Consider the following 111,455-nt stretch of genomic DNA (forward strand, 5'->3'; position numbering starts at 1 on the left):
GTGACCCGCCGGCAGCAACCGGTTGAGGTCGATCGGCTCGATGTCGACCGGCGCGCCGCACTCGGGCGAGAGCCTGGCCAGCACGTCGTCCACGACGGAGTGCGAGCCGACGACCAGCGGAACGCCGACCACGAGCAGCTTGCCTTCGGCACTGCGGTGCACGAGGTGCATCTCGAGCGGGGTGTTGCGGCCGCCGAACTGGTGCTCGGACGGCGTGTGGAAGTGGAACTGGACCAGGTCGTACCTGGTCCCCGCGACGGTGACGTGACCCGCTCCGGGTTCTACCTCCGCCTCCTCTGTCTCCTCGTGGTCGCGGGTCGTGCAGCCGTCTGCCTTGGCCGTGTCCTTGCGGATGTACTTCAGCTCCAGCGCGGAGTGCCCGTAGGACACGTCGAGCTTCGGCGCGTGCGGGTCGAACCGGATCGCGCCGGGCGTGACGTTCACGGGGCTTTGCTTCGGCGTCGCCGACTCGGCCGCGCCGCTCGCGAAGAAGGTCGCGGTGAGCACGAGCGGAAGAAGCGCCGGAAGGGACCGCTTGATGTTCATGGCGCTACTTTTCACCCGATCGAGTGAAATGGGGAAGGGACTGTGGTCGCGCTCTCACCTTACGAATTAGTTTCGGTCGTTCTGGTCGGAACTACGCTGAACCAATTCAGCGCACCTACATGCAGACACGCAGGTCAGAACGTTGCAACTCATGTGCAAAAGGAGCTTCGAGGCAGGTTCGTTGACAACGCAAATTCGAATTGAGACGGGGTCCCACCGATGACGACAATCGAGAACGAGGCCGTTCTCGATCACTATTGTCCGATTCAATCCGATTTGCCGAATTTGCCTGAAGTCACTCCGTTCACGCACCGTGTACGACAGAATGAACCGATGGTGACCGCCGCCGACATTCGCGCTGTAGCGCTCACGCTGCCGCGCACCACCGAACACCTCATCCGCGACCGCGTGAAGTTCCGCGTGGGCCAGATCGTCTACGCGGCCCTCTCGCGCGACGAGACCGTGCTCGGCTTCGGCTACCCGCGCGAGGAACGCGAGGCGCTCGTCGCGAGCGATCCGGTCAAGTTCGCGTTCCCCAGCCGGTCCGACATGCGCTTCCAGTGGGTGCACGCCTCGATGGCCCACCTCGGCGTCGAGGAGATGACCGAGCTCGTCATCGGCGCCTGGGTCATGTGCGTGCCCAAGAAGGTCGTCCGCGAGCACCTCGGCGAGGACTATCTTTAGTCAACACTGAAGCTATCGAGCACACCGTCGTTCCGCTCCGCGCAGAAGCAGCCCACCCCGCGCTCGATCCATTCCTGCCCGGCCCACTCCGGATGCCGCTCGACCAGCACGGCCCGCACCTCGGCCACGATCTCGTCGAGCCCCATCGCGGAGTCACGCCGCCGCCACGTCTCGTCCCGCAACTCGCCCAGGTAGTCCCGAACCCCTTGCAGCACAGCAACGTCCCCCACCGACCCGTGCCCCGGCACGACCACGCGCGGCCCGGAAGCGATCAACCCGTCCAGCACGCCGATCCACGCGAGACCGGACACGTCGGTGTCGTGCGGCGGGAACCACGGGAAGATCGCGAACTGCCCGGTCTCGGCGAGGTCGCCGGTGAAGAGCACGCCCGCGTCCGGCACCTCGACCACCTGGTCCCCCAGCGTGTGCCCGCGCCCGGTCGGCCGCAGCAGCACCGTCCGGCCGCCCAGGTCGAGCGCGCGGACCCCGGCGAACTCCTCGTCCGGCACCGGGATCTCGACGTCGGCCAGCCGTTGGGCGATCGTCCCGCCGAACCCGCGGAACATCTCCAGGTAGCCGGATCCCTTGCGCCGCAGGTCGTCCGCCTGCGCGCGGTTCACGAGGTAGGAGTCGAACGCGGACGCGCCGAACGCGTGCTCGGGGTGGAAGTGCGTGGTCGTCAGGTGGATCCGCCGCCCGCGCGCCACCTCCTCGGCGAACTCCCGCACCTCGGACGCGTTGGCGAGGCCGAGTCCGGTGTCCACCACGAGCACGGCCTCGGTGCCACCGATGATCCCGATGTTGGGCACCAGGCCGACGTGCTCGTTGGGGATCACCAGCACGTCCGGGGCGACGTCGACGGCACCGGAGGTCTGGACGGCGGGGTCAGGGAGGTTCATGCCGCCCACTCCACCGGCGGGCGGGCAGGGCGTCCAAGACCGTCTGCGCACATCCGATACCGCGCGAGTATCGTGCCTGATCATGGAGCTGCGGACCCTGCGGTACTTCGTCGCGGTCGCCGAGGAGCTGCACTTCGGCCGTGCCGCGCGGCGACTGCACCTGAGCCAGCCGCCGCTGAGCCGGGCGATCAAGCACCTGGAGCACGACCTCGGCGCCGTCCTGCTGCACCGGTCCCCCGCCGGCGTCGCGCTGACGGACGCGGGCCGCGTCCTGCTGGCCGAGGCGAGGGTCCTTCTGGAGCACGCCGACCGCATCCGCGCCAAGCTCGCCCGGACCACGATCACGGTCGGCCTGCTCGGCGACCACGCAGCCGGGCTGGCCGAGGCGTTCCGGCGCCGGCACCCGCACGTCGAGATCCGCGTCCGCGAGACCGACCTGACCGACCCCACCTGCGGCCTGCGCACGGGCCAGGTCGACGTCGCCCTGACGCGCGGCCCGTTCGACGAGAGCGGCCTGAAGACCCTGGTGCTGCGGGAGGACCCGGTCGGTGCGGTGCTGCGGCGTGACGACCCGCTCGCCTCGATGCAGCGGATCACCACCGAGGACCTGGCCGGTCGCGACTGGTTCCAGTTCCCGGACGGCACCGACGAGATCTGGCGGAACTACTGGAACGGCGGCAAACCGCGCACCGGACCGGTCGTGCGGGCGGTCCAGGAGTGCGTGCAGTCCGTGCTGTGGAACGGTTCCGTCGGCCTGGCCCCGCTCGGCCACGACCTGGGCGAGCTCGTCGTGGTGCCACTGGCCGACCTGCCTCCCAGCCCGGTCGTCGTCGCGTGGGCCGAGGACGGCCCGCTCACGCGGGATTTCGTCGAGACGGCGGCTCAGGTCCTGTCGAGACGGCTGACGGTCACCGCGTAGTCGCCGCCCTCGAACGGTTTCCGGTCCCAGGTCGCGAACCGTTCGACCAGCGTGAGGCCGGCCTCGGCGCAGTGCTCGTCGTAATCCTCGACCGTGTAGCCGCGGTCGAGGCTGAACCCGGCGATCAGGACGTTCCCGACGTGCCTCGCGACGCCCGCGACGAGCGCGCCCTGCGTTCCGGGCGGGGTGAACAGCGGCACGTTGCCCGCCATCACGACGACGTCGAACGTGCGCCGGAGGTCGAGTCCGGCCAGGTCCGACCGCACCCAGGTGATGTCCGGCGCCAGCTCACGCGCCTGGGCGAGCATCGACTCGTCGAGATCCGCCCCGACCACCTCGATGCCGTGCCGCGCGAGCTCGATCCCGACCCGTCCGGTGCCGCAGCCGGCGTCCAGCACCGAGGCCGGCTCGAACGCGCGCACGAAAGTCGCCTCGCCGTGCACGTCCACCCCGGACGCCGCGAGAGAGTCGAACCTGCGCTGGTACTCCGCTCCGTTCCACACGGTTCGCATCATAGATCCGAAGATCGGCGGATACCGCCCGTGTGAGAGCGCTGCCAAGGTCGAGGCATGACGCGCTTTCTGCTGGCAGTGGCGTTGCTCGTGGCCGCGGCCTCCCCCGCCCAGGCCGCACCGCTCCGATGGGTGGGCACGTGGGCCACCGCGCCGTCCTCCGCCGTCCCCGGCACCGAGAACGGCTATCCGAACTTCTCGATCCGCAACATCGTGCACGTCAGCGCCGGTGGCAAGGAGATCCGCGTCCGGCTCTCGAACGCCTACGGCCGCACCCCTGTGCTGTTCGGCCAGGTCACGGTGGCGCGCGCCGCCGGCCCGGACACACCTCTCGCGCTGCCCGGCACCATGCGCACGCTCACGTTCGGTGGCGCCCAGTCGATCACGGCCCCGGCCGGTGCCGACGTGGTCAGCGACGGCGTGCACCTGGACGTCCCCGCCGACACCGACCTGCTCGTGAGCGTCTACACGCCCGAACCCGGCGGCCCGGTCACGCACCACAACCTGGCCATGCAGAACTCGTACTTCACCCGCGACGGCAACCACACGGCTGAAGAGTCCGCCGCCGCCTATCGCGAACGCACCTCGAACTGGCACTACGTCTCCGGTGTGGACGTGCGCGGCTCGAAGTTGCAGGGCAGCGTCGTCGCACTCGGCGACTCGATCACCGACGGCGCCAACTCCACCTGGGGTGCGAACCTGCGCTGGCCCGACCAGTTGGCCGACCGCGTGAACACCCGCCTGGGCGTCCTCAACGCGGGCATCAGCGGCAACCGCCTGCTCCGCGACGGCGACTGGGCGGGCCCCAACGCCCTGGCCAGGCTCAACCGCGACGTGCTCACCCAGTCCGGGGTCCGCTCCGTGATCGTGTTCGAGGGCATCAACGACATCCAGCAGACCCCGCACGAGACCGACCCGGCCAAGATCATCGCCGCGCTCAAGCAGATCGCGTCCCGGTCGCACGACCGCGGGCTGCGCGTCATCGGGGCCACGATCACACCGTTCAAGGGCTGGAACAGCTACACGGAGGAGCTGGAGGCCGTCCGGCAGGCCGTGAACTCGTTCATCCGCACGAGCCCGGACTTCGACGCGGTCGTGGACTTCGACCGGGTGATCCGCGACCCGGCGGACCCGCAGCGGATCCGGCCGGACTACGACCAGGGCGACCACCTGCACCCCGGCGACAAGGGGTTCGAGGCGATGGCGAAGGCGGTGAGGATCGCCACGCTCTGACACCCGATCGGGCGGTGGTGGTTTGTGCGACCCCTTGCTCCGGCTATTCGACGGAGATCAACACGATCCGCCGGTAAGGGGTCCCACGCATGCGTCTCACGATCCTCGCCACCGCCCTCGTCCTCGGCGTCACGGCCTGCGGGTCGCCGGCCGTGATGCAGTCCGAGGGGCAGGCAACCGGCTCGGCCGCGCCCACCAGCACGAGCGACCAGCAGCGGCCCGCCGTGAAGGCCGAGCTGACCATGCAGGGCAAGCCCGGCCTGGGCCTGCTCACCGCCACGAACCAGGGCACGGCGCCGATCACCTTCCAGGGCTGGCCGAAGCTCGCCTTCACCAACCCCGCGAACCAGCCCGCCGCGATCCCCGTGGAGCAGAAGCTGGTGCCCGGCGAGGGGCCGTCGATCACGTTGCAGCCCGGGCAGACCGCGTTCGCCGGGGTGAAGCTCGACGTGGACGACGCGAACTCGTCCGCCATCAACGAGATGACGGTCGAACTGCCGGGCATGGTGCCGGCGAAGGTCGCGTTCATCGGGACGGACGGCCGGCCGATCGCCGACATGTCCAAGCTCAAGGTCAGCGAGGCCGAGGTCGGGACGATGCAGCCGGCCGCCCAGGGCGTCACGGTGTTCGACTAGCCCAGAGGTGTTGCAGGCGCACCTCCCACGGGTGGGCGGCCCGGTCGAGGAACATGAGGCTGTCCATCCGGCAGTTGCAGGCGTTGCCCTCACGGGTGTTCTGCGGGTAGCTGCCGCCGATCTTGATGCCGCGCGGGTCCGTGGCCGACGCGAGGTCGGGTTCCGGTTCGCCTTCGAGCTTCCACGGGTCACCGGGCGTGACGTACCTGCCCGTCAACGGCTTCCCGTTGCGGTACAGGGCCATCGCGCCGGTGTCGAAGTCGAACGTCGCCGCGAGGAACACCCACTCGTTCTGCGGCAACAGTGATCGCCAGTCCTCCGAGGCCGCGAACGTCTGCGAGCCGCCGCCGTCGAGCCGCCGGGCCAGGGCGACCAGCTTCAGTTCGCCGTCGACCTGGATGAGTTCCAGCAGCGCGCGCACCGCGTGGCCGTTGGAGTCACCGGTCAGCACGCCCGCCAGGCCGATCGCCCCGTAGAGGTCGTCCGGCGCGGCGGAGTTCGAGTTCGGGGCCGGGTTCTGGCCCGTCATCTTCACCCAGCCCAGGATCGATGCCTGGCGCGCGCCGTTGAACGCCTTCAGCGTGGGCACACCGGTGTCGCTGTACAGGCCCGCCTTCCAGTCGTCGTTTCCGGCGGTGGCCGGGTTGATCTGCTTGAGCTGCAACGAGTTCCGGCCCGACACTCCGTCTCGCACGCGCATGTCGGCGCCACCGTTGATCAGCTGCAACGCGGTGCCCGAGCGGCCGCGGTCCTGTTCCAGGGCCGTGTTGCCGCGCACCGGGTGTTCGAAGTCGTAGTACGACACCAGGTTGCGGGACAGTGTCGGTAGCACCGGGCCGAAGGTGGCGTTGGCGGGTGCCGCCATACCCACGCCGAAAGCGGCTACCAAGCCGAGAACCACCAGCCGCCTCATCGGACCCCCTTGCCCTGCACGTGGAGGTCGCGCAGCCGGCCGACGTTGTCGAACGAGCCGAAACCGACGCGGCCCGAGGCGAACGTCTTGTCCACGGCCGTCATCAGCGGATACCGGGACCCGTCCACGTAGACGGCGATCTCGCCCGTGTCGGCGCAATGCTTGACTCGCACGCGATGCCACGCCGTGTCGGTCACGGCGGGAGGCGCGCCCACCGAACGTGCCGGGTCCCATTGGTGGTCGAGCCGGAGCCGGTCAGCGTTGTTCACGACGAAGATCCCGTTGTGGGGGTAGATCCTGTTGTCGGACGAGAGATGGGCGTAGTAGAACTCGGTGTCCGAGCGGTGGCCGAACACGACGATCACGTCCCGGTTGGACTCCGCCACCGGCGTGTCCAGCCGCACCGAGGCGTCGACCTGCACCGAGCCGAACGCCGGTCCCTTCCGCAGCACCGCGTACTCGAACGGGCGGCGCGGACCGGGGCGGGCGACGCCGGCCTGGGCCAGCACGACCTCACGGCCGGGGAACTGCCACAGGTCCGGTGTCACCGGCTGCCACGAACGCGCACCGGCTGCGCCGAGGACGTGGTCGTGGCCGGAGTGACAGGAGGCGAACGTGCGCGCGCCCGTCACCTTCCAGACCTTGCCGTTCGCCTTGGCCAGCACGTACAGCTCACCGGCCGCGTCCTGACCGAAGCGCAGGTCCACCCGGTTCGGGTCGCCCACCAGGGCCTTCATGGTCGTGAGCCGGCCGCCCGAGTACACCATCAGCTCGCGCGTGACGGCCATCGGCTTGCCCGCGCGCATCTCGCGTTCGTCGGCGACATAGAGCAGGCCCTTCACACCCTCGCCGTAGACGTACTTGCCGCGCAACGAAGGGATCTTCGAGCCGCGGTAGACGAAGCCGCCCATCAACGCGTTGCCGCTGTCGGCGCACGGCCGTTGGGCGGAGGTGCGGTTGTGGTCGAACGCGGTGACCGGGTAGGTGAAGCCGTACTTGGCGTCGTCGGCGGGCAGCGGGAACACGCCGCACGACGGGTCGCCGCGCCGGTACTCCCAGATGCCCTCGCGTTCGCTCCAGCCCAGGTTGGCGCCCTTGCGGACCTCGTAGACCGCGTCGACGGCCTTCTCGCCGATGTGGCCCATGAACATCCGGCGCGTCACCGGGTCCCAGCTGAAGCGGTACGGGTCGCGCATGCCGTACGCGTAGATCTCGCCCAGCGCGCCCGCCTCGCGCACGAACGGGTTCGAGCGCGGGACGCCGTACCGGCCGTTCACGCCGTTCGTCCCGGCCGGGTCGATGCGCAGGATCTTGCCCTGCGGCAACGCGAGGTCCTGCGGCACGGTCGTCGTGTAGCCGATGCCACCGTCGCCAGAGGCGATGTAGAGCAGGTGGTGGTCCTCGTCCCACCGGCGCGCCGTCGGGTTGAACCCGATCTCCTGGAAGCCGTGGATGTACGACGCGAAGCCCACCCGCAGCAGCTCACGGCGCGTGCCGGCGAAGACGTCCGCACTCGGGTCGGAGGCGGTCCACTCGGTGATCACGCCGTGCACCTGCGTGTCGGCGGGAGAAGGCAGATCCGGCTTCTTGGTCGTCAGCGCGGAACCGGTCTCGGTGTGCACGGTGTAGAACTTGCCGTTGCGCTTGAAGTCCGGGTGGAACGCGGCGAACCCGAAGCCGCTGCCCAGGCCGCGGTGCGTGTGGAAGTCGGGGCCGACCGCCGCGCCCAGGTCCAGGAACGCGTGCTGCACGCCCGCGTCCAGCAGGTAGAGCTTGCCGTTCATGTCCGGCACGAACATCCGGCCGGAGCCGTCCGGAATTTCGCCGAGGTAGTTGATCCTGTTGTAGCGCACCAGTCTGGTGTCGGTCGGCGGCGGCACGGGCTGCGACCTCGGCAGCTGCGCGACCTCGGTCAGCTCCAGGCCGACACCGGAGGCGCCCGGTGTCGGCAGCGGGTCGGCGATCGGCACGTCGGCCTGCGCCGACGCGATCGGCACGAGCAAGGCGGACAGCACGAGTGTTGTCGCGGTCAAAAGGGATAAGCGTCGGTACATCCCCACCACCCTGTGGGCCAGGCCGTGGCCAGCACGGCGACGGAAAGCGCTTTCCAACGCGGCGGAACTCGGACGCTACCCAGCTAATAAAGTCGTTACAACCTTTTAGTCCTGTCCTGTCACGGCCCCCAAAAGTTCGCGGATGTGTGCGGTCGTCGACGCGAACTCCGGACGGGCCATCGTCGCGGAGTAGTCCCTGGTGCCCGCCAGGTCGACCTCGATGACCTCGTGCACCACCGCGGGTCGTCGCGTCAGCACGATCACCCGGTTCGCCAGGTACACCGACTCCGCGATCGAGTGCGTCACCAGCAACACCGTCGTGCCAGTCTCCCGCCACACCCGGTGCAGCTCCACGTTCATCTGCTCGCGGGTCAACGCGTCGAGCGCGCCGAACGGCTCGTCCATCAGCAGCACGCGCGGCTGGTGCAGCAACGCACGGCACAACGCCACGCGCTGCTGCATGCCACCGGACAGCTCGTGCGGCAGGGCGTTCTCGAACCCGGAGAGCCCCGTCATCTCGATGAGCTCGTCGGCCCGCCTGCCCGCCTCGGCCGAGTTCATCCCGCGCATCTCGGCCTGCAGCAGGATGTTCCTGCGCGCCGACCGCCACTCCAGCAACGCGGCCCGCTGGAACACGAACCCGATGTCGTGCCGCGGCCCGTTCACCGGCTCGCCGAGCAACGTCACCGAGCCCGAAGACGGCGAGAGCAGGCCGGACACCAGCTTCAGCAACGTCGACTTGCCGCAGCCCGACGGCCCGACGATGGACACGAACTCGCCCGGTGCGACGTCGAGCGAGACCTGCTGGATCGCCGTCACCTCCGCACGCTTCGACTGGAAGCGCACGGAGACGTCGCCGATCGAGACGGCTGGGGTGGTCAAGGTGCCGGTCATCCCTTGGGTGCCACGCTTTCTTCCCAGTAAGCCGACGGCTCGGACGCTTCCTTGATGATGCCGGTCCGCTGGAAGGTCTCGATGGTCTTCTTCCAGTCGTCCACGGAGTTGACGCCCGGCGCCTTGCCCTTGGTGGCGTCGGTGTGCAGCAACGTCAGCGTCGTCTTGAACTGCTCCAGCACCACGGTCGGCGAAGGCAGCTGCTCGGCGGCGCCCTTCATCGACTCGGCCGCGGCCTCCGGTGCCTTCTCGGCCTCGGCCCACGCCTCCTGCGTCGCCGCGACCATCTTCTTCACCAGCTCGGGGTCCTTCTGCAGCATGGACTTCGAGGTCAGCAGGCCGTTGCTGAAGTAGTTCAGCCCGAACTCGGAGAACCGCAGGTAGCCGACGTCCTTGCCGGACTTCTCCTTGATCGTCGGCCCCTGGTCGGACGCGAAGCCCAGCAACACGTCCGTGCGGTTGGAGATGACCGCGGCCATCTTGCCCGCCGGGTCGATGTTCTGGACGGAGACGTCGGACTCCTGCATGCCGTTCTGCTTCAGGAAAGCCGGGAACGTCTTCGTCAGCGCGTCCCCCGCCGTCGTGGCGACCGACTTGCCCTTCAGGTCCTCGGGCTTCTTGATGTTCTTGTCGGTGAAGAACTGCACGGACGCCGGGGTGGTCTGCAGGAACACGCCGATGCTCTTGGCCGGCACGCCCTGCTCCACCGCCGTGGCGAGCGCCGAGGTGTCGGCCCAGCCGAAGTCGGTCTGGCCCGCGCCGGTCGCCGTGACGGTCTTGCCGGAACCCTGGCCCGCCTGGATCTTCAGGTTGATGCCGTGCTTGGAGTAGATGCCCTGCTTGACCCCGTAGTAGAACGGCGCGTGCTCGCCGTACGGGTACCAGTTGAGGGTCAGCGTGACCTCCTTCGCCTCACCGCCGGAGCCGGACGTCGTGCCACCGCCTCCACCGCAGGCGGTGACCACCAGCAACGCGGGGAGGAGACCTGCGAGCAGCTTCTTCATGATCCGCCTTTCGCGAGAAGGGTTGTGACGGCGGCGCCGCGCCGGCTGGCGTGCCACGGCAGCATCAGCCTCTCGGCGAGGTCGAGCAGGAGGAAGAGCAGGACGCCGACCACCGAGATGACGATCAGGCCGGCGAACAGCATCGGGGTGTCCATGTTGCCGTTGGCCTGCAGGATCACGTACCCGAGGCCTTCGTTGGAGCCGACGAACTCACCGACCACGGCACCGGTCACGGCGAGCGTGACGGCGACCTTCAGGCCCGCGAACAGGTGCGGCAGCGCGGCCGGGAAGCGGATCTTCACGAACGTCTTGACCGGGCCGCCGCCCATCGTGGCGGCGAGGTCGAGCATCTCGGTGTCGACCGACTTGAGACCGGTGACGGTGGAGATCACCACCGGGAAGAACGCCATCAGCACGGCCACGATCACCTTCGGCTCGAGGCCGAAACCGAGCCACACCACGAACAGCGGCGCGATGGCGATCTTCGGGATGACCTGCGCGAACAGCAGGATCGGGTAGGCGGTGCTCTCGATCGTCCGCGAGTAGACCATCGCGACGGCCACGAGCACGCCGAGGACGCCCGCGATGACGAAGCCGAGGATCGTCTCGTAGGTGGTGACCCAGGTGTGGCCCCACAGGTACGACCACTTGTCCACCAGCAGGCCGAAGGTCTTGGCCGGTGACGGCACGAGGTAGGCCTCGACCAGGCCGGTGACGGTGATGAGGTGCCAGACCGCGAGGCAGGCGGCGAGCAGCGCGGCCGGACGCCACGTCCGCTCCGCGACGCCTCGCCACCGGTCCGCCTGAACCTTGTCCACGAAGCTCCCTCAGGTCGGGAAAGCGCTTTCCAAGTACGCTATGTCCGGTCCGCTGCACGGTCAAGGCGGAGGTTCGGTGAAGCTGGACGAGGCGAATCCGGTAGGTGCCTGGACGAGCGAGGCGACTGAATCGATTTTCACGACTATTGATTATTAGCAGGGGCTGTAGGTGTTGCCCGCGTGGTCACGACCTCGCGCGAGGTAAATCCTGTGGCTGCCGGCCTTCAGGAACCGGACCGTCGTCGGCATGTACCGCATGGTGTACCCGCAACGGCGCAGGGTGCTGCGGTTCGGCGGACTGCCGTGCACCAGCATCGCCGAGTGCACGCTGCACGCCCCGCGCTCCAGCTCGATGTCGACGGCGCGGGACTCGTCCACCGCCGTCTCCTGGTTGAAGAACGAGTCGGCGGTGCCGGTGTGCTCGGCCGAAGCGAGATGGCTGCCGGGGATCACCCGGAGGCACCCGTTCTCGACGGTCGACGGGTCGATGGCCAGCCAGACCGTGATCGCGTCACCGGCGGGCTCGATGCTGTCGCGCCAGAAGTGCGCGTCCTGGTGCCACGGCACGGGTTTGCCGTCGCCGGCGGGTTTGCAGATGAAGTGCGACGAGAACAGGGCGATGTCCGGGCCGATCAGCGACTCGACGAGGTCCAGCACGTCCGGGTCGAGCAACCACTCGAACAACGCCGGGTCGGTCAGGTGCGGCACGTCCATGTGCTCGGGCCGCTGCCCCTCCGGCAACGCCGCCAGCTTGGCCTCGAAGTGCGAGGCCAGCGCCTCGAACTTCGCCGGGGCCAGCACGCTGGAACGCGTCTCGTAGCCGTCGGTCTGGAACATCGGGCTCACCTCACGAGTAGGCCGGTTTCCCTGTCATAGCGCAGCACACGCGTTGGCGGCGCGTCCACGGTCACCGTCGTGCCGACAGCGGGTTCCTCGTCCTCCGGCACGATGTAGCCGATCTGGTCGTCGCCGCAGTCCAGCGTCACCAGCGACGTCACGCCGAGGTTCTCCACAATGGACACCTCGCCGGTGAACAGCCCCTCGGGGGCCGCGGAGAGGTACTCCGGCCGCACGCCGACGATCTCCGAGCCGCGCGGCACGAGGTTCATCGGCGTCGAGCCGATGAAGTTCGCGACGAACGTGTCCGCGGGCCGCTGGAACACCTCGCGCGGCGTGCCGAGCTGCCGGATCCGGCCCGCGTCCATCACCGCGATCCGGTCGGCCAGCGCCAGCGCCTCGGCCTGGTCGTGCGTCACGAACACCGTCGTCAACGCCAGCTCGCGTTGCAACTTCTTCAAGAAGGTCCGTGCTTCCAGACGCAGCCGGGCGTCCAGATTGGACAGAGGTTCGTCCAGCAGCAGCACCTCGGCCGACGCGGCGACGGCACGGGCGAGCGCCGCCCGTTGCTGCTGGCCGCCCGAGAGCTGACCGGGCCGCCGGTTGAGCAACTCCCCCAGGCTCAACCCGCCAGCGGTCTTCGCCGCCGTCTCCCGCTGCACGGACTTCGCGACGCCCCGCACCCGCAGCGGATAGGCGATGTTCTCCGACACCGTCATGTGCGGGAACAACGCGTAGTCCTGGAACACCATCGCGATCCGCCGCTCACCGGGCTGCACCCGCGTGACGTCCCTCGAACCGATCGCCACGGCCCCGTCGGTGGCGCCCTCCAGGCCCGCGATCGTGCGCAGCAACGTCGTCTTGCCGCACCCGGACGGCCCGAGCAGGGCGAAGAGCTCGCCGTCGGCGATCTCCAGGTCCAGCGCGTCCACCGCCCGCACCCCGTTGGGGTACACGGTGGACAGGCCCTCGACAGTGATACCCGCCATCAGCTCTTGATGCCTCCGTGGAATCGGAACCCGTACCGCTTGCTCACGAACAGGTACAGCACGACCACCGGGATCGAGTACAGCAGCGAGAACACCGGGATCACCGTCAGGTTGGCGCTGCCGCCCTCGTCGTACAGGGTGCGCAGCAGCACGGCCGCCGGCTGCTGGCCGACGTCGCGCAGCAGCAGGAACGGCAGCAGGAAGTTGCCCCAGGCGTTGACGAACGCCCAGACGAAGATCGTCGCGACACCGGGCCGCGCGACCGGCAGCACGACGTGGGCGAGCACCTGCCGGGGCGACGCCCCGAACACCCGCGCCGACTCCTCGTACGAGCGCGGCACGGCGTCCATGAAGTCCTTCAGGATGAAGATGGCCGCGGGCAGCATCCCGCCCGCGATCACCAGGGCCGTGCCGAACTGCGAGTTGATCAGGCCGAGCTGCAGCATCATCACGAAGATCGGCACCATCGCGGCCGTGCCCGTGACCACCGAAGAGAGCAGCAACAGCAGGTACAGCAGCAGATCCCGCCCGGGAATCCGCACGCGGGACAACGCGTAGGCCGCCAGCGCCGCGAGCACCGTCGTCACCACGGTCGCGATCACGCACAACACCAGCGAGTTCACCAGTGACGTCAGCGTGTACGGGTGCTCGAACGTCGTCGCGACGTTGTCCAGCGTCCAGTCCGGCCACCGCAACCCGAGGCCGGGCTTGGCGTCGAACGGAGCTGAGGCCAGCCACAGCATCGGCACCGCGAAGAACGCCAGCACCACCGTGATCAGCACGTAGAAGCCGATCCGCCGGACGATCCACAGAGGACTCATGCCCGCCTCCGCAGCAGCCTCAGGTACACCAGGGCGATCGCCAGGTTGCCCACCAGCAACAGCATCGACATCGCGGACGCGTACCCGAGCTGACCACCCTCCAGAGCCTGCCGGTAGATCAGCACCGGCAGCACCTCGGACTGGTGGTTCGGCCCGCCGGACGTCAGCAGGAACGGCGTGAAGTCGTTGGCCGTCCACAGGCTGATCAGCAGCGTGTTCGTCAGCACGTGCCCGCGGATGTGCGGGAAGACCACGTCCCGCACGGTCTGCCAGCCGGACGCGCCCATCAGCCGTGCGGTCTCGAGCTGCGACGGCGGCACGGCGGCCAGCGCCGAGGTGTAGAGCAGCATCGAGAACGCCGTGCCGCGCCACACGTTGAAGATGATCAGACTGGTCATCGGGTACTGCACCAGCCACGACGTCTCCGGCGACCCGAGCAGCAGCCCGAGCGTGCCCGTGTCGCGGCTCAGCACGGCGAACCACAGGAACGCCACGACCGTGCTGGGCAGGATCCAGGAGAGCAGCACCAGGCCCTCGGTCGTGCGCCGCAGCCACGGGCTCACCGACCGCAGCAGCCACGCCAGCACGAACCCGAGCACGTTCTGCCCGATCACCGCCGAGAACAGCACGAACAACGCCGTCAACCACACCGAGTTGGTGAACAGCGGGTCGCGGACGGCCTCGATCACGTTGTCCAGCCCGACCACCTGCGGGTTGGCCGCCGCGGGCCCGGTGAGCTGGTAGTTCGTGATGCCGATGTAGAGCGTCCACAGCGCCGGGAAGACCAGGAAGATCCCGATCAGCACCAGCGCCGGTGCGACGAACCCGACCGCGCGCCGGACGCCCAGCCCCGAGCTATCCAACGTTCTGCTCGCCGACCGCCTTCACCAACGCCTCTCTGTACGCCTTCGCCACGTCGTCGGGACTCCTGCCGGACACCACGTCCGCGGTCGCCTGCTGCAGCGCCGCCGACACCTTGGGGTAGTCGGCGAGACCGGGCCGGTACCGGGTGATCGGCAGGACCTCCTCGGCGATGAACGACAGCATCGGGTCGCCGCCGAGCACCTGGTCGTTGACGTCCTGCCGCTGGGTGAGCTGCGCGGTGCCGGCCAGCGACTCCTTGACGGCCTCGGCGGAGTTGAGGAACTGCATGAACTCCCAGGCCTGCCGCGGGTACTGGGTGTTGGGGTTGATCACCCGCACCCCACCACCGGACATGCTGACGAAGTCCTGCCCGCCCACGCCCGCCTTGGGTCGTTGCGCTGGAACGAGCGCCCACCCGACCGCCGCGTCGCGGTCGGCCATCTTCGCCACACCGTTCTTGGGCTCCACGACCGAGCGCCAGAAGTAGTCGCTCTCCAGCAGGATGCCGATCCTGTTCTCGCTGAACAGCGTGAACGACCGCTGCCGCCCGTTGGCCTCCTGCTGCAGCACGGGATCACCGAGCCCGCCGCCGTAGATCTTCTGGTACAGCCCCAGCACGTCCTTGAGCTGCGCCGAGTCCCCTTGCCACTTCCCGTTGTCGTAGATGGGCTTGCCGGTGCCGACGAGCGCGGGTAGCACGCCCTGCATGGTCGTGGCCTCGCCCATCGCGGACCCGCCGTTGAGCTGGATCGGCGTCACGCCGGGCACGCCCTTGAGCTTGGCGCCCGCGTCGAGCACGTCCTGCCACGACCTCGGCTGCCAGTCCGCGGGCAACCCGGCCTGCGCGAACAGCTTCTTGTTGAAGAACAGCACGCGCCCGTCCGTGCCCATCGGTACGCCGTATCGCTTGCCGTCGAACTCGCCGAGCCCTTGCACGGCCTTCGGGATCTGGTTCCAGCCGTCCCAGCCGGTGTCGCCGACGACCTCGTCCAGCGGCTTGATCTGCCCTGCCTGCGCGAACTCGCCGAGCCAGATGCCGTCGATCTCGACGATGTCGCCGCCACCACCGGTCTTCAGGTCGAGTGCGACCTTGGTCTTGAAGTCCTCGTCGCCGGTGCCGTTCTGCTCGAACTTGATCGTCGCCGTGACGCCCTTGGCCTTCTGCATCTCGGTGAACTTCGGGATCACCCAGTTCTGGATCCAGTTCGCCCCGCGCGCGTTCTTCCCGCCGACCGCCGCGTTGGCGACGATCGTCAGGGTGATCTCCTTGGCGTCGGCGTTTCTCGCCTGATCACCGGTCTGGGTCTGTCCCAGACATCCCGCCAGCAGCCCGCACACCACCAGTAGCCCGAACGCCTTTGTTCGCCCCATCGGTCCAACTTGGCACTGGATCACGACGGCCACAACCTCTCAGCGCTCTCCAAGCGCGCAGCTGCGAGGCTGACGCGCGGAGGGGGTAGATCAACTATGCAGCTACTTCTGGCGGCCGTCCTGGCCGCATCGGCACTCACGACACCGCAGCTCACCGGCCCGTTCGCGGTCGGCACGTTCGACGCCCACCTGACCGACACCACCCGCGCGGACCCGTGGCAACCGGCGAAGAACCGCGAGCTGATGGTGTCGGTCAGCTACCCGGCGAAGCGCACCGGACAGCAGGCGCCGTGGCTCGGCGAAGGCCTCGCGGCGGCGCTCGACCCGGTCCTCGCCGGCCCGGCCTACCTCGACATCCCCGCCGGAACCGTCGACTGGTCCGGCACGAGGAGGCAGGCCCGCGTCAACGCCCCGGCGGTCCCTGGCAGGTGGCCGGTCGTGCTGTTCTCGCCGGGTTTGCAGACGCCGCACGAGTTCTACGCGGGCACGGCGGACGACCTGGCGAGCCGCGGCTACGTCGTGGTCACGGTGTCGCACACGCACGAGTCGGTGGCCGTGGAGTTCCCCGGCAACCGTATCGAGTGGGGCCTGATGCAGGACGCGAGTCAGGCGACAATGAAGAAAGCCATCGACGCGCGGGTCGCCGACATGCGGTTCGTGCTCGACAAGCTGCCTGGCCTGCACAAGGGCGCGGACCTCACCCAGGCCGGCATCGCCGGGCACTCGTACGGCGGGTACACGGCGGCCGAGACCATGGCGAACGACCGCAGGTTCGACGCGGGCATCAACATCGACGGCGCCAGGAGCACACCGGTGAGGACGGCCCGTACGCGCCCGGCAAGGCGGTCACCGGAGGCCTCGACCGGCCGTTCCTGCTGTTCGGCGGTGACCTGGGCGAACGCGAGCTGAGCCACGTCGACACGAGCCTGACCAGGACGTGGGCCGACTTCTGGCCGAACCAGCGCGGCTGGAAGCGGGACGTGCACCTCGACGACGGCACGCACCTCGGGTTCAGCGACCTGCAGTGGGCGGTGCCGCAGATCGGCGCCATCTCGGCGGAGAAGCGCGAGAGTCTCATTGGGACGATCAACTCCAGGGCCGCGTCGAAGGCCCAGCACGACTACGTGGGCGCGTTCTTCGACCTGCACCTGAAGCACCGCGGCACGAGGCTGTTCGAGCGGCCGCGCCACGAAGGCATCCGTCTCGTGCGGTGATCGGCGGTATGGTCCAGACCGATGTCTGTCGAGTTCGCGGTGCTCGGTCCCCTGCAGGTCCGCGTGAACGGCAGGGAGCACCGGGTCGGCGGGTTCACCCGCCGGGCGACGCTGGGTTTCCTGCTGCTCAACGCGGGCCGCGTGGTGTCGATCAGCGAGCTCACGACGGCGTTGTGGCCGGACGGGCCTCCGCCGACGGCGCGCGGGATCCTGCTCAACGTCGTGTCGGCGTTGCGCAAGGCCGGGCTCGACATCGTCACCCGCAAGCCCGGCTACCTGCTGCGCGTGGAACCGGACCGCCTCGACCTGCACCGGTTCCGCGCCGCGCTCGCCCAGGCCATCAGGGCGCCCGAGCAGGCCTCCCGGGTCCTGGGCGACGCGCTGGCGTTGTGGCGCGGGCCGGTGCTGGCGGACCTGGTGGCCGACGGGGTCTCGTGGCCCGCGCTCGTGGAGATCACCCGGCTGCGCGACGTGGCCGTGGAGGACAGGCTCGACGCCGAACTGGCGTGCGGGCGCCATCGCGAGGTGGTCGCGGAGCTCGAAGCGCTGGTGAGCGATCACCCGTTGCGCGAACGGGTGCGGGGCCAGCTGATGCTCGCGCTCTACCGGTGCGGGCGGCAGGCCGACGCGCTCGCGGTGGTCCGCGACGCGCGTGAACGGTTCGCGGCCGAGCTCGGCATCGATCCCGGACCGGAGCTCGTCGAGCTGGAGCAGGCGATACTCACCCAGGACCCGGCGCTCGCCGCCGCCCCAGCGTCGGCGCTGACCCTGCTGGAGCGCAAGAAGGTCAGCGTGCTCGCCGTCCGGCTCGAGCTGCCCGGGCAGGACGAGGCCGCCGACGAACGGATCGAGGCCGCCGCGTCCGCCGTGCGCCGGCACGTAGAAGGCCTAGGGGGCACGACGGTCACGACGCTCGGTTCGACCGTGTGCGCGGCGTTCGGGGCGCCGGTCAACCGCGAGGACGACGCGGCACGGGCGGTGCGCGCCGCGTTCGAGATCACCGGCGCGCATCCGGCGGCGGCCGCCGTGACCACCGGGCCCGCGCTCGTCACGTCCGGCGATCGCGTCGAGGTCGGCGGCAGCGTGCTGGACGCTTGCCTGCGGTTGCTCGCGCAGACCGTGCGGCACGAGGTCAGGACGTGCCCGGTGACCGACCGGGCGCTCACCGCGGCCGGTGACGACGCGCCGTTCGTGGGCCGCACGACCGAGATGGCCACGCTCGTCGAGACGTACGAGCAGGTCCGCGCCACGGGAAGGGCGAGGCTGATCACCGTGGCCGGCGAGCCCGGCGCGGGCAAGAGCAGACTCGTCCGGGAGTTCGCCACCGGCCGCCGGACGCTCACCGGCCGCACTCCCCCGTTCGCGCGCAACGACGTCTTCGCCCCGCTGGCGGAGATCGTGCGGAGCCACGCGGGCATCCTCGACACCGACGACGCCGCCGCGGTCACCGCCAAGGTCCAGGCGATCAGCGACGACCCGTGGCTCGTCACGCAGCTCGGGGCACTGGTCGGCATCGGACAGGGCAGCGACGTGCTGATGGCCTGGCGCAGGCTGGTCGAGCAGCTCGCGGAGGAGCCGCTGGTGGTCGTCGTCGAGGACGTGCACTGGGCCGACGACCTGCTGCTCGGCTTCCTGCACGGGCTCGCCGACGCCGACGTGCCGTTGCTGCTGCTCCTCACCACCCGGAACGAGTCACGCGGCGACATCACGCTGGCACCACTGTCCGAAGAGGACACGAGGAAGCTGATCGAAGCGTTGCTGGCGCGCCACGACGTGACCGCAGACCTCCCCGCGCTGCTGCGACGGTCGGCCGGCAACCCGCTGTTCGCCGGTGAGTACGTCCGCATGCTCCGCGACGGCGTCCCGGACGCTCTCCCCGAGACGGTGCAGAACGTGATCGGCGCACGGCTCGACTCGTTGCCGCACAAAGAGAAGTCGGTGCTCCAGGACGCGGCGGTCGTCGGCACGACGGTCTGGCCAGGGGTGGTCGCGGCCGTCGCCGAGCAGGACGTCACCGAGGTCACCCGCAGCCTCGAAGTGCTGGCGCGAAAGGACTTCCTGCAACGCCGCAGCACCAGCAACGTCGCCGGCGAGGTCGAGTACGCCTTCAGCCACGTGCTGGTGCGCGACGTCGCCTACGACCGGGTTCCCCGTGGCAGCAAGGCGATGAAGCACTACCACGCGGCCGGATGGGTGCGGAAACTCCCGCTGGAGCACGTTCCCCTGCTGGCACACCACTTCCAGGAAGCCGTCTGGATCGCCGAGGCGTCCGGCAGGCCGTGCGACATCATGGGCCGGGCAGCCAGGGAGGCCCTCACGGAGGCGGGCAGGAGGGCCACCGCGCTGGCCGCCAACGACACCGCGATCCGGTGCTACCGCGCCGCGCTGGCGGTGTGCCCGCCCGGCCACCCCGACACCGCCGAACTGCTGACGTTGCTGGGATCGAGCCTGGCCCTGAGCGGCGAGGGAACCCAGGAACTCACCCGGGCCGCCGAACTCCACCTGGCGGCCGGGAACTTCGCGGGCGCGGCGGTGGCCACGAGGGCGTCGTGGCGCGCCGCCTGGCACCGAGGCGACCACGCGGCCGCCGAACGGCACCTCGACCGCACGATCGAGTTCCTCGCGCGAACCGAGGACGCGCACGGCGTGCAGGCCTACCTCGCCCACTCCCTGACCCTCGCGGACAGGCCGGTCGAGGCGATCGACGCGGCACGGCAGGCGTTGCGGGGCGCCACCGGTGTCGAACGAGCCATCGCGCTGGAAGCCCGCGGCCTCGCGAGGGTCGACCAGGGCGACCCGACAGGCATCGAGGACATCCGCCTGGCCGTGGACGAGCGTCGGAAAGCCGGGATCTCGACGGGCTTGTGCCTGTTCAACATGAGCACCGCCTACTCCGTGCTGGGCGACGCGCAGGCACGGCTCGCGGTGAGGGCCGAGGCACGGGTGGCCGCCCGGCGGCACGGCGACGAGGACACGATCGCCTGGCTCGACTCGTCCCGCTACCTGGAACTGTTCTGGGCAGGCCGCTACGCCGAGGCGCTGGAGGACCTGGCCGAACCGGCCACCCCCGAACAGCTCACCGTCCGCGGCCGCATCAGGCTGCTGACCGGAGATCTCGCCGGTGCCTCTGCGGACGCCCACTCGCCAGTCCTGCGGGCGCACATCGCGCTGCTCCGCGGCGAACGGGTGGAGTCGGACCTCCCCCGCCAGGTCACCCCCACGATCGGCGCGAGCCTCCCGATCGTCCTCGCCGCCACCGGCCACGGCCCCGAGTGCCTCGCCGACGCGCCCTGGTCGCGCTGGAAGGACGCGGCCACCGCGTTCCTGAGAGGCGACCGGCAGGAGGCCCGCCGGATCTACCGGGAGATCGGGTCGGCGCCCGACGATGAGTCGCTGGTTATCGCGCACCCCTAGCGTCCGGACCGTGATCCCCCGCTACTACCAGGCGAAAGCCCGGCTCATCGACCTGCTGGGCGACCTGCCGGGCCACAGCGCGTTCCCGCCGGAACGCACGCTCTCGGACGTGTTCGGCATGTCCCGCACCACGATCCGCAAAGCGCTGGAAGAGCTCGTGCTGGAGGGCAGGCTCATCCGGGGCACCGGCCGCCAGGGCACCTTCGTGGCGCCGCAGGGAAGGATCCACCGGATCACCCTCGACGCGCTGGTGCAGGACGCCGTCACCCGCGAACGCCCCGAAGTCCGCGCCCTCGTCGACCTGGTCAACGCCGAGTCGGTCCTCCTGCACGGCGACGAACCGATCGGCGTGCGCTCGACCTACCTGCGCGCAGAACGGTTCCCGCGCTTCGCCGAACGCTACGACGGCACGCCGTTGAGGAGATTCCTCACGGACACCTACGACATCCGGTTCGGCGACCCGCACCCGTGGTGCACCACCGCCCGCGCCACCCCGCGCGTCGCGACCCTGCTGGACGTCCGGCCCGCCACCCCGGTGCTGTCGGTCGGGTGGGTCGGCACCGACAGCACCGGGGCTCAGGTCGAACGGTCGTGGGTGGTGCTGCGCGGGGACCGCGCGCAACTCGCGCTCAGCGCACCTGCTCGGCCTTGAACTGCATCCGCGGCGCCGCGTAGAACTCCTGGGCCTGCACCAGCCGCAGCTCGCGCTCACCGGAGCGGTAGGTCAGGTCGATCAGGTCGAAGACGCTCGACGCGGTGCGCTCCAGCGCGAGTGCCGCGTCCTTCGTCTGCACGTAGTGGGCGGTGAACAGCGCCGCCGTGACGTCGCCGGACCCGTTGGCCTTGAACGGCAGGTGCGGGGTGCTCACGAGCCACGACCCGGCGGTGTCCACGACGAGCATCTCGATCGTGCCGTCCTCGCGGTCCGGCCGCTCGACGCTCGTGACCAGCACGGTCGAGGGGCCCATCGCGCGGGCGAGGTCGACGGAGGCGAGCGTCGACTCGATGCTCGCGGGCTCGGTGCCGGTGAGGAAGCCCAGCTCGAACTGGTTCGGCGTGATGATGTCGGCCACCGGCACGACCCGGTCGCGCAGCAGCACGGGGATCTCGGGCGCGACGAAGCAGCCGGACTTGGCGTTGCCCATGACCGGGTCGCACGCGTAGAGCGCCGCCGGGTTCGCGGCCTTGACCCTGCCCACCGCGTCGATGATCACGTCGGCGATGCCCACGCCACCCTGGTAGCCGGACAGCACGGCGTCGACCTGCGGGAACACCCCGCGCTCCTCCACCCCGAGCAGGATCTCCGCGACGTCCGGCGGCGGGATCAGCGGACCCCGCCAGGCGCCGTACCCGGTGTGGTTGGAGAAGTTCACCGTGGGGATCGGGACGACCTCGACCCCGATGCGCTGCAGCGGGAACACGGCCGCGGAGTTGCCGACGTGGCCGTGGGCGACGACGGACTGGATGGACAGAACCTTCATTTCCCCAGCCTAGAACGCGCGATGCACCGTCGCCGAAGACCCGTGACCGTGCCCACGCCGAGATCAAATAATGTGGACGAGTGGCCGACCGACGTTCAGTCCTGAAGACCCTCGCCCTGCTGCCGCTCGCCGGATGCGCCACCCAGCCCGCCACGCCGGCTCCACAGCCGACCACGACAACAACGACCACCACCAGCGCCGCACCCGTGCGCCACGACGCGTTGGCCGAGTTGGAGAAGAAGTTCGACGCACGGCTGGGCGTCTACGCGATGAGCGACAACGGCAGCACGATCGAGCACCGCGCCGACGAGAGGTTCGCGTTCTGCTCGACCTTCAAGGGCCTCGCCGCGGCGGCCGTGCTGCACCACAACCCGATGTCGCACCTGGACACGGTCGTCACCTACACCGAAGCCGAGCTGATGAAGAGCTCGGCCGTCACGAGGCAGAACGTCCGGACCGGCATGACGCTGCGCGACCTGTGCGACGCCGCCGTCCGCCACAGCGACGGCACGGCGGGCAACCTGCTGCTGCGTGACGCCGGCGGCCCGGCCGGACTCACGAGGTTCCTGCGCGAACTCGGCGACACCGAGACCAGGATGGACCGGGTCGAACCCGACCTCACCTCGGCCACGCCCGGCGACCCGCGTGACACCGCCACCCCGCGCTCGCTCGGCACGGACTACCAGCGGATCGTGCTCGGCGACGCCCTCGAGCCGGCGAAACGGGACTTCCTGAAGGACCTGCTCGAACGCTCGGTCACCGGGGCGAAGCGCGTCCGGGCGGGTGTGCCGGCGGGCAGCAGGGTCGCGAGCAAGACCGGCACCGGCGGGTACGGCACCGCCAACGACATCGCCGTCGTGTGGCCGCCCGGCCGGGAACCGCTCCTGATCGCGATCATGTCCAGCAGGGCGTCCGCGGACGCGAGGTACGACGAGGCTCTGGTCGCCGAAGCCGCCGCCTACGTCGTGAATACCCTCACCTGACGGACGACACGTCCGCCCACACGGTCTTGCAGTCGGGGAACCGGTTGTGTCCCCACACCTGCGCCAGGCCGTTGACCAGCAGCAGACCGCGCTGGCGCCGCCCGAGGAACCCCATCCGCCCGAGCTGCGGGAACCGGCCGGGGGTCCCGTCGTCGACCTCGACCCGCACCACCTCGCGCTCCGGGAGGCGGAGGATCCGGGCACGTCTCGCCGGGGCGGCGTGGTGGTACGCGTTGCTCACGAGTTCCGTGGCGACGACCATCACGTCGACCACGACGTTCTCGTGCATCCCTCGCAGGAGGCGCCGCACCTCCGCTCGCACGTTCGCGAGCGGCAGAACGCCCTCCGGTAGGACGAGGTCCAGTCGTTCGCCGGACCGTCCTGCAATACCCATCAGCTTCTCCCCGCGCCCTGCTTTTTCAAGGCACGACCCTCCGTACCCCAGGACGCGTACATCGAAACCCACCGAACCACGGTCATGACGTCCTGGGCAGATCGGCCCAGACGACGGTCCCGCCGTGGGCTCTGTCGACACCCCAGCGGTCGGACAGCCTGGCCACCAGGACCAGGCCGTAGCCGCGCTGCGGACGGGACACCTTGCGCAACGGCGGGTGGGCACGGGCGTCGTGCGCGATCTCGACGCGGATCTTGTGCGGTTCCACGACGACACGCAGGAACGACGGCTCCGACGTGTACCGGTACGCGTTGCTGACCAGTTCGTTCACCACCAGCAACACGTCCGCCACCGCGTCGGTGTCCTCGCCCATCAGCTCCAGCCGCACCCAGCGCCGGACGGCCGCGAGTGACGGCCGTTGCCTGCCCAGTGGCAGATCCGACGCCTCGCCGGTCCTCGCTGCCTGGTCGCGAGCCAAACCGCTCCTCGGTCAGATGATCAGTTAGGACGCCGGTTACCCGAGTGCATCGGCGGCCAAACCAGTCGTTCACCACCATGAACTACCCTCACGGCTCCGCCGCAACGCCAGGGGGAACCACGTGCCCAGATCTTTGACACCTCTGCTGGTCGCACTGCTGGTCGTGTACTCGCTCCACGAGATCCTCACCTCCGCCGTCGCGCCCGTCGCCGGCACCCTCGGACTCACCACCTTCCAGTTCGGACTCGTGTTCACGGTCGCCTCCGTGACCACGACCGTGTCGAGCCTGGTCTGGGGAGTGCTGGTCGACGCCGCCGGGCCGCGTCCCGTGCTGGTCGCCGGGCTGGGCCTGTGCGTGGCCGGACCGGCCGGGTTCGCCGCGGCGGTGGCGTTCGGCGCCGACGAGACGCTGACGCCCGGCCTGGCGTTCGCGATGGTGCTGGTGTTCCGCAGCTTCCTGTTCGGTGCGGGACTCGCCGCCCTGCTCGTCGTCGCGCTCGCCGTCGCGGGCTTCTCGGCCCGTGGTCACCGCACCACGGCGGTCGGCCTGGTCGGTGCGACGCAGGGGCTCGCCGCCGTGCTCGGCTCCGTGGTCGGTGGGGCGCTGGCGGTGGCCTCGTTGCACCTGCCGCTGTACGCCGCGCCCGTCATCGCCGTGGTGCTCGCGGTCGCCGTCCTCCTCACCTACAAGCCTTCTGCCGCCGCGGAGCCACCGGAGGTGGTGCCGTTCGAGCCGTCGCGGCTGGTGCCCGCCTTCGGAATCGGGTTCCTCCTGTACCTGTCGTTCGGACTCGTGCAGGTCGTCGCCGTGTACCTCGTCGCGGACCAGGAGGCGGGCTCGCTGGGGAAGACGCTGTTCGCGTCGGGCCTCGGGTTCTTCCTGGCGCAGGGCGTGCTCGTGCCGTTGCTGAAGTGGCCCGCGGACCGCCTGATGAGGGTCGGCGCACCGGTGGCGCTGGCCGGGTACGCGGTCATCGCGGCCGTGCCGTCGCTGATGAGCCCGGCCTTCTTCGTGGTGTCGGCGGGGGTCGGTCTCGCGGTCACCGGGTTCGCCGCGACGGCCTCGCTGGGCGTCGGGCCCGCGCGTCAGGGCCTGGTCGCCGGTCTCGTCACGGCGACGGGCGGGCTGACGTTCTTCGCCGGGCCGATGGTGAGCGGCCTGCTGTACGAGGTGGAGCCGGTCGCCCCGGTGATCGCCGCCGGGGTGGCCGCCCTGGTCGCGTCCGCGCTCGCGTTCGTCCCGGTTCGAGAGCGGTCCCGGTCCGAACCGGGACTGCCGGACTGATCAGCTCAGCCATTACGCTGCGCACGTGACGCGTTACCTGACGGCGCTCGTGCTGGCTCTGCTCGCCGCGACGGCCGTGGCCGTCCCCGCGCAGGCCCACGCCGAGCTCAAGAGCAGCAACCCGGCGACCGGCGCGACCCTGGAAGCCCCTCTCAAACATGTCGAGCTGGTGTTCAGCGAGGCGATCCAGCTGCCGGACGGCGCCGCGGTCACCGTCACGGGGGCCGACGGCGCCACGCTGCCGGTCACCCAGGTGCACGCCCTCGACAAGACGATCACGGCGACGGTCGACGCGGCCGCGGCCAAGTCCGGCGCGCACACGATCGCGTGGGCCGCCAAGTCCGACGACGGCGACACCATCACCGGCACGATCGCCTTCACGATGACCGTCGTGGCGCAGACGACTTCGGCCAGCGCGCCGCCGTCCTCGGTCTCGAGCGCACCGACGTCGAGCGCTCCCCCGTCGACCGCGCCGGAGGAGTCCGGTGGCGTGCCGATCTGGGTGTGGATCGTGATCGGGCTAGCGGTCGTCGTCGGCGCGATCCTGCTCGTCGGCCGCCGCAACAGGACCGAGAGCCCCTAGTCGTCCGCGCAGCAGGTCGCGTTCGGCCGGGTGTTCCGCACGGTCCAGCGCGGCCTCCAGTGCCGCTCTCGGGTCTCTGCCCAGCCGTTGCAGCAGATCCGCGCGCACGGCGTGGAACAGGTGGTAGCGGTCCAGGTCGAGTGCTTCGACCTCCCTCAGTGCTTCCTCCGGGCCTCGGGTCTCGGCGAGTGCGACGGCTCGGTGCAGCGCCACGACCGGGCTCGGGGTGAACACCAGCAGCTGGTCGTAGAGGGCGACGACCTGGTGCCAGTCGGTCGGCGGGTCGCTGTGCACGGCGTTGACCGCGGCCTGGAGTTGGTACGGGCCCGGCCGGTTCCAGCGCAGGCAGCGGCGCACGACGTCCTGGCCCTCGCGCACGAGGTCCGCGTCCCACAACTCCCTGTCCTGGTCCTCCAGCAGCACGATCTCGCCGTCGCGCAGCCGGGCGTCCCGGCGTGAGGCGACCAGCAGCATCAACGCCAGCAGCCCCCACACCTCGGGTTCGTCCGGCATGAGCCCGGCGAGCACGCGGCCGAGCCGGATCGCCTCGTCCGCGAGTTCCGCGCGGTCGAGGTACCCCTCGTTGAAGATCAGGTAGACGACGGCGAGCACGGCCTTGAGCCGGTCGGGCAGGTCGGCGTCGCGCGGCACCCGGTACGGGATGCGGGCCGCGCGGATCTTGCCCTTCGCCCGCACGATCCGTTGCGCCATCGTGGGTTCCGGCACCAGGAACGCCTTGGCGATCTCCGCCGTCGTCAGGCCGCCGAGGAGTTTCAGCGTCAGCGCCACCTGAGCCGGCAACGCGAGCGACGGGTGGCAGCAGGTGAAGATCAGCCGCAGGCGGTCGTCGGGCACGTCTCCCACCTCCTGCTCTTCCGGTTCGTGGTGCAGCAGTTCCGCCTGCGCGTACTTCTCCTGGCCCTTCGCCTCGCGGCGGAGGCGGTCGATCGCGCCGTGGCGGGCGGTCGTGATGATCCAGCCCGCGGGCGCCGGTGGGACGCCGTCGACCGGCCAGCGTCGTACGGCCGTGGCGAAGGCGTCCTGCACCGCCTCCTCGGCGAGGTCGATGTCGCCGAGGACGCGGGTCAGGACGGACACCGCACGGCCGTACTCCGCCCGGAATATCTCCTCGATCATCAGAACGCGATGGGCCTGACCTCGATCGACAACGGGCTCAGCACACCGGCGAGCCGGCGGCCCCACTCGAGCGCCTCGTCGAGGTCGGCGGCCTGGATGACCGTGAACCCGCCGACGTGCTCCTTGCCCTCGGCGAACGGCCCGTCGGTCATCAGCACGTCGTCGTCCTTCGCCCTGAGCACGGTCGCGGTCGACGGCGGGTGCAGCCCGACGGCGAACACCCACGCGCCCTTGGCCTGCATCTCCTCGTTCAACGCGGCCAGGTTCGCCATGATCGGGTCGAGCACCTCGGGCGGCGGGGCCTCACCGTCGGGCTGGTAGATGCTGAGCAGGTACTTCTGCGTCATGGTGGTCTCCTTTCGCCCTTTGTACGAACGGGAGAGGCCCGTTTCGACAACTATGGCGACATGATCCCGTTGATCCTCCCGCTCGACGACTCGCGCGCCGTGCTGGCGGCGGTCGGCGGCAAGGGCGCGTCGCTGGCGAGGCTGGTCCGGGGGGGCCTGCCGGTGCCGGACGGGTTCCACCTCACGACGCGCGCCTACCGCGAGAAGTCGATGGAGGGCGTGCTGGAGGCGTTCCGCGCGCTCGGCGGACCGGTGGCGGTGCGGTCGTCGGCGACCGCGGAGGACCTGCCGGGCCTGTCGTTCGCCGGGCAGCACGACACGGTGCTCGACGTGACCGAGGACGGGCTTTTCGACGCGGTGCTGCGGTGCTGGGACTCGCTGCGCTCCGAGCGGGCCGTCGCCTACCGCGAGCACAACGGGGTCACCTCGGCCGAGATGGCCGTGGTGGTGCAGCGGATGGTGCCCGCGGAGATGTCCGGCGTGCTGTTCACCGCCGACCCGCTGACCGGACGCGCGGAGCCGGTCATCAACGCGGTCCGCGGGCTCGGCGAGTCCCTCGTCAGCGGAGCGGAGAACCCGGTCGGCGACCTGCCCGGCGACCTGATGGCGTCCCTGGTCGCGCTCGGCGAGCGGATCGAGGCCCTGTACGGCACGCCGATGGACGTCGAGTGGGCGTTCGCGGGCGGTGAGGTCCAGATCCTGCAGGCGCGGCCGATCACCTCGTTGCGCGTGGAGTGGAACGACACCCTCGACGGCGACTACCTGTGGTCCAACGGCAACGTCGGCGAGGCGGTCCCCGACGTGATGACGCCGGTGACGTGGTCGCTGGTGCGGGTCCTGTCGAGCGCGGCGATCGGGCCGCACCGGATCTCCGGCAACATCGGCGGCCGCTTCTACCTCAACCTCAGCACGTACGCCGCGCTCGGCACGGCGATCGGCAAGGCCGACGAGATGCTGCGCTCGGGCGAGGAGACGTTCGGGCGCGTCCCGGCCGGCGTGACCGTGCCGCCGTTGCCGATGTCCCGGCCGGCGATCCTGCGGGCGGTGCTGCGGGGTGCGGGCGGGCCGCTCAAGCAGCAGGTCCTCTACCGGACGCGGCTGCGGCGGCTCGTCCGCGACAACCCCGGCCGGTGCGCGGCGGCGCGCGAGGCGATCGCGGCCTGCTCGACGCCCGCCGCGTTGCTGGAGTTCTGGCGGACCGATCTCGACTCGCTGCTGAGGGTGGTGTGCCCGGTGCTCGACGCCGGCGCGCGCATGGTGGCGGGCGGGCCGGCCTCGTTCCGGCGTGAGCTGGCCGGGCTGGTCGGCGAGCAGGACGCCGCTGTGCTGCTCACCGGGTTCCACGACGGCGCGGGCCTCGCGAGCCTGGGCCCGCTGGTGGGCCTGGCCCGGTTGCGGTCGGGCGAGATCGACCACGACACGTTCGCGCGGAGCTGGGGTCACCGGTGCGCCGGCGAGTTCGAGATCTCCGCCCCGCGCCCGGCCGAGGACCCGGAGTGGATCTCCCGGCAGCTGGAGACCCTGGCCGATCCCGAGGCCTTGCTGGCGCGGCAGGCGGCTCTGCGCGCCGAGGCGTGGGACCGGCTGGTCGCCCGGCACGCCGCGAAGGCACCGGGGATCCGCAGGCGGCTCGACCGGATCGGCGAGGGTGCGCGGGCGCGGGAGCGGGCCCGTTCCGAGATGGTGCGCGCGTTCTGGGTGATGCGGGCGTTCGTGCTGCGGGCCGGGGAGCTGACGTCGTCCGGTGACGACCTGTTCTTCCTGCCGATCGACGACGTGCTGCGCGTGCTCGGCGGCGAGACCTCGTTGCTGGACCGGGTGCCCGCGCAACGGCAGGCGTACGAGCGTTATCGCGCGCTGCCGCCCTACCCCGCCCTGATCCGCGGGCGGTTCGACCCGGAGTCCTGGGCCGCGTCAGCCGACCGGCGGGCCGACCTCTACGACGCGACCGCGGACGTGCCGATGCCGGCGGACGTCACGGGGTTCCCCGGATCGGCGGGCGTCGTCGAGGGGGTGGCCCGGGTGCTCGCGCGGATCGACGAGGGCGGGGCGTTGGAACAGGGCGAGGTCCTGGTGACGCCGGTGACGAACATCGGCTGGACGCCGTTGTTCACCCGTGCCGCCGCCGTCGTGACCGATGTCGGCGCACCTCTCTCGCACGCGGCGATCGTGGCGCGAGAACTGGGAATCCCCGCCGTGGTCGGGTGCGGGAACGCCACGACCCTCATCACCACCGGGGACGTCGTCCAGGTCGACGGCGCGCGGGGAACCGTGAAGAAGGTGCGGTGAACCCACCACCCGTCCGCCGCCGAGTGGTGGGTTCGCGCCGCCCCGAGGTCAGTTGTGCGCGGGCACGCCGTGCATCGAGACGAGCTGACGACGCATGCGTTCCCGCACCAGGTCGATCACCTCGGTGACCGTATACCCCTCCGCGTACGCCTGCACCTCGACCCACTTGAGGTCGAGGCGGGCGTGCGCGTGGATCACGGTCCGGTCCGAGGTCAGGTTGACCCACGCGAAGTCGACGCGGTCCGGCGCGTAGCGGTCGAGCGAGCCGATCCGTGCGGACGCGTAGTCCCTGGCCTGCTCGGGAATGGCGTCCGCGAGCGAGACCTGGATGTAGTCCATCGAAACCTGCCTCCTCGAGGCCACGCGGCAGCACCCCGCGGCCTCGTCGAGGCTACGGTTCCGGCCGCACCGCCGAACCAGGCCTTGGTCCCGACCCCGCAGGGACTTTCTACCGAGGTCAAGGCTTCGGCACCAAGGAGGAGACGCGTTCGTCGAGCTGCTGCTCGGTGGGCGAGCCGGTGAGCAGTTCGACGGAGCCGTCCGTGCCCACGAACGCGAACGTCGGCTGCGCGGTGACGCCGAACCGCTTCCACACCGAGCCGTCGAGATCGGCGAGGTGCGGGAAGCTGCCCATCTTGTGGTCGCTGACGAACTTCTTCATCGCGTCGAGCTGGTCCTCCGCCGCGACGCCGACGAACTGGACCTTGCCGTGGCGCTTGGCGACCTGCTCGACCGTCTCCGCCTCGGCGTTGCAGGACGGGCACCAGGGCGTCCAGAACCAGAGCACGGCGGGCTGGCCGACGAGCTTGTCGCCGCGGAACTCCGCGCCGTCCAAGGTCTTCGCGGTGAACTGGAACTTCTCCGGCGGCGGCGTCCTCTCCGCGCAACCGGCGAGCAGCAGAACCCCGAGCAGCAGTCCGAGGATGCGCATTCGGCTCCTCACCTCCTGTCTGGGCGTACGGCCTTGCGCCTGCTCCGGTTCAGCCACCACGCCCCGGCCATCACCAGCACCACCACGAACGGCCACGGCCCGAGCGCACCGACGAGCTGCACCAGCACGTTCTGGAACCGTCCCGCGCCTCGCACGACCGGGTCGACCGCACTGCCACCGGCCAGGAACAACCGCAGCTCGTAAACGCCGTAGTAGGTCACGTACGCGCCAACGGCTATGAGGACCGCGCCACCGATCCGTCCGACGTGGGGCAGCACCTTCCTGATGTGCGGCGCGAGTGCCGAACCCGCGACCGCGAGCACGGTGACGATGAGGCCCATGCCCAGCGCGTAGGCGAAGAACGCCATCACGCCCGTCTGCAGCGATGCACCCACCACGGCGAGAAACGGTCCGATCGCGCACGAGAGAGAGGCGATGGCGAACGCGATGCCGTAGCCGTACATGGACCAAAGACTCTTCGGCGCGGCCTGGAGTTTGGGCAGCCGGACGTAGAGGTCCTTGCCCAGCAGCAAAAGCACGCCGACGACGACCATCACGAGCCCGATCACGACCGTCACGAACGGCAGGTAGCGCTTGAGGGTCGCGGCCACCGGGCTGACCAGAACGCCGAACGCGCCGAAGAAGGTGACGAACCCGGCTGTCATCACCAGCCCGGACGCGAAGGCCCTCGCCGGACTGTCGCGGGACACCAACGCCAGATAGGCGGGCAGCATCGCGAATCCGCACGGGTTGACCGTGGCCACCATTCCCGCGACGACCGCGAGTGCGAGCTCGTTCACGGCTCTGAGGCTAGCGGTGCGGTCCGGAACGTCGCCGGGGAATCCGCGGTCGGACGGGTACATCGTGGCGCCCGCCGCGTGTTCCAGGAACGCGGCGCGTGGGCGGTGTTCTTCGGCCGGTTCATTGCATCGCTGCGGATTCTCGCCGGGCATGAACCACGGCAAGTTCCTGGACGCCAACGCTCAGGGCGGCGTCGTGCGGGCGGGCCGCACGGCGGCTCCACATCGCTCAGCGACTCCGCCCCACCAGAGAGCCCGCGACTGCACGGCGGCTCCGGTTGAGACGCTGTCCTCACCCTCAGTCGCCGACCGCCGGGATCCCGGTCCTCGTCCCGGTCGCCTTCACCCGGACCGGGAACCCGCAGAAGCCGACGCCGGCACTCAGCTCCAAGCCCGAAGTCCCACAGAACCCAACGACTTCACCCACTTCGGCTTGACCACTTCGCAGCTGTACGAAGTCGAGCAGCAATCGCTTACCTGACTGATCTATCGACACGTCTTGTGGCCCCGCGATTACGCGCGGTATGGTCTAGACCTTCAATCGCCGCCGCGATGTAAAGGGAGTACGCACACATCAAGGCAAAGGAAGTCACATGAAGATCGGACGCAAGGTAACGGCCGCCATGGCCGGTGTTCTCGCTGCACCGTTGATCGTCGTGGCACTCCCCAGCGGCACGGCACTCGCCCACGGCTACATCAACTCACCGCCGAGCCGTCAGGCGCAGTGCGCCGCGCGCACCATCGCCTGCGGCAACATCCAGTACGAACCGCAGTCGGTCGAGGGCCCGAAGGGCCTGCAGAGCTGCCACGCCAACCTGTCGCAGTTCTCCGAGCTGAGCAACGACAACAAGGGCTGGCGGGTCACCAACACGGGCCGTTCGGTGACGTTCAACTGGACCTTCACCGCCCGCCACCGCACGCGTGACTACGACTACTTCGTCGACGGCCGCAAGGTCGCGACGTTCAGCGGCAACAACCAGCAGCCGCCGGCCACCGTGTCGCACACCGTGAACGTGGGCTCCCCCGGCAAGCACAAGGTCCTGGCCGTGTGGAACATCGGCGACACGGCGATGGCCTTCTACTCCTGCATCGACATCAACGCGAGCTGATCACTGCCCGCGTGAGGACCCCTTCCTCTCACGCAGCAGCTCGTCGACGTCGAACGGCATCAGCGTCAACGGCGGACCGGACAACGGTTTCCGCAGCGCGTCGAGGATCTCCGCGTTCATCTCCTCGATGATCGCGCGCGCCTCGGCGTCGGTCGTGGCCGCCAGGGCACGCGCCTTGGCGGTCTCGGCCCGCTTGCGCAGGACCAGGGAAGGGGGCAACCCTGCCGTGCCCTCTTCCTCCCGGACCTTCCTCTTGATCCACCAGTCCTCTTCGAGCGCCGTTCCCGCGCCGGGCAACGGTTTCCCGGCGCTCGGCAGGTCGTCGAACTCACCGCGTTCCTGAGCCTCGCGGATCTGCCTGTCGATCCACGACTCGAAGCCCGTTCCGGGCGGTTTCCGTCGCGTCATGGGGAGAACCTCCTGACCGCGGTCTCGATCGCCTCCCGGAACGCGGGGCTGCCCTTGTGGCCACTGTCGTCCACGAGGGTCAGCTCGGCGTCCGGCCACGCCCGCGCCAGCGCGTACGCGGTGTCCGCGGGGCAGCTCATGTCGCGCCGGCCGTGGACCAGCGCGGCCGGGATGCCGGCGAGCTTGCCGGCGCCGCCCAGCAGATCGTCGACGAAGCCGTTGTCCGCGTAGTAGTGCGCGATGATCCGCACGAGCGCGATCACGTCGTCGGACGCCCGGCCGGAGAACACGTCGGGCTGGCCGAAGCTTTCCAGCGACAGCACCGTGTCCTCCCACCGGCACCACTCGAGCGCCGCCTGCTCCCGCACGGCCCGGTCCGGGTTCTCCATCAGATCCGCGTACGCGCGCACTACGTCCGAAGCGTCGCCGACGTGCGCGCTGAACCTGGCCCAGGCCTCCGGGAAGAACCGCGAGACGCCCTTGTACAGCCAGTCGATCTCACGCGGCGACGACAGCGTCACCGCGATGAGGATCATCTCCGAGACCCGTTCCGGATGCCGTTGCGCGTAGGCGACCGCGAGCGTCGAGCCCCAGGAACCGCCGTAGAGCAGCCACTTCTCGATGCCGAGGTGCTCGCGGAGCTTCTCCATGTCCGCGATCAGGTGGTCCGTCGTGTTGACGCCCATGTCCGCGGCCGGGTCGCTCGCGTGCGGCGTGCTCCGGCCGCACCCGCGCTGGTGGAAGATCACGATGCGGAACTTCTCCGCGTCCAACGACCTCCGCGCGCCCTTCGACGGGGCACCGGGGCCGCCGTGGAGGAACACGGCGGGCTTGCCGCCGGGGTCGCCGACGGTCTCCCAGTAGACCTGGTTGCCGTCTCCGACGTCGAGCACGCCGTGGTCGTAGGGCTCCATGGAATCGAGCGTACCGAGCTACACCGACAAGATCTTCCAGGTCAGTCCGGCGTCGTCGGTCCGGTGGACCTCGGCGAACTCCTGGCCCGGACCGCCGCGCACCAGCGTGGCGTGGCGCGCGTCCGAGAACGCCAGGTCCTCGAACGGCGGCCCGCCGAGCGTGAGGGGCGTGTCCCACTTCGTGCCGGAGCCGCGGTGCACGAACGACCAGTCGCGTCCGGTCGCGGCCACGAGCGCCGCCTCCGGTGACACCGCGAAGCCCGTCGTGATGCCCTCGCGCGGCGGCACGCCGACGGTCTCGAAAGGCCCGCCCTCGGACTTGCGCAGCTCCTTCGTCATGTTCCCGAAACCGGGGTCGAAGCTGCACAACGCGTAGCGGTCGGCCCCGGCCGTGCCCAGGCGGGTCGCCGCGAACTCGGTGCACGGCGCCGGTTCCTCGAACCAACCCGCCGGAGACCGCGTCCAGTAGCGGTTCTCCACGCCGAACGTCGACAGCGAGACCTGACCGGCGGCGATCTCCCCGCGCGCCTGGCCCTTGACCTCGACGCCCGGCACCGGTTGCCACGAGCCGAACCACAGGTCGCGGTGGAACAGCCGTGACGACGTGCCGTCGTGGATCACGGCGAGGAACCCGGAGCTGTCGAAACCCAGTGCTCCCACGGTTCCCTTGATGCCGGACGGTTCCCAGCGGTTGCCACCGTCGGCGGTGACGAACAGCTGCTCGCCGTCGGTCACCATCCCGGCCGCGTCACTCGCGAACAGCACCCGCAGCCGGTCAGTCTCCGGTACGGACAGCGCCGGGGTCTTCACCCGCGTCCACGAGGCGCCGCCGTCGAACGTGCGGACGAGCTGCGGGCACCTCGCGGTCTGGCACAGGGTGTCGAGCCCCAGCACGAACCCCCGGTCAGCGGACGTCCACGACGTCGACGCGGGCACGACGCCGGTGCCCGCGTGCGCGACGGAAACGGTCAATCCGGTCAGCAGCACCGAAACAGCAAGAACAGCAATGCGTTTCCCCCACATCGCCTTCTCCCCTCAAGAGGCTGGTTCCCACTCAACACCTCTCGCCCGTGCAGCGGCAACTACCCACAACGCCACCAAAACCCCGGCGGCACCCGCGCAGACCAGGACCAGTCGCGGGCCCAGCACGTCGATGAGCAGACCACCGGCGAGGTACGACACGGCCGCGGCCACACCGATCCCGCCGTAGAAGTTGGCGAACACCCTGCCCGTCCGATCACCGGGGACGAGCCGCTGGATCAGCGTGCTGTGCGCGACGTCCATCGCCGCGATCCCCAGTCCCCGCACGGCTTGCAGGGCGAACGCCGACGCGACCCCCCACGCCAGCCCGGTGAACAGGTTGCCCGCGCTGCTGATCAGGAACCCCACGACGAGCAGCGTGACCATGCTCAGGCCCGCCGATCCCTTGGCCAGCAGCGCATAACCGAGCAGCAGTCCAACGCCGACCGCGCCGAGCACGACGCCGGCCACGCCGTCCGACTCGCCGAACACGCCCATCGTCAGCTGCAGCACCGCGACGTCGTCGATGGCGGTGCACGCGACGACACCGCAGAATCCGAGGAAGACGATCCGCAGCGCCCGGTTCCGCCAGATCTCGCTCACCCCGGCCTTCACGTCGGTGAACACCGTCTCCCCCGGCTCCGACGGCACGACGAGCTTCGGCAGGCGCAGCAACAACAACGCCGACAGACCGAACGACACCGCGTCCACGAGCAGCACGCCGCGGGTGTCGAGGAACTGCAGCAACAACGCGGCGAGGAACGGCCCGATGACGTCAGCGCTGTTGGAACCCAGGCCCAGCGCGGTGTTCGCCTGCGCCAGGTCCTTCTCCGCGACCAGGCTCGGTACCGCCGCCCGTGACGCCGGGATGAAGACCTGTCCGATCACGGCCCGCACGCCGACCAGCGCGAGCAGGACCGGCAACGGCGGCAGGGTGAACGCGATGACCGCCAGCAGCACGCCCTGCGCGACCTCGCACACGATCATCACGGTGCGCCGGTCGAACCTGTCGCTGATGACCCCCGTCAGCGGGCTGAGCAACGACGGCGCGAAGTCGCCCACGAGCAGCAGCGCCGCCACCGCGATGGCTTTCCCCAGCACGGACTGCACGTGCACCATCAGCGTGACGAGACTGAGGGCGTCCCCCACGACAGAAACGACCCGTGCGGTGCTGAGCACGCGCAACGGGCCGTTTTCCTTCAGAAGCGTCAGCACATGGCTACTTTGCCAACACCTGGTCGAGCTGGTCAGCCAATTTGTTCATGATCCCGGCGTAGGAGGAGTAGCTCAGCGGGGCGACCGCGTTCCACTCGACGAACCGGCCGGCCTGCACGGCGGGAAGGCCCTGGAAGACCGGGTGACCCTCCTTCATCTGCTCCGGGTTCAGCACGTGCTGGCGGGTGTCCCACATGATCACGTGCTCTTTGTACGTGCCGGAGTTCTCCCACGACAGCGACTGGAAGTAGCCGCCGCCCTCGGCGTCGGGCTTGTCCGGCGTGAGCAGCGGCAGGCCCAGTTCCTTGACGTACCAGTCGAGGTCGGGGTTGCGGGCGGGCACGGCGACGTAGAAGAGCTTCGGGTCCGCGCCGACCACCTGGATCTTCTGCTTCGCGGCCGTCATCTTCCCGCCGATGGCCTTCAACCGGTCGGCGGCCTTGGTGAACGCCTCCTCGTCGGCCTTCACCTCGGCGGAGTCGACGTCGGCGCCGAGAGACTTCGCGAGTTCCTTGAAGCGCTTGACCCCGTCCGGCAGCTGGATCTTCGACTGGCCGATGCCGACGGTCGGGGCGATCTTGGCGACCTTCTCCTCGAACTCGGCGGTGAGGTGCCAGAGCCCGGTGACCTCGGGGTAGTAGCCGGCGACGACCAGGTCGGCATTCAGCGCGGCGAACTTCTCGAAGTCGATCTCGCCGTAGCCCGGTCCCGTGACGTCGGTGACCTTGGCCGGGTCGATGCTGCCGGCCTCCGGGTCGGTCGTGCCGTCCGGGCGCTTGAGCGGACCGAACGTGCCGACGACGTTGATGCCGTAGTCCTTGAGGGCGCCCGCGGCGGACACCTGCGCGACGACGCGCTCGGGCCGTTTCGGTGCGGTGACCTCCTTACCGCGATCGTCCTTGAAGGACCACTGGCCACTTCCCTGCTCCGTGGGAGCGTTTCCACCGCACCCGGCCACTAGGCCGAGCAGCAGAACCGCGGCGACTGTCCTGCGCACCTGTCCACCTCCTGATTTAGGCATGCCTAACCTATCAAGAGACTGCGCAAACCCGTAATTCGCGGTAGCTGCCTCACCGTGCGGAACCACCCGGCGACCGACCGTCCACATCCGACTGGAAGAAACCCGGGGAAGCGTGTCGATTCCGGCCTCGCCGGTTCGACGTCCTTGCAGAAGGCAGGTTCGGAGATCGGAGGGTCGCCATGATCGCCACGCTCATCGCCACACTGGTCGAGGAGGACCACGCCGAGGACGACGGCGCCCTGGCGCCGGACGACCGCCTGACCTGCCACGTGCACGGCAGGTGGATCCACCAGTGCGTGTCGTCGCCCGTGCACGTCAACCCGGTCACGCGGCACCGCTGGTGCCGCGGCTGCGACTCCCCGCTGGGCGTCGTGGTCGACGAGCTCGCCGGTGCCGTCGCGATGCGCTGCCCCCGCTGCGGGTGCGGGGGGAGCGCCGCCACCGCCCGCCTGATCGCCGCGTGCCGTGCCTCGATCGAGGCACACCGGGCCGCCTGATCGGGTGACGGCGCCCGATCTGCCCCTTTTGCATTCTTTAGTCGCTCTTCGTGGCCGTTTCTTCACGCATCGCCACAGCAGCGGGAACGGCCCTCGTCACGGCCTTTCCCGCACTCGCCGACGAACTGGTGGACGTCGAGTCCGACTGTCCCCTGGTCGTCGCCGGGAGACCGCTCATCGAGTTCGACTGAACCTTTGCACCCGTTCGGCCGTACGCCTCCTCAGAAGCCGATTCCGACTCCTGAGGAGGCCGCGTGCCCGGCCGACGTGCAGCTAGGACGACCGCTCTTGCCGCTGTGATCGCCGCGACGGTGGTGTCGATGCCTTCGGCGCACGCACAGCCCGCCGACGACGCGCTCAAGGTCTACAACGACCTGACGCGGGAGGCCGAGAAGCTCAGCCAGGACCACCTCAAGGCGCAGGGCGACCTGGGCAGGGCGAACGGGATCGTGGTCGCCGCCACCGAGGCGGAGAAGAAGGCGCTGGCCGAGTCGGAGCAGTTCCGCGGCCAGGTCGACGTGCTGACGGAGGCGTCGTTCGAGGGCGCCCGGTTCACCAACCTGTCGGCGCTGCTCACGTCGTCGTCCCAGGTGGACTTCCTGGAGCGGATGCAGGCGATGAACATCATCGCCACCGACCAGAACGAGGCGGTGGAGCGGATGAACGCCACGCTCGCGGCGGCGCAGAAGGCCCGCACCGACGCCACCACCGCCGCGTCCGCCGCGGAGAAGCTCGCCGCCGACGTCTCCACCCGCAAGGTCGCCATGGACGCGCAGGTGTCCACCGCGCGGTCGAAGTACCAGTCGCTGACCAGGCCGCAGCAGCAGACGCTGGCGAGCACCGGACCCAAGGTGACGGTGAACGCGCCCGCGGGCGCGGCCGGCGCGGCCCTCAACTTCGCGATGAGCCAGCAGGGCAAGCCGTACGTGTTCGGGTCGAACGGACCGAACTCGTGGGACTGCTCGTCGCTGATGCAGGCCTCCTACCGGGCCGCCGGCGTGAGCATCCCGCGCGTCACCTACGACCAGGCGAAGGTCGGCCGCGGCGTGGGACGAGGCGAGGTCACGGCGGGCGACCTGATCATCTACTACTCCGGTCAGTCGCACGTGGCCATGGCCATCGACGGCACTCGGGCCGTGCACGCGTCGACCGAGGGCGTGCCGGTGAAGGTCGCGAACATCGACTCCATCGGACCCATTTCGGTGATTCGCCGGGTTGTCGGGTGACGCGTCTCTCCCACCCCGCGATAAACCCACGTGGACGACTGTGAGAGCGTGCGGGCCGGTGAACTGATGGGGACCCGGTGGTAGACGAGGGCAAGGTCATTCCGTAACCTGTCCGAGACCTTCGGCCCAGCAGTTAACCCACTCGGGGCACCCGCCAAGGTTGTCGTCTCACGCGGAGTAGTTCTCGCGGGGCGGCTGCCAGGAAAAAGGAGGAACCGCGACGTGGTGTCGCAACCCTCACGCCGCATCGTGCGTGGAGCTCTCGTAGCGACAGCAGCAGTTGTCGCGGCGGCACTCCCCACGGCGCCGGCCACCGCACAACCCAACGCCGCCGACGCGCTCAAGAAGTACAACGAGCTGTCCGAGCAGGCGTCCAAGCTCAACCAGGACCACCTCAAGGCCCAGGACGACCTGAAGGCCAAGCAGGGTCAACTGGAAAAGGCCAAGGGCGACCTCACCGCCGCGCAGCAGGCCGAGGAGTCTCTCCGCGGGCAGGTCGACCTCCTCACCGAGGCCACCAACTCCGGCGCGAACTTCAGCCAGATCTCCGCGCTGCTGGTGAGCGACTCGCAGCAGGACTTCCTCAACCGCATGTCGGCCATCAACATCCTCGCGGCCGACAACGCGGACGCGCTGCAGAAGCTGACCGACGCCGTCAACGCGGCCGACGCGGCGACGAAGTCGGCCACCGAGGCGACCGAGGCGTCGAAGAAGCTCCTCGCCGAGATGGACCAGAAGAAGGCCGATCTCGACAAGCAGCTCGCCGAGGCGCAGAACCAGTACCGCTCGCTCAGCACCACGGTGAAGAACCAGCTGGCCGCGTCCGGCGACATGTCGAACATCTCGGTTCCGGCGGGTACCGCGGGCCGTGCCCTGCAGTTCGCGCTGGGCGAGCGCGGCAAGCCCTACGTCTACGGCTCCAACGGCCCGAACTCGTGGGACTGCTCCTCGCTGATCCAGGCCGCGTACCGCTCGGCGGGCGTCTCCATCGGCCGCACCAGCTACGCCCAGGCGGCCGCCGGTCGTCCGGTGAGCCGCAGCGAGGTCAAGGCCGGCGACATCCTGGTCTACTACTCCAGCCAGTCCCACGTGGCGATGGCGGTGGACGGCATTCGCGCCGTGCACGCGTCGACCGAGGGCGTGCCGGTGAGGATCGCCGACATCGACTCGATCGGCCCGGTCACGGCCATCCGCCGCATCGAGGGCTGATCTCCTGCTCGTGCTGAACGCCTCCTGCCTGCGGGCAGGGGGCGTTTTTCACTCCCTCGGGTGCACGTGCGCTCCTGGCCCGGCGAGACGGTGGCGCCTTGGCTAGTTTGCGCTTCGGGCGCCGCCGGTTCGGGCGGCCGTCATCGTCCGAAGTGGAGCTTTGCGTGGACACCTTGCAAGCCGGGCAGGAACTCACCCGCGGCCAGCAGCTGACGAGCGCCAACGGGTACATGCTGACCCTGCAGTCCGACGGCAACCTCGTCCTGTCGGAGAACACCGGCACGGTGTGGGCCAGCGGCACCGACGGCAAGGGCGCGGTGCGTGCGGCGCTGCAGGCCGACGGCAACTTCGTGCTCTACACGAGCGAGGACAACGCCGTGTGGTCCACCGGCACCCAGGGCAACGAGGGCTCGCGCCTGGTCCTGCAGGACGACAGGAACCTGGTCGTCTTCGGCAGCGACGGCGGCGCCCGCTGGGCGTCCAACACCAACACCGACTCGCCGCAGGCCACCCCCGAGGCAGCCGCTCCGGCGCCCGTGGTCGAGGAGGCCCCGGCCGCACCCGCCGCCCCGGCCGTGCGGACCTACTCCGTCGAGGGCGGCGACTCGCTCTGGGCGATCGCCGAGCGCTTCTACGGCGACGGCAACCGGTACATGGAGATCGCGAACGCCAACGGCATCGCGAACCCGGACCTCATCCACCCCGGTCAGGTGCTGACCATCCCCTGATCTCGGGGTGCTCACCGGAACGGGCCGGGCTCCTCGTCGCTGAGGAGCCCGGCCCGTTCCGCATGCCGGGGTCCGGCCGAGCGTTCGCGGTCTCAGCCGGGCTGGTCCTGCCGCGCGATCGCGAAGGCCGGGTTGCCCTCGGCGTCCTGACGCACGTCGAGGACCTTGTCCTCCAGGTACTGCGCGGCCGCCGGCTCCAGGAGAACCTTGGCGCCCGCCGGGGCGGCCACCACCTCGTCGCCGTCGACGGCCTCGCTGAGCGACAGTTCCAGCGCCTGGCTCTCCTGCTCGGTGGCCAGGGCGAAACGCAGGCCGATGTCTTCCGTGGTGCCTTCTGTCTGCGACGTCAGCTCGTTGATGACCTCGGCGGCCATCGGCGTCACTTCGAGCATGTCGGCCCCTCACATCGGAAACAAGAAACTCGTCCGGTGTTCCCGAGGTGGGCGGGTTTCAACCGCTGTGGGGTGAAGTCGCAGGTAGAACGCCCGGTGGCGGGCGAAAAGCCGGGAATCGGGCCGAGCTCACGGGCCGCAGGCGGAACTGCCGAGCCCACAAGCCGCAGGCGACGTCAGCCTCGAGCCCCGAACCGGCACCGGCCTGCCCCCTTGACGCGACAGACGCGATCTCACGACACCACGCCCCTCCAGCACAGAGACGCCGTCGGCGCGGGCGCTCCCCCAGTACAACCGCCTCCCTAGGCGACGCGGTGCGCGGGCCGCGACACCTCGTTCCGCACGTGCCCGCAGGCCGAGCACACCCGCGGCACCGGGATGATCTCCGCGACCAGCCGCCACGAGTCGGCGAACGACGGCACCTCCTGCCCCGGCACAAGCAGGCTGTCGAGCACCTCCTGGCGGCGGCGCCCCTTCTCGCGGCTGCGCTCCACCGGGTCGCGCCGGTGGGCCAGCGCCCGGGTCTCCGCACGCGCCTGCCGCCCTTCCGACGACAGGCCTGTGCCGCGGCGCGGGGCGTTCAGCGCGGCGTTGCGGCGGTTCACGCGGTACCACTCGCCCAGGGTGACGCCCTGGAGTGGGGGCTTGGCGAGGGCGGCTCCGTCGGCCGTCCAGGTGCGCAGGCGGGCGCGCAGGAACTCGTGCGCCACCTGCGCGCGGGAACGGGGGCGGCCCTGGCGGGTGCCGTCCGGCTTCTTGTCGATGGCCACGAGCAGGGCGTCGACGCTCCAGCCCGCCTTGAACCACGGCTCGAGCAGGCGCCGCACCCAGCGGCGGTCGGCGTCGGCCCAGGACGCGCGCACGCACAGGGACTCGACGGCGACGTCCACGTCCGAGTTGGTGGACGGCACCACGCGGCCTGGCCAGCGGTTGGGTTCGATCTGCATCGGAAACTGACCTCCTCTAGCACGCACACGAACACCTGTTCGACATGCTGCCACGGGGGTCTGACAAAAAATGAACCTCCAGCCGCTGACCAGGCAGAACTCACCCGTTCAGCAGAGCGCCGTCCGTCACCCACAAGCCTCGTGCAGCGCCTCCACACGACCGCTAACCTGCGCAAATGACGCACCACGAGCCTCACGACGAGGTCACCGGCGATCGGATGAACTGGCTCCGGGCGGGCGTCCTCGGCGCGAACGACGGCATCGTGTCGACCGCCAGCCTCGTGGTGGGTGTCGCCGGTGCCACCACGGACCGCGCCCAGATCCTCGTGGCGGGCCTCGCGGGCCTCTTCGCGGGTGCGATGTCCATGGCGAGCGGTGAGTACGTGTCCGTCAGCAGCCAGCGCGACGCCGAGCGCGCCCTCCTCGCCAAGGAACGGCAGGAGCTCCGGGACATGCCCGAGGAGGAGCTCGAAGAGCTCAAGGAGATCTACGAGGGCAAGGGCCTCGACGAGGAGACGGCGGAGGAGGTCGCGAGGCAGCTCACCGAGCACGACGCGCTGGGCGCGCACGCGGAGGCCGAGCTGCACATCGACCCGGACGAGCTGACGAACCCGTGGGGCGCCGCCATCGCGAGCTTCATCTCGTTCACGATCGGCGCGCTCCTCCCCCTGGCCGCGATCGCGTACACCCCGACCAGCCTCCGCGTGCCGGTCACGGTCCTCGCCGCCGTCCTCACCCTCGCCCTGACCGGTTTCATCAGCGCGAAGCTCAGCGGCGCGGGCAAACGCCGGGCGGTCGTGCGCAACGTCGCGGGCGGCCTGATCGCCATGGGCGTGACGTACGCGATCGGCTCGCTGGTGGGTCAAAGCATCGGATAGGGCAGAACTGGGTATTGCCACGGACATGAGCGAAGAACGCGGCGCCTACGTCCCGCAGGACAGCGACAGCTTCGAGGCCCTCGACGAGGACAACCTGCAGCACGACCCGTTGGAGACCGAGCCGGAGGAGGGCTGGTCCGGGGTCACCAAGTACGGGATGACCGAGTACGAGCAGGCGCACCCGCGACCGCTCGATGAACGCCTCAAAGAAGAGCGCAGCGATGTCGGCGAGACGGGTGCATGATCGTCATATGAGCCTCGGCATCCCGGAGAAGATCACCGCGTTGCTCTTCGACCTCGACGGCGTGCTCACCAGCACCGCCGTGCTGCACCGGCAGGCGTGGCGGCAGACGTTCGAAGCCATGGGCCAGCCGTTCAGCGAACAGGACTACCTGGCGTACGTGGACGGCAAACCGCGCTACGACGGCGTCCGCAGCTTCCTCACCTCACGCGGCCTCACGCCGTCGGAGGACGAGGTCCGGCGCATCGGCGACCAGAAGAACGACCTGGTCAACACCATCATCGACGAACAGGGCATCACCCCGTACCCCGCGTCGGTCCAGTACGTCCAGGCGGCGAAGGAGGCCGGTCTGCCGATCGGCGTCGTCACGTCGTCGGCCAACGCCATGCGCGTGCTGCGGGCGGGCAACCTGCTGGACTACGTCGACGCGCTGGTGGACGGCAACGTCATCATCGCGTCGAACCTCCGGGGCAAACCGGCCCCGGACTCGTTCATCGAGGGTGCCCGGCGACTCAAGACGGCACCCGAGCACGCCGCGGTCTTCGAGGACGCGCTCGCGGGCGTGAAGGCGGGTCACGACGGCGGCTTCGGGTTCGTCGTCGGGGTCGACCGCGGTCACCAGGCGGACGCGCTCAAGGCAGGCGGCGCCGACGTGGTCGTCGACGAGCTCGACGAGCTGCTCTCATGAGCTACGCCGTCGAACCGTGGCAGCTGCGCTGGCAGGGCCTGTCGGTGGACCACCTGCACCAGACCGAGTCGACGTTCGCGCTGTCCAACGGCCACATCGGCCTGCGCGGCACGCTCGACGAGGGTGAGCCGCGCGGTCTGCCCGGCACGTACCTCAACGGTTTCTACGAGGAGCACGAGCTGCCGTACGGGGAGGGCGGCTACGGCTACCCCGAGGCGGGTCAGACCGTCGTCAACGTCACCGACGGCAAGATCATCCGGTTGCTGGTCGAGGACGAGCCGCTGGACATGCGGTACGGCGAAGCGATCGAGCACGAACGCACGCTCGACTTCCGCACCGGAACGCTGCGCCGCCGCACGGTCTGGGAGTCGCCGACGGGCCGGCGTGTGACCGTGCGCAGCGAACGGCTCGTGTCGTTCTCACAGCGGGCGGTCGCCGCGATCCGCTACGAGGTCGAGCCGGAGGACGACCTGCAGCTGGTCGTGCAGTCGGACCTGCTGGCCAACGAGCCGACCAAGAGCCGCAGCAACGATCCCCGCGTCGCCGCCGCGCTGGACTCACCGCTGGTCAACGACTTCACGATGGCAGAGAAGTCGCGGGCCGTGCTGTGCCACCGCACCAAGGTGTCCGACCTGCGCATGGCCGCCGCGATGGACCACGAGGTCTCGGTCACCCCGTCGGACAACGACCTGCACGACGGGCCGCGCACGGAGATCCGGGCGGAGGACGACCTGGCCCGCTTCACCGCGGCCGTCGACGTGCCCGCGGGCGGGCGCCTCCAGCTCACCAAGTACCTCGCCTACGGCTGGTCGGGGCAGCGGTCGACCCCGGCGTTGCGGGCCCAGGTGGAGGCCGCGCTGGCGGGAGCCTGCCAGACCGGCTGGGACGGGTTGCTGGCGGAGCAGAAGGCGTTCCTGGAGGACTTCTGGGAGGTCGCCGACATCGAGATCGACGGCGACGACGAGCTGCAGCAGGCGATCAGGTTCGCGTTGTTCCACATCCTGCAGGCCGGGGCCAGGGGCGAGACGCGGGCCATCCCCGGCAAGGGCCTCACCGGGCCCGGCTACGACGGTCACGCGTTCTGGGACACCGAGATGTTCGTGCTGCCGGTGCTCACCTACACGGTTCCGGACGCCGCCCGTGACGCGCTGCGATGGCGTCACTCCACTTTGGACAAGGCCCGCGAACGCGCGAAGGTTCTGGGGCTCAAGGGTGCCGCTTTCCCGTGGCGTTCGATCAACGGCGCCGAGTGCAGCGCCTACTGGCCCGCGGGCACGGCCGCGTTCCACGTGTCGGGCGACGTCGCGTACGCCGTGCAGCAGTACCTGAACGCCACGAACGACGAGGACTTCGACCGCGACCAGGCGACCGAGATCCTCGTGGAGACCGCTCGGCTGTGGCTGTCGCTGGGCCACCACGACCCGCACGACGGGTTCCGCATCGACGGCGTGACGGGCCCGGACGAGTACTCGGCGATCGTCGACAACAACGTCTACACCAACCTGATCGCCCAGCAGAACCTGTGGGCGGCAGCGGACGCCGCTGAGCGCAACCCGTGTGACGTCACGGAAGAAGAGATCGCGACCTGGCGCAGGGCCGCGGACGCGATGTCGATCCCGTACGACGAGATGCTGCAGGTGCACCCGCAGGCGGACAACTTCACCAAGCACGCGGAGTGGGACTTCGAGAACACCCCGGAGGAGAAGTACCCGCTGCTGCTGCACTTCCCGTACTTCGACCTCTACCGCAAGCAGGTCATCAAGCAGGCCGACCTGGTGCTCGCGATGCACGTGCGCGGTGACGCGTTCACCGACGAGGAGAAGGTCCGCAACTTCGCGTACTACGAGGCACGGACGGTGCGCGACTCGTCGTTGTCCGCGGGCACGCAGGCGGTGCTGGCGGCTGAGGTCGGGCACCTCGGGCTGGCCTACGACTACCTCGTCGAGGCGGCGTTCACCGATCTCCACGACCTGCACGAGAACGTCACGAACGGCCTGCACATGGCGTCCCTGGCGGGCGCGTGGACGGCGTTGGTGGCGGGGTTCGGCGGAATGCGTGACCACGGCGGCGAGCTCACGTTCGCTCCGCGGCTGCCGGAGCAGCTGAGCCGGTTCTCGTTCCGGATGTCCTTCCAGGGCACGAGGATCGGCGTGGAGGTGCGGGAGAACGAGGCGGTCTACCGGATCGTGGACGGCACGGAGCTGACCACGAGGCACCACGGGGAGCCGATCACGATCAGGAAGGACGCCCCGGTGACCATGCCGATCCCGAAGGCTCCCGACGTCGAGCGACCGAAGTCGCCGTTCGGCCGGGAGCCGCGCAGGCGTTAGGCGAGTCGGGAGACCTGGTAGTGCGCGATCAGGTCTCCCTTCACGAGCACGCTCAGGTACACGTTGATCGTCGGCCGGTCGGCGAACGAGAAATCGACGTTCACATAGCCGAGAACGAGATCGTCGGCCAGCCTTCTTGTTTCCAGCACCTTGTACTCGGCTTTCAGCCCAATGGGCTGGGAATCGTAGTACTCGGCGACCGCGGCCCTTCCCACACCATAGGGGTGGAGGCCCTGGAAAATGGCGTCCTCGGTGAAGACGGCCGCCACGCGCTCCGGTTCGTGCGCGTCGACGGCGTCCTTCCACCGGTCCATGACGTTCTCGATGACCATGTCAGTGCCCCGCGCTCTGGCCGCCGTCGACGTGCAGGATCTCGCCCGTGACGAAGCCGGCCTGTTCCAGGAAGGTGATCGCGTCGACCACCTCGGAGATCTCGCCGATGCGGCCGGCGGGGTGCAACCCGGCGAGCGCCTCGTGGGTCTCCGGGGCGTGCATCGGCGTCTTGATGATGCCGAGCGCGACCGTGTTGAAGCGGATGTTCCGCGCCGCGTACTCGACCGCGAGCGACTTCGTGACGGCGTTCAGACCGCCCTTGGTCAGCGACGCGAGGGCGGACGGCACCGCCGACAGCGCGTGGTCGACGAGGCTCGTGGACACGTTCACGACGTGACCGCCCCCGGTCTCCATCGCCTTGACGGCGCTGCGCGTGATGTCGAAGAACCCGACGAGGTTGGTGCCGGTGACGTCTGCGAAGTCCTCGTCGGTGTACTCCGTGAACGGCTTGGCGACGAAGATGCCGGCGTTGTTGACGAGAGCGTCGACGCGGCCGAACCGCGCCAGCGCCTCCTCGACGACCCGCGCGCCCTCACCGGGCTTCGAGAGGTCGGCGCGGATCGCGAGCACCTCGGGGTCGTCGGAAGCGCCGATGGAACGCGACACCGCGACAACCGAATAACCGAGCTTGCGATAGGCGGGAACGAGTGCCGCGCCAATTCCCTGCGACGCTCCCGTGACGATTGCCACCTTGCTGGTCATTTTCTTGCTCGCTTTCGAAGGAGGAGTAGCTGTTCTGACAGCCACAACAGCGCACTCCCGCTTCTGATTTCGCGGAATTGCGACCCCTTTCCTCCCTCGTGGGAGGCTCAGCCTCCCAGCGCACGGTAGGGGTCGTCCGAGGGCAGCCACGCGCGGTCCAGACCGAGGTCGCCCACGCTGCGCACGATGGCCTCGGCGGCCGCGATGACGTCCTCGCGCTCCTCGTCCTCCCGCCGCACGAGCGACCACGTCCACAGCACCTCGGGGTCGACGACGGGCCGTGCGACGAGGTCCGGCGGCAACGGCGTGGTCTGCCCCTTCGGCGAGTTCAGGACCGGCGTCGTGCACACCCGCACGTGGTCGAAGAACGCCGGCCCGGTGATCGCGCCGTTGTGGATGCGCCTCACCCGGCAGCCCGTGTCCCGTGCGAACTCTTCGGCGTAGTCGTTCCAGGACTGCCACGACGTCACGTCGTCGTCCACCAGCACCGCGATGTCCTTGGCCTTCACCGGACTCGTGTCCGTGCCCACCGCCACCGCGTAGAGCCGGTCGGCGCCGAGCAGCTGCGCCTTCAGCCCGAGCTGCGCGGCCTCGGTCCGGCGGATCCAGCACACGGCGAGGTCGAGGCTGCCGTCCGCCACGCGCGCCGCCTGCTGGTGCGACGGCACGACCCACGCGTCCACGTAGAGCTGCGCGACCCCGGCCGTGCGCGCGGTGAGGTCCGGCGGCAGCCAGTTGACGTACCCGATCCGCACCGGCCGCGACCCGGACAGCTGCCGCGCGTGCCGTTGCAGCTCGTCGGCCCGTTCGAGCAGCGCCCGCACCTCGGGGACCAGCGCGGCCCCGGCGGACGTCAACGCCACCGTCCGCCGATCGCGGGCGAACAACGGCACACCGAGGTCCCGTTCGAGCGCTTTGATCTGCTGCGACAACGACGGCCCCGCGATCAGCAGCCGTGCCGCCGCCCGCCCGAAGTGCAGCTCCTCGGCCACAACTAAGGCGCGTCTGATGAGGTTCCTGCATGGCCACTGACCTGGCAATACGTCCCACCGTCCCGTGACATCTTTCGGAACATCTGAGTCGGGCGTGTCCGACTGCTGTGCGGGTCGTGCCTCTTTGGGGGCGAAAGCCCAAGCGCACCAACGGTTTCCGCATAGCGGAGACGTGAGCAATTGGGTGCTATAGGCCCTACAACGCTGGTCGGGTGCCCCTACAGCGTAGGGGCGTAGCGGCGGCACGGTAGCGGCCTCAAACCCCATGTGACCTGGCATGTAGGCGCGTAGGGCCGGTCTCTGGCCGGACACCGTTTCTGCGGGAACGCACGCCCGGAAGCGTCCGACCGCAGTGTCGCGCCTGCGGGACCCTACAAACTGCAATTTGCAAGTGCGAGAAACCTGTGTGACCAGGGAGTACTCTGAAGTTCCGTTAGCGCTACTGAAGCTTATGAGGTGAGCGTCCTATCATGAACCCGACTCGCGGACATGGTGCCTCGACTCCTCGTGAGCGTCGGTGCACAAGATGCGACACGCTATTGGCTACAGATAACACGACGCGGATGTGTGGTCGCTGTCTTCGCGACTTTGGCGGACTCGATAAGCCGCCCGCCGGTTTGACGATGGAGTTCTTTCTTACCGACGAGATGTGCGCGGCCTTTGACAGTAACGACATTGGCGAAGTATTCAAAGCCTATCGACGACATAACCGCTTTCTAAAACTTTTGGGTCGGCCGCTCAGTCAAGAAGAATTCGGACGATGGCTAGGATTGAGCCAGACGGCAATCAGTCGAATCGAGACCGTCAAGCCGGAACAAACTCTTCGAGCACTTCGTGAATACGCGGAAGCACTGCATATCCCTAAAAATCTACTGTGGTTTGACTTTCCTGGCGAAAAACGGGCCGACGCCGTACGGAAGAAATTCGAAGAATCCAAAATCGCGTCTAACCTAGTACAGATTCCCCAAAATAATGTTGACAGGGTTCAATCCGAGTGGCTTGAGTCGGCGTACGAGTTTGCGGTACAGGGATACCGGGAATCCTCTGACGTCGAATTCGTCAGGCTGGCTGCACAAGAGTCAGCCAACTACGGATTGAGGCACACCGTGGCCGAACTCCATTTTGAAACTCTCGAACAAATTGAAGAAGAAGTTCGGAAGCTAAGTTCAGACTTCATCTCAAAAGATCCCCTCGACACGTTCAACAGAAGTCGCCGACTCCGGAACGATATTTTCATTCTGCTCGAACGAAAGCACCTGCCCCGGCAGGAGCAACTGCTCTATGCTTTTGGTGCTCGCACATTGGGTTACCTTGCGGGTGCATCAAGTGACTTTTACGGCCTCTATGATTCGGCGGCTGATCACCTTCGCTTGGCCCGACAGTTTGCGGCTGCTTCAAACTCTTCCGAGGTTCACTCTTGGGTTCTTAGTCTTCAATCTGCTAACACGTTCTGGACGAACAACTGGACGAAGGCCGCAACCTTTTCAGAGCGCGCACTGAAAGTAGCAGTTACCAAATCTGGATTTTTGCGAGCTACTTCTATGCATGCCCGCGCACTGGCACGCTTGGGCGATATTGAAAGCCTAAATTCACTCGTGCGAAATTCGGAAGAGAACCCGATCGACGGAAAGACTGACGACGAACAGGGCATGATCCTCTTTACGGAGTCGAATCACCTGAGATGCGTTGGAACGGCCTACCTTTGGGCCGGTGAATACACGCGGGCGAGTGAACAGCTGGCGCAGGCACTGAATCGCTATCTATCAGATTCACCAGAAAACTTCGCCATCATTGCGACCATACGCGCTGACATCGCAACGTCGTATGTACATCAGGGCGATATCAAGGCCGCAGTTGACGCTGTAGCTCCCCTTCTCGAACTGTCGCCCGGATATCGGCTCGAAGGCGCTGTTCGAAGACTGCGCGAACTGCAATCGCCGCTGACCGATTCGCCTTTCGGGCAATCGCAACAAGCAGGTGAGCTATTGAGCAATATTTCCACATTCGTCAACAGCGCTGCTCCCAAACCAGATCCTGAGGCGAATCGATGAATCTGAGGGTTCTTGGCTGCGCCACGCCATTTCCGCGCCGTAACGAACCGTGCTCAGGCTACCTGATTTCAGCAGGGAGATCGACCTTACTACTAGACTGCGGATCAGGCGTCTTTGGTGAACTAATTGAGTGCATAAATCCCAATGACCTTTCGGCAATTTGGATTTCGCACCTACATCCAGACCATTTTGCGGACATGCCAGCCGTCGCAAATTGGGCGTTGAATACGGATGACGCCAAGAAGATTCGCGTCTATGGCCCGGAAGGTTGGGACAGAAGACTCGACTACTTCCTTTCAGGAGATGAGGGGAGTGGTTTGTCGAAGTCAATCTTCGAAGTCGGCTACATCGCAGACGGCATGGTTGTCGACATTGGTCAACTCCAGGTAACTAGTCACGCAGTTCGCCATTCTGTTTTGACTTTTGGCGCACGAATCGAATCTAACGAAGGATCGATCGCCTATTCAGGAGACACGGGTCCGTGTGAGGCTTTGGCGGATCTCGCGTCCGGAGTTGATTTACTTCTGTGCGAAGCTGGGGCAGAGAAGGAATCCGAGTATCACCTCACGGCACAACAGGCGTATGACCTAGCCGTCTCAAGTCATGTGGGAAGACTTCTGCTAACGCATGTTCCTAGCGAGCAGAAGAATAGCGATTTGACTAAGTTCGATGCGCTACCCGTGGAGTTGGCGCGTCCACGTACGAAGTGGATTATCTGAAGAACAGATCAGTCGGCGCCCGCTATTCGCGGCTTTTAAGTCAGGACTTACATTGATTCAGCCCAAGCGACTGCGACTGCACCCGCCGCCGCGATAAGGTCACGCGTGACCTGTAAACCCCCGTCGTTGATCTGATGCCATGCGGCCATCATTTCTGACGCGAGTGGGTTGTTTGATTTGCTGGCGTGTTCTTGCAAGAGCGCGCCGACTTCTGTGTGTCGTTCTAGCAGTGTCGCCAGTAGGTCTATTCCCTCCCATTCGAGGCCCAGGCGCATGATGTCTGCCTTGATAGCAGATACGTCTGTCACTGTCAGGAATACCTTTCGATGATCCGCTGGTTCACTTGTGGAGTTTGTCGAGATAGGGATTGCGCCTGTCTACGCGGCTCAAGAAGGCCGTAAGTTCACCGCCAGCTTCGAAATCCATGCACAGTTGCTGTAGTAGATCGTATTGCGATCCGGCGAGAGATCCCCAAAGGATTCCTCTATGGAGCAGAGCGGTACAGACAGCGAGAGAGAACACGTCGTCGCTGTAGTCGGGTGCGGTTTTGTGAAGGAGGTCCCAGCCTTCGACGTAACGTCCCTGCTGGCCTAGATCCAAGCAGCGGTTGTAGTCGTAAATGGCGTATTCAAGGGCATCCGGTGAGATCCTCAGCGCGGTTGCGACATCGTGTACGTGTGCGAGCATTCTGTTTCGAGCACGATGTGTGACAGTGATTCGGTAGAACACGCGGACGATGTGACGCGGCTTGATTCGTCCCAGCTTCGCCCACCATATTTCGGCGGCATCGGCGAGTGTCGGCCAGTGAAACCAGACAACCATGGCGATTGCGGCTAGCGCGAAGCTTCCTATGAGGACGAACACTGGGCCACTACTTCCATCCATAGTTCTGCGCGCTCACTGAGCTGAACCGCTAGTGCGCGGTCGTTATTCTTCAGATAAACCTGTGCGCGGGCCGTCGCTCGTTCAGCGCGAACAACCGCGATCCTGGTCGCTCGTTCCGGGGTGAGGTTGGCGCGGATTCCCCGGAGTTCGAGTCCTATTTGCGAGCGCTCCAGAGTGCGCCAAGATCCAGCGTTGCCTGCGCTTTTCCACTCCCGCCGGGGTCTGGGCCAACATGCCGCCACGCCTTTCAGGCGCTGGACTTCCCAGGCCAGAACTGCATTCCCGACGATGTAAGTCTCGGAGTCCGCAGGAAAGTCCAATGCGTTGTACGAGGCCCTGAGCACTTCGACCAGCTCGGACAAGTCAAGTCCAAAGTGAACAGCAGCCACCTTGAGATCATCGACGCTCAGGTGAATCTTGGACTTCTTCAAGAATTTTGCGAGATCGTCCTCCCACATGTACCGCCATCGCACCACCTGCGGGCGAAAGACCTCCACATGCATTTCCTCACCTGCTTCTCTAATACTGGTCATACGGCACCCATGCGATAGATGTAGGACGCGTGCGAGTCGTCAGCCATTCCATCAACGCTTCGCGGGCGTGAGGAATGGGAATCAGTGCGGAGCGAGGAAATATCGCCCCTGTGTCACCGCTGAAGACCAGGCCAACGGCGGGGATATGACCGTGTGCGTTGTAGGAATTGACGATCGATCGACTGGGGTCGTCGTGGTCGGTGAAGCTCAGTGCCGCGACACCGTTTCTCGGCGAGACGCTGACTCTGATTTGCTGGTTGGGGTAGGGACCCGATTCGTCTGTGTAGAACTCGACGTCACCGACTGCGAGAAGTGTTTCCCACCGGTCGTGCTCGGTGTCGAGGATCTGTTCTATGAGTTGAATGCATTCGATAGTTCCGCGCGCGACGCGGCCTATCTGTGTGGTGAGGATCGCTGTCACAATCATCGCCATCCGGTCACAATCTCATCAGGCCTCTGTGTGTTTGTGTGGTCACGTGTGCAGCCACCCAGGCCGATTAGCTCACCGGCGGGTGACGGGGTCTATGACAGATCCCGGGTGCCGCTACCCGATATCCGCATATCCGCTGGTCACAGCCGCTTTGGGGACCTGGCGTGAGCGTGGACGCTCACTCGTCAGGACGAACAACTCATCCGCGCATGCCCTTTAAAGAATGCGATCCCCCGCCAGCCCCGGCCGGCTGGGGTGTTTCCGCAGGTCAGAGCGGGTGTAGCCGGGGTGCCAGAGATCAACATACAGATCCGGCATATATGGCCTCATTTACCCGTCTTTTGTATGTCGATCTTGATGCGCGATCGTCTGACCTGCGGGTATTCCTGATCGCGCATAACGTATGCGGAATCTGCCATAGAGGTTTCTCTTGCCGGGCGGCTTACTTAAGTCATCGCCCCGCACGAATGCGGAGCGTGGCTCTCACAGAGAGTCCCTTTCAAGAGATTGGGTTTACCTCGTGTTCGAAACTCCGGAACAGATGCAGAACCGTTTGTTTCACCTGGCGTGGCTGGGTGAGGAACTCCCCGAGATCGCGGCAGAGCGTGACGGCGGATGGATTTACCGGCAGATCGCCAAAGAGGCAGCGGCGGTGCTGGCGGTGGCTACGCAGTACATCAGTGAGAACGAATTGGCGCGGGTGTTCATGGACGCACGCGGAACGTTGTCGGCCGATTCGCCCGAGGAACAGTCTCGGGACGCGGTGCGGGCGGCATGGCTCGACACCCAGGAGTTGATCTCCACCAGCTGGGTGCCGACACAGCGAATGCCCGAGGTGCCGACCCGCGCGGACGGTGGCCGATGAGCGTTCGTGGTGTGACGCGGGCAGCGGTGGCGCGGGTACGCGTCACCCTGCTCGGGTGGCTGAGCTCCATCGGTGCCGTGGTCGACGCGGTGGCGGCATGGTGGATCGAGCGCGTCCTGTGCTCGCCCGCCTACCTCACCGCATCGGCCAAGGTGCGGAAAATCGTTGGCAGCGTTAGGGATTGGCGTGTCTGGCCCGTACTGGCGGGATGGGTGCGCCAGGCCGCGTGGGCGGTCTGGCGGGTTGCCGGACCGCCCGTGCGGGACGCGGCCGGATGGGTCCGCTACCGCGCGCCCGGCGTCCTCTGGCAGGGCGTGTGCTGGCTGGCCCGGCGTGCTCCCCGCTGGATCTGGCGAGCCACGGTCTACGCGTTCGTGGGTGCCTGGTGGGTGCTGTCGCGCACCGTGCGGTGGGCCTCTGGGCACGCCTCGTACGCGGGTCTGGTCAAGCAGATGGACGACGACCAGCGGCACGGGACCGCGAAGCGGTTGCGGGAGGAGTGGGCGCGCATGGCCGCCGTGCGCTCGGTGCTCGTGGTGATCGTCGCCGTGGTCGTGGCGCTGGTCGTGGCCGGTGTCGCGGACAAGATCGGGAACCTCACCGCGGCTGGGACCGTGTTTGGTGTGTTTGCGCTGGTAGGACGGGGTGTGAGGCCCCGGCCGGCCGGGGATGATGATCTAGGTTTGGAGATCGTCCACAGTGGCCCGGACGAGCCGTTTCCGATCGCCGACGCGCACACCCGTGCGGAAGCGGCGGACGCGGTGTCACGCGCTCTGAAGACAGAGGGTGTGGATCTTCGTCTTGTCGGGGAAGCGGTGCGTCAGGGATGGGGTTGGGAAGTCCCGGTGATCTTGCGTCGGGGCACCCCGAGTCAGGTGGTCGACAAACTGGCCGCACTGGAGACCACCCTGGACCTGCCTGCGGGCGGGGCCATGGCCTCACCGGACCGCTCACGGCGTGCCCGGGTGGTCCTGAGGCTGGCCGAACGGGACCCGTTCACCGGTCTTCAGGCCGCGTCGGCACACGCGGTGCGTCCGCTGGTCTCACGGTCGATCACCGACCGGTTGCAGGTGGGTTCGGTGATCACCGGTGAGCCCTTGGCGCTCGGGTTGCTCGGGGTGCACGGGGTCGTGATCGGTGACACCGGTTCGGGCAAGTCATCGACCCTGTGCACGCTGGCCGACGCGGTCACCGACTGCGCGGACGCGGTCGTGTGGGACCTCGATCCGGCAGGCACGGGCTTGGACGTGCTGGCCGACTCGATCGAGCGCAGCGAGCGCACCCGCGCGGGCATCGAGGACGCCCTAGCGGACGCTCTCGCGCTGGCGGAAGTGCGCCCGCATCTGTTGCGGGACATGGGAATGCCAGGCCGTGAGTGGGTGCCCTCACCCGAGCACCCGGCGGTCATCGTGTTCGTGGACGAGTACCCGCGATTGTCCAACGCTGCCAAGGACATGGCGGTGGACATCCTCCGCATCGGACGCAAGGCGCGGGTGTCGCTGTTGCTCGCCTCGACTGAGGCGACGTCGGACACGCTCGGGGACGCGATCGCCGACACCACGGCGCTCAAGATCCTGCACGCGTGCCGACACGCGGACGTCCGGCTGGTGCTGGGTCCGTCGATGCTCGGGGAGGGGTGGCGGCCGGACCGGTTGAACCCGGCATCCGCAGACAGCCCCGAGGACGCGGGCAAGGCCTACGTCTACGCCCCGCACTACCGGGACCCGGTTCTGTCGAAGTTCCGGCCGGTGTCGGACGAGGACACGGCCAACCGGGCACGGGACCGCGCACCGCACCGCCCCCGGGTGGACGCGGTCTCGATCGAGGCAGCCCGCAAACGCCGTCACAGCAATGAATCCGGCACCACGGCGGGTAAGGGCAGCGGCCGTCACCGCGCGGTGCTCGCCCTGCCGTCCCCGCGTAGCGGTGAGCCTGCGGTGCTGGACCGGATGGCCATCGGGGACGTGCTGGCCGCGTTCGGCGACGACGAACGACTGTGGACGGTGGACCTGCTCGCCAGGCTGGCCAACCGCCACGACCGCTACGCGCAGTGGGCACCGGAAGACCTGGCGGACGCGTTGCGGCCTCTGGGGCTCTCTCCGGCCCAGATACGGCAGGACGGGCGCAAACCGGCAGGGCTACCACCGCCAGGCCGTCAGTGACGCTCTCAGCCGCGCGGAGAGGGGGTGAACACATGACTACCACTCAGACCGTGACCGTGGCCGTGCCGCTGATCTTGGCGTTGGTGCTCTTCTACGCCGTCAAGCACGGGAAGCAAAAGATTTTCGGGGTGCTGCTGGGAATCGCGTTCGGCGTGAGCCTCGCGCCGACCGGACTTGCCGGGCATATCGGCCGCGCCGTGAATGCGCTGATTATTTCTGGGATCACCGCTCTGTCCGGGCTGTTCGGATGACCGCGACACGCACCCCGGAACAAGTGACATCACAGGAAAGGAGGTGACACAACACCGATGAGCGACACACACGAGACAACTCAACAGGGAGGTGAACCCGGAACAGACGACAACGCCACGCCCAACCAGCACGACATCGAGGAGAACGAGCATGACCAGGTCAGAATCCCGACACCTCGGGAATGGGCACAGCAACAACTGGCGAACGCACCCGAACGCACCCCGGAATGGGCACGGTCGGTCGCGGCGGTCTACGGGTTCACACTTCCCGACTAGACAGTGAGCACCAACTAAATAACGAGAGGGCGGCAGGGAATTCCCCTGCCGCCCTCTCGCGTATCCGGATACCGCGTTAGCGGGTCTCCCGCCATACCGGCGTGATCTGGTCCGGCTTGAACCTCACCCCTTTGCCCACAGGGGCGATGATTACGGCGGTGAGACTGCGGGCGATAGCGGCTTGACGCTGCTCCATCGAGAAACCGGGCTTCTCCCATTCTTGCGCCAGGTTCGCGACCACGGTCTTGATTCCCTCGCGTTGCGTCTCGTAGTCGCGGTGCTCACGGCGCAGCACCGACAGTTCACTCTCCATCCGCGCGAGGCTGGGAAAGTAGCGCTCAGCGCTGTATTCGCCCGCTTCGTAACGGCGTGTGGATTCGTTGATCCGCTTTTCGAGTTCGTCCAGCTCTTTCTCACGCGGCCACGGCGGCAGATCCTCAACCTTGTGCGACGCCATACGTTCCTGGTCAGCGATCACCAGTGCCGTGATGTACTCATCCACCGGTGCGGCCAGCCTGGTCACTCCACCGCACCCGCCTTGCCCTTTCGACGGGCACAGGTACATCTTTTCCATTTCGCCCCGGCGGTTGGGTCGGCGAGAACCGGTCATCCGCGCCTTGCATTTCCCGCACCGCACGAACGGGGACAGCAGGCTGTTAGTACGGAAACCGGTCCCCCGCGAACCCAGACGTCCACGGTCGCTCTTATCAGACTTGACCGGTGTCCATTGCGCTACCACCGCGTCCCACTGACTGTCGGTCATCATCGGCTGCCATTGACCGCGCACCGGTTCGTTGTTCTCGTCCATGAGGATTTCTTCGCGATAGACGACTTTGCCGCACATGCGCGGACGAAGGAACATGTTCCGGATAGTCGCGGCACGCCACGCCCCACCCTTCACGGTCGGGATCTTGCGGTCGTTCCATTCGTTCGCCAGCGCCAACGGCGTCAGCGCGCCAGCGATGATCCGAGGCAGGGCAGCAAGGATGTGAGCCGATTCCCGCTTGTGCAACGTCACCCGATCCTTGCGCCACCCATAAGAGCGGTTCGGGCCGCCGTGATTCTTTCCCTTAGCGGCTGCCTTACGCTTGCCGACGGCCACACGGCGCGAGGTATTGCGCGACTCATCATTGCGCTGATTCACGGTGCTACGCGCGGCAGAGATACCGTGGTCGGTCGAAAGGTCGATGTTCCCTGTCATCGACACGACGTAAATGCCGTACAACTCGACCGCGTCGATAACGTCTTCCAACAGACGCGGGTCACGCGTCGCACGGTCCAGGTCCACACACGCCAACGCGTTGGCCTCACCACGCCTCAATGACGTGAGAATCGACTCCCAGTCAGGCCGCACCACTCGAAATCCGTACGTGCCATCCGGCAATAGAACGCGCTTGCGTTTGAATGAGGACACATTGGCCTCTGGGACTTCTTTCGCGACCCGCCCCCCGATACCACCGACGAACTTACGGAGGTCACTCAACTGGTGATCGACCTTGCCCTCATCGGCCGGACGGTCGGCCTCAGTCCTCGACTCACGGGCCGACAGAACCCAAACTAGCTGGTCAGGGGCCGTGTCGATCAGCGTCCGGCCCATCTCCCTGCGCGGTGTCTTAGCCATGTGGGCAAGTGTGCATCAAAAAATCCTTGGCGACCGCGAGGAAGTACCGGAGTTGACGCAGTTCCACGCCCCGCATCCTAGGAGGCTCAGGCTCCCACGCAGAAGAAAGCCGGTCGTGGCGCCCGTCGCTCGCTGATCGCACGATGGGCCCATGAGAGAGTTCATCGTCGAGATCACCACCACGATCCCCGACGGCACACCCCAGTCCGAAGTGGACTCGCGCCGCGCCGCGGAAGCCGTGCGAGCCAAAGAACTCACCACCTCCGGCAACCTCGTCCGCCTATGGCGCCCCATCGGCGAGATGCGCAGCATCGGCCTGTGGCGCGCCGACGACGAGGCCGACCTCCAGTTGCGTGTGCTCGGCACGCTCCCACTGAGCCCGTGGATGAAGTTCGAGGTCACCGCCGTGCAGCCCCACCCGAACGACCCCGGCAGGCTGTGACCGTCCGGGCCGCGGCGGCGCTGGCGGCAGCCATGGGCATCGGACGGTTCGTCTACACCCCGATCCTGCCGCTGATGACCGCGCAGGCGGGCCTGTCCGCCACCTCTGCCGCCGGGTTGGCCACCGCCAACTACCTGGGCTACTTCGTCGGCGCACTCATCACGGTCGTGCGGGCGCCGTCACGGGTGGTGAACCGTGTGGCGCTCGTGCTGCTCGTGGCGACGCTCGCGGGGATGCCTTTGACGCACGGGATGGCGGCGTGGTTCGTGCTGCGACTGGTCGCCGGGGTGGCGAGCGCGCTGGTGTTCGTGGCGGCGGTGAACGCCCGGCCCAGGTGGGGCATGAGCGGCGTCGGGGTGGGGATCGCGCTGTCCGGGCTGCTGGTGCTGGGGTGGGGGCAGTGGCAGGCGGCGTGGTGGGCGGCGGCGGTGTGCTCCGCGCTGCTGGCGGCGGGGGCGTGGAGGCTGGAACTGAACCCGCCGGAACTGTCAGACCAGCGCGCGTTCGCCCGATCCCAAGGCCCCGCGCCCACCCACTCCCACCGAGCGTTCGCCGTCCTCTTCACCGCCTACACCCTCGAAGGCGTCGGCTACATCATCGCCGGCACCTTCCTCGTGGCCGCCATCAGCGGCCCCCTCGGCAGCAGCGCGTGGATCCTCGTCGGCCTCTCCGCCGCCCTCTCCCCCATCGTGATCCGACCCCACCGCCACGCCCTCCCGGCGGCACTCGCGATCCAAGCCATCGGCATAGCCCTGCCAGCCCTGATCGACGGATCCGCACTGATCGCGACGATCCTGTTCGGCGGCACGTTCATCGGCATCGCGGCCACAGCCCTCAAACTGGGCGAAGGCTTCCCCAACGCGGCCGCCATCCTCACCGCCGGCTACTCGGCGGGCCAGATCATCGGCCCGCTCGTAGCAACCCCGTTGCTGCACCACGGCTACGACCAAGCCCTGCTGCTCGCCTCAGGCATAGTCGCGACAGCCGCGATCACAGCTCTAGCACCACCTTCACGTCATCGGGACGGTGCTCGAACGCCGAGGCGAAGTCCTCGAGCGGCACCCGCCGAGTGATCATCGCGGACAGCCACGCGTCGTCCGCGCGGTCCAGCACCGCGGAGGCCTCGCGGTAGTGCCGCAAGCCGGAGTTGACCGTCCCGAACACGATCCCGTTGCGCAGCACCAGATCGCGGTTGATCTGTCCGATGTCGGCCGGCAGCACCTCGGTGGACGGCACGCCGGTCAGGCACACCAGGTCGCGGCCGAGCAGGCGCGCCACCAGCGACGGTGCCCCGGTCGCCTCGATCACGACCGGGCAGTCGGGCAACGTCCGGTGGTAGGTGGCGCCCAGCGACTCGACCAGGTCGGGCTTCGGGCCGGACGACGCCAGGTCGAACACGTGCACGTCGAGTCCGCGCTGCACGCCGATCAACGCCGCCAGCAGCCCGATCGGGCCGGCGCCGGTCACCAGCACGCTCTCGAACGGGTACAGCGCCAGCCGGTCGAGCCGCTCCCACGCCTTCACGACCACGGACGTGGGCTCGACCAGCACACCCGTCGCGGAACCGACCTGCACGGCATAAGCGGCGGGCACCGTCCACAGGGTCGAGCCGTAGCCGTCGAGGCCGGTGATGCCGCGCTCGGTGTACCGCCCGTTCCGGCAGTTGTCGAACTCGCCGCTCGCGCACGCCACGCACGGCACCGGGTCGGGCCTGCGGACCACCCCGGCGACCAACGACCCCGGCGCGAACCCCGGCCCGCTGATCACCCGGCCCAGTGACTCGTGGCCGATCACCAGGGTTCCGCCGACGCCGAACTCACCGCGGACGATCTCGCGGTCCGTCCCGCAGATGCCGATCGCCATCCCCTCGACCAGCAGGTCCTCCGGACCGGGGACCGGGTCGGGCAGTTCGGTCAACGCCAGGGAGCCGGCCCGGGCAAGATCCACCGTCAGTGCGCGCATGAGAACCATTCTTGACACATCAACCCGATCGCGCCGACCATGAGAGCGCTCTCACGACCCTGTCCCAGTGAGGAGATAGTCGATGCGCAAGCTCCTGCTGCTCGCGACATCGGCCCTGTTAGGGCTGACAACGATGTCCGCACCTGCTCAAGCGGCTCCCCCGAGCCAGCTCCCGCTCACCGTCACGAACAACTCCGGCCGCGGCGACGCGGTCCACCTCTACATCACCGGGATCATGAACGGCCGGCTCGGCTACCTGAACGGCAACGGCCAGTTCACGCCGTGGTCGGGCGGGGCGATCCCACCGGTTCCGGCGCCGGACTTCTCCATCCCCGGCCCCGGCAACGGCGCCAGCAGGACCGTGAACATCCCGCTCAACTTCGCGGGCGGCCGGATCTACATGGCCTTCCGGGACAAGCTGAAGTTCAGCCTCGTCCCGAACGGCCTGGTGCAGCCGGCTCCGTGGGCGGGCGGCGACCCGAACCGCGACATCCTGTTCGACTGGAGCGAGTTCAGCTACGACGGCGGCGGTCTGTGGCTCAACAGCTCCCAGGTGGACATGTTCGCGGTCCCGCACGCGGTCGAGGCGACGTCGCAGGGCGGCGTGACGAAGAAGACGGGCCAGCTGGTCGCGAACGGGCGCAACCGGATCTTCGACCAGCACCAGCAGATGGGCGGTGACTGGGCGAGGCTCGCGTACAGCCGGTCCGACGGCACCCGGTTGCGCGTGCTGAACCCGAGCAAGGGGCTCGACGCGGGCCTGTTCTCCGGCTCGTACTTCCAGAGCTACGTCAACAGCGTCTGGTCGACGTACCAGAGCACGCCGCTGACGGTGGTCCCGTTCCAGAACGAGCCGAACCGCCGGTTCACCGGCCGCGTCAGCGGTGGGGTCATGCGGTTCACGAACACCTCGGGCCAGCAGGTCGCGGAGTTCCAGCAGCCGTCCACGCGGGACGTGCTGAACTGCGACGGCAGGCTCGCGGCGCCGAACAACGAGCTCGGCGCGATCTCGCGGTCGCTGTGCGCGGCGCTCAACCGGTCGACGCTCGGCTTCATCCACACGCAGCCGACGTACGACGCGAGCCAGTTCTACACGCGCGCGACCACGAACCACTTCTCGAGGATCGTGCACGCCAACATGGTCGACGGACGCGCCTACGGGTTCGCCTTCGACGACGTCGGCGGCTTCGAGTCACTTGTCCACGAACCGAACCCGCGTTCGGCAAAGATCACGCTGACCGGATTTTAGACCGAAACAATCTTGCTTTTGATCGACTTTCACTCCACTGTGTGAGAGCCGTCGCCGCGGCTCTCACACAGTGGAGTCGTTGTGTGCGTACGGGTCCTGCTGGTCGAAGACGACGAGCGAATCCGGCAGGCGTTGAGCCTCGCCTTGTCCGACGAGGGTTTTCCGGTGGACGAGGCGGGTTCGGGTGAAGAGGCGTTGCACCGTTTGGAGACGGAGTCGTTCGACGTGGTGCTGGTCGACCTCACGCTTCCCGGCGTGGACGGCCTGGAGGTCGTGCGGACCCTCCGATCCCGCGGTGACCTGCCGATAATCGTGGTGTCGGCGCGCGCCGACGCCTGCGACACGATCGCCGGGCTGGAGGCGGGAGCGGACGACTACGTCACGAAACCGTTGATGGCGAGCGTTCTCGCCGCACGCATCCGCGCGTTGTTGCGCAGGCGCGGGCCGGGTCGTGAAGCCGTTCGGATCGGAGAACTGGAAATCCGTCCGCAGGAAGGGCTCGTGCACCGGGCGGGGGAACGCGTTCACCTCACCAGGACCGAATTCCGGCTGTTGCTGGAACTCGCTGGTGCGGGCGGCCGAATCGTCACCAGGGAACAGTTGCTGCAAAAGGTTTGGGGATATGACTACTTCGGTGACACCCGGCTGCTCGACGTGCACATAAGGAGACTCCGCCGGAAGATCGAGGCGAATCCGGACGATCCGGAAGTGGTTCTCACCGTGCGCGGCACCGGATATCGGATCCGCTCGTGAGGCTCACGCTGCGGTGCCGGGTCACCCTCTCGTTCGGCTTCGGCCTGCTGGTCGTCACGAGCGTGCTGGCGTTCGCCACCTGGAACCTCGCCTCCGGCTCCATGCTGCGGCAACGGGAGGCGAGCGCCACCCGGCAGGCCGAGGTCAACGCGCGGCTGGTCGAGCGTTCCCCTGGCCTCGACGCCCTGCTCACCGGACCGGACGGGGCGATCCTCGTGCTGGGCCCGGCGGGGCCGCGGACGGCGGGCAGGAAGATCGACCCGGCGCGGTTGCCCACCGGGCTGGTCGAGCACTCGCCCGCCACCGCGCGGATCACCGTCGACGGCCTGCCGATGCTCGTCGTCTCCCGTCCGCTGGCGGACGGGGCCGTCTACGTCGAGCTGTTCGGGTTGCAGCAGCTCGAGCGGACGTTCGCGTTCCTGGCAGCGGTTCTGGTCGCGGGCACGATCGGTTCGGCGCTGCTCGGAGCGGTGCTGGGGTCGTGGGCCTCGAAGCGGGCGCTGAAACCGCTGACGGAGCTGAACTGCGCGGCCGGCAGGATCGCGGGCGGTGATCTCCACGCCCGGCTGCCCGTCCAGGCCGACCCCGATCTCGCGGCGCTGGCGGCGAAGTTCAACTCGACGGCGCAGGCGCTGGAACGCAGGGCGTTGCGGGACGCCCGGTTCGCCTCGGACGTGTCGCACGAGCTGCGGTCGCCGCTGACGACGATGGTGAACGCGGGCGCGGTGCTGCGCCGTCGTCGTGAGGACCTGCCCGGCACGGCGGGCACGGCGCTGGAACTGCTGACCTCGGAGGTCGACCGGTTCGCGCGGATGGTCGTCGACCTGCTGGAGATCTCCCGGGCGGACCAGACCGACGATCCGGTGCCGGAGGAGATCGCGCTGGACGCGGTGGTGCGCAACGTGGTCGCGACGCGAGCACCGGTGCGGTTGGAACTGCAGTCCGTCGTCGTGCTGGGCGACCGGCGCCGGCTGGACCGCGTGCTGACGAACCTGCTGGACAACGCCGAGCGGCACGCGGGCGGCGCGGTGCTGGTGTCCGTGCGGGTCACCGGCTCGCGGGTGCGGCTGGAGGTGGAGGACGCCGGGCCCGGGGTGCCGGGACGGATGCGGGAGGAGATCTTCGAACGGTTCGCGCGCGGCGGCGGGGGCGACGGCACGGGCAGCGGCCTGGGGCTCGCGCTGGTCCGCGAGCACGTGCACCGGCTGGGCGGCAGGGTCTGGGTGGAGGACAGGTTCCCGCACGGCTCCCGTTTCGTCGTGGAGATGGTCTTACGGAGTTCTCACGGCTAGTCGTCCGGCCGCGCCACCCGCCGTGCCCGGCCCTACGGTCGGTTCATGCGAGTACTGATCACCGGCGGGGCCGGGTTCATCGGGTCGCACGTCGCGGACGAGCTGACCTCCCAGGGCCACGAATGCGTGGTGCTCGACGCGTTGCTGCCCGAGGCGCACGGCACAGTTCCGTTGCTGGAGCACGAACTCGTGGTCGGCGACGTGACCGACGCCGGCGCGTTGCGGCCCCTGTTGTCCACAGTGGACGCGGTGTGCCACCAGGCGGCGATGGTCGGGCACGGTGTCGATCCGTTCGACGCGCCGTCCTACGCGCGGCACAACGACCTGGGCACGGCGGTGCTGCTGGCCGAGATGCATCGGGCCGGGGTGTCACGGCTGGTGCTGGCATCGTCGATGGTCGTGTACGGCGAGGGGCGCTATCGGTGCCTCTCGCACGGGATCGTGCGGGCGGAACGAACCGCCGCCGACGTCGAGCGCGGTGTGTACGAGCCGCGGTGCTTCTGCGGTGACTTCGTGGTGTCCGAACTGGTGCCCGAGGACGCCCCGCTGGAGCCGCGCAGCACCTACGCGGCCACGAAGCTGGCGCAGGAGCACCTCGCAGCGGCGTGGGCGCGGCAGACCGGTGGCAGCGTGTGGGCGTTGCGGTACCACAACGTCTACGGCCCGCGGATGCCCCGGGACACCCCGTACGCCGGGGTGGCGTCGATCTTCCGGTCCGCGCTCCAGAACGGTGTCGCGCCCAGGGTGATGGAGGACGGCCGGCAGCGCCGTGACTTCGTGCACGTCACGGACGTGGCGCGGGCGAACGTGCTGGCGTTGTCGTCCCCGCGCCCCGGTTTCGAGGCCGTGAACGTCTGTTCCGGCACCCCGCACACGATCGGCGACCTGGCGTTCGCCCTCGCCGACGCGTGCGGCGGACCGGCTCCCGAGATCGTGGGCGGGGCGCGGCCCGGCGACGTCCGGCATGTCGTGGCGTCGCCCGCGAAAGCCTTGGAAGTACTGGGTTTCGAGGCCCGGGTGGGGTTCGCGGAGGGGGTGCGGGAGTTCGCTTCCGCCTCGCAGCGGGAGCCGGTCACCAGTTCGTGAGCACCAGGTGGTTCACCGCCAGGGCTGTGACGGCCTGGGCGGTGAGCCACCGCCTGTCCAGTCTCGCTGTTCCAGCGAGGAGCCAGATCGCGAACGGCAGCCAGATCCGTTCGGTCTCCGCTTTGCTGAGGCCGGACAGGTCCGCGGCCAGGATCGCGATGCCGGCCGCGAGGACCCACTTGTCCCCGCGCAGCCCCTTGATACCCGCCGGGCCGATGACCAGCGCCAGCGCCGCGAGGTTCGCCCAGGCCCAGTACCAGTACGGCCGGGTGTCGCCGATGCCCTGGTAGTAGCGGAGTTTCACGAGCTCGTAGCCGTCGAGCCACCAGAACCCGCTGACCGCGAACGCCACCACGACCGCGAGCGCGCCCGCGACGGCCCAGCCGATCCTCCTGCCGACGGCGACGATCGCGAGTGGCGCCAGCAGGACCAGCCCGTAGGACAGGAACAGGCACCAGCCCAGCACGATGCCGCCCAGCAGGGGTTTCCTGGTGAGCAGGTAGACGCCGACGGCGGCCACGCCCATGAACATGCCGTCCGCCGAAGCGCCCACCCAGACCGCTCCGGGGAACAGCACGACGAACGGCAGCACGGCGTTGTCGCCGACAGCCTTCGGGATCGCCACCACCGCAAGCGATCCGACGAGGACGCAGAAGATCGACGCCGCCGCTCCCCCGCCGAGCCCGACGCGGTCGAGAGCGACGAACGTGAGCAACGCGCCCGGCGGATGCCCCGAGACGTGCGTGGTCCACGAGTCGGGCTGGAAGTCCGGGATGCGGGCGGCGAACCCGCGCAGCATCGCCGGGATGTCGGTGACGCCCGGGACCTCGTGCAGGTACTCGTCCTCGGTGGTCAGCCTGGTGACGAACCGGTCCCAGCCGTCGATCATGGCGAGCGAGAACGTCCACGCCGTCGCCGTCACGTAGGCGATCGGCAGCGCGAACCGGTGGCTCGCCAGTTCCGGCCCCTTGGCCACCACGAGGAACGCGATCAGGACCGCGGCCGGTGTGCCGAGACCCAGATGCGGTTGCCAGTTACCGAAGAGCGGCGCGGCGGCGGCGAAGAGAAGTCCGGGTTCGTTGATGTTGAGGAAGACCCCGGTGATGACGGCGGCAGCGACGAGCAGCCCTGCGATGACTAGACGCACCGCGCCCAACCTAGGGGGTCGGACGGGTGCTCGCGGGCCGCGCAAGACAACCGTAAGAACTCTTTCGTGCGTCACAATTCCGTAAGCACCACAACACTTTCCGATGGTCCAGGGTGGACGCATGGATGTCGTGTTGCCCTGCCTGGACGAGGCCGCCGCACTGCCCGCGGTCCTCGCCTCCCTGCCTCCCGGACACCGCGCGATCGTCGTGGACAACGGGTCTTCTGACGGCTCGCCCGAGGTCGCCGCCTCGCTCGGCGCGGTCGTCGTGCACGAGCCCCGGCGCGGTTACGGCGCCGCCGTGCACACCGGTCTGCTCACGGCCACCTCTCGCGTGGTGGCGTTCGCCGACGCGGACGGCTCGCTGGACCTGGCCGAACTGCCCGCGATGGCCGCGTTGCTCGCCGACGCGGACCTGGTGGTGGGCCGGCGGAGGCCGGTCGGCACCGGCGTGTGGCCGTGGCACGCGCGGGCGGCCAACGCCGTGATCGCATCTCTGTTGCGGCGCAGGGGTTTGGCCGTGCACGACATCGCGCCGCTGCGGGTGTGCCGGCGGGAGGCGTTGCTGGCGCTGGACGTGCGGGACCGGGCGTTCGGCTACCCGCTGGAACTCCTCGTGCGTGCGTCGGAAGCGGGCTGGCGGGTGCGCGAGGTCGACGTGGCGTATCGACCCCGTGCCGCCGGCACGAAGTCGAAGGTCTCGGGTTCGGTGCGCGGCACGCTGCGGGCGGCGCGGGACATGGCGGGGGTGCTGCGATGAGGTTCTGCCTGCTGGTCATGGCGAAGTCGCCGATACCGGGTCAGGTGAAGACGCGCCTGTGCCCGCCGCTGTCGCTGGAGGAGGCGGCGGACGTGGCGGCGGCCTCGTTGCTCGACACCGTAGAGGCCGCGCTGGAGACACCCGGCGCCGTGCCGGTGGTGGCGCTGGCCGGGGTGGTGCGGCGCGAGGACGTGCGGGACGCGCTGGCGGAGTGCGTGGTGATCCCTCAGCGCGGCGACTCGTTCGCCGAACGGCTGGTGTGCGCGCACGCCGACGTGGCGCGGTTCCGGATGCCGGTGCTGCAGATCGGGATGGACACGCCTCAGGTGACGCCGGCGCTGCTGGCGTCGTGCGCCGAGTTCGAGGAGGCGGCGCTCGGGCTCGCGCTGGACGGCGGGTGGTGGGCGCTCGGGCTGCGCGACCCGCTGCGTGCTCACGTGCTGCGGGACGTGCCGATGTCGCGAGCCGACACGGGGGCTCGGACGCTGGAGGCGTTGACCCGATCGCGGGCGAACTCGCTGCCGGACAACGGAGGGACGCCGGAGACCCTGCCCGGGTTGCGAGTGCGGACCCTGCCGGCCCTGTCCGACGTGGACACCATCGCCGACGCCCACGCGGTCGCAGCCCAGGCACCCGGCAGCCGGTTCGCCGCGGCCCTGCTGGCCATCGCGGCGGTGCCGCGATGAGGCACGCTCGCGCAAGGGTCCCCTCCGGAGGGGTCCCCTGGTTCTATTCTCCCAGACGACACCGACAATTCCGGGCCGCGAGCCGACCGGCGGTGACGCGATGATGTTCGACCAGGCCCTCCAGGGCCGCCCCAGCCGGCTCGACCTGTCCGGCACCACCCCGCGCGAGCTCAGCGTCGCCCGCTGGCAGGCCGACGCGGACGGCGGCGACGACGTCCTCCTCGACGCCTGCACCGGACCGACCCTCGACGTCGGCTGCGGCCCCGGCCGTCTCGTCGCCGCGCTGCTGGGCCGGCGCGTCCAGGCGCTCGGCGTCGACGTGTCCCCCGAGGCGATCCGGCGCACCACCGAACGCGGCGGCATCGCGATCCGCCGGGACGTCTTCGACCTGCTGCCCGGCGAGGGCCGCTGGCGGCACGTGCTGCTCGCCGACGGCAACATCGGCATCGGCGGCGACCCGGCCGCGCTCCTGCGCCGCGTCCGGCAGCTGCTCAGGCCCAGCGGCACGGTCGTCGTCGAGGTCGAGCCACCGGGCTCCGGCCTCACGACCGGTCAGGCGCGCGTGCGGACCGCCGACACCCGCGGCCAGTGGTTCCCGTGGGCCTGGAGCGACGCCGAGTCCCTCGCGGCCGACGGGTTCTTCCTGCTGTGGCAGCGAGAACGCGCCGGACGCTGGTTCGCCTGCTGGGAGAAGCTGTGAAACTCCCCGTCTTCCGGGCTCCGGCACACCACACCGGCGTGACCAGCCGGGTCGGCACCTGGCTCGGCATCACGTTCGGGCTGTGCTTCGTCACCGGTCTGCTCAGCCACGGCGTGCAGCACGACTGGCCGTGGCCGACCCGCCCGGTCGACCTCTACCGCGTCACCCAGGGCGTGCACGTGATCTCCGGGGTCGCCTCGATCCCGTTGCTGCTGGCCAAGTTGTGGAGCGTCTACCCGAAGCTGTTCGAACGGCCGCTGGTCAGGTCCGTGCCGCACGCCCTGGAGCGCGGCTCGATCCTGGTGCTGGTCGCCGCCTCGTTCTTCGAGCTGGCCACGGGCCTGTTCAACGCGGCGCAGAACTACCCGTGGTCGTTCTACTTCCCCACCACCCACTACGCGGTGGCGTGGATCGTGGTCGGTGCCCTGCTCGTGCACATCGCGGTGAAGATCCCGCGGATCCGGCGTTCCCTCGAACCGGCGTCAACCGAGAAGACCGTGTTGTCCCGCAGGGCTTTCCTGCGCACCACCGCGCTGACGACGGGTGTCGCCGTCGTCGCGACGGCGGGTGTCACGGTGCCGTGGCTGCGCAAGGTCTCGGTGCTGGCGTGGCGGTCCGACGGCGGCCTGCCGGTCAACCGGACCGCGAAGGCCGCGAACGTCGTGGTGCCGCAGGACTGGCGTCTCAGGGCGGGAACGAAGAGCTACTCGCTCGCAGAACTCCAGGCGATGCCCCAGACCACCGTCGAGCTGCCGATCGCGTGCGTCGAGGGCTGGAGCCAGAACGCGACCTGGACCGGCGTCCGGATCTCCGAGCTCATCGACGCGCAAGGAGATGTACGGGTCGAGTCGCTGGAAAAGGACGGCCTGTACCGGGCCACCACGCTGCCGGAGGCGTTCGCGCGGGACCCGCTGACGTTGCTGGCGCTCAGGTTGAACGGCGAGGAGCTGAGCCCGGACCACGGGTATCCGTGCCGGCTCATCGCACCGAACCGGCCGGGTGTGCTGCAGACCAAGTGGGTCACGTCGCTGGAGGTCCGATGAGAATCGCTCTCGGCGTCCTCGGTGTGGCGCTCGGCGCCTGGGGAGCCTGGCTGCTCCTCCCCCAGATCACGATCGAGCTCCTGCTCTGGCTCGGCGGAGGTGTTGTCCTGCACGACCTCGTGATCGCCCCGCTGGTGGGCGCTTCCGGGTTCGTCGTCAGACGCCCGTCCGTCGGCATAGGGCTCGTCACCACGGGAATCGTCGGCATCCTCGCGGTCCCGCTGCTCTGGCGCGAGCACGGCGGCCCGGTGAACCCGGGCCTGCACGACCGCGACTACCCCACCGGGGTCGCGGTCGTGCTGGGCCTGATCTGGGCCGCCGTGGCCCTACACGAGGTCGCGGCGCACCTTCAGAAACGTCGCCGCACCAACAAAGACCACGACGTACCCGAGTAGGAACAGCGCCGCCGTGGTGCCGCTCAGGTCCGTCAGCACCCCTGGCGCGCCCGAGCCGCCCACGGCTCCGGCGAGGTTGCCCGCCGATCCGCCCGGCAGAACCTTCGTCAGCGACTCGACCGGTCCGAGCAGGGAACCTACGCCCCGCAGCAGGTTCTCCGTCACGATCGCCCACATCAGCCCGAGTCCGACGGCCAGCGCCGGTCCCTTGGTGACGACGCCGAGGAACACGCCGAACCCCGTCCACATGGCGGCGATCAGCAGTGAGGCGCCCAAGGCCTTGAAGACACCGAGCCCCGGCAGGCTCCAGTCCCAGCCCTCCAGCGAGGCCACCGTGATCGACGCGCCGAGGTTCACGACGAACGTCAGCGCCACCAGCAGCACCACGACGATCCCCAACGCCCCCAGCGTGCCGGCCATCGCCGAGACCCGGCGCGGACCGGCGGTCAGCGTCGTCTTCCAGGTGCCCCAGCCGTAACCGCTGCCGACCGCCAGCGCCGCCAGCACCAGGATGATCGCTCCGCCGAACATCGGCAGGCCGCGCACGACGGCCGCGCCCACGTTCTCCGGCTGCATCGCGCTGATCAGCTGCTGCTGGGACATCGACCGCGTGTTGGTGCCGCCGTTCAACGCCAGGTAGTTGAACACGTAGCCGAACGTCAGCGTCATCACCAGCCAGACGCCGATCAGCACCCACGTCGCCGGCCACTTCCACAGCCGCAGCAGCTCCGCCTTCACGCTGCCCATCACGCCGCTCCCGTCATCTCGAAGAAGACCTCTTCCAGCGTCCGGCGCAGCGGCCGGACCTCCCGCACGTCCACGTCCGCCGCCACCAGCACCCGCACCAGGACGCCCGCGTCCTTCTCCCGCACGTGCAGCGCGTCGCCGTGCACCGTGCTGCCCTCGATGAGCACGTGCGCTTTCTCCAGGGGGTCCGCGCGGATCAGCAACTGGCTGTCGCCGCGCAGCTGCTCGACCGTGCTCTCCGCGATGAGCCTGCCCTGCGCGATCACGCCCACCCGGTCGCAGATCTCCTCGACCTCCCCGAGCAGGTGGCTCGACAGCAGCACCGTCTGGCCCTGCGCGGCCAGCGCCCGCACCAGGTCGCGCATGTCGGCCATGCCCGCCGGGTCGAGGCCGTTGGTCGGCTCGTCGAGGATCAGCAGCTCGGGCTGCCCGAGCAGGGCCGCGGCCACGCCGAGCCGTTGCTTCATGCCGAGCGAGTACCGGCGGAACTTCTCACCGGCGGCGCCCACGAGGTCGACCTGCTCCAGGGCGGCCTCGACGCCCGTCTTCCCGACGCCCCGGCGGGCGGCGTGCACGCGCAGGTTGTCGCGGCCGGACAGGTACGGGTAGAAGCCCGGTCCCTCGATCAGCGACCCGACCTTCAGCAACGCCCTCGGGGTGCCGGGTGCCTCGCCCAGGACCCTGGCCGAGCCGCTGGTCGGCTTCACGAGCCCCAGCAGCATGCGGATCGTGGTCGTCTTGCCCGCGCCGTTGGGGCCGAGGAACCCGTAGACCTCGCCCCGCCGCACGGACAGACTGACCTCGTCCACCACGGCGCGGTCGCCGTAGCGCTTCGTCAGCTTCTCCGTCGTCACGATCATGCGGACAACACTGGTCCCGCGGACGACCTGGAGCGTCCGCCCCGGAGCGTCATCAAGATACGCACATCTGCGTACGCGTCCGGTCGTATGGTCGGACCATGCGGATCAAGTGGCAGGACATCGCGCTGACCGTGGCGCTGTTGTTCTTCGGGCTCGGCGGCACGCGGTTCGCCGCGCGGCTGCAGGGTGCCGAGAGCCTCGACGTCCTCGCCTACGTGCTGATCGCCGTGGCGGCGTCCGGGCTGCTGTTCCGCTCGGTGCGTCCGCTGTGGACGGTCGGGATCACGACCGTGCCGATCATGGTCTACCTGGCGCTGGGCTACCCGTTCGGCCCGATCCTGGTGAGCGGCGTCGCGGCGATGTACGCGGTGGCGGTGTACGCGAGCCTCGAACTGGCGGCCGTGTGCGCGCTGGCCTACGCGCTGGCGATCCTGCCGTGGTGGAACGACACGGTGACGTCGTGGATCACGTGGTCGGCGGGGTGGATCCTGCTGCCGGTCGCGGCGGGCGTGCTGATGAAGCTGCGCAAGAAGTCCGTTGTGGACGTTCGTGAGCGCGTGGTGATCTCCGAACGGCTGCGGCTCGCCCAGGAGGTCCACGACGTCGTCGGCCACGGCCTTTCCGTGATCGCGATGCAGGCCGGCGTCGCCCTGTACGTGCTGGACAAGGACCCGGCGAAAGCACGGGCGTCACTCGAAGCCATCCGCGACACGTCGAAGGAAGCGTTGGAGGGCTTGCGGTCCGAACTGGACACGTTGCGCGGCTCGGCTCCGCTGACGCCGGCGATCACGCTCGCCGACATTCCGGCACTGGCCGGCCGGATGCGCGAGGCAGGACTGGACGTGTCCGTCGAGGTCGCCGAGATCGAGCTGCCCGACACCTACCAGCTCGCCGTGTACCGGATCGTGCAGGAGTCGCTGACCAACGTCCTGCGGCACTCCTCCCCCGGCGTCACCGCGTCGGTCAAGGTCTACACCGTGCGCGAGGAACTGGTCGTCCACGTCACCGACACGGGCACACCGGCCGCGTTCGCCGAGGGCCACGGCATCACGGGCATGCGGTCACGGGCGGAAGCGCTCGGCGGCACGCTCGAAGTCGGCGGAGCGCACGGCTTCTCGGTCATCGCACGGATACCGTTGCCCGCATGATTCGCGTGGTGGTGGCGGACGACCAGCCGCTGGTCCGAATGGGACTGCGGACGTTGATCGAGACCGAGGACGGCGTCCAGCTCGCCGGAGAGGCCGCCGACGGACGCGAGGCACTGGCGCTGATCCAGTCCGTCAAGCCGGACGTGGTGTTCCTCGACATCCGCATGCCGTTGCTGGACGGCCTGGAGGTGCTGCGCCGGGTCAGCGCCGACCCCGCGTGCGCCGACGTGAGGATCGTCATGCTCACGACGTTCGACCTCGACGAATACGTGTTCGAGGCGCTGCGGACGGGCGCGTCCGGGTTCCTGGTCAAGGACTCGGACCCGACCGACCTGCTGCGCGCCGTGCACGTGGTGGCCGACGGCGGTTCGCTGCTCTCGCCGTCCGTCACGCGCCGGGTGATCGACCGGTTCGCGTCCGGTGCGTCGGCGAGGCCCGTGCCGCACCTGGACAGACTGACCGAACGCGAGCGCGAGATCATGCGGCACGTGGCGTCCGGCGCGTCCAACGACGAGATCGCGGCGGTGCTGGTGATCTCGCCCGCGACGGTGCGCACGCACGTGTCGCGGGCGATGGTGAAGCTGGGCGCACGCGATCGCGCCCAGCTCGTGGTGTTCGCCGTGCAGTCAGGTCTCACCTGACCGCCGTGCGCCGTGGAGGTGCGCGGGAACGCGCACAGGCGCTGCGTGCCGGGCCACTGGCCGACGACGCGGAGCTTGCCGGTGTCAGCCCAGGTCAGGCCTGCGCCTCTTCGAAAGCCTGCTTCAGGCCCTGCAGGACCTCCGGCGGGATCGAGTCGTAGGCGCGCGGCGGTTGCGGGTCGTACTCGATGCCCGCCTGCACCGCCTGCGCGACCATCTCGCCGAACTCGGCCTCGACCAGCCGCAACGCCATGTCGATGCCCGCCGAGACACCCGCGCCGCTGACGACCTTGCCGTCGAACACGACCCGGTCGGTCGAGACCTCGACGCCACGCACCTCCAGGTCCTCCCGCGCGGCCCAGTGCGTCGTGGCCTTCGAGACCAGTCCCGCTTCGGCGAGCAGCGTCGACCCCGTGCACACCGACGTCGTCCACTTCGTGGTCGGGTGCACCTCGCGCAGCCACTCGACCACGCCGCCGGAGTCCCTGAGCAGTTCCTTCCAGTGCCCGGAGCCCGGCACGACGATGATGTCGGTCGACTTCAGCGAGTCGAACGTGTCGGTGGGCACGACGGTCAGCCCGTTGTCGGACTTCACCGGGTCGAGCGTCGCGGCCACGAAGCGGGCGTTCACGACGGGAACAGCGGCGATCACCTCGTACGGACCGACGAAGTCGAGCGCGGTCATGTTCGGGTAGAGCACGAACGTGGCATCCATCAGGCAACCCCAGTGGTCCGGAAACGGGCGCGGTAGCTGCCCGGCGACACGCCGAGCACGCGCAGGAAGGCGCGCCGCAGGGTCTCGGCCGAGCCGAACCCCGACTGGCGGGCCACGAGGTCGAGCGAGTCGCCGCTGCTGGCCAGCCGGTCCGCGGCGGCCTCGACACGGGCTCGTTCGACGTACTGCGCGGGCGAGATGCCCACGCTGCGGGAGAAGACGCGGGCGAAGTGCCGCACGCTCATCATGGCCTTGCGCGCCATGACCGGCACCGTCCACTCCCGCGTCGGATCGGCGTGGATGTCGTCGAGCAACGCGCGCAGCGAGCCGTCCGGCACCGGCTTCGCGCGGGTGTGCACGCTGAACTGCGACTGGCCGCCCGACCGCTGCAGGAAGACGACCAGGTACTGCGCGATCCGGCGGGCGAGCGCCGGCCCGTGGTCCTGCTCCACCATGGCGAGCGCGAGGTCGATGCCCGCCGTCACCCCCGCCGACGTGGACACCTCGCCGTCGCAGACGAAGATCGCGTCCGGCTCGACCTCGACGCCGCGGTTCGCGAGCTCGCCGGTGAACGCCCAGTGCGTCGTCGCCCTCTTGCCCTCGAGCAGTCCCGCGCCGGCCAGCACGACCGCCCCGGTGCAGACGCCCGCGACCCGGCGGGACCGCAGGGCGAGCCGCCGCAGGTTCGTCGTGAGCACCGCGTCGGACGCGGCCTCGTCGTACCCCCAGCCGCCGACGACGAGCAGCGTGTCGATCGGGCGGTCCAGCGTGCGCAGGTCGGCCCCCGCCCCGATGCGCACGCCCGCCGTCGCGGTGAACGGTCCTCCCCCGAGCGTGGCGACGGTGACCCGGTACCGCTCCTCGCCGTAGTTCGCCGCCTCGAAGACCTCGATCGGTCCCGCCAGGTCCAGCAACGCCGTGCGGTCGTACCCGACCACGACTACTTCCCTCGGATTCCCCACACCTCCACTTTCCTCAACGCCGCCCGAGGCGGCAACGCCATGTCCCCCTCGCATTCGGCCACCCCCGTAAACTGGTGCGCGATGCGCAAAGGTCTCTTCCTCGCGACGATCGGCCTGCTCACGACCGTGCTGGTCGTGAGCGACCACGTGTTCCCGCCTCCCTCCGCCCCGGACCGGGAGTCGAGGACCGCGGTCGTGGCGCTCGGCGACAGCACGATGTCCGGTGAGGGCGCCGGCAGCTACGAGCCGGGGACCGACGGCGAGGAGGGCGGCAACTGGTGCCACCGCTCGCGTGAGGCCGAGATCATGAAGACCGCGGTCGACGCCGACCAGAAGATCAACCTGGCGTGCTCGGGCGCGAACTCGGACAAGCTGCGCAACGAGCAGCTGCCCCGCCTGCGCGACATCGCCGGGTCGAACCAGGTCGTCGCGATCGTCGTGGCAGTCGGCGCGAACGACGACCCCCGTTTCTCCGAGATCCTCAACAAGTGCTTCGAGGCGTGGGGCAAGCGCAGCGACTGCACGTCGTCCGTGGCGCCGGAGTGGACCAAGCGCGTGCGCCGGATGGTCCCCAAGGTCGAGAACACGCTGAACGCCATCCGCCAGACCATGCGCGACTCCGGCTACCTCGACTCGTCGTACCAGCTGGTCGTGCAGTCGTACGCGGCCCCGGTGTCCCCGAAGATGCCGCAGTCGCTGCAGAACCTGTCCGGCTGCCCGCTGCGCACCACCGACCTGGAGTGGGTCGTCGAGGAGGCGGTGCCGGAACTGTCGAACGGCCTGCGCACGGCCGCGGCGAAGGTCGGCGCGCGGTTCCTCGACCTGGCGCGGGCCGGTGTGGGCCGCGAGGCGTGCGTGGGCGGGGACGAGCCGGACACCGAGTGGTTCACGCGGCTGTCGGTCGACTGGGACGGGCTGAAGGACCAGCGGCGGTCGTCGCACGCGTTGCAGGAGTCGTTCCACCCCAACGCCCGCGGTCACGAGGAGATCGGGCGTTGCCTGGGCGAGTTCCTGGCGTCGGACAAGCGGGACGGGGCGTGCGTGGCCCGGCTGGACGGGTCGCTCGGGCTCAACACCGAGAGCTAGACCCAGAGCTTCAGTTCGTCGCGCGGCCAGCCGGGATCACCCGTGCGCGCGAACTCGGCCCACGCCCTGGCGATGTCGCCGCGGAACATGTCCGGCACGTCCGCACCGTGGTGCGCGGGATGCCTGGCGTAGATCGACCGGAACGCGCTGCCGTGCTCGTCCGCGAGCCTCGTCGTGGGACGCTGGAACAGGTCCACGTCCTCATCGGCCGTGTGGCACACCATCAGCTCGACGTCGTACGGCCCTTCCAGCGGGCTGCGCGGCAACGTGTCGCCGTCGATGATCGGCTGGTACAGCACGACGTCCGGTTCTCCCGCACGCTGCACCTCGACGGCTTCACGAGGTGTGAAGAACCGTCCGGCGAGGCTGTGCACGATGGCGCGGTGGAACAGGCCCGCGGCCGACGGCATCACCATCAGGCTCGCGACGGTCTGCGCTCCGGACGACTGGCCGGCGACGGTGACGTTGTACGGATCTCCGCCGTAGCGCGCGATGTTGCGGTGGATCCAGCGCAGCGCCGACACGACGTCGAGCAGCCCGCGGTTGTGCTGGATTCCTTCCAGCGCACCGTAGCCGTCTTCCGCGAGCCGGTAGTTGCAGCTGACGAACACGATCCCGTGCGACGCGATGACGTCACCGGCGTACTCCGGTTGCGCCGACGAGCCCACGGTGTTCGCGCCGCCGTGGACCCAGAGGATCACCGGCGCTCCGGAGTCCACCGTGGACCACACGTTCAGGGTGTGCCGGTCGCCGAACGCGCCGGTCGGCTCGCCGTCGCAGTCCACCGGTGGGTGGAGGCGCAGCGAGCCGACCGGCGGCTCCGCGTAGCGGATGCCGAGGTTCAGGCCGTCACCTGGTGCGAGACCGGGAGGACGCGCAGGTTCGCCGCCGCCCGTTCCAGCTGGGAGAGCACGCTCGGGCGCATGCCCGCGATCTCCAGGTCGGACGCCGGGCCGGCCATCTCCTGCAGCAGCACCTGCTGCGGGTGATCACCCTCGGCGTCGGCCACGGCCAGCACCCGGAAGGGCGTGCCGGGCGCGAAGAGGACGCGTTCCTCGGTGGCGACGGCGACGCGGTCGGCGACCTCGATCCGGCGGCCGGTGACCGACCAGATCAGGTACTCGGTGACGCCGTCGATGCGCTGGGCCGGGTTCGCGACGGCGTCCAGCAGGCCGTGCTCGACCAGGACGTCGCCGCTGCGGTAGCGCCGCGGGCCGGTCTGGCCGCTGACGCCCCACACCGTGGCGATGCCGCTGTGCACGGGCAGGCGGTTCATGCCCGAGACGATGCACGCGACGTACGGGCGCAGGCGGCCCAGGCGTCCCATGCGGAGCGTCTCGACGACCATCTCCTCGTCCTGCGACACGCACGCCAGCAACGCCGTGAGGTCGGTGACCATGGCCTCGAACGCGGCTGGGTCCTCCTCCGCGTCCGGGCGCTGCGAGAGCAGGCGGACGACCGTCGCCGCGTGCACGCCGTAGCGCTCGCCGAGGGCACGGCGGACCGTGTCGCGTTCGGCGTCGGAGCTGCCGTGGTCGGCGTCGATGAACTCGCGCTCGCCGGTGTTCTCCGGCTGGGCCTCCCACATCGCCAGCGGCGCCAGCGGCAGCGGGCCGTCCACGCGGAACCTGACCGGGGCGGAGTCCGGGTCGTCCGACGGGAACGCGGCCTCGTCCGGGTCGTCCAGCGCGTGCGACGTCACGGACGACATGGCCGGACCGGCGCCCATGCTCGCGTACGCGGGCTGTTCGGGCTCGGCGGGCGTGACGGGGGTGAAGAAGCCGGTGCCGTTGTCGGGCGAGTCCCGCGTCGACAGCGCGTGCGCCGGCGAGCTCGCCGCGACGACCGGTGCGGCAGGCGGAGGCGGCGGCGGTGCGATCACCTTGGAGTCGCAGAACACCAGGCGCAGGAGCTTGCGCACCTCGGGCTCGAGGCGTTCCACGAGAGCAGCGCCGTGCACCGCGACCGCACCGGGCGTCGTGCGCCCTGGGGTGCCGACGGTCAGACGTGCCCACTCCGGGTCCAACGGCTGTGTGCGCACCTCGGCCGCGTTGTACGGCTCGTCCTGCTCACGCACCCACAGGCCGGAGGGCACGACTTCGAGCACCACGCCGTCGCCGAGCGCGAACACGCCCGGCGAGACCTCGTTCAGGCCCTGTACTGGCGTCCGGTAGCCCGAGACGACGGGCACGGACTCGTTCGGCACGCACAGCACCTCGGTGACGAACGGGCGCCACGTCTGCTGGCCGCGCGGGTCGACCGCGATCACCGCCGGTCCGCCGCCGCGCAGGTTGCCCACCGGGATGCCGGTGAACATCGCGATCGGCTCGCCGATCTGGTCGGCGACGAGGCTGCCGATGCTCGCGTCGATGCCGTACGGGACGAGCCGCACGCGCGACCGGGCCGCCTGGGGCAGCGCCGTGAGCAGGCGGCACACCTCGTCGATCGGGATCGACGACTGGCCGGGCCCGCCGACGACGACCGTCAGCACGTTGTCGCGGCACGGCAGCGCCACGATCGGCCGCGAGTCCTGGGCGGCCGGGTCGAACGGTGGCTGCTGCGCGCGCAGCCAGAGCCCGCTCGGGATCGGCTCCGAGATGCCGATCTCGCCCGTGGGCCACGGCGAGTTCGGGTCCATCGCCTCCCACTGCGGCACCGGGAAGCGGCGGCCGAACGGCATCGGGGACGCGTTCGGCTGGAACTTCACCCAGCTGCCGTAACCCTGCGTGCCGACGACGAACGCGGCACCGGGCACCGTGGTCAGCACGCCGTCCGGCGCCACGACCTCGGCCTGCAGCTGCTCGGCGAGCCACTGCGCGGGAGCGGTCGGCCGCATCGTGCCGGCGTGCGAGACCGCGAGCCGGACGGGCCCGCGGCCGTGCAACGCCGTCACGACGTGCGGCCAGAAGGTGCTCTGGTCCCCGCTCGGGAAGTCGACCACGACGACGGTCCGGCCCTGGTCGGCCGGGAGCGCGCGGGCCAGTCCCGTGGCGCCCTGGCTCGGGCCCTCGGGAGCGGAGATGACGAGCGTCGACCCGACGGAGTTCGCCGCGAACGGCGTCCTCTGGGGTACCGGGTCCGGCTGCGGGATCGCGGCCGGCGGCTGCTCGACTGGGTACAGATCCATGTCCTGGTCGGTGCTCGTGATGGTCTGAACTCCGAAACTGCTCTGGCCAGAACTCTGGGGCTGTTGTGGTTGCTGGTCGCCTTGGGCGGCGGCACGTCGGCTCAACAAGCGCCTGATCACCTCCGTGCCATCCCGGTCACTCGCCCTTTCGGCTTAATCGGGCAACGGTCGTGCACGCTATCAAGACGCGCCGTAGTTCCGTCACCCAGTCGGGTTCTTTGATCTCATCCGATCGAGACCCACACGGCGCGCGCTCGTCCGCACACCCCGTCGGGACCGATGATGGCGGACGCGGAGTACGCCTTGCGGCCCTCCTTGCCGAGCTCCCACGCCAGCAGCACGTGGTCCGCGCCCAGTGCGACCGGCCGCTCGACCTGCGCGACGAAGGTGCCGAGCACGAACGCCGGGCCGCCGTCGGGGGCGACGGGCTGCGCGGACGGACAGTCGAGCGCGGCCCAGACGATCTCCGGGAGCACGCTGACCCCGTCGTTCGGCAGGACGTCGGCCGGAGTCCAGACCCCGGCCCACTCGTCGCGGCCGTCGAGCGGGCCGAGCAGCGCGGCGATGCCGTCCTCCCGGTCCGGGCCGCACCCGAAGCAGGTCGGGAACGGGTGCCGGTCGCGCCACGGCACCTTCGCCGACGCCTTCAGCGCCTCGTCCAAGGTCGGCGCGGCGGGCACCTCCAGGTCGAGCGCGGCGGGCTCGGCGGAGGCGATGACGACCTCGCCGTCGAGCAGCTGCCCGTCCCTGACCTGCATCTCCCGGTCCAGCGGCACCGGTTTGCGCAGCCGGACGCTCACCGCGCCACCTCGGACGTGGTCGGCGAGCAGCCCGGCGGAGTAGCCGCCGTTGCCCATGCCGGGAGGCCCGTTGAACCTGCTCGCGACGATCACGCTGCTCATTCCAGGCCCTCCGCGTACACCCACTGGCCGTTCTCCCTGATGAACTTGCTGCGCTCGTGCACGACGCCACCGACGTAGTGCGCCCGGAACTCCACCATGCCCTCGTTCGCGAACATCCCGCCGTTCTCGGTCGACAGGATTTCGAGCTTCAGCCAGCGGTCGGTCGAGTCGATCCCGGCACTGGAAGGGCGGTGTTTCGCGGCCCACGTGCGCAGCAGGTAGTCCTCGTCGGACACCGCGAAAGCGCTGTAGCGAGAACGCATCAGCTGCTCCGCGGTGGCCGCCTTGCGGGCTCCGGAGTGCAGCGCACCGCAACAGTCCATATAGGACTGACCGGTACCGCAGGGGCACAGTTTGTTGGTCACCTCCACATTGTGCCTGGTGAACCCGTTAGAACCGATGCCGCGCCCCGTACGTACCCCTTGGCAAGACTGACTCGCGGGAGGCAGAGGAGACGGCAGTGAGTGTCGACAGCAGGACAGAGCTCGTACCCCTTCGCACGTGGTTCGGGCTGCGCTGGCGCGGCTACGACCGCGACGAGGTGGACGACTACGTCGCCGAGCTGGAAGCCGAGCTTCGCCTGGTCACGGCCGACCGCGACGCCTCGGAGGCCCGAGCGGAGGCCCTGGCCGCCAGACTGGTCACGGTCCAGGAGGAGAACGCCGCCCTGCAGGACGGCCTGCACCGCATCTGCCTGACCCCGATCGACCCGAAGGGCCTGCCGGAACGGCTCGCCCGCATGGTCGCCCTGGCCGAGGAGGAACGCCGTGACGTCGTGCGGGACGCCCAGCTCAAGGCACTGATGATCGTGGGCGAGGCCGAGCAGCGGGCCCGCCGGCTCGACGAGGAGGCGGCCGAGAAGCGTGACGGGATCCGCGAGGACTTCCGGCTCGCGATGTCGGCCCGCCGGGCCGAGGCGATGCGGGCGCTGGCCGAGCTGCGCAACGTCGCCCGTGACGAGGCGGAGCGCATCGTCACGGAGGCCAGGATCCAGAGCCTGCACATCGAGTGACCACCCGGAGTGGTGCGGGCGGGGACGCCTCGGCGGCCCCCGCCCGGACCCGCTCGGACGTGCACACCCGTCCGCGGCCAGTCGTGGCATCCTGCGGAAATGAAGATCATGGCAGTCGCGCTCACCCTGGCGGCGACGCTCGGCCCGATCGCACCCGTGGGCCGGCTCGGCGATCTCACCGACCTGGCCGTGCGGCGCGTCCAGATCGCGGATCTGGTGGCAGCGGCCAAGTTCGGCACCACCCAGCCCATCGACGACCCCGCGCGTGAACAGGTCGTGCTCGACGGCGTGCGCGCGAAGGCGGTGGCGCTGGACCTCGACCCCGAGAACGCAACCCGGTTCTTCCGCGCCCAGATCGAGGCGAACAAGTCCGTGCAGCGCGGCCTCCACGAGCGCTGGACCGCGCATCCCGGGGAGGCGCCGTCGAAGCGCCCCGACCTGGCCACCGAGGTCCGGCCCGTGCTCGACCGGCTGACCACGGACCTCCTGGCCGAGCTGAAGGACACCGAGCAGGTCCGCCGCCCGTCGATCCGCTGCGAGGTGCACGCGGAGATCGCGGAACGGTCCGCGGTGGTGCGGCACCGTCTCGACCGCCTGCACGCGGACGCGCTGGCCGAGGCGATGACCACCGTGTGCCAATAACACGGAACCCGGCAGGATCAGGCAAGAACGCGATAGCTTCGATCTCCTGCTCCCACTGCCCTGACTGGTCTTATTGGTTCATCGGAAACCAAGCAGATCCAGAAGGCGGTAGGAACATGTCAGTCGCGATCGTGACCGGTGGCAGCTCGGGCATCGGCTGGAGCACGGCCGTCGAACTCGCCCGGCGAGGCGCCGCGGTGATCCTCACCCACAGCGCCAACGAGGCGGGCGCCAAGCAGGCCGTCGCGGCCATCGAGCAGAACGGCGGCAAGGCGTCCGCGCTGCACTTGGACGTCGGCCGCAGCGACACCTTCGAGGCGTTCCGCGACCAGGTCACCGAGGTGCTGCGGGGATGGGGCCGGAACGAGGTCGACGTCCTGGTCAACAACGCGGGCTTCGCCCAGACCGCCCTGTTCCCGGACACCACCGAGGAGCTGTTCGACAGGTTCTACCGCGTCCTGCTCAAGGGCCCGTTCTTCCTCACCCAGACCCTGCTCCCGCTCCTCGCGGACGGCGCCGCCGTGGTCAACACGACCAGCAGCTCCACCGAGAGCCCCGAACCCGGCTACTCCGGGTACGCCAGCATGAAGGGCGCGCTGGTGGTGCTCACCCGCTACCTGGCCAAGGAGCTCAGCCCGCGCGGCATCCGCGTCAACTCCGTCTCCCCCGGCGCCACCCGCACCAGGCTGGGCGGCGACGCCTTCGAGAAGTTCCCGGAGTTCATCCCCGCACTGGCCGCGCAGACCGCACTCGGGCGCGTCGGCGAGCCCGACGACGTGGCGGTGGCCATCGCGGCGCTGGCAGGCGACGACGGCCGGTGGATCACCGCGCAGAACGTCGAGGTGTCGGGCGGTTTCGGTCTCTAGAGGTGATGTCCAGGGAGGTTGGTCAGCCAGGTGATGGGGGCTGGCCTCCGATGGCGGAGTGGGCTCGGTGGTGATTGTAGAAGTGCAGCCAGCCGGGCAGAGCGGTTCGGCGTTCGGTTTCTGAGTGGTAGTGGCGGGCGTAGGCCCAGCCGTCTGCCAGGGTGCGGTGGAAGCGTTCGATCTTGCCGTTGGTCTGGGGCCGGTAGGGGCGGGTGCGTTTCGGTGTGATGCCGAGTCCGGCGCAGGTGTCGCGCCAGGCGACGGAGCGGTAAGCGGGGCCGTTGTCGGATAAGACTCGTTCGACAACACCTGCAGCAGATCCGCGCCGCCAGGCCGGGGCAGGCCAGGAACGTCCCGCGCGTACAGCTGGGCCACGGGCACCAACGGAATCGGCCCGTCGACCGCTATCCGCGTGCCTTCGTCCACGCGGTCGACGACGACTTTTTCTTCTGCGGTCAACAGGTTCACGCCGTGCTCGCGTGGCCGAGACCACGCCTCGGTCAGGATTCGCCGCCGTGCCATCACATCCGGGATGGTCGCGCCATCCACAAAGGAACCGACGTGCGCGGTACACGCCGGCCACGCCTCCCCCGCCGGCCACAACAACGGACCACCGAACGAACTGTCCGCCGCACCCGGTTCGCCGGGCCGGGGATGCAGCCGAACGGTGGTGCGGGCCAGCGGCGCCATGGCGGGCAGGTGTGCCGCGAGATCGACCGGGCGCGGCGGAGTCGTGCGGACCATGGCGGAATGCTAGTGGTGCAACCGATCAGCCGCGGCCACTTCCGCCTTCGTGCTCGCACCCAGCACAGCGCTTCCGGCGGTTCGCCGGTGAGGAGGTCGCCCTTCCCCACCGGCGCGAGCCTCGGCTAGTCCCTCTCGATCAGGTGCCCGATGATGTCCGGGCCGGGGTGCGCGTGGCCGGAGCCGTCGCGCCGCGGGTCGATGGCCGGCAACTCCACCGGCGTGCCCTTCTCGTCCGCACCCGCGGGCCTGCTGCCGATCCACGCGAGCACCAGGTGGTCCTCACCCTTGAGGAAGCGCTGCGACCGCACACCGCCCGTCGCGCGGCCCTTGGCCGGGTACTCGCTGAACGGCGTGACCTTGACGCTCTGACCGGACGACGTGACGACCATCGGCTCGCCGTGCTCGTCGTCGTCCGTGCGGATCGCGCCGAAGAACACCACGTACGCGTCGCCGCTCAGGTTGATGCCCGCCATGCCGCCGCCCTTGAGGCCCTGCGGCCGCACCAGTTTCGCGTCGTAGCGCAGGAGTGACGAGTCGGAGCTGACGAACGCGAGCGTCTCGCTGCCGTCGGTGAGCCACGTGCACCCGACGATCTCGTCGCCGTCCTTGAGCGTGATGACCTCGAACTCGTCCGAGCGGACCGGCCACTCCGGCACGCACACCTTGACGGTGCCGAGCTTCGTGCCGAGCGCCATGCCGGGCGAGTCCTTCGGGTCGAGCGGCGCGATGCCGACCACCTTCTCGCCCTTGTCCAGCGGCACCAGCTCACTCGCCGCCATGCCGCCGCGCAACGAGACCGTGCCGCTTTGTTCCGGCAGCACGGGCAGTGGGAGCACGTCCGTCTTGAACGCGCGGCCCTGGTTCGTGATGAGGATGACCTGGCCTCGCGCCGTGGAGTGCACCATTGCCAGCACCGCGTCGTGCTTCACACGACCCGCCCGGCGCTTGCCCTCCGAAGCCTCCTCCGACTCGGCCGCGGTCCGCGCGACGAGACCGGCGGCACTGAGGATCACCTGGCACGGATCGTCCGCCACCTCCAGCGGCCCAGCGGGCTTGGACGCCGCCAGCACCTCCTTGAGGTCGCCGTCGATGAGACTCGTCCGGCGCTCGCCGCCCAGGTCCTTCGCCACCGCGGCGAGCTCGGACGACACGAGCTTCTTGAGGACACCCTCGTCGTCCAGGATCGCGCTGAGCTCGGCGATCTCCTGACGGAGCTTGTCCTGCTCGTTCTCGAGCTCGAGCTTGTCGTACCGGGTGAGGCGGCGCAGCGGCGTGTCGAGGATGTACGAGGCCTGGATCTCCGACAGCTTGAACTGCTTCATCAGGCCGTCCTTGGCGGCAGCCGCGTTCTCGCTGCCCCGGATCAGCTTGATGACCTTGTCGATGTCCAGCAGGGCCAGCAGAAGTCCCTCGACGAGGTGCAGGCGTTCCTCGCGCTTGCGACGCCGGAACTTCGTGCGCCGCGTGACGACCTCGTAGCGGTGCTGGAGGAAGACCTCCAGCAACTGCTTGAGCCCCAGCGTCTGCGGCTGACCGTCGACCAGCACCAGGTTGTTGATGCCGAACGACTGCTCCATCGGCGTCAGCCGGTAGAGGTCGGCGAGCAGCGCCTGCGGGTTGACACCGACCTTGCACTCGATGACGAGACGGATGCCGTTCTCGCGGTCGGTCAGGTCCTTGACGTCCGCGATGCCCGTGAGGCGCTTGGACTTGTTGACCTCGTCGGTGATCTTCTCGACGATCCGCTCCGAGCCCACGCCGTACGGGAGCTTGGTGACCGTGATGGCCTGCCGCCCCCTAGAGCCTTCCAGCGGACCGATCTCCACCTTGGCACGCATGCGAACCACGCCGCGGCCGGTCTCGTAGGCCTTCCGGACCTCGTCGAGGCCCAGCAGGATGCCGCCCGTGGGCAGGTCGGGGCCCGGCACGAACTCCATGAGCTTGTCGAGGTCGGCGTTGGGGTGGTTGATGAGCCACCGCGCCGCACCGACCACCTCGCGGAGGTTGTGCGGGATCATGTTCGTGGCCATGCCGACCGCGATGCCGGACGTGCCGTTGACCAGCAGATTCGGGAATGCCGCCGGCAGCACCGCCGGCTCCTGCAGCGAGCCGTCGTAGTTCGGCCGGAAGTCGACCGTGTCCTCGTTCAGCTCGCCGACCAGCTGCATGGCGACCGGGGACATGCGGCACTCGGTGTATCGGCTCGCGGCCGGTCCGTCGTCCGGGCTGCCGAAGTTGCCGTGGCCGTCGATGAGCGGCTCGTTGAGGCTGAAGTCCTGTGCGAGGCGGACCAACGCGTCGTAGATCGCCGTGTCGCCGTGCGGATGGTACTTGCCCATGCAGTTGTGGACGACCTGGCCGTCGACGACGAACGCGTGTTCTTCGGTCGCGACCTGGATGTCGTACGTCGTGTCCGGTGCGACCGGCTCGACCGACACCACCTCGAGGAAGCTGAAGCCCGACAGAGCTTCCAGGCGGCCGGCGAGCGGCGAGCCGATCCGGCTCAGCTTCTCGATCCACCCGTCGGCACCGGCCCGCCACAGCGGGAAGGAACGCTCAGCGAGCGACTTCCCGTGCCGGTTCTTCCCGTACCGGACGTCCTCGCCCAGCGACGCGCGGAACGCCACGCCGTCGGTGTCGCGGAACCAGCCACCCCCCTGGTGCGCGGCGGAGAACTCCGCCATCACCGGCGCACAGGGCAACCTGTCGTTGCCCTGCTTGCCGCCGTAGCGCAGACCGATGGACAAGATCTGCCTCAGGCCGTCCTGCTTGTAGCCGATCTTCGTCCACGGCAGCAGCGCCATCGCCAGAGCCGCGGCGTCACGACCCGAGATCGACAAGCCCAGCAACGTCTTGTGCCCGGTCGTGCTGACCCGCGACCAGTGGTGGCCGTGGATTCCGGTGTCCGCGAGCATGCCGTGCAACTGGCCGATCAGCCTCTGGCTGGTGCTGACCAGAACGATCTCCCGGTTGTGCTTGCGCACGTAGCCGTCGCCGTCGAAGAAGCCCGCGATGAACGGCGCCCAGGCAGACCGGTCGGCCAGCACGCTCGGCGGCACGGCCTTGTCCGCGCTGAGAGGCGTCGCCACCTCCAGCAACGCGTCGTGGCGCGCGAACGTGAGGATGTGCTGATCCTTGTGCTTCGGGTTCTTGGCCACGCGCTTGCCGCGCGACACGGTGATCCCGTTCAGGATCGCCCAGCCATGTGCGACGTCCAGCGGTTCGGCGTCGACCATGTGGATGCGCACCCGGCCGTCCGCGGCGTGCTTGCGGTCGACGGCGAACCCTTCGGCGACGAGCAGACCCTGCACGTAGGCACCGAGATCACCGGTGTCCGACGCGAGGTCTGCCTGCCGGTCCGCGCCGTACGCGATCGTCTGACGACCGGCGAGGTCACTCGCCGCGGTCCAGCCGATCGACAGATCGGACTCGACGGTCCGGAACCGCTGCCCCGGCGTGACGAGCATCGACCGGCCGTTCGACCAGGTGATCCGCACGAGTTCGGAGACCGGGTTCTCGTACACCTCGTTCACGCGCACCGAAGTGCCGTGGCCGTCGAGCACGAGATCACCGATCTCGATCTCCTCGATCGGCCGCAACCCACCAGGTGTCGACACGAGCGCCCCACGCACGAAGCAGTCGCCTACGACGCGCGACGACTTCACGTACGCGTGCGTCGGGCGGTAGCCCTGCTCGTGCATCGAGTACAGGATGCGGCGGTGCACCGGCTTGAGGCCGTCGCGCGCGTCCGGCAGTGCTCGCGAGTGGATGACCGAGTACGCGTACTCCAGGTACGAGTCCTCGATCTCCGTCTTCAGCGAGTTGTCGAGCACCTTGGCGCCGGCCTTGTCGAACGCGGCTGGGTCGACCTTGGTCGTGGGTCCCTTGCGGCGTGCCATGACTACGTGACTCCGTCTGTCTCTTGAGAAGGCTTAGAGGTCGATGGCCGACTGGTCGACCCTGGCGGCGGACTCGACGAGCCAGTTGCGGCGCGGCTCGACCTTCTCGCCCATGAGCAGTTCGAGGGCTTCCTCGGCGGCCTCGACGTCGGTCATGGTGATGCGGCGGACCGAGCGGGTGGACGGGTTCATCGTGGTGTCCCACAGTTCGTCCGCGTCCATTTCGCCGAGGCCCTTGAACCGCGGCACCGGGGTGACGACCTGTTTACCGGCCCTTTCCAGCGACGCGACCTTCTGCTCCATCTGGCGCTGGGTGAAGGTGAAGTGCGTTTCCGGGTTGCGGCCGCGGGTCATGACCTTGTGCAACGGGGGCATGGCCGCGTACAGACGGCCGTCCTCGATGACCGGGCGCATGTACTTGGCGAACAACGTGATGAGCAGCGTGCGGATGTGGCTGCCGTCGACGTCCGCGTCGGCCATCAGGATCACTCGGCCGTAGCGCATCTGCGGGAGGTCGAAGGTGCGACCGGTGCCGGCGCCGAGGACCTGGACGATGGAGGCGATCTCGGCGTTGCGCAGGGTGTCGGCGAGGGAGGCCTTCTGGACGTTCAATATCTTGCCGCGCAAGGGAAGCAGCGCCTGGTACTCGGAGACGCGCGCCATACGCGCTGAGCCGAGTGCGCTGTCGCCCTCCACGAGAAAAAGTTCGCTACGCGAAACACCTGTGGTGCGGCAGTCGACGAGCTTCGCCGGCATCGCGGCGCCCTCGAGAGCCGTCTTGCGGCGGGCCGCGTCCTTCTGCTGCTTCTGGGTCAGGCGGACGCGGGAGGCGTCGACGACCTTCTGCAGGACGGTCTTGGCCTCCACCTTGGTCTTGCGGTCCTCGGTCCAGGCGCGGACCTGGGCGTCGACGATGCCCTGCAGCACCTTGGTGATGCCGGCGGTGGAGAGTTCGTCCTTGGTCTGCGAGGTGAACTGCGGTTCGGGGATGCGGACGTGGACGACGGCCGTCATGCCCTCGAGCACGTCGTCGAGGGTCGGCATCTCCTCCTTGGGCTTCAGGAGCCCCCTGGTCTTGGAGATGGCGTCCTGGATCGACTTCACGACTGCTCGGTCGAAGCCTCGGCGGTGGGTGCCGCCGTGCATGTTGCGGATGGTGTTGGTGAAGCACTCGACGGTGCGCTCGTAGCCGGTGCCCCAGCGCAGTGCGACCTCGATCTCGGCCTGACGCTCCACTTTGGACCGCATCACGCCGTTCTCGTCGGCGGCGTTCTCGAAGTAGGTGCCGGTGCCCGTGATCAGCAACGTGCCGGAGACGGCGCGGTCGCCTGCGGGGGCCAGGAAGTCGACCATGTCGGTGAGGCCGTTGGGGTAGTGGAAGACCTCTTCGGAGATCGAGTCTTCCAGTGCCGTGCGCAGGACGTAGGCGACGCCGGGGACGAGGAACGCCGTGTTGCGCATCTTCTGGCGGACCACGTCGACGTCGAGGGCGGCGCCGTTCTCGAAGTAGCGGGCGTCGTACCAGTAGCGGGTCGAGGTGCCGGTCGGCTCGTTGCGCTTCATCTTGCCGGTGACCTTCAGCCCCGCCTGGCGGGTGAACTTCGCCTTGGGGCCGGGGCCGTCGAAGACGCCGGGGACGCCGTGGGCGAACGACATCTCGTGGACCTTGCCGCCGCGGCGCACCGTCACGTCGTAGCGGTGCGACAGCGCGTTGACGGCGGAGGCGCCGACGCCGTGCAGGCCGCCGGAGGTCTTGTAGCCGGAGCCGCCGAACTTGCCGCCGGCGTGCAGCTTGGTGAGCACCAGTTCCACACCGGACAGACCGGACTTCGCGTGGACGTCGGTCGGGATGCCGCGGCCGTCGTCGTCGACCTGGACGCTGCCGTCGGCGTGCAGCGTGACCACGATCTTCTTCGCGTGGCCCGCGACGCCCTCGTCGGTCGAGTTGTCGACGATCTCGCTGAAGAGGTGGTTGATGCCCCGGCTGTCGGTCGACCCGATGTACATGCCAGGCCGTTTGCGTACGGCCTCCAGACCTTCCAGGTGGGTGAGGTCGTCGGCCCCGTACAGGGTCTCTGCGGTCACGGGTACTGCTCCCTGATCGTGTGCGGACTGCCAGCAGGGTATCCGTCCCCCCTGACAATTTTTCGCAGGACGCCCGTCACGGAAGTGGAAATCGCGTTGAATGACGGGCCGAAGCCCGCCGGAAGCGGCGTTCACAACCCTTCTGACCTGCGAAAGTTCTTAAATCTGGCCCAAACGAGACCGATTGGCGAACGTCACGCGCGCGAGTGGGCCTCAAGAGTGGTTACCCGAGCACGCGCGCACGCAACCCGGAGGCCCGGATCAGCGCGATCCGTCCGTCCTATGTGGACTCCGATGCACCTGCCCGGCTGGTCGGTGACGGGAGGCCGCGAGGTTGCGCCCGAGACCTTTCCGAGACCTTCCCGAAACGGACCCGTGAACCGTGGTGAACATCGGCACGTATGCCCCGATGTCGGAAACGGATCGAAGGACGGAGTGGTCGCGTGCGGCATGGTGTGGACTCGGGTCTCTTCCAGCAGACCGCGCACAGCCCGTCCTACTTCGAGCTGTCGCGGACCGGTGCGGGTGAGCTCGTCGACTTCTGCATCCCGTGCAACCCGTACTTCCCGACGCCGCAGATGTTCGAGGAGCTGTCGAAGAACCTCGAGGCGGTGCTGAAGTTCTACCCCAGCGACTCGTCGAAGATCGCGGCCCAGCTGAGCACCGTGCTCGGGCTGAACCCGGCGACGATCGCGATGTCGAACGGGTCGACCGAGCTCATCACGTGGATGGACCACATGTGGGTCCACGAGAGCATCGCGATCCCGATCCCGACGTTCGGCCGCTGGACCGACCAGCCGATGGAGAGCAACAAGCGCGTCGACATGTTCCTGCTCCAGGAGAGCAACAACTTCGAGCTGGACGTCGACGAGTACATCAAGTTCATCCGCGCTCGCGGCAGCAAGGTGGCCGTGATCTGCAACCCGAACAATCCCGACGGCGGGTACCTGCCGCGCAGGGAGATCATCCGGTTCATGGACGAGCTCTCCGACCTGGACCTGGTCGTGATCGACGAGTCGTTCATCGACTTCGTCGAGGTCGAGCGCATCCCGTCGGTCGCGGCCGAGGCGTCCATCCGGCCCAACGTGGTCGTGCTGAAGAGCCTCGGCAAGAACTTCGGCCTGCACGGCATCCGGTTCGGTTACCTGGTCGCGAACCCCGGTCTGGCCGGGAAGATGCGCCGGATCCTGCCGAAGTGGAACCTCAACTCCCTGGCGGAGACCGTCGTGTTCATGCTGGCCGAGCACGAGGGTGAGTACGCCGAAAGCCTGCGTCTGCTGTCACGGGACCGGTACCGGATGGGCATGGAGCTCTCGCGCGTCCCGGACCTGACCGTCTACTCCTCGCAGGCCAACTTCCTGCTGGTCAAGCTCGGCGGCGGCATCGACGGCCGCGAGCTCAGGGACCACCTGTTGTCGCGCCACCAGGTCTTCATCCGCGAGTGCGGCAACAAGCTCGGCATGACCAGCAAGTTCGCGCGGCTGGTGGTGCGGCCCGAACACGACGTCGAACGGCTCGTCGAGGGCATCCGCGACTTCACCCAGGCGCGGTGGACGAGCGAGCACCCGAGTCATTCCAGCCATTCCAGTCATTCCAGCGAACCGTCGCTGCTGATGCACAGCGCCTGACCGGCAGCGCCCGACCCGACAGCGACTGACCCGTTCTTTTCTCCGAAAGGTTGCCCAAAGATGTCATCACCGCACGCCCTCAGCGGTCGGCGCGGCCAGGTGGCTGCGGCCGCGCTGGTGGCCGCCACACTGCTGAACGCAGCCATGTTCGGCGGAAACAACGCCACGGCGTCGTCCCACCGCGAGGCCCCGCTCATCGCGGGTGACCCGGCCGTGGACAACACGGACCTGTACGCGTTCGTGAGTCCCGACCACAAGGACACCGTGACGCTGGTCGGCAACTGGTCCGGGTTCCAGGAACCCAACGGTGGCCCGAACTTCTTCCCGTGGGCCGAGGACGCGCAGTACGACTTCAACGTCGACAACGACGGTGATGCGAAGTCCGACGTCACGCTGCGGTTCACTTTCGACACCGACGACCGGCGCAAGAACACCACGTTCCTGTACGCCAACGGTGTGGTGGACTCGCTCGACGACGAGAACCTGCTGTTCCGGCAGCGCTACAACCTCGAGGCGATCTACCAGAACGGCCAGCGGGTGAAGCTGGTCAACAACGCCCCGGTGGCACCCTCTCCGAACGGCCCGGCGTCCATGCCGGACTTCAAGAAGCTGCGCGACCAGGCGGTCGCGCAGATCGCCGGTGGCGGCAAGGTCTACGTGGGCCCGTCCGAGGACGCGTTCTTCGCCGACCTGCGGGTGTTCGACCTGCTCTACGGCGGCAACCTGAGCGAGGTCGGCCAGGACACGCTGCGCGGGTACAACGTCAACACCATCGCGATCCAGCTGCCGAAGAACGCGCTGGCGTTGCGCAACGACAACCACCGCAACCCGAACATCGGCATCTGGAGCACCACGCAGAAGCGCAGCCTGAAGCTCTCGCCGGGCAAGGCGGAGCCGCAGGGCGACTTCGTGCAGGTCTCGCGGCTGGGCAACCCGCTGGTGAACGAGGTCGTGGCCCCCGCGGGCCTCAAGGATGCGTTCAACGGCCTGCGCCCCGACCAGGACGCCGGCGTGAAGGAGCTCGTCGACCGGGTCGTGAACCCGGAGCTGCCGAAGCTCGTCGAGGCGATCTACAAGATCCCGGCGCCGAAGGGCCAGCGCGACGACCTGGCCGAGATCTTCCTGACCGGCATCACGAAGAAACTCGGCGCGCAGATCAACGCCGACCTGAACTCGCAGGTCAACAACCAGGACGTGGACGCGCGGCGGTTCCGCCCGAGCGAGATGCTGCGCCTGAACATGATGATCGAACCGAATGCCAACCCGAACCGCCTGGGCTTGCTCGCGGGTGACACGCAGGGCTTCCCGAACGGCCGTCGGCTGACCGACGACGTGGTGGACATCGCCGTGCAGGCGATGGAGGGCGCGGCGGCGTCCGGCAAGCTCGTCGACGCGCTCGCCACGGGTGACAAGGTCGACGCGAACGACCAGCCTTTCGAAGCGAACTTCCCGTACGTGGGCCTGCCGCGCAACGGCACCGCGGTGAACGCCTCGGGCAACACCGCCGAGGTCGCGGTCAACCCGGTCGGCAAGATCGGCGACATCGACCCGATGGCCATGACCACCGCGGTCGGCTCCGCGGCCGTGTTCGGCGCCGGCTTCTTCCTGTGGCGCAAGCGTCAGCAGCACATCCGCAAGTACGGGTCGCACTCGAAGTGAGGTACCAACAACGGCAAGCCGTCGCGGTGGGTCTCCTGGTCACCGCGGCGCTTGCCTACCTAGCCGCCTCCGGTCCTGCCGACAGCAGGGCCGGGGGCGCGCCCCCTGTTCCGGCCGTGGCGCAGCAGAACCAGATGCACAAGGTCGTGCACCAGCTGCAGCAGCGGCTGCACGAGCTCCCGCAGGACAAGGACTCCTGGGCGCGGCTCGGATCGTCCTATGTGGAGCTGGCACGGGTCACGGCCGACCCGGCGTACTACGCGAAGGCCGAAGGCGCTTTGAAGAACGCGGGCGACACGGGCCTCGCCGCCATCGGCATGGGCACGCTGGCCAACGCCCGCCACGACTTCGCCACGGCCCGTGGCTGGAGCTTGAAGGCGATTGCCGCACTGCCGGCCTCTGCGGAGGCCCACGGCGTGCTGGCGGACGCGTTGACGCAGCTCGGCGACGACGCGGGCGCACAGGAGGCGGTGCAGAAGATGCTGGACCTCAAGCCCGGCACCGCGTCTTTCGCCCGTGCTTCCTTCCACTTCGAACTCCACGGCGACGTCGACGGAGCCCGCGACGCGATGCAGCGTGCGCTGAAGGCCTCCACGACGCCCGAGGAGATCGCGTTCTGCCGTTACCGGCTGGGCGAACTCGCGTTCGACCACAACCGGCCAGACGTCGCCGCTGAGCACTACGAGCAGGGACTGGCGGCGAGAGGAGACGACATGACTCTCACTCAGGGCATGGCCAAGGTCGCGGCGGCACGGGGCGACGTCCCGGTGGCCCTCGACTCGTACCGCAGGCTCGTGGCGCGCGCTCCCCTGCCCCAGTACCTGCAGGAGTACGCGGAGCTGCTGGAGGCGAACGGCAGGTCCGGCGAGGCCGCCCAGCAGTACGCGGTGCTCTCCGAACAGCAACGACTGATGGAGTCCCAGGGTGCTTCCGACGATCTGGCCGCGGCCCTCGTCGCCGCCGACCGGGGTGATGGCATGCAGGCGCTGCGCCGTGCGGAAGCCGAGTGGAGCCGCCGGCAGAGCGTCTTCGTGGCCGACGCGATGGCCTGGGCCCTGCACGTCAACGGAAGGGACGCCGAGGCCTTGAGCTACTCCGACCGCGCGGTCGCCCTGGGCTGGCGGAACGCCACGTTCTCCTACCACCGCGGCATGATCCTGGCCGCGCTCGGCCGGGTCGCCGAGGCGCAGGAGGCGCTGGTGCAGGCGCTCACGCTGAACGCGAACTTCTCCCCTCTCCAGTCCCTCAAGGCAGGCCGCAAGCTCGCGGAGCTGCGAGGCGGCAGGTGAGCCTGTCCAACTGGGTGGTGCGGCCCGTCCTGGTGACGGCTCTGCTGCTCGCCGGCATCTTCTTCATCAACGGCGAGGCGTCCGCCCACCCGCTGGGCAACTTCAGCGTCAACCACTACCACGGGCTGCACCTGCACCCGGACCGGATCGACCTGCGGTCCGTGGTCGACGTGGCGGAGATCCCGACGCTGCAGGAGAACCTGCGGGCGCGCGACGCGAAGCAGTGGTGCGACGAGGTGTCCCGCACGGACCGTTCCACCGTGGACGGCAGGCGGATCAGCTGGACGCTGTCGAGCTCTGCCAAGGAACACCCGGTCGGCCAGGCCGACCTCAGCACGACCCGGCTGGTCTGCGAGTTCACCGCGAAGGTGGATCTCGACCGGCCGGCCAGGCTCGAGTTCTCGGACGAGTCGAACGTCGACCGGGTCGGCTGGCGCGAGATCACCGCCGCCGGCACCGGCATCAGGCTCACCGACTCGAAGGTGCCGACCGAGAGCATCAGCGACGAGCTGCGGACGTACCCGGAGGACCTGCTCAGCAGCCCCATGGACGTCCGCACGGTCGCGTTCAGCGCCGAACCGGGCAACGGGTCCGAGCCGAAGATCGCCACCGGCTCCCCGGTCCAGTCGTTCAGCGTCACGGCGGCCAAGCTCAACGACATCCTGGGCAGCGACGACCTCACGCCGTGGCTCGGGTTCCTGGCGTTGTTGCTGTCGTTGGTGCTCGGCGCGTCGCACGCGGCGTTGCCCGGTCACGGCAAGACGCTCATCGCCGCCTACCTGGCCGGACGTCAGGGCACGCCGAGGGACGCGTTCATCGTGGGTGCGTCGGTCACGGCCACGCACACCGGTGGCGTGCTGGTCCTCGGCCTGGTCATCAGCGCGTCCAGCGCGCTCGCCGGCGAGGAGGTGCTGCGCTGGCTCGGGTTGGTCAGCGGCGTGCTCATCGCGATGATCGGCGTGATGCTGCTGCGGTCGGCCCTGTCGCCGACCCGTGAGCCCGCGCTCGCCGGAGCCCTCACGGGGCACGGACATGGGCACGGTCACGGCCACGGACATGGGCACGGTCATGGCCACGGACACGGTCATGGGCACGGCCACGGCTACAGCCGCGCGAGCCTCATCGGCATGGGCGCGGCCAACGGCCTGGCCCCCTCGCCGTCCGCCCTCGTGGTCCTGCTCGGCGCGATGGCCCTGGGCCGCACGTGGTTCGGCATCCTGCTGGTCGTCGGGTACAGCGTCGGCATGGCCGGCACGCTCACCGCGGTCGGACTGCTGCTCGTGAAGGCGCGGGATCGCGTCGAGAGAATCCTGGACGGCCGTGCCACGCGCCTGCTGTCGCATTACGCACCGGTCGGCACAGCCGCGATGGTCATCGTCGTCGGCGCCTGGCTCACATTGCAGGCCGTCTAAGTAGTGCGGCGACGTTCTGAGCCATAATTACACCAATGCAACTCGAAGGGCCCGGATTCTCCAGAATCCGGGCCCTTCGGCTGTTTCCGCCCTTACAGGTTCGCCACCACGAACGTCTTGCCCTCGGCGTTCTCCACCGAGATCGACTTGACCTTGTCCGGTGACACGCTGACCATGCCCCGCACCTTGGAACCCTCGACCCGCTGCTTGTCGGTCGTGGTCCAGGCGAAGGCCTCGGTCTTCGTGCCGTCGGTGCCGACCACGACCAGCTTGCACTTCTGCGCGGTGGGCAGTCCGTCGATGTTCGCCGTCACCAGGTAGCGGTCCTGCGACGACGGGACTATCTCCGCCACCAGCTTGATCGTGCCCGCCGTCCCCTCGCCCGTGCGAGTGGAGGCGATGCTGGTGCCGGGCGCCTGGTTCTGCATGAACACGGCGGCACCCCCGAACGCGACCACAGCGGCGACCGCCGCTGCGGCGAGGTACCCCGGCCAGCGCCGGGGCTTGGCGTGCTGTGGTTCGGGAAGGTCCTCCACCACCTGCGGACTGGCTCTCGGCCGTGGAGCGGCGTCCCGCTGCTGCGGGATGACCGACTCCTGCCTGATCTGCCGCAGCGTGCGCTGCAACAGCAGGTCCGAAGGCTTGGGCAGGTCGTCCTCGAGCTCGTGCAGAAATGCCTCACGAGGCACGTCGTCAAGTGCTGTTCGGATCCGATGGAAGTCGGCGACCTGCGCACGGCAGGACGGACAGCCCCGAAGGTGCTGCTCCACGCCAAGACTCTCGTGCGCGTCCAGAACGCCGAGCGCGTAGCAGCCAAGGGTGACCGCGTCGTGCGCGCCAGCTGTCATACGACCTCCTCGTCGTCCCGATTCGACCCCCGCGGCGAAACGGTGTCACGAAGGAAAACGGGCAGATAGGAGTGGTCGGTTCAGCCTGCGAACGAGTTCATTCTGATTGCGCATAACAATGGCATTACGTAACCGTCCAACTACCCTTCACCCTGCGGCTGAGCTGCCCTTTTCACTCGATCGGACGACTCAAGGCGTCTTGAATGACTACAGGCACGCCTGTGGACGAACCAGCGGTCGTTCCTCGGACTCAATGAACACCGCGAGACCGTCCAGGACGCGCGCGAGACCGAACTCGAACTCGTCCAGCGGGCGCTCGAAGCCACCGGAGTTCCAGATGTGGGTCATCATCGGCAGGCGCTCCGGCGTGAAGTGCTCCCAGAGCGCCTCCCTGCCGTTCCACCACTCCTCCTCGGACACGCCGGTCTCCCGTTCGGCCTGGACCCGGTCCGCCATCGTGCGGCCGACGCCGTCGACGAAGTGCGACACCGTCGTCACCACCGCGACGATCTCCTCGGCCGCGAGCCCGAGCTCGGAGACGGCGGCGTAGGCCGCGTCCTGGCGGGCCATGGCCTTCGGGCCCGGCATCCGCCGGGACGCCGTGAGCTGGAGCGTCCACGGGTGCGCGCGGTACATCGCCCACACCTGGCGCGCGAAGAACTCGAGCCCCGACCGCCAGTGACCCTTCGGCGCGAGCTCCGTCTCGCCCCACACCGCGTCGACCATCAGGTCGAGCAGCTCGGACTTGCCCGGCACGTGCCGGTAGAGCGACATCGCGGTGTTGCCCAGCGTCTCGGCGACCCGGCGCATGGTGAGCGCGTCGACGCCCTCGGCGTCGGCCACCTTGATGGCCGCCTCGACCACCCGCGACTGGCTCAGCGAGGCCTTGGGTCCCCTGCTCGGCTCGACCGGCGGCTCCCACAGCAGCCGGACGCTCCGATCACGATCGCTCTTCACCGAGCCCCCTTCACCAACAAACTTGCTGTGAATCTTAGAACCGTGTACAACGTACACCCTGCGTACAACGTAAGCAGTAGAGTCACGGGGGTGAAGTCGTGGGACACGCGGTACTCGCGGAAGGCCTGCGCAAGAGATTCGACAAGAAGTGGGCGCTCGACGGGTTCGACCTGGCCGTGCCCGCCGGGACGGTCTGCGGGCTGCTCGGCCCGAACGGCGCCGGCAAGACCACGGCGGTGCGCATCCTGGCCACGTTGCTGCGCCTGGACGGCGGCCGGGCGGAGGTCGCGGGTCACGACGTCGTGCGTGAGGCACCGGCCGTGCGCCGCCAGGTGGCGTTGAACGGCCAGCAGTCCACGGTCGACGACGTGCTGACCGGCAGGGAGAACCTGGTCATGTGGGGGCGGCTCTACCACCTCTCCAAGCGCCAGGCCGGGGAACGGGCGGACGAGCTGCTGGAGCAGTTCGGGCTCACCGACGCCGCGGACAAGCGGGCCAAGCACTACTCGGGCGGCATGCGGCGGCGCCTGGACCTGGCGTCGAGCTTCATCATGCGGCCGTCGGTGCTGTTCCTGGACGAACCGACGACGGGCCTCGACCCGCGCAACCGCGGCGAGGTCTGGCGGGAGGTGAAGCGGGTCGTCGCGGAGGGGACGACGGTGCTGCTCACGACGCAGTACCTGGACGAGGCCGACCAGCTCGCCGACCAGATCGTCGTGATGGACACCGGCCGGGTCGCCGCACAGGGCACGCCGGAGGGGCTCAAGTCCAAGCTCGGCGGTGACCGGATCGAGGTCGTGGTCCGCAACGCCGACGAGCTGCCGGTCGTGGCGGACGTGCTCGGACCCGACGCCGAGGTCGACCCGGACACGTTCCGGGTGAGCGCGGCGGTGGCCGACCGGGTCGCGGCGCTGACCCGCGTGACGTCGGCGCTGGCGGCGAAGGGCGTCGAGGCCGAGGACATCGCCCTGCGGCGGCCGACGCTGGACGAGGTCTTCCTCGCGATCACCGGACACAAGGCCTCGGAGGTGCAGGCATGAGGTACGCGGCCATCGACTCGTGGGTCGTCGCGAAGAGAGACCTGATCCACTGGGTCCGCGAGCCGGTCAGGGTGTTCGCGAACCTCGCCTACCCGATCATCTCGGTGCTGATCTTCGGGCTGGTGTTCGGCAGCGCGATGAACGTCTTCGGCGGCGGCGACTACATCGAGTTCCTGCTGCCGGGCATGTTCGGCCAGACCATCGCGTTCGGCGTCGGCACCACGATGATGATGGTGTCGATGGACGCCGACCGGGGTGTCACGGACCGGTTCCGCGCCTCGCCGATGTCGCAGACCGGCGTCGTGGCCGGGCGCAGCATCGCGGACCTGGTGAACTCGTCGCTGGAACTGCTGGTGCTCGCGCTGTGCGGCCTGGTGATCGGCTGGTCGTTCCGCGACGGGCTGCTCAACGCGCTGGTGGCGTTCGCGCTGTTCCTGTGGCTGCGGTTCGCGTTGGTGTGGATCGGCATCTACCTCGGCCTGCTGGTCAAGCCGGAGGCCGCGCAGGCGTCGTGGATGTTCCTGTTCCCGCTGACGATGTTCGCGAACACGTTCGTCTCGCCGGAGCTGATGCCGGGCTGGCTGCGGGTGGTCGCGGAGTGGAACCCGCTGTCGTCGACCGTGGCGGCCGCGCGGGAGCTGTTCGGCAACCCCGGGGTCGGCGGTGACTCGTGGGCGGCGCAGAACTCGCTGCTACTCGCCGTGCTGTGGCCCGCGGTGTTCGTGGCGATCTTCTGGCCGCTCTCGGTGCTGAAGTACCGCAACCTCAGCCGCTAGCCCGCCGCTTTCCACCAACGCTGTCCGGAACTGGTCGGCGAGCCACCTCGCGAGGAGCCGCCGCCAGTTCCGGACCCTGGCCAGCAACTCGGGCCGGAGGGTGGTGTCGGCCTCCCACTCCCGCCAGTCCTCGCTCGCAAGCCAGCCGATGCAGCCCGCGATCCGGTGCACGCGCAACAACCCGAGGTCCGGCATCGAGCCGTAACCGATCCAGAACGCCTGCGGCAGCGCGGTTCCGTGCAGGTAGAGGTGCTCCTCGAACGCCGCCAGCTCGTCGAGCGGGTTGCCCTGACCGGGGTTGTCCCAGTCGATCAGCGTGGCTTTCCCTTCTCCGACAATGATGTTGTAGAGGTTCACGTCGTTGTGCAGAAGGCCGACCTCGTGGATCTTCCTGAACGCCAGGCCGATGCTGCGCCAGACCTCTTCGGACACCGGCAACGCGTCCGCGAGCGTCCGGCCCTCGACGTACTCGACCAGCACGTCACCGCGGCCGTTGTGCGCGAGGACCTCCGGTGCGCCGGGCACGACGAACTTCGGCAGGTCGCGCGCCACCTTCGGTTGCCGCAGCACGGCTTTGCGGCCGTCGGCGAGCGTCACGAGGTGCAGGACGTTGGTGAGACCATCTCCTGCCAGCGGTTCGACGCGGACGGCGGTCTCCAGCAAACGGAACAAACACCCACCTCCGGTGGCAACACGGCGACCGCTTCGGACGAGAGACATCACGGGGGATGCATTCGGCGGCGATGTGCGCATGGAGGCACACCGATGGTCCGACGTCCTCGGCGGTTCGCACTGTTCGCGGTCCTGACACTGGTTCTACCACTGGCGACCGCGCGGCCGGACGTCCTGGACACCAGGCGTCGGTGAACTACGTGGTCTCGCACCCTCCGGCCGGTCGACGTGGCGCTGCCACCGCGTGCGGGTTCACCGTGGAGGTGCTCAACGCGCAGGCCACGGGTGCGGCGGCGGTCGTGCTGTTCGACGAGGGCCAGCCCGGCCGCACCGGGCCGAGCACCCCGATCGGTGACACTCCGGGCGCGTTCGACACCTCGGCGGTGAACGGCGTGCGCGCGCCCGGCAAGTCGCACGGACGCGCGCCGCGGGGTTCCGCTAGCTAGCCCAGAGGTCGCACCGGTGATCGGCCGGTGCGACCTGCTCGGTCGCGAGGATCCGGACGTCCTGGCGTGCCCAGCCGGGACGCCCGGTCCGCGCGAACCGGGTCCACGCCTCGACCATCTCGTCCGACAGCGCCTGCTGCTTCCCCGCCGGCTCGACTCCGGCGTACCGGAGCAGGAACGGCAGCTCCGAGCCGTGGTAGGCGCCGTACGGGAAGTCCGGCATGTCCGGGAAGATCATCGGCGGGTGCGGTTCGGCGAACTCGTAGCCGAACGCCCTGGTCTGCGCGCGCAGTTCGGCGGTCGGGCAGAACGACGTCATGTCCGAGAGCGCGGCCGTCAGCGGTACCCGTTCGTCACCACCGCGGGGCGGGTAGGCGGCGAGGATCCGCTGGGCCTTGGCCGTGCCGAAGCCTTCCACCAGTGCCTGCTCGTACCCGGCCGCGTCCAGCACCGGGTAGAACATCGCGGCGAACACGGAGAACTCGTCACGGGCGGTGCCCGCGAGCACCGGGATCCGGTGGAAGCGGCCCTCCCGCAGGGCCGTGATCGGGTTCTCCGGCAAGGCTTCCGTGTCGTACGCGGGCGACGAGAACTGCGGTGTCAGCGCCTTGACCTGCTCGACCGTGAGCCGGCGCAGGCACGCGACGTCCGCACAGCCCGAAGCTTGCACACCGGCCCGTTCGACGTCCTCGCGCTTGGCCCAGACGTGCTGGACGTTGTTCTGCCCTGCCGGTGTGCCGAACTGGCACGGTCCACTTTGGATGATGGCTCGGTGGAACAGGCCTCGGGTCCTGGGTGAGGTCAGCTGCGCACAGGTCGACAGACCGCCCGCCGACGCCCCGAACAGCGTGACGTTGCGCGGGTCTCCCCCGAACTGCCGGATGTTGCGCCGGACCCACTCGAGCGCGGCCTGCTGGTCGCGCAGGCCGAACGCGCCGGAGCCCGCGAGCCCCGGGAAGCCGAAGTAGCCGAAGGCGCCGAGGCGGTAGTTGATGGTGACGACGACGGAACCCTTGCGCACCAGCTGGTCCACGCCGTAGTCGGATCCGGCGCCGCTGGTGAAGCTGCCACCGTGGATCCAGACGAGGACAGGCCGGTTCGCGGCCTTCGGTGGCTTGGTGACGTTGAGGTACAGGCAGTCCTCGGCGTCTTCGCACCGAGGGCCTGGCTTGTCCGCCTTGCGGACGCCCTGCCAGGGCGTGACGGGCTGCGGATCGCGCCAGCGGTTCTCCCCGACGGGCGGGGCCGCGTAGGGGATGCCCTGGAACGAGCTCTGGTCGGTTCCCGACACGAATCCGGTGTCGATGCGGACGGTTCCCGCGGCGTGGGCGGGAACGGCGGTTGCGGCAACGAGAACGGCCGCTATCAATGTGGTTGAGGTTGAGCGCATGTCACGCTCAACCTAACCGCGTCCGCAAGCGCTTTAGACCGCGGCCTTGTTGCGCGACAACAACCGTGCCGCCACCGCCGCCGGCAGGTACATCAGCACGCCGTACACGGCGGGCGGGATCGCCATCGTCTCGTCGTTCAGCACGGTCAGCGCCAGGGTGATCGCGATGGTCGCGTTGTGGATGCCGATCTCCATCGCGCTCGCGATGGCCTGCTTGCGCTCGACGTTGAACAACCTGGGCACGTAGTAGCCGATCAGCAGGCTGAAGATGCTCAGCAGCAACGCCACCGGGCCGAGCGTGCCGATGTTGGCGATCAGGTCCTCGTAGGCCTGCGCGATCGCGGCGATGATGACGAGCACGAGCACCACGACAGACGCGATGCGCACCGGGTCGTTCATCTTCAACGCCCACGCCTCGAACCTGCGGCGTACCAGCATGCCGATCGCCACCGGCACCAGCACGATCGCGAACACCTGCACGAACTTCGCCGGTTGCAACCCGACCTCGGCGCTGTCCGCCATGAAGTGCGCCATGCTCAGGCCGACCACCAGCGGCAACGTGAAGACCGCGAGCACAGAGTTGATCGCGGTGAGCGTGATGTTGAGCGCGACGTCACCGCCCGCGAGGTGGCTGAAGAGGTTGGCCGACGTGCCGCCCGGCGACGCGACGAGCAGCATCATGCCGACCGCGAGCACGCCTTTCAGTCCGAACGCGAGCACCAGCCCGAGGCAGATCGCGGGCAGGACGACCACCTGGCAGACGAGCGCGATGACCGCGGCCTTGGGGTACTTCGCGACCCTGGCGAAGTCGTCGACGGTGAGGGTGAGTCCGAGTCCGAACATCACGAGTCCCAGCGCCAGTGGCAGGAAGATCTGTACGACTAGCACGGCGGCCTCCGCGGATGTCCAGCTTGTGCAGTGTGATCTGTTCGGAAGATCCTGGCGTTACGCCCGCGCCGATGGAATAGGCCAGGCGGCGGCACCGCGCCTCCTCACAGCGTTCGTGGAGGACACTGGGCACCGTGCAGATCGGCGTGTTCACGGCGGGTGACCTCGACCCGGCCGGCATCGTCGCCCTGGCGGTCGCGGCCGGCGAGGCGGGCCTGGACGTCTTCGCGGTCGGCGAGCACCACAACCCGCCGTACAACTCCTCCTCCCCCACCACGCTCCTCGCCCACATCGCGGCGAGGACGACGCTGCGGCTCTCCACCGCCACCACGCTCATCACCACGAACGACCCGGCCCGGCTCGCCGCCGAGTACGCGACGCTCGCCCTGCTCGCCCCCGGCCGCACGGACCTGGTCCTGGGCAGGGGCAACACCGCGAAGGTGTTCGGCTGGTTCGGCGAGGAGATCGAGTACGGCCTGCCGCTCACGATCGAGAACTACGAGCGGCTCAGGGCCCTGTGGCCGGACCGGCCGTACGTCTGGCACGCCTGCACGCGCTCGCCCGAGATCGCCGACCTGGCGGCGGAGCACGACGACGGGCTGTTCGTGTTCGCCGGCCAGACCGAGCACGTGCGCCGGTACCGCGACCAGGCGGCGCACCCCAGGATCGGCGTGCTGGCGAACGAACTGGACGAGGGCCTCGCGCACGAACCCGACCGGCTGCTCGTGAAAGTCGGCAGCCCCGAGGACGTCGAAAAGCTAGGGTCGAGGGTGTGTTCAGCCTTGCCAAGCCGCCGCTCTTCACCAGACTCCACAAAGCACGGAACGTCCTGATCGCCGGGGCGGGCGGCGGCTTCGACGTGTTCGCGGGCATCCCGCTCGGCGTCGCGCTGCGGAACGAGGGCAAGCTCGTGCACTACGCGAGCCTCAGCTTCAGCGACCTCGAACGCCTCGACCTCGACGCGTGGATCGAGCCGGGGCTCGCCGCCGTCGAACCGGAGACCTCCGGCGAGGACGCCTACTTCCCCGAACGCGAGCTCGCCCGGTTCCTCGGCGACACGGTCTACGCGTTCCCGCGAACGGGCGTGCGGCCGTTGCGCAGCGCGTACCGGACGATCATCGAGAAGCATTCCATCGACGCGGTCGTGCTCGTGGACGGCGGCACGGACATCCTGCTGCGCGGCGACGAGCAGCACCTCGGCACGCCGACCGAGGACATGACGAGCCTCGCCGCCGTGGCAGGCGTCGACGGTGTCGTGAAGATCGTCACCAGCCTCGGGTTCGGCATCGACGCGCACCACGGCGTGTGCCACGCGCACGTGCTGGAGAACCTGGCGGCGCTGGACAAGCAGGGCGCATACCTCGGCGCGTTGTCGATCCCGTCGGACAGCTTCGAGGCCCGCGCCTACACGACCGCCGTCCAGCAGGCGCAGGACGCGACCCCGTTGTCGCCCAGCATCGTGAACGGCCAGATCGCGGCGTCTCTCCGAGGCGAGTTCGGCAACGTGCGGTTCACCACGCGCACCGAGGGCAGCGAGCTGTTCGTGAACCCGTTGATGGGCGTGTACTTCAGCGTCGACCTCGACGCGCTGGCCCGTGGCGTGCACTACCTGCCGGCGCTGGAGAAGACGCGGACGGCGTTCGACGTGGCGCTCGCGATCGAGGAGTACCGCGAGTCCACCGACGAACGCCGCCCGAAGCGCGCCCTGCCTCACTGACGGCGCCAGATCACCAGCGCCACCACGAGAACCATCACGCCGATGGCGACGGCCGAGCCCAGCACCCACAGTCCGTAGATCGCGAACGCCACGAACTCCGAGCCGATCGCGGCCACGGACGTGACGGTCGCACGCGCGTCGGACTCGATCCGGTGCTGGAGCTCGGTCTCCACGTGCACCAGCACGAATCGGTACAGGCCGTAGAACAGTCCCAGCAGGACGATCGCCGCCGGAACCGCCAGCCACGCCGCCGCGATCAGCAGCACGCCCGAGGCGAACAGCACCCAGCCCCGGAACGGCAGCCGCCCGCCGAGCGAGGCACCGGCGGCGCCCATCAGCGGCACCCCGATCGTCGCCATCGGCACCCACACCGTCGGCACGTGCCAGTCCTGCGCCAGCAGCGTGAAGTACTCCTCGAACGCGTCGATCGCGTACACCAGGGCCACTGCCAGCACAGCGCGCCTGATCGGGATGGACGCCCGCAGGCCGGTCTTCAACGTCGCGAGGTAGCCGAGTTCGTCGTCGTCCTCGTCACCGCGTTCCGGTTCGGGGAACCGCAGCGCGATCACGGACGACGCCAGCAACACCGCGACGGACACCCAGCCCGCCAGCTCGTAACCGCCGTGGGAGAACAGCACGGTGGCGACGACGGCGACCGGCACCTGCGAGATCAGCTCGATGGTGTCGACGCGCGCGTTGAGGCGCCCGTACTGGTCCTCGTCGCCGTTGGCCGCGAGCCCGTCGTAGACGAGGGCCTCGAACGAGCCGGACTGCAGCGTGCCGCCGAGACCCCACAGCACGAACCCGGCCGCGAATCCCCAGAACGACGGGAACAGCACCCAGGCCGCGTGCCCGAGTGCCTGCAGCACACCGGAAGCGACCAGGCAGCTCCGCCGCGAGAACCGGTCCGCCAGCGCACCCGACGGCACTTCGAACACGACCGAGGTCAGCGACCAGATCGCGAGCAGCACCGAGATGGAGGCGTCCGACAGCCCGCTGTCGGCGAAGAGCAACGCGTACAGCGCGTAGATCGGGACCAGGTGCGAACACCACGCCCACGCCGTCGCGGTTCGGGATAGATCAGTTGAAGATCAATGTCGTCGTCGCATGGCACAAGAGTAAGCCGCCAGCGCCACCGATTAAATGGCGCTGACGGCTTGTAGTCGATCAGGAACTCGTTGTGATCAGAAGCCGGCGGTGATCTTCGTGAAGGCGAGCTCGGCCTGCTCGATGCCGGAGCAGCTCGCGGACACCTGGCCGTCGCAGCCGCCGCGGTCGCGGTTGACCGACCAGAAGGCCAGTCGCCCGAGGCCGTTGGACTTCGACCAGTCGCGGATCGCGGTCCAGTCGTCGACCGTGGTCAGCTCCCGCTGGTCCGACAGGCCGTTCATGCCCGAGATGCCGACGTGCTTGAACGCCTCGGCGTCGCTCCAGCCGAAGGTCGACTTGAGCTTGTCCTTCAGCCCCGTGGCCGCGCCGATGGTGTCCTGGCGGATGTTGGAGCTGCCGAAGTCGAACGGCATGAGCGTGAACACGTCGATGTTCGCGTTCAGCGCCTTGGCCTGGTCGATCAGCCGGTTGCCGTAGAAGTTCGGGCCGGTGGTCGAGGTGCCGAAGGTGACGATCGTCTGGACACCGGGGTTGTTCTGCTTGACGATCTTCAGAGCCGTGATGATCCGGTCCTGCACGACGGCGTTCTCGAACTCGTCGGTGTTCTCGATGTCGATGTCGATCGCCTTGAGCCCGTAGGCGTCGATGACCTGCTGGTACGCACCGGCCAGCGCCTCGGGGGTCGAGCAGTTCGGGCCGAGCTTGTTGCCGCTCCAGCCACCGAACGACGGCACGATGTCACCACCGGCCGCGCGGATCGCGTTGATCGTCTGCTGGTCGGCGCCACCGGTCAGCGGACGCTGGCCGTCCCACGACGGGGTGCAGCCACCGCTCGACAGGATGAACGCGAGGGTGAACCACTTGACGCCGGTCTGGCGCATGACGTCGGTGGCGCTTTGCGGGTTGCCCCAGCCCAGGTAGAGGTAGGGCGCGCCGCGGCCGTTGCCGGGCAACGGCGGGTTCGACGTCGTCGTCGTGGTGGTGGTCGTGGTCGTCGTCGGCGGGTTGCCGGTGCCGTCGCACGAACCACCGTTGACCTTGCAGTTCGACGGGGTCGCGCCGGAGCCCTTGACGGTGAAGCCGAAGCTCACCGAGCCGCCGACGGGAACACTGCCGTTCCAGGTGTTGCGGACGGTGATGTTCTGACCGTTCGCCCCGTAGCTGCCGTCCCACAGCGACGCGATCGACTGCCCGCCCGGGAGCGTGAACTCGACGGTCCACGACGTGAGCGCGGACCCGCCGCTGTTGGAGATCGTGTACTTGGCCTCGTAACCGCTGCCCCAGTCCGAGGTCTTGGTGAACGCCGCCGTCACGCCCGATGCGCCACTCGCGGGCGCGGCGACAACGCCTCCGACCACAGTGGCTATCGCCAGACCGAGGGTCAGGATCTGCCAGCGAAACTTCTTCATGGTGCTCCGTTCACGTGCAGGGGAACGTGATGGCAGGCACGTTAACTGGTCTAAACCACCTGTTCAAGGGGATGAACCGGACATCGTTCGCGCTCGTCAGGACGTTGCGAGGGAACGCTCTCACGCTCGGTCCACTTGACACTGTTGTCAGGTGACCACTGACGGAAGTCGTTGACGTGGGAGAAACCGGTACCGCGACCGGGAGGCGCCTGCTTGCGCTGCGAGCAGATGGATGGTCACGACATCGCTCGCCTCACGGCCACTTCCGGTCTCGATCCGGACATTCAGGCAACGCATACCGCGTATCGCGTCCAATTGGCTCCAACGCGGTCCTCACGGGACGGTCGTCGCGCCTGCGCCCTCACAGCACGCTGGTGCGCTCCACCCGTTCCCGATCCCGCTCCTCCAGCAACTGCAACAGCGCATAGGTCGTCTGCCGCTGCTCCTCCAGCAGCTTCGTCAGCCACGACCCGAAGTACAGAAACCCACCGACCCCGATCAGCCCGACGCCCAGGATCCCGCCCGACACGACGTACGGGATCTGCTCGAACGTGTAGCCGGTGTGCGCGACACCCCACCAGGCGAACAGGATCGCCGCGATGCCCGCGGTCATCAGCATCGTGCCCGCGAGGCCGAGTCCGCTGCGCATCCTGGCGCGGCGCCGGTCCTGGATCGTCATGGGTTCACCCGCAGGTCGGGGACACCGGTGGGGTGCCCGGAGGGACAGGGGGCGCCGCCCAGCAGGAACGTGCCGAACGACCTCATGCCGAACGCTCCCGCCGCGGCCACCCCGAGGCCGGTGAGCACCAGCAGTGCCGGTACGCCGGGGAAGTCGAGCAGCGAACGGGGTTTGGCGCGGGCCGAGGCGACCGGGGTGACGGACTTCGACGGCGGGGTCACGCCCGCGACCGGAGGCACACCGCCCGGTGCGGGTGGTGGCGCGTCGGCGACCGGGGGCACGGGGGCGACCGGGGCCGGTGCGTCGGGCGGGGTCAGGGGTGCTGCGGCGGAAGCGTTTGCGGCGGCCTCGGTGTCGCCGACGACCACGACCATCTTGCGCAGCGGGTTGAGCAGCGGCACGAGTTCCTTGGGCAGCAGCGGGGCCACGATGCCGTCCAGGATGCCGCCGAGGCCGAGCTTCGTGCGCAACGCCAGCACGTCGACGGTCAGGGTGAGGCCGCGACTGCTCGATGTCGCCGCCGCGCCTTCGAGCTTCGTCGTGGCCGTGGGCCAGGCGAGGGTGACTCCCAGTGGTTCCAACGCCTTCAGCAAGCCGTGCGGTGGCGCGTCCGGGGCCTTGACCGGGAACCTCTGGCCCAGCACGGTGAACTCGGCGACCGAGAACGTGCTGGTGCCGCTGCCCTTGCCGCCGTCGCTCACGGCGACGGACTCGAACTTCACGCCCGACATCACGACCAGCCCCGCCAGCACCGAGATCGTCTGCGCGGACGTGACGGCCACCGACCTGACCTCCGTGGCGCCGACCGAGCTGACGCTGCTGGACGACAGGCCGTCGGCGGTCAGCAGGAACGGCACCTCCTGCTTCGCGCCCGCGTGGGACTCGGCCTTCGCGGCACCGGCCGCGGCGCGCATCCCAGGCTGCTGCTGGTCGGCCGGGCCGCCGGGGTGCGCCGCGCCGGCCTGCACCGGGTAGGGGAACCCGAGCAGCTGCGGCAGGCCGGTGCCGACGGCCGCGCCCGGCCACAGCGAGCTGGCGAGCGAGCGGCCGATCGGGCCGGAGCCCAGTTCGGTCTGGGTGTAGGAGAGGTGCACCTCGCCCTGCGGTTCGGCCGGCACCGGGATCAGGTCGGTGTGCAGCAGCACCGACACCGGCGCGGCGCGGGCGGTCAGCGTGAAGCCTCCGATGTCCGCAGCCCTCGCGGGTGCCGGGGACAGCAGGAGGAGCAGCAGGACGAGCGCGTACCTCATGACGTCCCTCCGAAGTAGACGGTGGCCAGGTCGTCGTCCGCCGAGATCTCGCCGTGCGTCATGACGACGACCTGGTCGGCGACGGCCGAGGCGGTCTCGGCGAACTGCTCGACGATCAGCATCGTGACGCCGGACCGCGCCAGCTCCCCCACGACCTCGTACAGCTCGGCGACGATGACCGGGGCGAGGCCCATCGAGAGCTCGTCGATCACGAGCACGGCCGGGTCGGTGATCAGCGCGCGGGAGAACGCGAGCATCTGCTGCTCGCCGCCGGACATCGAGCCCGCGAGCTGCTTCTGCCGTGCCCCGAGCTTCGGGAAGCGGTCGTAGACGACACCGGCGTCACCGCGCATGAGCCTCAGGTTCTCCGCGACGGTCAGGTTCGGGAAGATCGCGCGGCCCTCCGGGATCACGCACAGGCCGGCGCGGGCGAGCTCGTCGGGCGCGGCGTCGTTGACGTGCACGCCGCCGAGGTGGACGTGGCCGGAGGTGGCCCTGATCTGTCCACTGAGGACCTTGACCAGCGTCGACTTGCCGGCGCCGTTCGGGCCGAGCAACGCGGTGACGGTGCCGCGCGGCACGTTCAGCGAGACCCCGCGCAGCACCTCGATGCGGCCGTAGCCGGCGTGGACGTCCTTCAGGTCGATCATCCGAGGTACGCCTCCCGGACTCCCTCGTGCGCACGGACAGCGTCGGGCGTGCCGGAGACCAGCAGCCGTCCCAGGTTCAGCACGTGCACGCGGTCGCAGTACCCCATCACCAGGTCCATGTCGTGCTCGACCAGCACGACCGAGCGGCCCTCCGCGCTCAGCTGCCGCAGCAGCTCGCCGAACGCGTCGGTCTCGGCGCGGTCGAGGCCGGACGACGGTTCGTCGAGCAGCAGCAGCGACGGGTCGGTGGCGAGCGCGCGGGCCAGTTCCAGCAGCCGTGCGGCGCCCGTGGGCACGGTGTCGGCCTGGTTGCCCGCGAAGTCCGCGATCCCGACGCGGCCGAGCAGTTCGTCGGCGAGCTTCACGGACCGGCGCCGGCTTTCCAGCGCCACCACGACGTTCTCCCAGACCGTCAGCGACCCGAACACCTCGAGCCGCTGGAACGTCCGCGCGACGCCGAGCCTGGACCGCTGGTGCGGTCCCTTGGCGGTGATGTCGAGATCGTCGAGCACCACCCGTCCGGCGGTCGGCTTGCGCAGCCCGCTGATCACGTCGAACAACGTCGTCTTGCCCGCGCCGTTGGGCCCGATCAGCCCGGTGACGCCGGGTTCGACGGTGAGCGTCACGTCGTCGACCGCGGTCACCTCGCCGAAGCGGACCGTCACGCCCTCCACCCGCAACGTGCTCATGCGCGCCGCCAGGACCAGGCCCGGAAACCCCAGCTGACCAGCCCGTTCGGATCCCGTGCGAGGCCGGCCGCCGCGACGCCGAGCAGCACGACCGCGACACCCGCGAACGCCGGGAACCCGCTCTGCAGCACGGGAAGCAGCATCAGCAGCACCCCGCCGAGCAACGCGCCGGACACCGACGTCACACCCGCGATCACCGCGAACAGCAGCAACGGCAGGTTGTTGAAGAGCTGGAAGTCGCTCGCCGCCACGGTTTCCCGCAGCTGTGCGAACAACCCTCCCGCCAGCCCGGCGATCGCCGCCGACAGCGAGAACACCCAGACCCGGATCCAGCGCACGTTCAGCCCGAGTGTCGCGCACGCCGCCGAGCTGTCCTTGACCGCGATCATCCGCCGCCCGAGCCGGCCCCGCCGGATCGCGAGCACCCCGATCCCGACGAGCGTGAACGTGCCCGCCGCCAGCAGCAGCTGCCCGGTCGCCGACTCGACCAGCCTCGGCACCTGCAGACTGCCCCGCACCCCGAACGCGATCGGCGACTGCAGCACGAGCTTGTCCATGAGCTGCGCGAACCCCAGCGTCGCCAGCGCCAGGTACAGCCCGCTGACCCGCAACGCCGTCAACGCGATCAGCGCCCCGACCACCGCCGCGACCCCGGCCCCGACCAGCAGCGTCAGGGGCGACGGGCTGCCGAGCCGCGCCACCGTCACCGCGCCCACCCCGACGAACGTGAACTGCCCCAGCGACACCACCCCGCCGTACCCGGTGAGCAGCACCATCGACAGCAGCACGATCCCGAACACCAGCGCCAGCGCGAGCTGTCCGGCCACCACCGAGTCCACCAGCAACGCCAGCACCGCGACCACACCGAGGAACAGCCCGGCGCCCACACCCGTGGTCAGCCCGTTCGGCACGGCGAGGCCACGGGTTCCCCTGACACCACCGATCCGCAGCGGCGACTGCGGCATCGCGAGCAGCACCACGAACAGCAGCAGCGCCGGGATCGCCGCCCGGAACGAGATCCAGAACGGCGACGACGGCAGGTAGGCCACCGCGTACGACTGCACCAGCCCGAGCCCGAGCGCCCCGGCGAACGTCCACGGCAGACTCCGCAGCCGCCCGACCAGCGCCGCGGTGTACGCGGTGATCACGAGCAGCGTCATCGTCACGTAGTCGAGCTGCACCACCGGCGTCAGCAGGATCCCGCCCAGCGCCGCCAGAGCCGACCCGATGGCCCAGCTCAGCGCCGAGAGCCGGGCGGGCCGCGTGCCGTACAACGAGGCCAGTTCGGGCGCGTCGACACAGGCCCGCATCGCGAGCCCGGTCCGCGTCCGGTTCAGCACCACGTACAGCCCGCCCGCGACGAGCACCGCGCAGACCAGCGTCACCAGGTCGTGCCCGCTGACGAACGACTGTCCGATGTGGACGCCCAGCTGGTCGAGGAACGGCCGCACCGGACGTGCCTGCGGCGGCCAGACCACCTGCGCCACCCCGATCAGCCCGACCAGCACACCGACCCCGGCCACCAGCGTGATCCCGACCGGCGCGCCCGCGAGCCTGCGCATGATGAACCGCTCGACCACCAGACCGAACAACGGCGCGCACACGCCGACCACGAGCAGCAGCGCGAGCCACTGCGGCAGGCCGCGGTTCTCGGCGAGCTCCCAGTAGAGGAACGCCATGACCATGCCGATCGCGCCGTGGCCGACGTTGAACACCTTGGAGGTGCTGTAGGTCAGCACGAGGCCCCCGGCGACGACGGCGTACGCGCCGCCCGTGACGAGGCCGAAGATGGTGTAGGCGAGGAGGGCTGTCATGCGCCTCTCCCCGCGGGCGTCCGCGCACCCCTGGCGGCGAGGCCGGGAGCGGCGCACGACCGCCCATCCCCGGCGGCGAGCCGGAGGACCGGGTACGTCATCCGCCCACCCCCGTGTCGATCAACGACCCGCACGAGTACCCCGAGGCCGGCGCGAGCCGCGACCACGTCCCGCCCCTCAACTTCACCAGCGTCATGCAGGCCGAG

The 111,455-nt window shown here is 69.0% G+C and carries 114 protein-coding genes and 2 pseudogenes (2 of these 116 cut by a window edge); 55 read left to right on the top strand and 61 right to left on the bottom strand.

Going from position 1 to position 111,455, the window contains the following annotated elements:
- On the bottom strand, positions 1-546 hold the 5' portion of the coding sequence (locus IEY88_RS28135) for a carbonic anhydrase family protein (RefSeq protein ID WP_189157888.1). 189 nt of this gene lie to the left of the window's left edge; 546 of the gene's 735 nt are visible here — the first part of the coding sequence; the start codon lies at positions 544-546; the stop codon falls past the left edge of the window.
- A 333-nt stretch (positions 547-879) separates the two neighbouring features.
- Between IEY88_RS28135 and IEY88_RS28140 the strand changes: the two genes are divergently transcribed.
- Complete coding sequence (locus IEY88_RS28140) at positions 880-1,230, top strand: MmcQ/YjbR family DNA-binding protein (RefSeq protein WP_189157889.1); 351 nt, start codon at positions 880-882, stop codon at positions 1,228-1,230.
- Here IEY88_RS28140 and IEY88_RS28145 read toward each other — a convergent pair.
- The gene (locus IEY88_RS28145) at positions 1,227-2,129 is read right to left on the bottom strand and encodes an MBL fold metallo-hydrolase (protein ID WP_189157890.1); all 903 of its coding nucleotides are present in this window, start codon (positions 2,127-2,129) and stop codon (positions 1,227-1,229) included. The genes IEY88_RS28140 and IEY88_RS28145 overlap by 4 nt on opposite strands.
- 82 nt (positions 2,130-2,211) lie before the next feature.
- Here IEY88_RS28145 and IEY88_RS28150 point away from each other — a divergent pair, with 82 nt between their 5' ends.
- Positions 2,212-3,048 (top strand): LysR family transcriptional regulator, encoded by an 837-nt coding sequence (locus IEY88_RS28150; protein WP_189157891.1) that lies wholly within the window; start codon positions 2,212-2,214, stop codon positions 3,046-3,048.
- On the opposite strand, the gene IEY88_RS28155 is transcribed toward IEY88_RS28150, so the two are convergent.
- On the bottom strand, positions 3,012-3,560 hold the full coding sequence (locus IEY88_RS28155; RefSeq protein WP_189158081.1) for a class I SAM-dependent DNA methyltransferase: 549 nt from the start codon (positions 3,558-3,560) through the stop codon (positions 3,012-3,014). The genes IEY88_RS28150 and IEY88_RS28155 overlap by 37 nt on opposite strands.
- Positions 3,561-3,617: 57 nt before the next feature.
- Between IEY88_RS28155 and IEY88_RS28160 the strand changes: the two genes are divergently transcribed.
- Together IEY88_RS28160 and IEY88_RS28165 are read left to right on the top strand one after the other, a co-directional pair.
- Positions 3,618-4,793 carry an SGNH/GDSL hydrolase family protein gene (locus IEY88_RS28160; protein ID WP_189157892.1) on the top strand — a complete coding sequence of 392 codons (1,176 nt, stop codon included), beginning with the start codon at positions 3,618-3,620 and terminating at the stop codon, positions 4,791-4,793.
- 89 nt (positions 4,794-4,882) lie between these two features.
- On the top strand, positions 4,883-5,428 hold the full coding sequence (locus IEY88_RS28165; protein ID WP_189157893.1) for a DUF4232 domain-containing protein: 546 nt from the start codon (positions 4,883-4,885) through the stop codon (positions 5,426-5,428).
- Here IEY88_RS28165 and IEY88_RS28170 read toward each other — a convergent pair.
- The 10 genes from IEY88_RS28170 to IEY88_RS28215 form a co-directional block, all read right to left on the bottom strand.
- Positions 5,412-6,341: a LamG-like jellyroll fold domain-containing protein gene (locus IEY88_RS28170; protein ID WP_189157894.1), complete on the bottom strand. Its 930-nt coding sequence runs from the start codon at positions 6,339-6,341 to the stop codon at positions 5,412-5,414. The genes IEY88_RS28165 and IEY88_RS28170 overlap by 17 nt on opposite strands.
- Positions 6,338-8,395, bottom strand: coding sequence for a PQQ-dependent sugar dehydrogenase (locus IEY88_RS28175; RefSeq protein ID WP_189157895.1), 2,058 nt, complete (start codon positions 8,393-8,395; stop codon positions 6,338-6,340). Before IEY88_RS28175 ends, IEY88_RS28170 begins: the two co-directional genes overlap by 4 nt.
- 105 nt (positions 8,396-8,500) lie before the next feature.
- Positions 8,501-9,289: an ABC transporter ATP-binding protein gene (locus IEY88_RS28180; protein ID WP_189157896.1), complete on the bottom strand. Its 789-nt coding sequence runs from the start codon at positions 9,287-9,289 to the stop codon at positions 8,501-8,503.
- Entirely contained in the window at positions 9,286-10,293 is a 1,008-nt protein-coding gene (locus IEY88_RS28185) for an ABC transporter substrate-binding protein (RefSeq protein ID WP_189157897.1), read from the bottom strand. The genes IEY88_RS28180 and IEY88_RS28185 overlap by 4 nt, the downstream gene beginning before the upstream one ends.
- A complete protein-coding gene (locus IEY88_RS28190) occupies positions 10,290-11,111 on the bottom strand; it encodes an ABC transporter permease (RefSeq protein WP_189157898.1) in 822 nt (273 codons plus the stop codon). The genes IEY88_RS28185 and IEY88_RS28190 overlap by 4 nt, the downstream gene beginning before the upstream one ends.
- A 153-nt stretch (positions 11,112-11,264) precedes the next feature.
- Positions 11,265-11,948, bottom strand: coding sequence for a phytanoyl-CoA dioxygenase family protein (locus IEY88_RS28195; protein WP_189157899.1), 684 nt, complete (start codon positions 11,946-11,948; stop codon positions 11,265-11,267).
- Positions 11,949-11,953: 5 nt separating this feature from the next.
- Positions 11,954-12,937: an ABC transporter ATP-binding protein gene (locus tag IEY88_RS28200; RefSeq protein WP_189157900.1), complete on the bottom strand. Its 984-nt coding sequence runs from the start codon at positions 12,935-12,937 to the stop codon at positions 11,954-11,956.
- Positions 12,937-13,758, bottom strand: coding sequence for a carbohydrate ABC transporter permease (locus IEY88_RS28205; RefSeq protein WP_189157901.1), 822 nt, complete (start codon positions 13,756-13,758; stop codon positions 12,937-12,939). The genes IEY88_RS28200 and IEY88_RS28205 overlap by 1 nt, the downstream gene beginning before the upstream one ends.
- Entirely contained in the window at positions 13,755-14,621 is an 867-nt protein-coding gene (locus IEY88_RS28210; protein ID WP_189157902.1) for a carbohydrate ABC transporter permease, read from the bottom strand. The genes IEY88_RS28205 and IEY88_RS28210 overlap by 4 nt, the downstream gene beginning before the upstream one ends.
- A complete protein-coding gene (locus tag IEY88_RS28215; protein WP_189157903.1) occupies positions 14,614-15,993 on the bottom strand; it encodes an extracellular solute-binding protein in 1,380 nt (459 codons plus the stop codon). The genes IEY88_RS28210 and IEY88_RS28215 overlap by 8 nt, the downstream gene beginning before the upstream one ends.
- A 96-nt stretch (positions 15,994-16,089) precedes the next feature.
- Here IEY88_RS28215 and IEY88_RS28220 point away from each other — a divergent pair, with 96 nt between their 5' ends.
- The 4 genes from IEY88_RS28220 to IEY88_RS28235 all read left to right on the top strand — a co-directional run bounded on the left by IEY88_RS28220 (position 16,090) and on the right by IEY88_RS28235 (position 21,273).
- Complete coding sequence (locus IEY88_RS28220; protein ID WP_189157904.1) at positions 16,090-16,902, top strand: alpha/beta hydrolase; 813 nt, start codon at positions 16,090-16,092, stop codon at positions 16,900-16,902.
- A 71-nt stretch (positions 16,903-16,973) separates the two neighbouring features.
- Positions 16,974-17,207 carry a hypothetical protein gene (locus IEY88_RS28225; protein WP_189157905.1) on the top strand — a complete coding sequence of 78 codons (234 nt, stop codon included), beginning with the start codon at positions 16,974-16,976 and terminating at the stop codon, positions 17,205-17,207.
- Positions 17,208-17,228: 21 nt separating this feature from the next.
- On the top strand, positions 17,229-20,621 hold the full coding sequence (locus tag IEY88_RS28230) for an ATP-binding protein (protein WP_189157906.1): 3,393 nt from the start codon (positions 17,229-17,231) through the stop codon (positions 20,619-20,621).
- A 10-nt stretch (positions 20,622-20,631) separates the two neighbouring features.
- Positions 20,632-21,273, top strand: a complete 642-nt coding sequence (locus IEY88_RS28235) for a GntR family transcriptional regulator (protein WP_189157907.1) — start codon at positions 20,632-20,634, stop codon at positions 21,271-21,273.
- On the opposite strand, the gene pdxY is transcribed toward IEY88_RS28235, so the two are convergent.
- Entirely contained in the window at positions 21,251-22,102 is an 852-nt protein-coding gene (gene pdxY, locus IEY88_RS28240) for a pyridoxal kinase PdxY (protein WP_189157908.1), read from the bottom strand. The two genes, IEY88_RS28235 and pdxY, sit on opposite strands and share 23 nt — an antisense overlap.
- Positions 22,103-22,182: 80 nt before the next feature.
- On the opposite strand from pdxY, the gene bla reads away from it, so the two are divergent.
- Complete coding sequence (gene bla / locus IEY88_RS28245; RefSeq protein ID WP_189157909.1) at positions 22,183-23,085, top strand: class A beta-lactamase; 903 nt, start codon at positions 22,183-22,185, stop codon at positions 23,083-23,085.
- On the opposite strand, the gene IEY88_RS28250 is transcribed toward bla, so the two are convergent.
- Complete coding sequence (locus IEY88_RS28250; RefSeq protein WP_189157910.1) at positions 23,078-23,479, bottom strand: ATP-binding protein; 402 nt, start codon at positions 23,477-23,479, stop codon at positions 23,078-23,080. The two genes, bla and IEY88_RS28250, sit on opposite strands and share 8 nt — an antisense overlap.
- An 82-nt stretch (positions 23,480-23,561) precedes the next feature.
- Positions 23,562-23,957: an ATP-binding protein gene (locus IEY88_RS28255; protein WP_189157911.1), complete on the bottom strand. Its 396-nt coding sequence runs from the start codon at positions 23,955-23,957 to the stop codon at positions 23,562-23,564.
- A gap of 121 nt (positions 23,958-24,078) precedes the next feature.
- On the opposite strand from IEY88_RS28255, the gene IEY88_RS28260 reads away from it, so the two are divergent.
- Entirely contained in the window at positions 24,079-25,242 is a 1,164-nt protein-coding gene (locus tag IEY88_RS28260; protein WP_189157912.1) for an MFS transporter, read from the top strand.
- Between the two features lie 25 nt (positions 25,243-25,267).
- The gene (locus IEY88_RS28265) at positions 25,268-25,825 is read left to right on the top strand and encodes a copper resistance CopC family protein (RefSeq protein WP_189157913.1); all 558 of its coding nucleotides are present in this window, start codon (positions 25,268-25,270) and stop codon (positions 25,823-25,825) included.
- Here IEY88_RS28265 and IEY88_RS28270 read toward each other — a convergent pair.
- Entirely contained in the window at positions 25,763-26,962 is a 1,200-nt protein-coding gene (locus IEY88_RS28270; RefSeq protein WP_189157914.1) for an RNA polymerase sigma factor, read from the bottom strand. The genes IEY88_RS28265 and IEY88_RS28270 overlap by 63 nt on opposite strands.
- On the bottom strand, positions 26,962-27,309 hold the full coding sequence (locus IEY88_RS28275) for a YciI family protein (RefSeq protein WP_189157915.1): 348 nt from the start codon (positions 27,307-27,309) through the stop codon (positions 26,962-26,964). The genes IEY88_RS28270 and IEY88_RS28275 overlap by 1 nt, the downstream gene beginning before the upstream one ends.
- Positions 27,310-27,369: 60 nt before the next feature.
- On the opposite strand from IEY88_RS28275, the gene IEY88_RS28280 reads away from it, so the two are divergent.
- On the top strand, positions 27,370-29,598 hold the full coding sequence (locus IEY88_RS28280; protein WP_189157916.1) for a PEP/pyruvate-binding domain-containing protein: 2,229 nt from the start codon (positions 27,370-27,372) through the stop codon (positions 29,596-29,598).
- 48 nt (positions 29,599-29,646) lie between these two features.
- Here IEY88_RS28280 and IEY88_RS28285 read toward each other — a convergent pair whose 3' ends face one another.
- From IEY88_RS28285 to IEY88_RS28295, 3 genes are all read right to left on the bottom strand, one after another.
- Positions 29,647-29,937 carry an HPF/RaiA family ribosome-associated protein gene (locus tag IEY88_RS28285; RefSeq protein WP_189157917.1) on the bottom strand — a complete coding sequence of 97 codons (291 nt, stop codon included), beginning with the start codon at positions 29,935-29,937 and terminating at the stop codon, positions 29,647-29,649.
- 118 nt (positions 29,938-30,055) lie between these two features.
- Entirely contained in the window at positions 30,056-30,529 is a 474-nt protein-coding gene (locus IEY88_RS28290; protein ID WP_189157918.1) for a redoxin domain-containing protein, read from the bottom strand.
- Between the two features lie 8 nt (positions 30,530-30,537).
- Positions 30,538-31,329, bottom strand: coding sequence for a cytochrome c biogenesis CcdA family protein (locus tag IEY88_RS28295; RefSeq protein WP_229693841.1), 792 nt, complete (start codon positions 31,327-31,329; stop codon positions 30,538-30,540).
- 69 nt (positions 31,330-31,398) lie between these two features.
- Between IEY88_RS28295 and IEY88_RS45575 the strand changes: the two are divergent.
- Both IEY88_RS45575 and IEY88_RS28300 read left to right on the top strand, forming a co-directional pair.
- Positions 31,399-31,549: pseudogene (locus IEY88_RS45575) on the top strand (DedA family protein); the annotation flags it as partial.
- A 373-nt stretch (positions 31,550-31,922) separates the two neighbouring features.
- Complete coding sequence (locus IEY88_RS28300) at positions 31,923-32,438, top strand: lytic polysaccharide monooxygenase auxiliary activity family 9 protein (protein ID WP_189157919.1); 516 nt, start codon at positions 31,923-31,925, stop codon at positions 32,436-32,438.
- Here the strand turns inward: IEY88_RS28300 and IEY88_RS28305 are convergent, their stop codons facing one another.
- Genes IEY88_RS28305 through IEY88_RS28325 form a run of 5 tightly spaced genes read right to left on the bottom strand, consistent with a single transcriptional unit; the run spans position 32,439 to position 36,992 of the window.
- Entirely contained in the window at positions 32,439-32,846 is a 408-nt protein-coding gene (locus tag IEY88_RS28305; protein ID WP_189157920.1) for a DnaJ family domain-containing protein, read from the bottom strand. It abuts the gene before it with no gap.
- Complete coding sequence (gene pip, locus IEY88_RS28310; RefSeq protein WP_189157921.1) at positions 32,843-33,760, bottom strand: prolyl aminopeptidase; 918 nt, start codon at positions 33,758-33,760, stop codon at positions 32,843-32,845. The genes IEY88_RS28305 and pip overlap by 4 nt, the downstream gene beginning before the upstream one ends.
- Positions 33,761-33,778: 18 nt before the next feature.
- Complete coding sequence (locus IEY88_RS28315) at positions 33,779-34,783, bottom strand: hypothetical protein (protein WP_189157922.1); 1,005 nt, start codon at positions 34,781-34,783, stop codon at positions 33,779-33,781.
- Between the two features lie 12 nt (positions 34,784-34,795).
- Positions 34,796-35,995: an MFS transporter gene (locus IEY88_RS28320; protein ID WP_189157923.1), complete on the bottom strand. Its 1,200-nt coding sequence runs from the start codon at positions 35,993-35,995 to the stop codon at positions 34,796-34,798.
- A gap of 4 nt (positions 35,996-35,999) precedes the next feature.
- Positions 36,000-36,992 (bottom strand): ABC transporter substrate-binding protein, encoded by a 993-nt coding sequence (locus IEY88_RS28325; protein ID WP_189157924.1) that lies wholly within the window; start codon positions 36,990-36,992, stop codon positions 36,000-36,002.
- 203 nt (positions 36,993-37,195) lie between these two features.
- Between IEY88_RS28325 and IEY88_RS28330 the strand changes: the two genes are divergently transcribed.
- The 5 genes from IEY88_RS28330 to IEY88_RS28350 all read left to right on the top strand — a co-directional run bounded on the left by IEY88_RS28330 (position 37,196) and on the right by IEY88_RS28350 (position 40,676).
- Complete coding sequence (locus IEY88_RS28330; protein WP_189157925.1) at positions 37,196-37,513, top strand: hypothetical protein; 318 nt, start codon at positions 37,196-37,198, stop codon at positions 37,511-37,513.
- A 50-nt stretch (positions 37,514-37,563) separates the two neighbouring features.
- A complete protein-coding gene (locus tag IEY88_RS28335; RefSeq protein ID WP_189157926.1) occupies positions 37,564-37,704 on the top strand; it encodes a hypothetical protein in 141 nt (46 codons plus the stop codon).
- A 63-nt stretch (positions 37,705-37,767) separates the two neighbouring features.
- Positions 37,768-38,739, top strand: a complete 972-nt coding sequence (locus IEY88_RS28340; RefSeq protein ID WP_229693842.1) for a C40 family peptidase — start codon at positions 37,768-37,770, stop codon at positions 38,737-38,739.
- 222 nt (positions 38,740-38,961) lie between these two features.
- Positions 38,962-39,948, top strand: a complete 987-nt coding sequence (locus IEY88_RS28345) for a C40 family peptidase (protein WP_189157927.1) — start codon at positions 38,962-38,964, stop codon at positions 39,946-39,948.
- Positions 39,949-40,112: 164 nt separating this feature from the next.
- Positions 40,113-40,676, top strand: coding sequence for a LysM peptidoglycan-binding domain-containing protein (locus tag IEY88_RS28350; RefSeq protein WP_229693843.1), 564 nt, complete (start codon positions 40,113-40,115; stop codon positions 40,674-40,676).
- 92 nt (positions 40,677-40,768) lie between these two features.
- Here IEY88_RS28350 and IEY88_RS28355 read toward each other — a convergent pair whose 3' ends face one another.
- Complete coding sequence (locus IEY88_RS28355; RefSeq protein WP_189157928.1) at positions 40,769-41,068, bottom strand: iron-sulfur cluster biosynthesis protein; 300 nt, start codon at positions 41,066-41,068, stop codon at positions 40,769-40,771.
- A 302-nt stretch (positions 41,069-41,370) separates the two neighbouring features.
- Positions 41,371-42,015 (bottom strand): hypothetical protein, encoded by a 645-nt coding sequence (locus IEY88_RS28360; protein WP_189157929.1) that lies wholly within the window; start codon positions 42,013-42,015, stop codon positions 41,371-41,373.
- 176 nt (positions 42,016-42,191) lie between these two features.
- Between IEY88_RS28360 and IEY88_RS28365 the strand changes: the two genes are divergently transcribed.
- Genes IEY88_RS28365 through IEY88_RS28380 form a run of 4 tightly spaced genes read left to right on the top strand, consistent with a single transcriptional unit; the run spans position 42,192 to position 46,152 of the window.
- On the top strand, positions 42,192-42,893 hold the full coding sequence (locus IEY88_RS28365) for a VIT1/CCC1 transporter family protein (RefSeq protein ID WP_189157930.1): 702 nt from the start codon (positions 42,192-42,194) through the stop codon (positions 42,891-42,893).
- Positions 42,894-42,918: 25 nt separating this feature from the next.
- Positions 42,919-43,137 (top strand): hypothetical protein, encoded by a 219-nt coding sequence (locus IEY88_RS28370; protein WP_189157931.1) that lies wholly within the window; start codon positions 42,919-42,921, stop codon positions 43,135-43,137.
- Positions 43,138-43,144: 7 nt separating this feature from the next.
- Positions 43,145-43,822, top strand: a complete 678-nt coding sequence (locus tag IEY88_RS28375) for an HAD family hydrolase (protein WP_189157932.1) — start codon at positions 43,145-43,147, stop codon at positions 43,820-43,822.
- On the top strand, positions 43,819-46,152 hold the full coding sequence (locus IEY88_RS28380) for a glycoside hydrolase family 65 protein (protein WP_189157933.1): 2,334 nt from the start codon (positions 43,819-43,821) through the stop codon (positions 46,150-46,152). The genes IEY88_RS28375 and IEY88_RS28380 overlap by 4 nt, the downstream gene beginning before the upstream one ends.
- On the opposite strand, the gene IEY88_RS28385 is transcribed toward IEY88_RS28380, so the two are convergent.
- From IEY88_RS28385 to IEY88_RS28395, 3 genes are all read right to left on the bottom strand, one after another.
- Positions 46,149-46,484: an SgcJ/EcaC family oxidoreductase gene (locus IEY88_RS28385; protein WP_189157934.1), complete on the bottom strand. Its 336-nt coding sequence runs from the start codon at positions 46,482-46,484 to the stop codon at positions 46,149-46,151. The genes IEY88_RS28380 and IEY88_RS28385 overlap by 4 nt on opposite strands.
- Position 46,485: 1 nt before the next feature.
- A complete protein-coding gene (locus IEY88_RS28390) occupies positions 46,486-47,187 on the bottom strand; it encodes an SDR family NAD(P)-dependent oxidoreductase (RefSeq protein ID WP_189157935.1) in 702 nt (233 codons plus the stop codon).
- A 107-nt stretch (positions 47,188-47,294) separates the two neighbouring features.
- The gene (locus IEY88_RS28395; protein WP_229693844.1) at positions 47,295-48,179 is read right to left on the bottom strand and encodes a LysR family transcriptional regulator; all 885 of its coding nucleotides are present in this window, start codon (positions 48,177-48,179) and stop codon (positions 47,295-47,297) included.
- A gap of 623 nt (positions 48,180-48,802) precedes the next feature.
- Here IEY88_RS28395 and IEY88_RS28400 point away from each other — a divergent pair.
- Positions 48,803-50,230 (top strand): helix-turn-helix domain-containing protein, encoded by a 1,428-nt coding sequence (locus IEY88_RS28400; protein ID WP_189157937.1) that lies wholly within the window; start codon positions 48,803-48,805, stop codon positions 50,228-50,230.
- On the top strand, positions 50,227-50,949 hold the full coding sequence (locus IEY88_RS28405) for an MBL fold metallo-hydrolase (RefSeq protein WP_189157938.1): 723 nt from the start codon (positions 50,227-50,229) through the stop codon (positions 50,947-50,949). The genes IEY88_RS28400 and IEY88_RS28405 overlap by 4 nt, the downstream gene beginning before the upstream one ends.
- A gap of 339 nt (positions 50,950-51,288) precedes the next feature.
- On the opposite strand, the gene IEY88_RS28410 is transcribed toward IEY88_RS28405, so the two are convergent.
- From IEY88_RS28410 to IEY88_RS28420, 3 genes are read right to left on the bottom strand one after another with little or no spacing between them, the layout of a single operon-like run.
- The gene (locus IEY88_RS28410; protein WP_189157939.1) at positions 51,289-51,813 is read right to left on the bottom strand and encodes a hypothetical protein; all 525 of its coding nucleotides are present in this window, start codon (positions 51,811-51,813) and stop codon (positions 51,289-51,291) included.
- On the bottom strand, positions 51,798-52,337 hold the full coding sequence (locus IEY88_RS28415) for a hypothetical protein (protein ID WP_189157940.1): 540 nt from the start codon (positions 52,335-52,337) through the stop codon (positions 51,798-51,800). The genes IEY88_RS28410 and IEY88_RS28415 overlap by 16 nt, the downstream gene beginning before the upstream one ends.
- A gap of 16 nt (positions 52,338-52,353) precedes the next feature.
- Complete coding sequence (locus IEY88_RS28420) at positions 52,354-52,800, bottom strand: Imm1 family immunity protein (protein WP_189157941.1); 447 nt, start codon at positions 52,798-52,800, stop codon at positions 52,354-52,356.
- Positions 52,801-53,317: 517 nt separating this feature from the next.
- Between IEY88_RS28420 and IEY88_RS28425 the strand changes: the two genes are divergently transcribed.
- From IEY88_RS28425 to IEY88_RS28440, 4 genes are read left to right on the top strand one after another with little or no spacing between them, the layout of a single operon-like run.
- Positions 53,318-53,662, top strand: coding sequence for a hypothetical protein (locus IEY88_RS28425; RefSeq protein ID WP_189157942.1), 345 nt, complete (start codon positions 53,318-53,320; stop codon positions 53,660-53,662).
- Positions 53,659-55,824, top strand: coding sequence for a hypothetical protein (locus IEY88_RS28430; protein WP_189157943.1), 2,166 nt, complete (start codon positions 53,659-53,661; stop codon positions 55,822-55,824). Before IEY88_RS28425 ends, IEY88_RS28430 begins: the two co-directional genes overlap by 4 nt.
- A 50-nt stretch (positions 55,825-55,874) precedes the next feature.
- Positions 55,875-56,075 carry a hypothetical protein gene (locus tag IEY88_RS28435; protein WP_189157944.1) on the top strand — a complete coding sequence of 67 codons (201 nt, stop codon included), beginning with the start codon at positions 55,875-55,877 and terminating at the stop codon, positions 56,073-56,075.
- Positions 56,076-56,132: 57 nt separating this feature from the next.
- A complete protein-coding gene (locus IEY88_RS28440; protein ID WP_189157945.1) occupies positions 56,133-56,351 on the top strand; it encodes a hypothetical protein in 219 nt (72 codons plus the stop codon).
- A gap of 76 nt (positions 56,352-56,427) precedes the next feature.
- Here IEY88_RS28440 and IEY88_RS28445 read toward each other — a convergent pair whose 3' ends face one another.
- On the bottom strand, positions 56,428-57,972 hold the full coding sequence (locus tag IEY88_RS28445; protein ID WP_189157946.1) for a recombinase family protein: 1,545 nt from the start codon (positions 57,970-57,972) through the stop codon (positions 56,428-56,430).
- Between the two features lie 151 nt (positions 57,973-58,123).
- Between IEY88_RS28445 and IEY88_RS28450 the strand changes: the two genes are divergently transcribed.
- Together IEY88_RS28450 and IEY88_RS28455 are read left to right on the top strand one after the other, a co-directional pair.
- Complete coding sequence (locus tag IEY88_RS28450) at positions 58,124-58,414, top strand: muconolactone Delta-isomerase family protein (protein WP_189157947.1); 291 nt, start codon at positions 58,124-58,126, stop codon at positions 58,412-58,414.
- On the top strand, positions 58,411-59,487 hold the full coding sequence (locus IEY88_RS28455) for a YbfB/YjiJ family MFS transporter (protein WP_229693845.1): 1,077 nt from the start codon (positions 58,411-58,413) through the stop codon (positions 59,485-59,487). Before IEY88_RS28450 ends, IEY88_RS28455 begins: the two co-directional genes overlap by 4 nt.
- On the opposite strand, the gene IEY88_RS28460 is transcribed toward IEY88_RS28455, so the two are convergent.
- Positions 59,405-60,376: an alcohol dehydrogenase catalytic domain-containing protein gene (locus tag IEY88_RS28460; protein WP_189157948.1), complete on the bottom strand. Its 972-nt coding sequence runs from the start codon at positions 60,374-60,376 to the stop codon at positions 59,405-59,407. The genes IEY88_RS28455 and IEY88_RS28460 overlap by 83 nt on opposite strands.
- An 82-nt stretch (positions 60,377-60,458) precedes the next feature.
- On the opposite strand from IEY88_RS28460, the gene IEY88_RS28465 reads away from it, so the two are divergent.
- The 4 genes from IEY88_RS28465 (at position 60,459) to IEY88_RS28480 (ending at position 64,756) form a co-directional block, all read left to right on the top strand.
- Positions 60,459-61,625, top strand: a complete 1,167-nt coding sequence (locus tag IEY88_RS28465) for a beta-1,3-glucanase family protein (RefSeq protein ID WP_189157949.1) — start codon at positions 60,459-60,461, stop codon at positions 61,623-61,625.
- An 81-nt stretch (positions 61,626-61,706) separates the two neighbouring features.
- A complete protein-coding gene (locus tag IEY88_RS28470; protein ID WP_189157950.1) occupies positions 61,707-62,378 on the top strand; it encodes a response regulator transcription factor in 672 nt (223 codons plus the stop codon).
- On the top strand, positions 62,375-63,670 hold the full coding sequence (locus tag IEY88_RS28475) for a sensor histidine kinase (RefSeq protein WP_229693846.1): 1,296 nt from the start codon (positions 62,375-62,377) through the stop codon (positions 63,668-63,670). The genes IEY88_RS28470 and IEY88_RS28475 overlap by 4 nt, the downstream gene beginning before the upstream one ends.
- 45 nt (positions 63,671-63,715) lie before the next feature.
- Complete coding sequence (locus IEY88_RS28480) at positions 63,716-64,756, top strand: NAD-dependent epimerase/dehydratase family protein (RefSeq protein ID WP_189157951.1); 1,041 nt, start codon at positions 63,716-63,718, stop codon at positions 64,754-64,756.
- On the opposite strand, the gene IEY88_RS28485 is transcribed toward IEY88_RS28480, so the two are convergent.
- Positions 64,743-65,903, bottom strand: coding sequence for a hypothetical protein (locus IEY88_RS28485; RefSeq protein ID WP_189157952.1), 1,161 nt, complete (start codon positions 65,901-65,903; stop codon positions 64,743-64,745). The two genes, IEY88_RS28480 and IEY88_RS28485, sit on opposite strands and share 14 nt — an antisense overlap.
- A gap of 121 nt (positions 65,904-66,024) precedes the next feature.
- Between IEY88_RS28485 and IEY88_RS28490 the strand changes: the two genes are divergently transcribed.
- From IEY88_RS28490 to IEY88_RS28510, 5 genes are all read left to right on the top strand, one after another.
- Entirely contained in the window at positions 66,025-66,663 is a 639-nt protein-coding gene (locus IEY88_RS28490; RefSeq protein WP_189157953.1) for a glycosyltransferase family 2 protein, read from the top strand.
- The gene (locus tag IEY88_RS28495) at positions 66,660-67,349 is read left to right on the top strand and encodes a TIGR04282 family arsenosugar biosynthesis glycosyltransferase (protein WP_189157954.1); all 690 of its coding nucleotides are present in this window, start codon (positions 66,660-66,662) and stop codon (positions 67,347-67,349) included. The genes IEY88_RS28490 and IEY88_RS28495 overlap by 4 nt, the downstream gene beginning before the upstream one ends.
- A gap of 100 nt (positions 67,350-67,449) precedes the next feature.
- Positions 67,450-68,049 carry a methyltransferase domain-containing protein gene (locus IEY88_RS28500; RefSeq protein ID WP_189157955.1) on the top strand — a complete coding sequence of 200 codons (600 nt, stop codon included), beginning with the start codon at positions 67,450-67,452 and terminating at the stop codon, positions 68,047-68,049.
- Positions 68,046-69,092, top strand: a complete 1,047-nt coding sequence (locus IEY88_RS28505; RefSeq protein WP_189157956.1) for a molybdopterin-dependent oxidoreductase — start codon at positions 68,046-68,048, stop codon at positions 69,090-69,092. The genes IEY88_RS28500 and IEY88_RS28505 overlap by 4 nt, the downstream gene beginning before the upstream one ends.
- Positions 69,089-69,487 (top strand): hypothetical protein, encoded by a 399-nt coding sequence (locus IEY88_RS28510; RefSeq protein WP_189157957.1) that lies wholly within the window; start codon positions 69,089-69,091, stop codon positions 69,485-69,487. The genes IEY88_RS28505 and IEY88_RS28510 overlap by 4 nt, the downstream gene beginning before the upstream one ends.
- Here IEY88_RS28510 and IEY88_RS28515 read toward each other — a convergent pair.
- Both IEY88_RS28515 and IEY88_RS28520 read right to left on the bottom strand, forming a co-directional pair.
- A complete protein-coding gene (locus tag IEY88_RS28515) occupies positions 69,419-70,234 on the bottom strand; it encodes an ABC transporter permease subunit (RefSeq protein ID WP_189157958.1) in 816 nt (271 codons plus the stop codon). The genes IEY88_RS28510 and IEY88_RS28515 overlap by 69 nt on opposite strands.
- A complete protein-coding gene (locus IEY88_RS28520; RefSeq protein ID WP_189157959.1) occupies positions 70,234-71,094 on the bottom strand; it encodes an ABC transporter ATP-binding protein in 861 nt (286 codons plus the stop codon). Before IEY88_RS28520 ends, IEY88_RS28515 begins: the two co-directional genes overlap by 1 nt.
- A gap of 98 nt (positions 71,095-71,192) precedes the next feature.
- Here IEY88_RS28520 and IEY88_RS28525 point away from each other — a divergent pair, with 98 nt between their 5' ends.
- A complete protein-coding gene (locus tag IEY88_RS28525) occupies positions 71,193-72,242 on the top strand; it encodes a sensor histidine kinase (protein WP_189157960.1) in 1,050 nt (349 codons plus the stop codon).
- A complete protein-coding gene (locus IEY88_RS28530) occupies positions 72,239-72,883 on the top strand; it encodes a response regulator (RefSeq protein ID WP_189157961.1) in 645 nt (214 codons plus the stop codon). The genes IEY88_RS28525 and IEY88_RS28530 overlap by 4 nt, the downstream gene beginning before the upstream one ends.
- 94 nt (positions 72,884-72,977) lie before the next feature.
- On the opposite strand, the gene IEY88_RS28535 is transcribed toward IEY88_RS28530, so the two are convergent.
- Positions 72,978-73,598, bottom strand: coding sequence for a DJ-1/PfpI family protein (locus tag IEY88_RS28535; RefSeq protein ID WP_189157962.1), 621 nt, complete (start codon positions 73,596-73,598; stop codon positions 72,978-72,980).
- The gene (locus IEY88_RS28540) at positions 73,598-74,560 is read right to left on the bottom strand and encodes a GlxA family transcriptional regulator (protein WP_229693847.1); all 963 of its coding nucleotides are present in this window, start codon (positions 74,558-74,560) and stop codon (positions 73,598-73,600) included. The genes IEY88_RS28535 and IEY88_RS28540 overlap by 1 nt, the downstream gene beginning before the upstream one ends.
- An 81-nt stretch (positions 74,561-74,641) precedes the next feature.
- Between IEY88_RS28540 and IEY88_RS28545 the strand changes: the two genes are divergently transcribed.
- A complete protein-coding gene (locus IEY88_RS28545; RefSeq protein WP_189157964.1) occupies positions 74,642-75,646 on the top strand; it encodes a GDSL-type esterase/lipase family protein in 1,005 nt (334 codons plus the stop codon).
- Here the strand turns inward: IEY88_RS28545 and IEY88_RS28550 are convergent.
- From IEY88_RS28550 to IEY88_RS28565, 4 genes are all read right to left on the bottom strand, one after another.
- Positions 75,643-76,431, bottom strand: a complete 789-nt coding sequence (locus IEY88_RS28550) for a carboxylesterase family protein (protein WP_189157965.1) — start codon at positions 76,429-76,431, stop codon at positions 75,643-75,645. The two genes, IEY88_RS28545 and IEY88_RS28550, sit on opposite strands and share 4 nt — an antisense overlap.
- 56 nt (positions 76,432-76,487) lie before the next feature.
- Entirely contained in the window at positions 76,488-78,773 is a 2,286-nt protein-coding gene (locus tag IEY88_RS28555; protein ID WP_189157966.1) for a hypothetical protein, read from the bottom strand.
- A 224-nt stretch (positions 78,774-78,997) separates the two neighbouring features.
- Positions 78,998-79,675, bottom strand: coding sequence for a hypothetical protein (locus tag IEY88_RS28560; protein ID WP_189157967.1), 678 nt, complete (start codon positions 79,673-79,675; stop codon positions 78,998-79,000).
- On the bottom strand, positions 79,672-80,046 hold the full coding sequence (locus IEY88_RS28565; protein WP_373294197.1) for a YchJ family protein: 375 nt from the start codon (positions 80,044-80,046) through the stop codon (positions 79,672-79,674). The genes IEY88_RS28560 and IEY88_RS28565 overlap by 4 nt, the downstream gene beginning before the upstream one ends.
- A gap of 89 nt (positions 80,047-80,135) precedes the next feature.
- Between IEY88_RS28565 and IEY88_RS28570 the strand changes: the two genes are divergently transcribed.
- The 3 genes from IEY88_RS28570 (at position 80,136) to IEY88_RS28580 (ending at position 82,195) form a co-directional block, all read left to right on the top strand.
- Positions 80,136-80,687, top strand: a complete 552-nt coding sequence (locus IEY88_RS28570) for a DivIVA domain-containing protein (protein ID WP_189157969.1) — start codon at positions 80,136-80,138, stop codon at positions 80,685-80,687.
- Positions 80,688-80,786: 99 nt separating this feature from the next.
- On the top strand, positions 80,787-81,329 hold the full coding sequence (gene aroQ, locus IEY88_RS28575) for a gamma subclass chorismate mutase AroQ (RefSeq protein WP_189157970.1): 543 nt from the start codon (positions 80,787-80,789) through the stop codon (positions 81,327-81,329).
- A 116-nt stretch (positions 81,330-81,445) separates the two neighbouring features.
- A complete protein-coding gene (locus IEY88_RS28580; protein WP_189157971.1) occupies positions 81,446-82,195 on the top strand; it encodes an SDR family NAD(P)-dependent oxidoreductase in 750 nt (249 codons plus the stop codon).
- On the opposite strand, the pseudogene IEY88_RS28585 reads toward IEY88_RS28580, so the two are convergent.
- From IEY88_RS28585 to IEY88_RS28595, 3 genes and pseudogenes are all read right to left on the bottom strand, one after another.
- Positions 82,192-82,499, bottom strand: a pseudogene (locus tag IEY88_RS28585) (integrase core domain-containing protein); the annotation flags it as partial. The gene IEY88_RS28580 and the pseudogene IEY88_RS28585 sit on opposite strands and share 4 nt — an antisense overlap.
- Before the next feature lie 565 nt (positions 82,500-83,064).
- Positions 83,065-86,841 carry a DNA topoisomerase (ATP-hydrolyzing) gene (locus IEY88_RS28590; protein ID WP_189157972.1) on the bottom strand — a complete coding sequence of 1,259 codons (3,777 nt, stop codon included), beginning with the start codon at positions 86,839-86,841 and terminating at the stop codon, positions 83,065-83,067.
- A 33-nt stretch (positions 86,842-86,874) separates the two neighbouring features.
- Entirely contained in the window at positions 86,875-88,926 is a 2,052-nt protein-coding gene (locus IEY88_RS28595) for a DNA gyrase/topoisomerase IV subunit B (RefSeq protein ID WP_189157973.1), read from the bottom strand.
- Positions 88,927-89,369: 443 nt separating this feature from the next.
- Here IEY88_RS28595 and IEY88_RS28600 point away from each other — a divergent pair, with 443 nt between their 5' ends.
- Genes IEY88_RS28600 through IEY88_RS28615 form a run of 4 tightly spaced genes read left to right on the top strand, consistent with a single transcriptional unit; the run spans position 89,370 to position 94,914 of the window.
- Complete coding sequence (locus IEY88_RS28600) at positions 89,370-90,554, top strand: pyridoxal phosphate-dependent aminotransferase (RefSeq protein ID WP_189157974.1); 1,185 nt, start codon at positions 89,370-89,372, stop codon at positions 90,552-90,554.
- 60 nt (positions 90,555-90,614) lie between these two features.
- On the top strand, positions 90,615-92,213 hold the full coding sequence (locus IEY88_RS28605) for a DUF4331 domain-containing protein (protein ID WP_189157975.1): 1,599 nt from the start codon (positions 90,615-90,617) through the stop codon (positions 92,211-92,213).
- Positions 92,214-92,239: 26 nt separating this feature from the next.
- Positions 92,240-93,502 (top strand): tetratricopeptide repeat protein, encoded by a 1,263-nt coding sequence (locus IEY88_RS28610; protein ID WP_229693848.1) that lies wholly within the window; start codon positions 92,240-92,242, stop codon positions 93,500-93,502.
- Positions 93,499-94,914, top strand: a complete 1,416-nt coding sequence (locus IEY88_RS28615) for a nickel/cobalt transporter (protein ID WP_229693849.1) — start codon at positions 93,499-93,501, stop codon at positions 94,912-94,914. Before IEY88_RS28610 ends, IEY88_RS28615 begins: the two co-directional genes overlap by 4 nt.
- Positions 94,915-95,006: 92 nt before the next feature.
- Here the strand turns inward: IEY88_RS28615 and IEY88_RS28620 are convergent, their stop codons facing one another.
- On the bottom strand, positions 95,007-95,762 hold the full coding sequence (locus IEY88_RS28620) for an anti-sigma factor family protein (protein WP_189157976.1): 756 nt from the start codon (positions 95,760-95,762) through the stop codon (positions 95,007-95,009).
- A 207-nt stretch (positions 95,763-95,969) separates the two neighbouring features.
- Positions 95,970-96,719: a TetR/AcrR family transcriptional regulator gene (locus IEY88_RS28625; RefSeq protein ID WP_189157977.1), complete on the bottom strand. Its 750-nt coding sequence runs from the start codon at positions 96,717-96,719 to the stop codon at positions 95,970-95,972.
- A 98-nt stretch (positions 96,720-96,817) separates the two neighbouring features.
- Here IEY88_RS28625 and IEY88_RS28630 point away from each other — a divergent pair, with 98 nt between their 5' ends.
- Together IEY88_RS28630 and IEY88_RS28635 are read left to right on the top strand one after the other, a co-directional pair.
- Positions 96,818-97,759 carry an ATP-binding cassette domain-containing protein gene (locus tag IEY88_RS28630; RefSeq protein WP_189157978.1) on the top strand — a complete coding sequence of 314 codons (942 nt, stop codon included), beginning with the start codon at positions 96,818-96,820 and terminating at the stop codon, positions 97,757-97,759.
- Positions 97,756-98,535 carry an ABC transporter permease gene (locus IEY88_RS28635; RefSeq protein ID WP_189157979.1) on the top strand — a complete coding sequence of 260 codons (780 nt, stop codon included), beginning with the start codon at positions 97,756-97,758 and terminating at the stop codon, positions 98,533-98,535. The genes IEY88_RS28630 and IEY88_RS28635 overlap by 4 nt, the downstream gene beginning before the upstream one ends.
- On the opposite strand, the gene IEY88_RS28640 is transcribed toward IEY88_RS28635, so the two are convergent.
- Positions 98,452-99,207, bottom strand: coding sequence for an RIO1 family regulatory kinase/ATPase domain-containing protein (locus tag IEY88_RS28640; protein WP_189157980.1), 756 nt, complete (start codon positions 99,205-99,207; stop codon positions 98,452-98,454). The two genes, IEY88_RS28635 and IEY88_RS28640, sit on opposite strands and share 84 nt — an antisense overlap.
- A gap of 191 nt (positions 99,208-99,398) precedes the next feature.
- On the opposite strand from IEY88_RS28640, the gene IEY88_RS28645 reads away from it, so the two are divergent.
- Positions 99,399-99,653: a PA domain-containing protein gene (locus IEY88_RS28645; RefSeq protein ID WP_189157981.1), complete on the top strand. Its 255-nt coding sequence runs from the start codon at positions 99,399-99,401 to the stop codon at positions 99,651-99,653.
- On the opposite strand, the gene IEY88_RS28650 is transcribed toward IEY88_RS28645, so the two are convergent.
- Together IEY88_RS28650 and IEY88_RS28655 are read right to left on the bottom strand one after the other, a co-directional pair.
- A complete protein-coding gene (locus IEY88_RS28650; protein ID WP_268241268.1) occupies positions 99,646-101,043 on the bottom strand; it encodes a carboxylesterase/lipase family protein in 1,398 nt (465 codons plus the stop codon). The genes IEY88_RS28645 and IEY88_RS28650 overlap by 8 nt on opposite strands.
- A gap of 33 nt (positions 101,044-101,076) precedes the next feature.
- The gene (locus tag IEY88_RS28655; RefSeq protein ID WP_229693850.1) at positions 101,077-101,931 is read right to left on the bottom strand and encodes a bile acid:sodium symporter family protein; all 855 of its coding nucleotides are present in this window, start codon (positions 101,929-101,931) and stop codon (positions 101,077-101,079) included.
- 134 nt (positions 101,932-102,065) lie between these two features.
- On the opposite strand from IEY88_RS28655, the gene IEY88_RS28660 reads away from it, so the two are divergent.
- Together IEY88_RS28660 and IEY88_RS28665 are read left to right on the top strand one after the other, a co-directional pair.
- Complete coding sequence (locus IEY88_RS28660) at positions 102,066-102,764, top strand: LLM class flavin-dependent oxidoreductase (protein ID WP_189157983.1); 699 nt, start codon at positions 102,066-102,068, stop codon at positions 102,762-102,764.
- Positions 102,704-103,648 (top strand): DUF1152 domain-containing protein, encoded by a 945-nt coding sequence (locus IEY88_RS28665; RefSeq protein WP_189157984.1) that lies wholly within the window; start codon positions 102,704-102,706, stop codon positions 103,646-103,648. The genes IEY88_RS28660 and IEY88_RS28665 overlap by 61 nt, the downstream gene beginning before the upstream one ends.
- Here the strand turns inward: IEY88_RS28665 and IEY88_RS28670 are convergent.
- From IEY88_RS28670 to IEY88_RS28705, 8 genes are all read right to left on the bottom strand, one after another.
- Complete coding sequence (locus IEY88_RS28670; protein ID WP_229693851.1) at positions 103,642-104,661, bottom strand: MFS transporter; 1,020 nt, start codon at positions 104,659-104,661, stop codon at positions 103,642-103,644. The two genes, IEY88_RS28665 and IEY88_RS28670, sit on opposite strands and share 7 nt — an antisense overlap.
- Positions 104,662-104,832: 171 nt before the next feature.
- Positions 104,833-106,167, bottom strand: a complete 1,335-nt coding sequence (locus IEY88_RS28675; RefSeq protein WP_189157985.1) for a cellulose binding domain-containing protein — start codon at positions 106,165-106,167, stop codon at positions 104,833-104,835.
- A 361-nt stretch (positions 106,168-106,528) separates the two neighbouring features.
- Positions 106,529-106,846, bottom strand: a complete 318-nt coding sequence (locus IEY88_RS28680; protein ID WP_189157986.1) for a hypothetical protein — start codon at positions 106,844-106,846, stop codon at positions 106,529-106,531.
- A complete protein-coding gene (locus tag IEY88_RS28685) occupies positions 106,843-108,096 on the bottom strand; it encodes a choice-of-anchor P family protein (RefSeq protein ID WP_189157987.1) in 1,254 nt (417 codons plus the stop codon). Before IEY88_RS28685 ends, IEY88_RS28680 begins: the two co-directional genes overlap by 4 nt.
- Positions 108,093-108,746 (bottom strand): ABC transporter ATP-binding protein, encoded by a 654-nt coding sequence (locus IEY88_RS28690; RefSeq protein WP_189157988.1) that lies wholly within the window; start codon positions 108,744-108,746, stop codon positions 108,093-108,095. Before IEY88_RS28690 ends, IEY88_RS28685 begins: the two co-directional genes overlap by 4 nt.
- Positions 108,743-109,435, bottom strand: a complete 693-nt coding sequence (locus IEY88_RS28695) for an ABC transporter ATP-binding protein (protein ID WP_189157989.1) — start codon at positions 109,433-109,435, stop codon at positions 108,743-108,745. Before IEY88_RS28695 ends, IEY88_RS28690 begins: the two co-directional genes overlap by 4 nt.
- Positions 109,432-111,249: an ABC transporter permease gene (locus IEY88_RS28700; protein ID WP_189157990.1), complete on the bottom strand. Its 1,818-nt coding sequence runs from the start codon at positions 111,247-111,249 to the stop codon at positions 109,432-109,434. Before IEY88_RS28700 ends, IEY88_RS28695 begins: the two co-directional genes overlap by 4 nt.
- A gap of 97 nt (positions 111,250-111,346) precedes the next feature.
- Positions 111,347-111,455, bottom strand: partial view of an ABC transporter substrate-binding protein gene (locus IEY88_RS28705; RefSeq protein ID WP_189157991.1) — the 3' end only. The gene runs 1,286 nt beyond the window's last position; only the last 109 of its 1,395 coding nucleotides appear in the window; its start codon lies beyond the right edge, outside the window; its stop codon occupies positions 111,347-111,349.

The sequence above is a fragment of the Lentzea pudingi genome, assembly GCF_014646255.1.
Classification (GTDB): domain Bacteria; phylum Actinomycetota; class Actinomycetes; order Mycobacteriales; family Pseudonocardiaceae; genus Lentzea; species Lentzea pudingi.

What these genes read in the sequence shown, in the direction of transcription:
- IEY88_RS28375 (WP_189157932.1), top strand. Translation starts at nt 43,145, where the DNA reads ATGAGCCTCGGCATCCCGGAGAAGATCACCGCGTTGCTCTTCGACCTC.
- IEY88_RS28300 (WP_189157919.1), top strand. Translation starts at nt 31,923, where the DNA reads ATGAAGATCGGACGCAAGGTAACGGCCGCCATGGCCGGTGTTCTCGCT.
- IEY88_RS28145 (WP_189157890.1), bottom strand. Translation starts at nt 2,129, where the DNA reads ATGAACCTCCCTGACCCCGCCGTCCAGACCTCCGGTGCCGTCGACGTC.
- IEY88_RS28285 (WP_189157917.1), bottom strand. Translation starts at nt 29,937, where the DNA reads ATGGACTACATCCAGGTCTCGCTCGCGGACGCCATTCCCGAGCAGGCC.
- IEY88_RS28175 (WP_189157895.1), bottom strand. Translation starts at nt 8,395, where the DNA reads ATGTACCGACGCTTATCCCTTTTGACCGCGACAACACTCGTGCTGTCC.
- IEY88_RS28305 (WP_189157920.1), bottom strand. Translation starts at nt 32,846, where the DNA reads ATGACGCGACGGAAACCGCCCGGAACGGGCTTCGAGTCGTGGATCGAC.
- pip (WP_189157921.1), bottom strand. Translation starts at nt 33,760, where the DNA reads ATGGAGCCCTACGACCACGGCGTGCTCGACGTCGGAGACGGCAACCAG.
- IEY88_RS28535 (WP_189157962.1), bottom strand. Translation starts at nt 73,598, where the DNA reads ATGGATGCCACGTTCGTGCTCTACCCGAACATGACCGCGCTCGACTTC.
- IEY88_RS28165 (WP_189157893.1), top strand. Translation starts at nt 4,883, where the DNA reads ATGCGTCTCACGATCCTCGCCACCGCCCTCGTCCTCGGCGTCACGGCC.
- IEY88_RS28160 (WP_189157892.1), top strand. Translation starts at nt 3,618, where the DNA reads ATGACGCGCTTTCTGCTGGCAGTGGCGTTGCTCGTGGCCGCGGCCTCC.
- IEY88_RS28590 (WP_189157972.1), bottom strand. Translation starts at nt 86,841, where the DNA reads ATGGCACGCCGCAAGGGACCCACGACCAAGGTCGACCCAGCCGCGTTC.
- IEY88_RS28700 (WP_189157990.1), bottom strand. Translation starts at nt 111,249, where the DNA reads ATGACAGCCCTCCTCGCCTACACCATCTTCGGCCTCGTCACGGGCGGC.
- IEY88_RS28290 (WP_189157918.1), bottom strand. Translation starts at nt 30,529, where the DNA reads ATGCGCATCCTCGGACTGCTGCTCGGGGTTCTGCTGCTCGCCGGTTGC.
- IEY88_RS28155 (WP_189158081.1), bottom strand. Translation starts at nt 3,560, where the DNA reads ATGCGAACCGTGTGGAACGGAGCGGAGTACCAGCGCAGGTTCGACTCT.
- IEY88_RS28170 (WP_189157894.1), bottom strand. Translation starts at nt 6,341, where the DNA reads ATGAGGCGGCTGGTGGTTCTCGGCTTGGTAGCCGCTTTCGGCGTGGGT.
- IEY88_RS28380 (WP_189157933.1), top strand. Translation starts at nt 43,819, where the DNA reads ATGAGCTACGCCGTCGAACCGTGGCAGCTGCGCTGGCAGGGCCTGTCG.
- IEY88_RS28495 (WP_189157954.1), top strand. Translation starts at nt 66,660, where the DNA reads ATGAGGTTCTGCCTGCTGGTCATGGCGAAGTCGCCGATACCGGGTCAG.
- IEY88_RS28430 (WP_189157943.1), top strand. Translation starts at nt 53,659, where the DNA reads ATGAGCGTTCGTGGTGTGACGCGGGCAGCGGTGGCGCGGGTACGCGTC.
- IEY88_RS28365 (WP_189157930.1), top strand. Translation starts at nt 42,192, where the DNA reads ATGACGCACCACGAGCCTCACGACGAGGTCACCGGCGATCGGATGAAC.
- IEY88_RS28250 (WP_189157910.1), bottom strand. Translation starts at nt 23,479, where the DNA reads ATGGGTATTGCAGGACGGTCCGGCGAACGACTGGACCTCGTCCTACCG.
- IEY88_RS28525 (WP_189157960.1), top strand. Translation starts at nt 71,193, where the DNA reads ATGCGGATCAAGTGGCAGGACATCGCGCTGACCGTGGCGCTGTTGTTC.
- IEY88_RS28230 (WP_189157906.1), top strand. Translation starts at nt 17,229, where the DNA reads ATGTCTGTCGAGTTCGCGGTGCTCGGTCCCCTGCAGGTCCGCGTGAAC.
- IEY88_RS28275 (WP_189157915.1), bottom strand. Translation starts at nt 27,309, where the DNA reads ATGACGCAGAAGTACCTGCTCAGCATCTACCAGCCCGACGGTGAGGCC.
- IEY88_RS28270 (WP_189157914.1), bottom strand. Translation starts at nt 26,962, where the DNA reads ATGATCGAGGAGATATTCCGGGCGGAGTACGGCCGTGCGGTGTCCGTC.
- IEY88_RS28560 (WP_189157967.1), bottom strand. Translation starts at nt 79,675, where the DNA reads ATGAGCAGCGTGATCGTCGCGAGCAGGTTCAACGGGCCTCCCGGCATG.
- IEY88_RS28445 (WP_189157946.1), bottom strand. Translation starts at nt 57,972, where the DNA reads ATGGCTAAGACACCGCGCAGGGAGATGGGCCGGACGCTGATCGACACG.
- IEY88_RS28580 (WP_189157971.1), top strand. Translation starts at nt 81,446, where the DNA reads ATGTCAGTCGCGATCGTGACCGGTGGCAGCTCGGGCATCGGCTGGAGC.
- pdxY (WP_189157908.1), bottom strand. Translation starts at nt 22,102, where the DNA reads ATGAAGGTTCTGTCCATCCAGTCCGTCGTCGCCCACGGCCACGTCGGC.
- IEY88_RS28460 (WP_189157948.1), bottom strand. Translation starts at nt 60,376, where the DNA reads ATGCGCGCACTGACGGTGGATCTTGCCCGGGCCGGCTCCCTGGCGTTG.
- IEY88_RS28180 (WP_189157896.1), bottom strand. Translation starts at nt 9,289, where the DNA reads ATGACCGGCACCTTGACCACCCCAGCCGTCTCGATCGGCGACGTCTCC.
- IEY88_RS28330 (WP_189157925.1), top strand. Translation starts at nt 37,196, where the DNA reads ATGATCGCCACGCTCATCGCCACACTGGTCGAGGAGGACCACGCCGAG.
- IEY88_RS28355 (WP_189157928.1), bottom strand. Translation starts at nt 41,068, where the DNA reads ATGCTCGAAGTGACGCCGATGGCCGCCGAGGTCATCAACGAGCTGACG.
- IEY88_RS28650 (WP_268241268.1), bottom strand. Translation starts at nt 101,043, where the DNA reads ATGCGCTCAACCTCAACCACATTGATAGCGGCCGTTCTCGTTGCCGCA.
- IEY88_RS28140 (WP_189157889.1), top strand. Translation starts at nt 880, where the DNA reads ATGGTGACCGCCGCCGACATTCGCGCTGTAGCGCTCACGCTGCCGCGC.
- IEY88_RS28415 (WP_189157940.1), bottom strand. Translation starts at nt 52,337, where the DNA reads ATGCATGTGGAGGTCTTTCGCCCGCAGGTGGTGCGATGGCGGTACATG.
- IEY88_RS28680 (WP_189157986.1), bottom strand. Translation starts at nt 106,846, where the DNA reads ATGACGATCCAGGACCGGCGCCGCGCCAGGATGCGCAGCGGACTCGGC.
- IEY88_RS28370 (WP_189157931.1), top strand. Translation starts at nt 42,919, where the DNA reads ATGAGCGAAGAACGCGGCGCCTACGTCCCGCAGGACAGCGACAGCTTC.
- IEY88_RS28480 (WP_189157951.1), top strand. Translation starts at nt 63,716, where the DNA reads ATGCGAGTACTGATCACCGGCGGGGCCGGGTTCATCGGGTCGCACGTC.
- IEY88_RS28315 (WP_189157922.1), bottom strand. Translation starts at nt 34,783, where the DNA reads ATGTGGGGGAAACGCATTGCTGTTCTTGCTGTTTCGGTGCTGCTGACC.
- IEY88_RS28690 (WP_189157988.1), bottom strand. Translation starts at nt 108,746, where the DNA reads ATGATCGACCTGAAGGACGTCCACGCCGGCTACGGCCGCATCGAGGTG.
- IEY88_RS28685 (WP_189157987.1), bottom strand. Translation starts at nt 108,096, where the DNA reads ATGAGGTACGCGCTCGTCCTGCTGCTCCTCCTGCTGTCCCCGGCACCC.
- IEY88_RS28635 (WP_189157979.1), top strand. Translation starts at nt 97,756, where the DNA reads ATGAGGTACGCGGCCATCGACTCGTGGGTCGTCGCGAAGAGAGACCTG.
- IEY88_RS28490 (WP_189157953.1), top strand. Translation starts at nt 66,025, where the DNA reads ATGGATGTCGTGTTGCCCTGCCTGGACGAGGCCGCCGCACTGCCCGCG.
- IEY88_RS28440 (WP_189157945.1), top strand. Translation starts at nt 56,133, where the DNA reads ATGAGCGACACACACGAGACAACTCAACAGGGAGGTGAACCCGGAACA.
- IEY88_RS28515 (WP_189157958.1), bottom strand. Translation starts at nt 70,234, where the DNA reads ATGGGCAGCGTGAAGGCGGAGCTGCTGCGGCTGTGGAAGTGGCCGGCG.
- IEY88_RS28220 (WP_189157904.1), top strand. Translation starts at nt 16,090, where the DNA reads ATGCAGCTACTTCTGGCGGCCGTCCTGGCCGCATCGGCACTCACGACA.
- IEY88_RS28530 (WP_189157961.1), top strand. Translation starts at nt 72,239, where the DNA reads ATGATTCGCGTGGTGGTGGCGGACGACCAGCCGCTGGTCCGAATGGGA.
- IEY88_RS28450 (WP_189157947.1), top strand. Translation starts at nt 58,124, where the DNA reads ATGAGAGAGTTCATCGTCGAGATCACCACCACGATCCCCGACGGCACA.
- IEY88_RS28405 (WP_189157938.1), top strand. Translation starts at nt 50,227, where the DNA reads ATGAATCTGAGGGTTCTTGGCTGCGCCACGCCATTTCCGCGCCGTAAC.
- IEY88_RS28205 (WP_189157901.1), bottom strand. Translation starts at nt 13,758, where the DNA reads ATGAGTCCTCTGTGGATCGTCCGGCGGATCGGCTTCTACGTGCTGATC.
- IEY88_RS28195 (WP_189157899.1), bottom strand. Translation starts at nt 11,948, where the DNA reads ATGTTCCAGACCGACGGCTACGAGACGCGTTCCAGCGTGCTGGCCCCG.
- IEY88_RS28215 (WP_189157903.1), bottom strand. Translation starts at nt 15,993, where the DNA reads ATGGGGCGAACAAAGGCGTTCGGGCTACTGGTGGTGTGCGGGCTGCTG.
- IEY88_RS28150 (WP_189157891.1), top strand. Translation starts at nt 2,212, where the DNA reads ATGGAGCTGCGGACCCTGCGGTACTTCGTCGCGGTCGCCGAGGAGCTG.
- aroQ (WP_189157970.1), top strand. Translation starts at nt 80,787, where the DNA reads ATGAAGATCATGGCAGTCGCGCTCACCCTGGCGGCGACGCTCGGCCCG.
- IEY88_RS28545 (WP_189157964.1), top strand. Translation starts at nt 74,642, where the DNA reads ATGCGCAAAGGTCTCTTCCTCGCGACGATCGGCCTGCTCACGACCGTG.
- IEY88_RS28620 (WP_189157976.1), bottom strand. Translation starts at nt 95,762, where the DNA reads ATGACAGCTGGCGCGCACGACGCGGTCACCCTTGGCTGCTACGCGCTC.
- IEY88_RS28520 (WP_189157959.1), bottom strand. Translation starts at nt 71,094, where the DNA reads ATGATCGTGACGACGGAGAAGCTGACGAAGCGCTACGGCGACCGCGCC.
- IEY88_RS28605 (WP_189157975.1), top strand. Translation starts at nt 90,615, where the DNA reads ATGTCATCACCGCACGCCCTCAGCGGTCGGCGCGGCCAGGTGGCTGCG.
- IEY88_RS28555 (WP_189157966.1), bottom strand. Translation starts at nt 78,773, where the DNA reads ATGGATCTGTACCCAGTCGAGCAGCCGCCGGCCGCGATCCCGCAGCCG.
- IEY88_RS28675 (WP_189157985.1), bottom strand. Translation starts at nt 106,167, where the DNA reads ATGAAGAAGTTTCGCTGGCAGATCCTGACCCTCGGTCTGGCGATAGCC.
- IEY88_RS28400 (WP_189157937.1), top strand. Translation starts at nt 48,803, where the DNA reads ATGGAGTTCTTTCTTACCGACGAGATGTGCGCGGCCTTTGACAGTAAC.
- IEY88_RS28385 (WP_189157934.1), bottom strand. Translation starts at nt 46,484, where the DNA reads ATGGTCATCGAGAACGTCATGGACCGGTGGAAGGACGCCGTCGACGCG.
- IEY88_RS28420 (WP_189157941.1), bottom strand. Translation starts at nt 52,800, where the DNA reads ATGGCGATGATTGTGACAGCGATCCTCACCACACAGATAGGCCGCGTC.
- IEY88_RS28360 (WP_189157929.1), bottom strand. Translation starts at nt 42,015, where the DNA reads ATGCAGATCGAACCCAACCGCTGGCCAGGCCGCGTGGTGCCGTCCACC.
- IEY88_RS28510 (WP_189157957.1), top strand. Translation starts at nt 69,089, where the DNA reads ATGAGAATCGCTCTCGGCGTCCTCGGTGTGGCGCTCGGCGCCTGGGGA.
- IEY88_RS28465 (WP_189157949.1), top strand. Translation starts at nt 60,459, where the DNA reads ATGCGCAAGCTCCTGCTGCTCGCGACATCGGCCCTGTTAGGGCTGACA.
- IEY88_RS28185 (WP_189157897.1), bottom strand. Translation starts at nt 10,293, where the DNA reads ATGAAGAAGCTGCTCGCAGGTCTCCTCCCCGCGTTGCTGGTGGTCACC.
- IEY88_RS28200 (WP_189157900.1), bottom strand. Translation starts at nt 12,937, where the DNA reads ATGGCGGGTATCACTGTCGAGGGCCTGTCCACCGTGTACCCCAACGGG.
- IEY88_RS28280 (WP_189157916.1), top strand. Translation starts at nt 27,370, where the DNA reads ATGATCCCGTTGATCCTCCCGCTCGACGACTCGCGCGCCGTGCTGGCG.
- IEY88_RS28500 (WP_189157955.1), top strand. Translation starts at nt 67,450, where the DNA reads ATGATGTTCGACCAGGCCCTCCAGGGCCGCCCCAGCCGGCTCGACCTG.
- IEY88_RS28390 (WP_189157935.1), bottom strand. Translation starts at nt 47,187, where the DNA reads ATGACCAGCAAGGTGGCAATCGTCACGGGAGCGTCGCAGGGAATTGGC.
- IEY88_RS28695 (WP_189157989.1), bottom strand. Translation starts at nt 109,435, where the DNA reads ATGAGCACGTTGCGGGTGGAGGGCGTGACGGTCCGCTTCGGCGAGGTG.